Source organism: Clostridium sp. AM29-11AC (assembly GCF_003480545.1).
In the GTDB taxonomy this organism is placed as follows: domain Bacteria; phylum Bacillota; class Clostridia; order Lachnospirales; family Lachnospiraceae; genus Otoolea; species Otoolea saccharolyticum_A.
The window spans coordinates 1-115,343 of sequence record NZ_QUJI01000008.1 but is presented as its reverse complement, the minus strand read 5'-3'; the positions used below and the strand labels follow the sequence as shown (position 1 = coordinate 115,343).

Annotated in this window: 99 protein-coding genes (1 of these 99 running past the window's edge); 25 read left to right on the top strand and 74 right to left on the bottom strand. The window is 49.8% G+C overall.

The window, feature by feature from the left end:
* From DW757_RS08215 to DW757_RS08190, 6 genes are all read right to left on the bottom strand, one after another.
* Positions 1-1,243: the 5' portion of an ArgE/DapE family deacylase gene (locus tag DW757_RS08215; RefSeq protein ID WP_087383379.1), read on the bottom strand. 50 nt of this gene lie to the left of the window's left edge; only the first 1,243 of its 1,293 coding nucleotides appear in the window; the start codon lies at positions 1,241-1,243; its stop codon lies beyond the left edge, outside the window.
* 11 nt (positions 1,244-1,254) lie between these two features.
* Positions 1,255-2,193 carry a nucleoside hydrolase gene (locus DW757_RS08210; RefSeq protein ID WP_087383381.1) on the bottom strand — a complete coding sequence of 313 codons (939 nt, stop codon included), beginning with the start codon at positions 2,191-2,193 and terminating at the stop codon, positions 1,255-1,257.
* 58 nt (positions 2,194-2,251) lie between these two features.
* Positions 2,252-3,196, bottom strand: coding sequence for an ABC transporter permease (locus tag DW757_RS08205; protein ID WP_118751466.1), 945 nt, complete (start codon positions 3,194-3,196; stop codon positions 2,252-2,254).
* Positions 3,196-4,302: an ABC transporter permease gene (locus DW757_RS08200; protein ID WP_087383387.1), complete on the bottom strand. Its 1,107-nt coding sequence runs from the start codon at positions 4,300-4,302 to the stop codon at positions 3,196-3,198. The genes DW757_RS08205 and DW757_RS08200 overlap by 1 nt, the downstream gene beginning before the upstream one ends.
* Complete coding sequence (locus DW757_RS08195) at positions 4,299-5,831, bottom strand: ABC transporter ATP-binding protein (RefSeq protein ID WP_087383389.1); 1,533 nt, start codon at positions 5,829-5,831, stop codon at positions 4,299-4,301. The genes DW757_RS08200 and DW757_RS08195 overlap by 4 nt, the downstream gene beginning before the upstream one ends.
* Positions 5,832-6,035: 204 nt before the next feature.
* Positions 6,036-7,148: a BMP family ABC transporter substrate-binding protein gene (locus tag DW757_RS08190; protein ID WP_087383392.1), complete on the bottom strand. Its 1,113-nt coding sequence runs from the start codon at positions 7,146-7,148 to the stop codon at positions 6,036-6,038.
* A gap of 326 nt (positions 7,149-7,474) precedes the next feature.
* Here DW757_RS08190 and DW757_RS08185 point away from each other — a divergent pair, with 326 nt between their 5' ends.
* A complete protein-coding gene (locus DW757_RS08185; RefSeq protein ID WP_118751465.1) occupies positions 7,475-9,409 on the top strand; it encodes a PfkB family carbohydrate kinase in 1,935 nt (644 codons plus the stop codon).
* Positions 9,410-9,600: 191 nt separating this feature from the next.
* Here the strand turns inward: DW757_RS08185 and DW757_RS08180 are convergent, their stop codons facing one another.
* The 4 genes from DW757_RS08180 to DW757_RS08165 all read right to left on the bottom strand — a co-directional run bounded on the left by DW757_RS08180 (position 9,601) and on the right by DW757_RS08165 (position 13,903).
* Complete coding sequence (locus DW757_RS08180; protein WP_087383397.1) at positions 9,601-10,980, bottom strand: MATE family efflux transporter; 1,380 nt, start codon at positions 10,978-10,980, stop codon at positions 9,601-9,603.
* 128 nt (positions 10,981-11,108) lie between these two features.
* Positions 11,109-11,756: a cytidylate kinase-like family protein gene (locus tag DW757_RS08175; RefSeq protein WP_008395468.1), complete on the bottom strand. Its 648-nt coding sequence runs from the start codon at positions 11,754-11,756 to the stop codon at positions 11,109-11,111.
* 69 nt (positions 11,757-11,825) lie between these two features.
* The gene (locus DW757_RS08170) at positions 11,826-12,530 is read right to left on the bottom strand and encodes a DNA alkylation repair protein (protein WP_008395469.1); all 705 of its coding nucleotides are present in this window, start codon (positions 12,528-12,530) and stop codon (positions 11,826-11,828) included.
* An 80-nt stretch (positions 12,531-12,610) separates the two neighbouring features.
* Complete coding sequence (locus tag DW757_RS08165; protein ID WP_118751476.1) at positions 12,611-13,903, bottom strand: galactokinase family protein; 1,293 nt, start codon at positions 13,901-13,903, stop codon at positions 12,611-12,613.
* 276 nt (positions 13,904-14,179) lie between these two features.
* Between DW757_RS08165 and DW757_RS08160 the strand changes: the two genes are divergently transcribed.
* Entirely contained in the window at positions 14,180-15,217 is a 1,038-nt protein-coding gene (locus tag DW757_RS08160) for a TIGR01212 family radical SAM protein (protein ID WP_118751464.1), read from the top strand.
* On the opposite strand, the gene DW757_RS08155 is transcribed toward DW757_RS08160, so the two are convergent.
* The 4 genes from DW757_RS08155 to DW757_RS08140 form a co-directional block, all read right to left on the bottom strand.
* Complete coding sequence (locus DW757_RS08155; RefSeq protein WP_243033526.1) at positions 15,199-16,428, bottom strand: CapA family protein; 1,230 nt, start codon at positions 16,426-16,428, stop codon at positions 15,199-15,201. The two genes, DW757_RS08160 and DW757_RS08155, sit on opposite strands and share 19 nt — an antisense overlap.
* Positions 16,429-16,449: 21 nt before the next feature.
* Positions 16,450-17,304, bottom strand: a complete 855-nt coding sequence (locus tag DW757_RS08150) for a DegV family protein (RefSeq protein ID WP_118751462.1) — start codon at positions 17,302-17,304, stop codon at positions 16,450-16,452.
* Positions 17,305-17,445: 141 nt separating this feature from the next.
* The gene (locus DW757_RS08145) at positions 17,446-18,498 is read right to left on the bottom strand and encodes a CPBP family intramembrane glutamic endopeptidase (RefSeq protein ID WP_243033524.1); all 1,053 of its coding nucleotides are present in this window, start codon (positions 18,496-18,498) and stop codon (positions 17,446-17,448) included.
* Positions 18,499-18,853: 355 nt separating this feature from the next.
* The gene (locus tag DW757_RS08140; RefSeq protein WP_008395478.1) at positions 18,854-19,276 is read right to left on the bottom strand and encodes a hypothetical protein; all 423 of its coding nucleotides are present in this window, start codon (positions 19,274-19,276) and stop codon (positions 18,854-18,856) included.
* A 112-nt stretch (positions 19,277-19,388) separates the two neighbouring features.
* Here DW757_RS08140 and DW757_RS08135 point away from each other — a divergent pair, with 112 nt between their 5' ends.
* On the top strand, positions 19,389-19,661 hold the full coding sequence (locus tag DW757_RS08135) for a helix-turn-helix transcriptional regulator (protein ID WP_015573574.1): 273 nt from the start codon (positions 19,389-19,391) through the stop codon (positions 19,659-19,661).
* Positions 19,662-19,724: 63 nt separating this feature from the next.
* Here the strand turns inward: DW757_RS08135 and DW757_RS08130 are convergent, their stop codons facing one another.
* The 6 genes from DW757_RS08130 to htpG all read right to left on the bottom strand — a co-directional run bounded on the left by DW757_RS08130 (position 19,725) and on the right by htpG (position 27,773).
* Positions 19,725-20,720 (bottom strand): oligopeptide/dipeptide ABC transporter ATP-binding protein, encoded by a 996-nt coding sequence (locus tag DW757_RS08130; RefSeq protein ID WP_015573573.1) that lies wholly within the window; start codon positions 20,718-20,720, stop codon positions 19,725-19,727.
* Positions 20,721-20,758: 38 nt separating this feature from the next.
* Positions 20,759-21,751 (bottom strand): ABC transporter ATP-binding protein, encoded by a 993-nt coding sequence (locus DW757_RS08125; protein WP_118751460.1) that lies wholly within the window; start codon positions 21,749-21,751, stop codon positions 20,759-20,761.
* A gap of 11 nt (positions 21,752-21,762) precedes the next feature.
* Positions 21,763-22,698: an ABC transporter permease gene (locus DW757_RS08120; protein WP_118751459.1), complete on the bottom strand. Its 936-nt coding sequence runs from the start codon at positions 22,696-22,698 to the stop codon at positions 21,763-21,765.
* 5 nt (positions 22,699-22,703) lie between these two features.
* Positions 22,704-23,672, bottom strand: coding sequence for an ABC transporter permease (locus DW757_RS08115; RefSeq protein ID WP_118751458.1), 969 nt, complete (start codon positions 23,670-23,672; stop codon positions 22,704-22,706).
* 177 nt (positions 23,673-23,849) lie between these two features.
* Entirely contained in the window at positions 23,850-25,475 is a 1,626-nt protein-coding gene (locus DW757_RS08110) for an ABC transporter substrate-binding protein (RefSeq protein ID WP_118751457.1), read from the bottom strand.
* A 297-nt stretch (positions 25,476-25,772) separates the two neighbouring features.
* Positions 25,773-27,773: a molecular chaperone HtpG gene (gene htpG, locus DW757_RS08105; protein WP_118751456.1), complete on the bottom strand. Its 2,001-nt coding sequence runs from the start codon at positions 27,771-27,773 to the stop codon at positions 25,773-25,775.
* A gap of 337 nt (positions 27,774-28,110) precedes the next feature.
* Between htpG and DW757_RS08100 the strand changes: the two genes are divergently transcribed.
* Positions 28,111-29,298, top strand: a complete 1,188-nt coding sequence (locus DW757_RS08100) for a M14 family zinc carboxypeptidase (RefSeq protein ID WP_015545025.1) — start codon at positions 28,111-28,113, stop codon at positions 29,296-29,298.
* Between the two features lie 140 nt (positions 29,299-29,438).
* Here the strand turns inward: DW757_RS08100 and DW757_RS08095 are convergent, their stop codons facing one another.
* Positions 29,439-29,936: a DUF5721 family protein gene (locus DW757_RS08095; RefSeq protein WP_021965914.1), complete on the bottom strand. Its 498-nt coding sequence runs from the start codon at positions 29,934-29,936 to the stop codon at positions 29,439-29,441.
* A gap of 334 nt (positions 29,937-30,270) precedes the next feature.
* Between DW757_RS08095 and DW757_RS08090 the strand changes: the two genes are divergently transcribed.
* Positions 30,271-31,566 (top strand): M18 family aminopeptidase, encoded by a 1,296-nt coding sequence (locus DW757_RS08090; RefSeq protein WP_118751455.1) that lies wholly within the window; start codon positions 30,271-30,273, stop codon positions 31,564-31,566.
* Positions 31,567-31,841: 275 nt separating this feature from the next.
* Here the strand turns inward: DW757_RS08090 and DW757_RS08085 are convergent, their stop codons facing one another.
* The 6 genes from DW757_RS08085 to hcp form a co-directional block, all read right to left on the bottom strand.
* Positions 31,842-33,359, bottom strand: a complete 1,518-nt coding sequence (locus DW757_RS08085) for a glycoside hydrolase family 3 N-terminal domain-containing protein (RefSeq protein ID WP_118751454.1) — start codon at positions 33,357-33,359, stop codon at positions 31,842-31,844.
* Positions 33,359-34,357, bottom strand: coding sequence for a peptidylprolyl isomerase (locus DW757_RS08080; protein ID WP_087383423.1), 999 nt, complete (start codon positions 34,355-34,357; stop codon positions 33,359-33,361). Before DW757_RS08080 ends, DW757_RS08085 begins: the two co-directional genes overlap by 1 nt.
* A gap of 45 nt (positions 34,358-34,402) precedes the next feature.
* A complete protein-coding gene (locus DW757_RS08075) occupies positions 34,403-35,191 on the bottom strand; it encodes a Cof-type HAD-IIB family hydrolase (RefSeq protein WP_008395500.1) in 789 nt (262 codons plus the stop codon).
* Entirely contained in the window at positions 35,188-35,892 is a 705-nt protein-coding gene (locus tag DW757_RS08070) for a Maf family protein (protein WP_243033521.1), read from the bottom strand. Before DW757_RS08070 ends, DW757_RS08075 begins: the two co-directional genes overlap by 4 nt.
* A 169-nt stretch (positions 35,893-36,061) precedes the next feature.
* On the bottom strand, positions 36,062-39,463 hold the full coding sequence (locus DW757_RS08065; RefSeq protein ID WP_118751453.1) for a UvrD-helicase domain-containing protein: 3,402 nt from the start codon (positions 39,461-39,463) through the stop codon (positions 36,062-36,064).
* A gap of 197 nt (positions 39,464-39,660) precedes the next feature.
* A complete protein-coding gene (gene hcp / locus DW757_RS08060; RefSeq protein ID WP_118751474.1) occupies positions 39,661-41,370 on the bottom strand; it encodes a hydroxylamine reductase in 1,710 nt (569 codons plus the stop codon).
* Positions 41,371-41,693: 323 nt separating this feature from the next.
* Here hcp and DW757_RS08050 point away from each other — a divergent pair, with 323 nt between their 5' ends.
* Positions 41,694-42,434, top strand: a complete 741-nt coding sequence (locus DW757_RS08050; protein WP_118751473.1) for a Crp/Fnr family transcriptional regulator — start codon at positions 41,694-41,696, stop codon at positions 42,432-42,434.
* A gap of 8 nt (positions 42,435-42,442) precedes the next feature.
* On the opposite strand, the gene DW757_RS08045 is transcribed toward DW757_RS08050, so the two are convergent.
* Positions 42,443-42,880 carry a cytidine deaminase gene (locus DW757_RS08045; RefSeq protein WP_118751452.1) on the bottom strand — a complete coding sequence of 146 codons (438 nt, stop codon included), beginning with the start codon at positions 42,878-42,880 and terminating at the stop codon, positions 42,443-42,445.
* A gap of 571 nt (positions 42,881-43,451) precedes the next feature.
* On the opposite strand from DW757_RS08045, the gene rlmD reads away from it, so the two are divergent.
* Together rlmD and DW757_RS08035 are read left to right on the top strand one after the other, a co-directional pair.
* Positions 43,452-44,834: a 23S rRNA (uracil(1939)-C(5))-methyltransferase RlmD gene (gene rlmD / locus DW757_RS08040; protein ID WP_118751451.1), complete on the top strand. Its 1,383-nt coding sequence runs from the start codon at positions 43,452-43,454 to the stop codon at positions 44,832-44,834.
* A gap of 455 nt (positions 44,835-45,289) precedes the next feature.
* On the top strand, positions 45,290-45,856 hold the full coding sequence (locus tag DW757_RS08035) for a prolyl-tRNA synthetase associated domain-containing protein (protein ID WP_015573549.1): 567 nt from the start codon (positions 45,290-45,292) through the stop codon (positions 45,854-45,856).
* Between the two features lie 21 nt (positions 45,857-45,877).
* Here DW757_RS08035 and DW757_RS08030 read toward each other — a convergent pair whose 3' ends face one another.
* The 5 genes from DW757_RS08030 to DW757_RS08010 form a co-directional block, all read right to left on the bottom strand.
* The gene (locus DW757_RS08030) at positions 45,878-47,518 is read right to left on the bottom strand and encodes a PTS system mannose/fructose/sorbose family transporter subunit IID (protein ID WP_118751450.1); all 1,641 of its coding nucleotides are present in this window, start codon (positions 47,516-47,518) and stop codon (positions 45,878-45,880) included.
* Between the two features lie 42 nt (positions 47,519-47,560).
* Positions 47,561-48,793, bottom strand: coding sequence for a Xaa-Pro peptidase family protein (locus tag DW757_RS08025; protein WP_118751449.1), 1,233 nt, complete (start codon positions 48,791-48,793; stop codon positions 47,561-47,563).
* A gap of 11 nt (positions 48,794-48,804) precedes the next feature.
* The gene (locus tag DW757_RS08020; protein ID WP_021965902.1) at positions 48,805-49,281 is read right to left on the bottom strand and encodes a PTS sugar transporter subunit IIB; all 477 of its coding nucleotides are present in this window, start codon (positions 49,279-49,281) and stop codon (positions 48,805-48,807) included.
* Between the two features lie 152 nt (positions 49,282-49,433).
* On the bottom strand, positions 49,434-49,838 hold the full coding sequence (locus DW757_RS08015) for a PTS mannose transporter subunit IIAB (protein WP_087383510.1): 405 nt from the start codon (positions 49,836-49,838) through the stop codon (positions 49,434-49,436).
* 20 nt (positions 49,839-49,858) lie between these two features.
* Entirely contained in the window at positions 49,859-51,733 is a 1,875-nt protein-coding gene (locus tag DW757_RS08010; RefSeq protein WP_118751448.1) for a PRD domain-containing protein, read from the bottom strand.
* Between the two features lie 348 nt (positions 51,734-52,081).
* Here DW757_RS08010 and DW757_RS08005 point away from each other — a divergent pair, with 348 nt between their 5' ends.
* Positions 52,082-52,648 carry a nitroreductase family protein gene (locus DW757_RS08005; protein WP_118751447.1) on the top strand — a complete coding sequence of 189 codons (567 nt, stop codon included), beginning with the start codon at positions 52,082-52,084 and terminating at the stop codon, positions 52,646-52,648.
* A gap of 191 nt (positions 52,649-52,839) precedes the next feature.
* Here DW757_RS08005 and DW757_RS07995 read toward each other — a convergent pair whose 3' ends face one another.
* The 3 genes from DW757_RS07995 to pth form a co-directional block, all read right to left on the bottom strand.
* The gene (locus DW757_RS07995; protein WP_021965901.1) at positions 52,840-53,640 is read right to left on the bottom strand and encodes a pseudouridine synthase; all 801 of its coding nucleotides are present in this window, start codon (positions 53,638-53,640) and stop codon (positions 52,840-52,842) included.
* Positions 53,641-53,724: 84 nt separating this feature from the next.
* Positions 53,725-57,282 carry a transcription-repair coupling factor gene (gene mfd, locus DW757_RS07990; protein WP_118751445.1) on the bottom strand — a complete coding sequence of 1,186 codons (3,558 nt, stop codon included), beginning with the start codon at positions 57,280-57,282 and terminating at the stop codon, positions 53,725-53,727.
* A 118-nt stretch (positions 57,283-57,400) separates the two neighbouring features.
* Entirely contained in the window at positions 57,401-58,000 is a 600-nt protein-coding gene (pth, locus tag DW757_RS07985; RefSeq protein WP_015545098.1) for an aminoacyl-tRNA hydrolase, read from the bottom strand.
* A 497-nt stretch (positions 58,001-58,497) separates the two neighbouring features.
* On the opposite strand from pth, the gene DW757_RS07980 reads away from it, so the two are divergent.
* Positions 58,498-58,950, top strand: coding sequence for a GNAT family N-acetyltransferase (locus tag DW757_RS07980; RefSeq protein ID WP_021965899.1), 453 nt, complete (start codon positions 58,498-58,500; stop codon positions 58,948-58,950).
* A gap of 295 nt (positions 58,951-59,245) precedes the next feature.
* On the opposite strand, the gene DW757_RS07975 is transcribed toward DW757_RS07980, so the two are convergent.
* From DW757_RS07975 to DW757_RS07965, 3 genes are all read right to left on the bottom strand, one after another.
* Positions 59,246-59,752, bottom strand: coding sequence for a peptide ABC transporter substrate-binding protein (locus DW757_RS07975; protein ID WP_118751444.1), 507 nt, complete (start codon positions 59,750-59,752; stop codon positions 59,246-59,248).
* A 208-nt stretch (positions 59,753-59,960) separates the two neighbouring features.
* Positions 59,961-60,947: a DMT family transporter gene (locus DW757_RS07970; protein WP_008395542.1), complete on the bottom strand. Its 987-nt coding sequence runs from the start codon at positions 60,945-60,947 to the stop codon at positions 59,961-59,963.
* A gap of 156 nt (positions 60,948-61,103) precedes the next feature.
* Entirely contained in the window at positions 61,104-61,589 is a 486-nt protein-coding gene (locus DW757_RS07965) for a DUF1700 domain-containing protein (protein ID WP_008395543.1), read from the bottom strand.
* 241 nt (positions 61,590-61,830) lie between these two features.
* On the opposite strand from DW757_RS07965, the gene DW757_RS07960 reads away from it, so the two are divergent.
* On the top strand, positions 61,831-62,685 hold the full coding sequence (locus DW757_RS07960) for an MBL fold metallo-hydrolase (RefSeq protein ID WP_118751443.1): 855 nt from the start codon (positions 61,831-61,833) through the stop codon (positions 62,683-62,685).
* Between the two features lie 62 nt (positions 62,686-62,747).
* Here the strand turns inward: DW757_RS07960 and DW757_RS07955 are convergent, their stop codons facing one another.
* Positions 62,748-63,254, bottom strand: coding sequence for a PaaI family thioesterase (locus DW757_RS07955; protein ID WP_118751442.1), 507 nt, complete (start codon positions 63,252-63,254; stop codon positions 62,748-62,750).
* A gap of 246 nt (positions 63,255-63,500) precedes the next feature.
* Here DW757_RS07955 and DW757_RS07945 point away from each other — a divergent pair, with 246 nt between their 5' ends.
* Positions 63,501-64,748, top strand: coding sequence for a M23 family metallopeptidase (locus DW757_RS07945; RefSeq protein ID WP_118751440.1), 1,248 nt, complete (start codon positions 63,501-63,503; stop codon positions 64,746-64,748).
* 131 nt (positions 64,749-64,879) lie between these two features.
* Here DW757_RS07945 and DW757_RS07940 read toward each other — a convergent pair whose 3' ends face one another.
* From DW757_RS07940 to scfA, 11 genes are all read right to left on the bottom strand, one after another.
* On the bottom strand, positions 64,880-66,199 hold the full coding sequence (locus DW757_RS07940; protein ID WP_118751439.1) for a nucleobase:cation symporter-2 family protein: 1,320 nt from the start codon (positions 66,197-66,199) through the stop codon (positions 64,880-64,882).
* A 136-nt stretch (positions 66,200-66,335) separates the two neighbouring features.
* A complete protein-coding gene (locus DW757_RS07935) occupies positions 66,336-67,499 on the bottom strand; it encodes a phosphoglycerate dehydrogenase (protein ID WP_008395548.1) in 1,164 nt (387 codons plus the stop codon).
* A gap of 35 nt (positions 67,500-67,534) precedes the next feature.
* Complete coding sequence (gene serC, locus DW757_RS07930; protein ID WP_021966128.1) at positions 67,535-68,623, bottom strand: 3-phosphoserine/phosphohydroxythreonine transaminase; 1,089 nt, start codon at positions 68,621-68,623, stop codon at positions 67,535-67,537.
* Between the two features lie 113 nt (positions 68,624-68,736).
* Positions 68,737-70,425 carry a biosynthetic-type acetolactate synthase large subunit gene (gene ilvB, locus DW757_RS07925; protein WP_015573539.1) on the bottom strand — a complete coding sequence of 563 codons (1,689 nt, stop codon included), beginning with the start codon at positions 70,423-70,425 and terminating at the stop codon, positions 68,737-68,739.
* Between the two features lie 25 nt (positions 70,426-70,450).
* On the bottom strand, positions 70,451-72,124 hold the full coding sequence (ilvD, locus tag DW757_RS07920; protein WP_118751472.1) for a dihydroxy-acid dehydratase: 1,674 nt from the start codon (positions 72,122-72,124) through the stop codon (positions 70,451-70,453).
* 216 nt (positions 72,125-72,340) lie between these two features.
* The gene (gene leuB / locus DW757_RS07915; RefSeq protein WP_021966130.1) at positions 72,341-73,426 is read right to left on the bottom strand and encodes a 3-isopropylmalate dehydrogenase; all 1,086 of its coding nucleotides are present in this window, start codon (positions 73,424-73,426) and stop codon (positions 72,341-72,343) included.
* Positions 73,427-73,655: 229 nt separating this feature from the next.
* Complete coding sequence (gene yajC, locus DW757_RS07910) at positions 73,656-73,928, bottom strand: preprotein translocase subunit YajC (protein ID WP_008395554.1); 273 nt, start codon at positions 73,926-73,928, stop codon at positions 73,656-73,658.
* A 44-nt stretch (positions 73,929-73,972) separates the two neighbouring features.
* Positions 73,973-75,112 carry a tRNA guanosine(34) transglycosylase Tgt gene (gene tgt, locus DW757_RS07905; protein WP_118751438.1) on the bottom strand — a complete coding sequence of 380 codons (1,140 nt, stop codon included), beginning with the start codon at positions 75,110-75,112 and terminating at the stop codon, positions 73,973-73,975.
* Between the two features lie 168 nt (positions 75,113-75,280).
* Positions 75,281-77,473 carry a protein translocase subunit SecD gene (gene secD / locus DW757_RS07900; protein ID WP_118751437.1) on the bottom strand — a complete coding sequence of 731 codons (2,193 nt, stop codon included), beginning with the start codon at positions 77,471-77,473 and terminating at the stop codon, positions 75,281-75,283.
* Entirely contained in the window at positions 77,460-78,887 is a 1,428-nt protein-coding gene (scfB, locus tag DW757_RS07895) for a thioether cross-link-forming SCIFF peptide maturase (protein ID WP_118751436.1), read from the bottom strand. Before scfB ends, secD begins: the two co-directional genes overlap by 14 nt.
* Positions 78,888-79,035: 148 nt before the next feature.
* Positions 79,036-79,182 (bottom strand): six-cysteine ranthipeptide SCIFF, encoded by a 147-nt coding sequence (scfA, locus tag DW757_RS07890; protein WP_008395558.1) that lies wholly within the window; start codon positions 79,180-79,182, stop codon positions 79,036-79,038.
* 187 nt (positions 79,183-79,369) lie between these two features.
* Between scfA and DW757_RS07885 the strand changes: the two genes are divergently transcribed.
* On the top strand, positions 79,370-79,729 hold the full coding sequence (locus DW757_RS07885) for a TIGR04086 family membrane protein (RefSeq protein ID WP_015544033.1): 360 nt from the start codon (positions 79,370-79,372) through the stop codon (positions 79,727-79,729).
* Between the two features lie 169 nt (positions 79,730-79,898).
* Here the strand turns inward: DW757_RS07885 and DW757_RS07880 are convergent, their stop codons facing one another.
* Together DW757_RS07880 and DW757_RS07875 are read right to left on the bottom strand one after the other, a co-directional pair.
* Positions 79,899-81,233 (bottom strand): hemolysin family protein, encoded by a 1,335-nt coding sequence (locus DW757_RS07880; protein WP_044930539.1) that lies wholly within the window; start codon positions 81,231-81,233, stop codon positions 79,899-79,901.
* A 233-nt stretch (positions 81,234-81,466) separates the two neighbouring features.
* Complete coding sequence (locus tag DW757_RS07875) at positions 81,467-81,928, bottom strand: signal peptidase II (RefSeq protein WP_118751435.1); 462 nt, start codon at positions 81,926-81,928, stop codon at positions 81,467-81,469.
* A 229-nt stretch (positions 81,929-82,157) separates the two neighbouring features.
* On the opposite strand from DW757_RS07875, the gene DW757_RS07865 reads away from it, so the two are divergent.
* Positions 82,158-83,900: a S8 family peptidase gene (locus DW757_RS07865; protein WP_118751433.1), complete on the top strand. Its 1,743-nt coding sequence runs from the start codon at positions 82,158-82,160 to the stop codon at positions 83,898-83,900.
* Between the two features lie 552 nt (positions 83,901-84,452).
* Here DW757_RS07865 and clpX read toward each other — a convergent pair.
* Together clpX and DW757_RS07850 are read right to left on the bottom strand one after the other, a co-directional pair.
* The gene (clpX, locus tag DW757_RS07855) at positions 84,453-85,964 is read right to left on the bottom strand and encodes an ATP-dependent Clp protease ATP-binding subunit ClpX (RefSeq protein WP_118751471.1); all 1,512 of its coding nucleotides are present in this window, start codon (positions 85,962-85,964) and stop codon (positions 84,453-84,455) included.
* 332 nt (positions 85,965-86,296) lie between these two features.
* Entirely contained in the window at positions 86,297-87,868 is a 1,572-nt protein-coding gene (locus tag DW757_RS07850; protein ID WP_243033518.1) for a trypsin-like peptidase domain-containing protein, read from the bottom strand.
* 245 nt (positions 87,869-88,113) lie between these two features.
* On the opposite strand from DW757_RS07850, the gene DW757_RS07845 reads away from it, so the two are divergent.
* Positions 88,114-89,319 carry a class I SAM-dependent rRNA methyltransferase gene (locus tag DW757_RS07845; RefSeq protein ID WP_008395570.1) on the top strand — a complete coding sequence of 402 codons (1,206 nt, stop codon included), beginning with the start codon at positions 88,114-88,116 and terminating at the stop codon, positions 89,317-89,319.
* A 345-nt stretch (positions 89,320-89,664) separates the two neighbouring features.
* Complete coding sequence (locus DW757_RS07835; RefSeq protein WP_008395572.1) at positions 89,665-90,534, top strand: phosphoribosylaminoimidazolesuccinocarboxamide synthase; 870 nt, start codon at positions 89,665-89,667, stop codon at positions 90,532-90,534.
* A gap of 178 nt (positions 90,535-90,712) precedes the next feature.
* Here DW757_RS07835 and DW757_RS07830 read toward each other — a convergent pair whose 3' ends face one another.
* Both DW757_RS07830 and DW757_RS07825 read right to left on the bottom strand, forming a co-directional pair.
* Positions 90,713-91,336, bottom strand: a complete 624-nt coding sequence (locus DW757_RS07830; RefSeq protein WP_008395574.1) for a DUF47 family protein — start codon at positions 91,334-91,336, stop codon at positions 90,713-90,715.
* A gap of 39 nt (positions 91,337-91,375) precedes the next feature.
* Entirely contained in the window at positions 91,376-92,431 is a 1,056-nt protein-coding gene (locus tag DW757_RS07825) for an inorganic phosphate transporter (protein WP_008395575.1), read from the bottom strand.
* A 1,087-nt stretch (positions 92,432-93,518) separates the two neighbouring features.
* Between DW757_RS07825 and DW757_RS07815 the strand changes: the two genes are divergently transcribed.
* The 7 genes from DW757_RS07815 to DW757_RS07790 all read left to right on the top strand — a co-directional run bounded on the left by DW757_RS07815 (position 93,519) and on the right by DW757_RS07790 (position 99,497).
* On the top strand, positions 93,519-94,121 hold the full coding sequence (locus DW757_RS07815; RefSeq protein WP_118751429.1) for a cytidylate kinase-like family protein: 603 nt from the start codon (positions 93,519-93,521) through the stop codon (positions 94,119-94,121).
* A 33-nt stretch (positions 94,122-94,154) separates the two neighbouring features.
* Positions 94,155-94,625 (top strand): MATE family efflux transporter, encoded by a 471-nt coding sequence (locus DW757_RS17655; protein ID WP_243033516.1) that lies wholly within the window; start codon positions 94,155-94,157, stop codon positions 94,623-94,625.
* A 27-nt stretch (positions 94,626-94,652) separates the two neighbouring features.
* Positions 94,653-95,498 carry an MATE family efflux transporter gene (locus DW757_RS17650; protein ID WP_243033514.1) on the top strand — a complete coding sequence of 282 codons (846 nt, stop codon included), beginning with the start codon at positions 94,653-94,655 and terminating at the stop codon, positions 95,496-95,498.
* A gap of 376 nt (positions 95,499-95,874) precedes the next feature.
* Positions 95,875-96,426 (top strand): TetR/AcrR family transcriptional regulator, encoded by a 552-nt coding sequence (locus DW757_RS07805; RefSeq protein WP_118751470.1) that lies wholly within the window; start codon positions 95,875-95,877, stop codon positions 96,424-96,426.
* A gap of 35 nt (positions 96,427-96,461) precedes the next feature.
* Positions 96,462-97,310, top strand: a complete 849-nt coding sequence (locus tag DW757_RS07800) for a class I SAM-dependent methyltransferase (RefSeq protein WP_118751428.1) — start codon at positions 96,462-96,464, stop codon at positions 97,308-97,310.
* The gene (locus tag DW757_RS07795; RefSeq protein WP_118751427.1) at positions 97,307-98,296 is read left to right on the top strand and encodes an AraC family transcriptional regulator; all 990 of its coding nucleotides are present in this window, start codon (positions 97,307-97,309) and stop codon (positions 98,294-98,296) included. The genes DW757_RS07800 and DW757_RS07795 overlap by 4 nt, the downstream gene beginning before the upstream one ends.
* Entirely contained in the window at positions 98,289-99,497 is a 1,209-nt protein-coding gene (locus DW757_RS07790) for an MFS transporter (RefSeq protein ID WP_118751426.1), read from the top strand. Before DW757_RS07795 ends, DW757_RS07790 begins: the two co-directional genes overlap by 8 nt.
* 312 nt (positions 99,498-99,809) lie before the next feature.
* Here the strand turns inward: DW757_RS07790 and DW757_RS07785 are convergent, their stop codons facing one another.
* From DW757_RS07785 to DW757_RS07715, 15 genes are all read right to left on the bottom strand, one after another.
* Positions 99,810-101,057, bottom strand: coding sequence for a hypothetical protein (locus DW757_RS07785; protein WP_118751425.1), 1,248 nt, complete (start codon positions 101,055-101,057; stop codon positions 99,810-99,812).
* A gap of 346 nt (positions 101,058-101,403) precedes the next feature.
* Positions 101,404-102,015 carry a hypothetical protein gene (locus DW757_RS07780; protein ID WP_118751424.1) on the bottom strand — a complete coding sequence of 204 codons (612 nt, stop codon included), beginning with the start codon at positions 102,013-102,015 and terminating at the stop codon, positions 101,404-101,406.
* On the bottom strand, positions 102,012-102,839 hold the full coding sequence (locus DW757_RS07775; RefSeq protein WP_008399656.1) for a metal ABC transporter permease: 828 nt from the start codon (positions 102,837-102,839) through the stop codon (positions 102,012-102,014). The genes DW757_RS07780 and DW757_RS07775 overlap by 4 nt, the downstream gene beginning before the upstream one ends.
* Before the next feature lie 4 nt (positions 102,840-102,843).
* Positions 102,844-103,533, bottom strand: a complete 690-nt coding sequence (locus DW757_RS07770) for an ABC transporter ATP-binding protein (protein ID WP_008399655.1) — start codon at positions 103,531-103,533, stop codon at positions 102,844-102,846.
* A gap of 8 nt (positions 103,534-103,541) precedes the next feature.
* Positions 103,542-104,543: a metal ABC transporter substrate-binding protein gene (locus DW757_RS07765; protein WP_008399653.1), complete on the bottom strand. Its 1,002-nt coding sequence runs from the start codon at positions 104,541-104,543 to the stop codon at positions 103,542-103,544.
* A 103-nt stretch (positions 104,544-104,646) separates the two neighbouring features.
* Positions 104,647-104,946 carry a hypothetical protein gene (locus DW757_RS07760; protein ID WP_044931946.1) on the bottom strand — a complete coding sequence of 100 codons (300 nt, stop codon included), beginning with the start codon at positions 104,944-104,946 and terminating at the stop codon, positions 104,647-104,649.
* Between the two features lie 33 nt (positions 104,947-104,979).
* Positions 104,980-105,441: a transcriptional repressor gene (locus DW757_RS07755; RefSeq protein WP_182433274.1), complete on the bottom strand. Its 462-nt coding sequence runs from the start codon at positions 105,439-105,441 to the stop codon at positions 104,980-104,982.
* Positions 105,442-105,494: 53 nt separating this feature from the next.
* Entirely contained in the window at positions 105,495-105,872 is a 378-nt protein-coding gene (locus tag DW757_RS07750; RefSeq protein ID WP_008399648.1) for a TnpV protein, read from the bottom strand.
* A 17-nt stretch (positions 105,873-105,889) separates the two neighbouring features.
* Entirely contained in the window at positions 105,890-107,320 is a 1,431-nt protein-coding gene (locus DW757_RS07745; RefSeq protein WP_118751423.1) for a MobA/MobL family protein, read from the bottom strand.
* 269 nt (positions 107,321-107,589) lie between these two features.
* Positions 107,590-107,817, bottom strand: a complete 228-nt coding sequence (locus tag DW757_RS07740; RefSeq protein WP_044931899.1) for a DUF5348 domain-containing protein — start codon at positions 107,815-107,817, stop codon at positions 107,590-107,592.
* An 83-nt stretch (positions 107,818-107,900) separates the two neighbouring features.
* Positions 107,901-108,134: a complexin-2 gene (locus DW757_RS07735; RefSeq protein WP_083794792.1), complete on the bottom strand. Its 234-nt coding sequence runs from the start codon at positions 108,132-108,134 to the stop codon at positions 107,901-107,903.
* 96 nt (positions 108,135-108,230) lie between these two features.
* Positions 108,231-109,373, bottom strand: coding sequence for a helicase RepA family protein (locus DW757_RS07730; RefSeq protein ID WP_008399479.1), 1,143 nt, complete (start codon positions 109,371-109,373; stop codon positions 108,231-108,233).
* The gene (locus DW757_RS07725) at positions 109,363-109,698 is read right to left on the bottom strand and encodes a hypothetical protein (protein WP_008399480.1); all 336 of its coding nucleotides are present in this window, start codon (positions 109,696-109,698) and stop codon (positions 109,363-109,365) included. Before DW757_RS07725 ends, DW757_RS07730 begins: the two co-directional genes overlap by 11 nt.
* Entirely contained in the window at positions 109,688-110,779 is a 1,092-nt protein-coding gene (locus DW757_RS07720; RefSeq protein ID WP_118751422.1) for a site-specific integrase, read from the bottom strand. Before DW757_RS07720 ends, DW757_RS07725 begins: the two co-directional genes overlap by 11 nt.
* Positions 110,779-110,967 carry a transcriptional regulator gene (locus DW757_RS07715; protein ID WP_008399482.1) on the bottom strand — a complete coding sequence of 63 codons (189 nt, stop codon included), beginning with the start codon at positions 110,965-110,967 and terminating at the stop codon, positions 110,779-110,781. Before DW757_RS07715 ends, DW757_RS07720 begins: the two co-directional genes overlap by 1 nt.
* A 335-nt stretch (positions 110,968-111,302) precedes the next feature.
* Here DW757_RS07715 and DW757_RS07710 point away from each other — a divergent pair, with 335 nt between their 5' ends.
* Together DW757_RS07710 and DW757_RS07705 are read left to right on the top strand one after the other, a co-directional pair.
* Positions 111,303-111,833, top strand: a complete 531-nt coding sequence (locus DW757_RS07710; RefSeq protein WP_008399483.1) for a helix-turn-helix transcriptional regulator — start codon at positions 111,303-111,305, stop codon at positions 111,831-111,833.
* A 15-nt stretch (positions 111,834-111,848) separates the two neighbouring features.
* Positions 111,849-112,454: a hypothetical protein gene (locus tag DW757_RS07705; RefSeq protein ID WP_118751421.1), complete on the top strand. Its 606-nt coding sequence runs from the start codon at positions 111,849-111,851 to the stop codon at positions 112,452-112,454.
* A 442-nt stretch (positions 112,455-112,896) separates the two neighbouring features.
* On the opposite strand, the gene DW757_RS07700 is transcribed toward DW757_RS07705, so the two are convergent.
* The gene (locus tag DW757_RS07700; protein ID WP_118751420.1) at positions 112,897-114,087 is read right to left on the bottom strand and encodes a hypothetical protein; all 1,191 of its coding nucleotides are present in this window, start codon (positions 114,085-114,087) and stop codon (positions 112,897-112,899) included.
* Between the two features lie 591 nt (positions 114,088-114,678).
* A partial coding sequence (locus tag DW757_RS07695) for a TIR domain-containing protein (RefSeq protein WP_347559974.1) occupies positions 114,679-115,343 on the bottom strand: 665 nt, incomplete at its 5' end.

Below are 115,343 nucleotides of genomic sequence, written 5' to 3'. Positions count from 1 at the left end.
CTGCATAGATAAGAATTGCTTCCAGGTAGGCGTCAATACTCACCCACTCATCGATTCCGTGGCACTGGGCCAGGTTTCCCGGTCCAAACTGTACCGTCGGACAGTCGGCAATGTTTCTCCACAGTCTGGAGTCGCAGCCGGCCGGCGAGCCGACTACTCTCACTTCTTTTCCTCTGGCTTTTCTGTAGGCCTCCTTAAAGCTGTCCACAAAAGGATGAGCCTCCTCCATCTCAAAGCCTCCTCCCGCCTGGTAGATAGACACCTCCGGGGGATGCTCCTCCATCCAGGGGTCTGCCAGAGCCGTCCGTCTCACCGTATCTGTGAACTCCTCTACCACCTGGTTATAGCTCATCTGTCCGGGAAGATAGTGGACGCAGACGGAAATTTCGCAATCACCAGCCACTGTGGAGCCGGCGCTTCCTCCTTTTATCACTCCCACATTCAGATTCGGAGCGGGGAGAAGGGGGTGTTTGTAGGACAGCAGCCACTCATGCTCCTTATCATTCAGGGCATTCATCACCCTGACAGCCTTCTCGATGGCGCTGACTCCATTTTTCTTTCCGCCGGAATGACAGGCCTTTCCCTCAAACTCCACCTTAAAGAACACAAATCCCATATGTGCCAGAATCAGCTCATCGCTGGTGCCCTCGCACACTACTACTCCGTCGGCCCTCTGGCCGCTCATAATAGCCTGCATGGAACCGTTTCCTCCGCCCTCCTCGTCGCAGACAGAGGTGATTACCACATCGCCAGGCAGCTCTGAAAGCCCTGCATCCCTCAAAAGCTGCACCGCCATGACAGAGGCTGCAAGGCCTGCCTTCATATCCGCTGTTCCGCGCCCATACATTTTTCCATCCCGTATCTCAGGCTGAAAAGGAGGACTCGTCCATTCATCAGCTTCATCTGCCGGCATCACATCAATATGGCTGTTGAACATCAGGCTCCTTCCGCCTTCCCTGCCCTTAAATCTGCCATAGACATTGTACCTGTCTTTCTGATTATGCCCCAGATTTCCCTCCTGGTACAGTTCACTGCAGCGCACAATATCCTCTTCCTTCATGGGATCCACGGCAGTTTCGGCGCCCATGGCGTCAAACAGGCGGATCATATAATCCTGCCCCTCCTTCTCAAGCCCTCCGTCAATCCCGTGTCCCAGGTCATGAGTATCGATGGCCACCAGCTCTTTAAGTACTTCTATATACTTGTCTCTGTTCTCGAGAAGAACCTCTTTCAAATCCCTCATGCCCAAGCCTCCTAATTATACATCCGGATCAGTTTTTCCACCAGATCCCAGAACCGCTCCGCATCGATATCAATGCCCACATCCGCGTTGGGCTCCATCTTCTGATAGCCGAAGAAATCGCAGTTGGTCCTTCCGTAAGACTGAACGCTTCTGATGTCAATCTCTGCATGCATGGGCTTCGTCTTTACGATGCTGCTGTCAATAAGCCAGGCGATCGTCAGCGGATCGTGGAGAGGTCCTCCCTCCCATCCGAATACCTCCTTCTGAGTCCTGCAGAAATGCCCCATCAGATCCACAAAGAGCTTCGATGCTCTGTTTCCGATTTTCCCCATACGTTCCACCACTGACGGATAGCACAGGGCCTTTCTCGTCACGTCAAGCCCCATCATCGTAATCGGGCGTCCTGCCGTAAAGCACACGTAGGCTGCATCTGCATCTGCGATGATATTAAACTCTGCAGCGGGAGTCACATTTCCGTTTGTGTAGGCTCCACCCATCAGGACAATCCTCTTAATCTTCGGTACAATCCGTGGCTCCATCCGGATTGCCATGCCCAGGTTCGTCATCGGCCCCGTGGTCACCATGGTAATATCCCCGTCTGACTCCATCAGCGTCCTTATGATAAAGGAGACTGCATGCTCCTTTTCCACGCTCCTTGTAAGCGGCGCAAATACCGGACCGTCAAGTCCTGTTTCTCCGTGAATGTCTCCGGCTGTCATCTTCTCCCGGATCATGGGCTGACCGCATCCTGCATACACAGGTACGTCAAGTCCCAGACACTGAACCACATTCAGCGCATTGATCTGGGTCTTTTCCAGAGTCTGATTTCCCGCTACCACCGTAATTCCGAGAAGGTCAATCGCAGGGCTCTTGCCCGCCATCAGAATTGCCACTGCATCATCGTGCCCCGGATCACAGTCCAGAATAATTTTTGTCTTCTCCCTCTCCATCTCTTCTCCTCCATCATTTCTCTCTGTATTCCGCTTTTATGTAGCCTGTCCCGGCTGCCTATCTTGTGAGCAGCGCCGACTCTCTCTTTCTGGCCGCCTTCATCTTCAGCGCCATGGACACTGCCAGCACCAGCACAGTCACCAGATACGGCATCATCAGCACAAACTGGGCCGGAAAGCCATAAGCCTGAAGTCTGGCCCCGATAGAATCGGAAAAGCCGAAAAGCAGACAGCCGATGGCTGTAAACACCGGGTTCGCTCCGCCGAAGTACATGGCGGCTACACCCATAAAACCGCGGTTATTAGTCATATTCTCTACAAACTGTGTGCTGTACCCCAAAGAGAGGTGTGCGCCTGCCAGACCTCCGATGAGACCCGAAATCAGCATGGCCTGATATTTCACCGCATTGACGCGGATTCCGGCCGTCTGGGCTGCCATGGGGAACTGCCCCACCGCTCTCAGCCTCAGTCCCCAAACTGTCTTGTAAAACAGAAACTGCAGAATAATAATGAACAAAATCACAAACCACTCTGTAAAGCACCAGTCATTTAAGAGCTCGCCGAGTACCGGCACGTCCTCCAGAAAGGCAAAGTGAACTCTCGGAATCGGGACAATATCCGGGTTTGAGAAAGTTCCGTTTGTCTTAAACAGCACCTGCATCAGAAACTTTGTCATGGCGATAGCCAGAAGGTTAATGCCCATGCCGATAGCGCAGATTTCTGAATTATACTTAATGTGGCCTACAGCCATGATCATGGCGATGACAGCACCTCCGGCCATCGCTGCCAGGACGCCTGCGATCCAGCTTCCTGTAAAGAAGCTGACTGCCACAGCTGTGAAGGCTCCCACCAGCATGATTCCTTCTGTTCCGATATTTAGAATATTCGCCTGCTGGGTGATCGCCGCGCAGAGAGCTGCGTAAATAATCGGCGTGGACGCCCGGAATGTAGCATATATAAGGGACACATTAAAGATCTTTCCAAGATTTTCAAAAAGCTCCATTATTTCCTTCCCCCTTCCTTCTCTGCGCCGCCTGCGGACTGTGTTCCGTCTAAGCCTTCCCCGCTCTGTGCCTGCGCTTTCTGAACTGCCCTCAGCTTTCTCCTTCCGTTAAACTGGAACAATAGCTCCATAGTTGCCACGATAATAAAAATGGCTGAGATGGTGTCTACAATGGACTTGGGAACTCCCGTAGACTGCTGCATCGCCATGGCTCCTGCCTTCAGCGCAGCTAAGAAGAAGGCCAGAAACGGGGTAAAGATCATGTTGGATTTGACAATCAGGGCAGCCAGCATTCCGTTGGTTCCCAGATCCTTTGCAAAGTTGTCCAGATAGTAGCCGTGAACGCCTAAAACTTCGATACATCCGGCAATTCCGCCCAGCATTCCAGACAGAAGCATCGCATTAATAAATACCTTCTTGGAGTCAATTCCCACATAATCCGCATGGTATGGATTCGTGCCGACTGTACGGATTTTATATCCCCACTTTGTCTTGTAAAGCATCAGGATGACAAGCACCACCACGCCGGCTGCGATGAACACACCTGCATTGGCGGAAGAGGGTTTTATGATCCTCGGCAGAGTCACAAGCACAGGCTCTGACTGAGGATTGGCAGTCCCCGCGCTCATGGGGCCGCTAACCAGGTAGGAGCCGATATAGAGAGCCACCGTGTTCATTAGAATCGTCACGCACACTTCGGACACGTTGTAGTAAGCCTTAAGAACCGCCGGAATGAAAGCCCAGGCCGCAGCCACAGCCATAGCTCCCAGAAAGCAGGCCAGAAGCAGAAGGGGCTTTGGCAGAAAACCGCAGTTGACTCCAATCCAGGCAGCCGCGATTCCTCCCAGACACACTTCCCCCTCCACTCCTACGTTAAATGCTCCCGCTTTGGCCGCTACTGCAAAAGCGATGGAGGTCAGAAGAAGAGGTGTAAAGCCTGCAATCGTCGTTCCGAATCCCAGCTTTGTGCCGAATGCTCCCTTAAAGACAGCCCCGTAAGCCGAGAGCGGATTCTCGCCGATGGCAAGGATAAACACTGCTCCTATGGCCAGCGCCAGCAGAAGCGTCAGTAAAATTTTTCTTAAACCCTTTAGATACTGGCTCATTCCTCATCGCCCCCCTCTCTCTTTTCTCCGCCCATCATCAGAAGACCCAGATTATTTTCATTGGCCTCTCCGGCCTCCAGCTCACCTGTTATTTTTCCTTCATGAATAACAATGATCCTGTCTGACAGAGAGATAATCTCCTCCAGCTCTGCAGATATCAGTAGAACTCCGGCTCCCTGTTTTTTCGCCTGCTCCAGCGTATTTCTGATAGACTCAATGGCTCCGATATCCACGCCTCTCGTTGGCTGGGAGGCTACCAGAAGCGTTTTGTGCATGGAAACCTCTCTGGCCACCACAACCTTCTGGGCATTTCCTCCGGATAGGGAGGATGTGGGCAGCTTATAATCAGCAGGGCGGATATCAAACTGCTCTGTCATCTCCCCGGCATATTTTTCCTGGGCTGCCCGGTTCATGAGGATTCCCTTTGTAAACGGCGGCCGGTCAATTTCCACGGCAATCAGATTGTTTTCAATGCTCATCTCCCGGTTCAGGCCTCTCTTATTCCGATCCTCCGGGATATGTGCCAGCCCTGCCTCCCTGACCTTCCTGGGAGAGCGGTTTGTAATGTTCACGCCGTTCAATATGACGCTTCCCTTTTCCACCCGCCTGAGTCCTGTGATGGCTTCAATCAGCTCAGACTGGCCGTTTCCGTCGATTCCTGCAATTCCCACGATCTCCCCTTCATTGACATGAAGGGACATTCCACGGATCTTGGAGGACTCCTTCTGGCTGGGAATCCAAACATCCTTCACATCGAGGATTCTGTTTCCCGCTTTTCCATAGCTCTTGTCGATATTTAAGAATACCTCTCTTCCGATCATGCTCTTCGTCAGGGACAGAGGCGTAGTTTCCTCCTTGTAGACAGTCCCCATGTAGGTTCCCTGTCTCATCACGGAAATGCGGTCCGAGATCTCCATTACCTCATTAAGCTTATGAGAAATAAATACCAGGGACTTGCCCTCTTTTTTCAGATTAAAAAGAATCTCAAACAGCTTCTTTGTCTCCTGAGGTGTCAGAACGGCCGTGGGCTCATCCAGGATTATAATATCAGCCCCCCGCATCAGTGTCTTGATAATCTCTACTCTCTGGGCCTCTCCCACAGAAATCTGGCTTACTTTCTTGTCCAGCTGAATCTCCATGTTGTACTGGTCAATATAATGCCGGATCTCCTTCCTGGCCCTGTCAAAATCAATAGTGATCCCTTTTTTCGGCTCAAAGCCCAGAATCACGTTTTCAAGCACTGTCAGGTCATTGACCAGCATAAATTCCTGGTGAACCATTCCCACGCCTCTGGCGATAGCCATGCTGGGAGTCAGTTTTGAGATCCGTTCTCCCTTTATGATAAATTCGCCGCTGTCGATGGGGTACATTCCATAGAGCAGCTTCATCATTGTCGATTTTCCGGCTCCGTTTTCCCCGATCAGCGAGTGGATCTCTCCTTTTTCCAGGGTGAATTCTCCCTGCCTTACCGCACGCACCTCGCCGAATGACTTCGAGATGCCCCTCATCTCTACTACATACTCGCTCATTGTTTCCTCCGTCTCTTCTCCCACAAGACAGAAGGAGCGCCGCCTGTGACGCGAAGCCTGCGGCTCCCAATCAAATCCTGCGGCACTCCTTCCCTAAACGCCTCTGACAGCGCCCTGTGCTGTACGTCTCATCCCGCTTCGTCCCGGAGACCGGCCCGGCGTTTCATGCCGGAGCCGGATTCTCCTGCAATCAGTGTCCGTACCTTACTGCTGCGGACCAAAGCCTTCGTAGTTTTCAACAACGATTTCGCCGGAAATGATCTGCTCCTCCAGCTCCTCGCACTTATCCACAATATCCTGTGGGAACTGATCTCCCAGAGCTTCCTTCATGACGGAAAAATCGGTCAGGCTGACTCCGCCCTCACTCAGGCTTAAATACTGGGTCGTTCCGCCCTCAAAGGTTCCCTCCACAACAGACTGGATTACCAGGTAGCATGCGTTGTCAACTCTCTTAACCATAGAAGTGAGGATATGTCCCGGCTGATCGGCATCCTGGTTTAAGTCAACGCCGATAGCATATTTTCCTGCTTCCTTCGCCGCCTCAAGGACACCTGGGCCTGTACCGGAAGCCACGTTCATGACAATGTCTGCACCCTGCTCATACTGCGCAAGCGTAAGCTCCTTTCCCTTTAATGGGTCCGTCCAGGTTCCCGCAAAGGCCTGAAGAATCGTAATATCCGGATCGATATATTTGGCTCCCTGTTCGTAGCCTGTATAGAAGTCATGGAGAACCGGAATGTCCATTCCTCCTACCCATCCGATAATATGCTCCTCATTGACACCTTCAATGTCGGTCTTCTGAGTAAACATGGCAGCCGCTGCTCCCGCCAGGAAAGAGCCCTGGTTCTGCGCAAAGCTGATGGACTCCACATTCGGCAGATCCACTGTGGTGTCAATAACTGCAAACTTCGTATCCGGGTAGTCCGGCGCATGCTTTGTCACATAATCTGCAATATTGGAGGAGGCTCCGATAATCAGATCATAGCCCTCCTCACAGGCTGCCACCAGGTTGGCCTCCCACTCCTGAGCGGTAGTTCCTTCCAGAGATTTAAGCTCAATGCCGAAATCCTCCACTGCCCTCTGAGCACCCATATTGCAGGAATCATTGTAGGATTTATCACCAAGATTTCCTGTATACACAATGCAGACGCGGACAGCGTCCTCCCCTGAAGCCTCCTTCTCCCCCTGTGCTCCGGCGGCCTCGCTCTGAGCCTCACCTGCGTTTTCCGTTTCCCCACCATTTCCCGATGAACCACAGCCTGCAAGGCTTACACACATAAGCCCGGCCATCAGCATACACAACGCTCTCTTCTTCATTTGTTCTCCTCCTCCGTTAAAAATACAGTCTGTTTACTGAAACACCTTTCCCCTTTGGTGGGAAAGCCGACGCGGAAAATTAAGAAACTATTTTCCTATATTATTTTCCTGTTGGTCAAATCATACATCAAAAAATTACTGTTGTCAACTTTTTTTATAAATTTTATACATATTTTTATTTGCTACCCCCGCCCCCTATATTATATGATTTGCACAATATTCTCAAATCCGCACTCCCTCTTGTATTTCTTTTCGGCAAAAGGTATAATTTTCCTGTATCTCCCCGCTCCTCTTCCATTTCAGCACAGATAAAGGAGAACTCACATATGAATATCAAAGATATTGCCCGTCTGTCCGGCGTTTCTGTTTCTACCGTGTCCAAGGTCATGAACCGCAAGGATGCCAGCATCAGCCAGGAAACCAGGGAGAAGGTCTTAAGAACAGCCAGAGAATATAATTACACTCCCTACGCATCAGTTATCTCCCCGGCCGGAAAAACCTTTCTCATCGGAGTTCTATTCCGCTCCTCTTCCACAGTCCGCACTACCTTAAACGGGATTCTGGAACAGGCCAGAGAGCTGGGCTACGGAATTCTGATCGCAGATTCCGGCTCCAATCCGGAAGGTGAACTGAAGGCTCTGGCATCCTTCTGCAAGAACCGGGTGGACGGCGTTTTATGGGAAGCAGCCGGTGAAGAAAGCCAAAAAAATACTGGTGAACTTGAGAAGGCCGGCATTCCCTACCTGTTTTTCAACAGCTCGTTTCCAGGCTCTGCCAATCTCGACTACTGCGGCCTGGGCTGGGCTGCAGCCCGCCTTCTCATTGAGCATCAGCACAGGGACATCGCCTGTCTTCTCTCTCCGGGGAACCGCACGGAAGCGTTTTTTGAGGGCTACAAAAAATGCCTGTTTGACCATCAGCTTCCCTTCCGGGAGGAGCTGATCTTTGACAGCATTACCCCCTCTCTTCTTCACAGGTTGGCAGGGCATGGAGCGACGGCCATTCTCTGTTCCCACTATGCCTCTGCCATGGAGCTGTATGAGAGAAGTTTGATTCTGCACTGCAGGACGCCGGAGTATTTTTCCCTCCTGTCTCTGCGGGACGACGCAAGGCCGGAAACGCCGTTTCCTGACATTTCCGCCTTTATCATTCCCCACCTTCAGTTCGGACGCTACCTTTGCCGGCAGATTGTGGATATGACTGAGGGAAAAACTCAGCACGGACAGGAGGCTTCCGGACAGAGTCAGGCGGCCTCCTCCCCATTTTCCTGGACACCTGAGCCTGACAGTCTGGCAACGATGGGTCTGCCCTTCACCATGCGCGCCAAAAAGCTGGCCGTGGTTGGAAGCAGCAACGTGGACATCTATCTGAAAGTCCCCCAGCTGCCCTCCTCCGGCCGGGCAGTGCGCACCTCCCTCACGTCCCAGTATCCAGGAGGCAAGGGGACGAACGAGGCCATCGGAGCAGCAAAGCTGGGCTGCCGTGTGTCTCTAATCACTGCAGTCGGAAATGATCCGGAGGCGGATCTCGTCTGCGAGGCCCTTCACGAATATGCCATCGATGCCAGCGCAGTCCACCGGAGCAGCTCCCTTCCAACCGGGCGGGCCTACATCTTTGTGGAGCCGGGCGGCGATTCCACGATCACGATCCTGTCCGGCGCCAACGATTTTTTAAGTCCGGAGGATCTGCAAAACAGCAGCTTCCTGTTTCAGGATGCCGCCTACACTCTGATCAATACAGAGATCCCCATGGAAACCGTGGCTGAGGCCTGCCGCCTTACAAAGGCCTGCGGCGGAAAGACAATCTTAAAGCCTGCGGCCTGCGGTGCTCTGGCACCGGAGCTTTTGAAGGACATTGACATTCTGATCCCAAACCGCGGGGAGCTTTGGGAAATCTGCCCTGAGGGCAGTACTCTGGAGGACAAAGCAAGACTCCTTCTCTCATCCGGAGTGGGCACGGTCATCGTCACCCTAGGCGCAAAAGGCTGCCTGTTATGTACTCCCGACGGCATCGAGTCCTTCCCGGCAGCCGACTTTCCGGCCATCGACAATACAGGCGCCGGAGATGCCTTCATCAGTGCCCTGGCCTCCTATCTTCTCTATGGCTGTGATCTGAGAAGTGCGATCCGCATCGCCGGCTACGCTGCCGGTTTCTCCATCACCCGGGAGGGCGTGGTGCCGGCCCTGATCGACAAAAACACTCTGGAAGCCTACCTGCAGCAGAGGGAACCGGGGCTGCTGGGCATCGGAAATGAGGAGTGACCATCTTCTCACCGGCAGACAGGGGCTTTTGTCTTGCGGGAAATCCGGCTGACTTCCTGTAAGACAAAAAGGATGTATGTTCCGACCCGATCCGTCCGGAACATACATCCTTTGTTGTTTGATACTATTTCTTTTTTCACCGCCTTATACCTCTCTGATTCTCAGGCACATCTTCAGAGACCCAGATCTGTTCAGCGCCGTTCTTCCTTTTCCAGAGAGCCTAAAAGCTCCAGCTTCACCTTCCTCATCTGTCCTCTGTACAGCACAAGCCCAAGCAGGGCAGCTAAAATCTCAGCTGCCGGGAAAGCGATCCACACGCCAGTCACGCCCATGGTTTCGGCAAGGAGAAAGGCGAGAGGCGGGATCACAACCAGCTGTCTGACCAGGGACACTGCCAGAGAGTGAAGACCTCTCCCAATCGCCTCAAAGCATCCTGAAAACACGGTGCCTGCCGCCGAGAATATAAAGCCAAGGCTGATGATTCTCAGACAGGACATTCCCATCTCCATCATCTCCCCTTCAGCTCCAAACATCATCATGATGTAGTCCGGCACTGCCAGAAAGAGCAGAGTTCCAGCTGCCAGAATCGCTCCGCAGGAGATCATGCTGCACCTGACGGTCTCCCGCATCCGGTCCAGATGCCCCGCCCCGTAATTGTAGCTGATAATAGGGCGCATTCCCTGGATAATTCCGTTTTCCGGCATATAGACAAAGCTCTGAAGCTTAAAGTAAAGGCCGAACACTGCCACAGCCACAGAAGAAAGCCCTACCAGAAGGGAATTCAGAATGCCTACCAGCAGGGACGGCAGCGAGAGCATGATGCAGGAAGGAATCCCGATGGAGTAGATCCGAAAGAATATCCTTCTGTCAAAATGAAAGGCCCGAAAGCTCACTCTGATGTTTTTTTCCTTCAGGTTAAACAGAGTCACCGCCAGAATACAGGCCAGTATCTGGCCTGCCACGGTGGCTGCTGCCGCTCCGGTCACCCCCATGGCGGGAAATCCGAACAGCCCGAAAATCATAATCGGGTCCAGAATGATATTAATCAGCGCGCCCACTCCCTGCAGGATCATAGGCATTACCATGTTTCCGGTGGCCTGGAACATTTTCTCAATGTAGATATGGAAAAGGCTTCCAAAGGAAAAGCATACCACAATATAGGTGTAGCTGCAGCCCATGGAGAAAATTTCCGGATCATCTGTAAATAGCCTAAGGAAGGGCTCCGTCAGAAATACTCCAACAAGGATGAAAAGAATGCAGTGGAGGGCCGTCCCGAGGGCTCCGTGGGCCGCCGTCTGGTTGGTCTCCTCCTGCCTCTTGGCCCCCAGGCTCCTGGCGATGCAGGCATTGATCCCCACACCGTATCCCACCGCCACGGCTATGATCAGGTTCTGAAGGGGATAGGCCAGGGACACCGCCGTCAGGGCCTTGTCACTGATTCTCGCCACAAAAATGCTGTCCACAATATTGTAGAGGGACTGGATCAGCATGGAAATCATAGGCGGGACAGACATGGACATTAAAAGCGGGAACACCGGCCGGCTGCCCATGGTATTTTCTCTTTCTTCCATTAATCAGTCAGCTCCTTTCTGTCAAAAAAAGAGGCTATGACTCCCTGTTTAAAAATCAGAAACAGGAAAATCTATAGCCTCCGGCAGTCATATTCTTTTAAAAGTTAATCCAGCAGATTTTACCAGATTTATGCCTCTTTGTCAAATCCTTTCAGGCGAATATAAGTCTTCACCAGCTCTGCGGTCTGGTCCAGATCAAAATTTGTGGTGTTGATCGTAAGATCATAGTTTTTCATATTATGCCAGTCACTTCCTGTAAAATACCTGTAGTATTCCCTCCTGGACTTCTCAATCTTCTTAATGCGGCGTTTTGCCCGATCCTCGTCAATGGCATCTACCTCCATGACCCTCTGCACTCTTCTCACCTTGTCAGCGCAGACAAAGATCCGGATCAGCCGCTCCAGATCCTCCTCCTGGTCCAGCACATACCCGGCAGCCCGGCCCACTATGATGCAGGATTCTTCCCTGGCCAGCTCCCTTATCACAGAGGACTGAAACCGAAACAGATTTTCAGGCGCGGTCACATTTCCGCTCAGCACCGGATCCTCCGTAAAGTCAAGCTTTCTCCCCACAATTCTGTGAAGCAGGTTGTTTCCCGCCTTCTCGTCCGCCAGGCGGAAGTACTCCTCACCGATGGCACTCTTTTCAGAGGTGAGCTTTAAAATTTCATCATCATAGAAATGGATTCCCAGCTCCTCTGCCAGTCTGCGGCCTACAATACGGCCTCCGCTTCCATACTCCCGCTCAATCGTAATTACAAGATTTTTATTTCCCATAATAAGCCTCCCTTCCTCTCTCGCCCTTCTCAAGAGGCGTCTTTCAAATCTTTTATTTCCAGTCAGAAATCACGAAACCGTTTCCCCCAAAGCAGGCCTGCGCTTCCAGGACCTCAGGCGGCGCTTTTCCTCTGCTCCTACGCGGTTAGATTCCAGAATTTTCTGTATTGCCTTATTGTAGGTATCGTCCTCCAGGGTATTTCCCTCTTTCAGATACTGCTCTGTCAGAGCAGGAAATTTCACATAGCAGACGGAAACTGCCCAGGCTACAGCCATTCTGGCATAGTAGCCTGGCTGCTTCACCTGATCGAGAAGCCTGAGCGTCTCCCCGATATACCTGTCGTCCACGAAATAGCTCAGAAGCATCACCGCGCCGAAACGCGCCTCGAATTCTCTCTCTGAGGTAAGATAGGGCCGGAGGAAGTTCAAAACCTCCTCCCTGTGCTTTTGGGTAAATTTCAACGCTCCGCAGAATACATCGCAGACTGCCCAGTTGTCGATTTTCCTAACGAAACTGCCGATCCTGGAAAGCTTTGTCTCCAGATCCTCCCTGAGGCCTCCGATCACAAGCCCCTGAAGCTGAAGCTCCTCGTAGGTATCGTCTGTCAGGCGTTCCAGGCAGGACAGTCCCTCCTCCCTGACAAGGCGCTTTGCAAGCTTTCTCAGCTCCGGCACTCTGACGCCCAGGATATGCTCCGTCCCGGGCAGGAGCCGGCTGTGAAATTTTCTGTATTCCTCATCGGAGAGGGCCGAAAGCTCTGCTTTTATATCCATTGTCCTGCCTCCATCCTTTCAGCGCCCGTTCTCCCCTGTGTCCGGATTTGAGTTCAGCGCTTTCTTTCACTTATCTCACTCTATTTCATCAGCTCATTGACACACACGGCCCCGTATGGGCGGATGCTCATGCGGTAGGCATTTCCCTTTCCGAGAGCTGCCTCGATATATACCACATACTCGTCCACCAGGTCATTGGGCAGCATAGCCATAATAACGCCCGCGAAGCCGCCTCCGTGAACACGGCAGGCGCCGCGCTTTTTCTCAGCGATAAACATCTCTGTGAGAGCCAGGGCAATACAGATTCCCTGCTCCTGCAGGTCTGCAGTCGTGTAGCAGTTCTGCAGCCACTTCCAGGAGGAATTGCCGGACTCTGTGATCTTTGTCAGGAAGGTGGCAAAATCACCGTTTCTCAGAGCCTCTACCTGCGCCTCCACTCTCTTGTTTTCCTCGAAGAAGTGGAAGGCTCTCATCACGGAGCGATCCCCTGCAAACTCCCTGACCTTCGCCAGGTTTTCAATCACATCCTTCTCCTCAATGTCGGCGCAGACTTCCTTTCCAAAGAATTCCGCCACCTTCTTCATCTCGTTGGGCACGGAGGAATAGTCGGCGCTCAGATCTGCATGTCCCTTTCCTGTATTTACAATAATCAGGCTGTGATCCTGGGCACCGAAATCGAAATCGATCTTCTCAACGACCGGAGCTTCCGGGTTCTTAAAATCAATCGTGATCAGGCCGCCTACCGCGCAGGCCATCTGGTCCAGAAGGCCGGATGCCTTGTTCCAGAACTTGTTCTCGGAGTATTTTCCAATGTGCGCATAGTCCACCACATTCATTTTTCCATCGTTGAAAAATGTATTGATCATGGCGCAGATTAACATTTCATAGGAGGCGGAAGAGCTGACGCCGGCTGAGCTGATAACATTGCTGGTGATAAACGCGTCAAAGCCGCCGATCTCAAACCCTCTCTCCTTAAAGCCCTGGAGAATTCCCTTTGTCAGATCAATCGTCCCGGCCATGTCCTTGCTGGGCTTTAAATCCTTTAAATTAATAATGAACTTCTGGTGGAAGGTTTCACTTAAAATCCTTACCGTGTCAGTGCCGTTCTTCGCAGCCGCTCCCACGCAGTCCAGGTTGATGCTTCCTGCCAGAACCTTTCCGTGGTTGTGATCTGTGTGGTTTCCGCTGATCTCTGTGCGTCCCGGTGAGCTGAATAAGAGAATGTCCTTATCTCCGTACTCTCTTAAAAAGCCCTCTGTCACATGGCGGTAGCGCTCTGTATTCTCGGAAGCCTGGGCCGCGCCGTAAAGCGTTTCCATCAGTTTGCCAGCTTCTGCTGTATCAAGTTTCTGCAGTGTCTCATTCACAGTCATAACTATCTCCTCCGCCTGGATGTAATCGTTTTTCTCTGAATACATCGCAAATTTTTTGTTTGTTTTTTTGCTTTCAGTATACCATTTTAGACGCTGAACCTCAATACGATATCTTCCAAAAATACGTGCAAAAATCAATACTGCAAAGTCGCCCGAAGCCCCCGGCAAGGCTGCAGCCGCCACGAATTTTTGAAGCACAGCCGCCTGCTCTGCCGTGACAGGCAGGCGGTTTGATGATATACTACTGGAATATGAAACCGGAAAGGACGTCGCAGCATGAACGAAAAAAGACGCAGATGGGGAGAAAAGCCCTACTATTCTCTTGATTTTTACCTAAAGGAAACCTTTGGACACAAGGTCTACAAGCTGGCCCTGGACGGAGGAATGACCTGTCCTAACCGGGACGGAACCCTCGGAACGGGAGGCTGCATTTTCTGCAGCGAGGGCGGTTCGGGAGATTTTGCGCAGAAGGTCGGCCCGGGTCTCAGGCAGGACGGCCCGGAGCTGACGCAGGCCGTCTTCTCACAGATCGAGCAGGCAAAGGAGCGGGTTTCGGCAAAAATAAAGGACGGGAAATATATCGCCTATTTCCAGTCCTATACAAATACCTATGCTCCCGTCTCCTATCTGGAGCGGCTGTTCTCTGCCGCCCTGTCCCATCCGGATGTGGAGGCCCTCTCCATAGGGACACGGCCGGATTGTCTCTCCGGGGAGACAGTCGCCCTTCTCTCACGGCTGAATCAAATCAAGCCGGTGTGGGTGGAGCTGGGGCTGCAGACCATCCACGAAAAAACTGCCCGCCTCATCCGCCGGGGCTATGAGCTTCCCTGTTTTTTGGACGCCTTTGAGAGGCTCAAGACAGCCGGGCTCTCCGTCATCGTCCATGTGATACTGGGACTTCCCGGAGAGAGCCGAAGCGATATGCTGGAAACAGTCCGCTTTCTCGGAAGCCTCCGCGCCGGAGGGCTGCAGACTCCGTCGCTTCCTGCAGGCTCTGCCCTGAGCGCTGAAGCGCCGGGAACCGATCACATCGACGGCATCAAGCTGCAGCTCCTCCACATACTGAAGGGCACGGAGCTGGCCCGTCTCTATGAGAGAGAGCCCTTTCCTGTCATGGAGCCGGAGGAATACGTTTCCCTGATCGCAGACTGCATCCGTCTTCTGCCCCAGGATATCGTCATTCACCGGATCAGCGGCGACGGGCCCAAACGCCTCCTCATTGCCCCTGAGTGGAGCGCAAACAAGCGTTTTGTCTTAAACTCCATCGCCAGGGCTCTGCGGGAGACCGGCGCCTATCAGGGCGAGTGGGTCTGAATGACCGTGCCGTCTTTGTCCACAGCTATATCAAAGGAAATCTCTTCCATATATTGATAAAAGGCCTGCCTCTCCCCCTCATCTGTCAGAGTTCTCGTATACCCGGCAGAGGAGGTTCCCGGAAGCATGGACAGGGACGGTTCTCCCTCCGGAGGCACTGTGACGGAAAGCAGCATGGTCTTTGGAATACTGCTTCCAAATATAAAATTTCCCAGGCTGTATACAATGGGTTTTCCCTTATAGTATTCAATTCCCTGCAGCACATGGGGATGGCTTCCAATTACCAGATCCGCTCCCGCATCAATATACTGCTGCCCCAGCGTTCTCTGATAGCTCTCCGGCTTTGTACTTTTCTCAATTCCCCAGTGTACATATACGGTCAGAAAATCGCAGATCTCCTTCGCCTTTTTTATCTCCTCCAGCAGCACGGTGGAGTCATAGGCCGTCAGCATGCCTGCATGTTCCTCCCCTGCCGCCCAATATCCTTTGGGAAATACGCGGGAGGCTGCCAGAAAGCCGAATTTCTTTCCTCCCGCCTCAATCACCTCCAGCTTTTTCGCCGCATCCAGGTCCTCTCCCGCACCTACGTGAAAGATTCCGGCGCTGTCCAGCACGCGGCAGGTATCGAGAAGCGCCTCCTCCCCGTAATCCAGAGCATGGTTGTTGGCCAGCGCCACAATATCAGGGCCTATGGCCTGCAGGACAGATACCTTATCCTCCGGAAGCCGGAAGGTAAACTGCTTGTCCGTCTCGGGAGTGCCCCTGTTGCTGAAGGGAAACTCCTGATTGGCCATAAAAATATCGGCCTGCCCAATTTCCTGCCTGAAGCCGTCATCCAGGATCCCTTCGAGTCCGCCTCCTCTCTGCCAGGCGTTCAGCACGTGATCTGACAGATAAATATCTCCGCCGAAGAGGAGCTTCACCGAACGGCTGCCTGATGCCTCACCGTCCATGGCCTGCTCCTCCGGATTCCGGCCTCCCGGACCGGCCGTATCCGCTCCTTCCTCTGTATTAATCTGCAGGATTGGACGGGATATGTCCTCCTTCTCTGCCTCCAGTTCTTCCTCCGCTTCTGTCCCTGCCGCATGTTCCCGGTATACAGGGTTTCCCGTTCTTTCCTTTAAAATCTGCTTGACTCCAAGCAGCAGCAAAAGCGCTGTCAGGAACAAGCCTGCCAAAATCAGGAGCCAGGCATGTGATCGTCTCCTCATCTTTGTCTGTTTCCTTTCCATTTACAATGTCAGGACGATGCCTCCGTCCCCTGCATAGACAGTAGAAACTCCGGCCGTGTCCGTGATGACTACTTCTTTAAACTGTGCCCTGCCGCAGAGAAGGTCTCTCACATACTCTGCCCTCTCCCTGTTGTTGCAGTGGGCGATCACCAGACGCCTGTCCTCTGTCCTGCCTGCCTGCTTCAGAGCCAGATCCGCCATGCGGCCCAGAGCGCGGTTTATCCCCCTCGCCTGTTCCAGCTTGACGATCACTCCTCTGTCGCCGGCCATGATGGGCTTTATGTTCAGAGCGGTGGCAAAAAAGGCCTGAAGCCCTGAAAGTCTGCCGTTTTTTCTCAAAATGTCGAGGGATTCCAGGACAAAGTAAGTTCCCATCCGATCCCTGTACCCGACTGTCTGTTCCACCACAGAGTCAAAATCCAGTCCCGACTCACACAGTTTTCGTATCTGCAGGGCTATGCTAAGCTCTCCGGCGGAGGCAGACAGGGAATCAATCACGGCAATCCGTTTTCCCCCACTCTCTCCATCTGCCCCATGCTCCTCCTCATAAAGCTGTTTTGCCAGACAGGCGGAATTATAACTGCCGCTCAGATGGTGGGAGAGAGTGACTACAAAAATCCATTCCGCCTCCCCCTCAAACTGCTCCCTGAAATCCTCCGGAGACGGGCAGGCAGTCTTCGGGCACTCCTTTGCCTGCCTTACCAGCTCCAGAAAGTTTTTCTGGTCAAAGGTTTCATCATCGCGAATCTGACGGCTGTCTACCTGCAGTGTAAGGGGAACCGTGTGAAAATGCGGATCTCTCTTAAGCTCTTCCGTCAGGTCCATGCAGCTGTCCCCAATAATTTTGTATGTCATAGGCTTCCTCCTGAAACTGTATTCTCTATATAATGTGGTATTTATTACTATTTATTATAGTAATCACATTACATAAAGTCAAGAATGGACGGTGCAGAAAACAGTTCCGTCTGCCCGGGCTTCTGCGGCACTGGCTGCCCGTTACAGAATGTACTGAAGCGTTTCCCATATGCAGTACAGATACATGAGGATCATTCCGGGATTCAGGTAAACTGCCCGATAAAGGGCGCCTCCCCCAATCCCGTCCGGAACACTCCCCTTCCTGTATACTGCCTTATTCCATTTCAGGATCAAAATAACCACAGCCGCAATCATAAATACGAAGACGGAAAGACCAAACAGCGTCAGTAGGCCGTATCCTGCGTACACGGAAAGGGAGCTTCCTTCTCCTGTCCATTTCGTGAGCAGAGAGGCCAGAACTGAATAACTGTTCACAATCATATGAATCAGAATGCAGTGCACAATTCTTCCTGTCTTTACAGCTGCATACCCCAGAACCAGTCCGATTATGGTGGCGAAGATCGTCTGACTTATATTTCCATGCATCAGGCCAAACAGCAGCGCAGTGAACACGATGGCTCTCTGCTCTCCCAGAAAGCGGACCCTGTTTAAAAGCATCTTCCTGAAAATCCATTCTTCAACGAGGGGCGCCATTACCGTAATCATGAGAATATTGGGCCAGCTCAGCATATTCAACATCTGGTTCACCGGGTTCATTTCAAATAGCGACTTTCCTGTAGCGGCAGAAATCAGCATATTAATCAGATTTCCCGCAAAGCTCCCGATATAGCCAAGTCCCATGGCAAGCACCAGAAGCATCAGAAATTTCCCGGCTCTCATTTTCATTTTCAGAGACTTTTCTTCTGGAAAAGGCTTCAGAAACCGTGCTGCCAGCGGAAGGGATACCAGATACCCGCAGAGGGACGATAACGCAATGGCCGCCCCTCGGTCAATCAGAAAATGTACCGCCTCCTGTCCTGCACTGCTTCCGGAAGCGGCCATCAAGGCCACAAGCTGCTTCCAGGCAAAAGAGGATATGTAGGAGAAAGCTATGATTATAATGAGGGCGAAGCCAAGACGTGAGCACTGCTTTCTCACAGAGCCAAGATATCTGCCCGGTGTGCCCATCCCGCCGTTCTCCCGGCTTTCCCTCTGTACTCTCTCCTGCTCCTCGTTCATTCCTGTGTATTCCATAAGCATGATTTCCTTTCTTCGGTATATCCATTTCAGAGACTGACAAAATGGTTTCCAATATTTTACCATAAAATCTGCTTTCTGTGTGGCGGTTTAAGGGTTTTTAATATTTTGTAATATATCTGCCGGACAGTATTCCTCCACCTTCTATAAGCGTACCTTCTGTTTTCGCGGCAGTTTTTATAAAGTTCAGCAGGCAGGAGCCTTTAGGCGGCCTTCATAAATCTGTAAGAAGCCATCCTCAGCCGCAGCCCCCTTTTCTGCAGGCGGCCGCAGTGTTCTTTTTCCGTGATTCCGGAGATTCCGGAAATAAAGACAGAGGCTGCAGCCTGTATGGAGCCCAGGAAAATGTCCGTTACCGTATCCGCGCCCTCAGCCCGTCTATTTTCACTCCTCTGTCAATTCCTATCAGCTTCTGATTTTTCCCTGCACTCACCTTGACCCTTGTCCAGATCATTTTCTGAAGAAGCGGTTCATAGACGTAAACCTCTACCTCCTGGCCCGGCTTCAGCCCGGCATCATTCAGGCTGATAGAACCATCTGCCTCTGTTTTCAGGCTGCCCTCCTCTGACACCTCTCTGTCCAGGTAGCCGATCAGCTCACTGACCCGCGTGATTTTGTCAAAGAGCTCCCAGACTACCTCGGAGCGCAGATAGCTGTCTGCATCCTGCTCCCCATTCAGGATAATCTGCCATCCTGCTGTGCCATACTGCTCCATAAAACATTTTATTTCTCTCTGTACCGGCTCAAGCGCCCCCAGAAGTTTCCTTTCCTTCATTCCCCGTTCCCCTTTCCCAGCAGTTTCCGAACTCGGAAACTTATTTATTTTCTATCTTAATGAGATAATACAATTATTGCAAGCTACAGATGAGTTTTGTGAGGACATTTTTATGATTGTCTATGATAAATTGTGGATTGCCCTCAAGGACAAGGGTATATCTCAGAACCGGCTATATAAATATTATAATATCAGCAGAGCTCAGATATACCGATTAAAACATAATCAGGTCGTATATACCAGTACGCTGGATATGCTGTGCAATATCCTTCAGTGCTCTGACATCTCAGATATTGCCACATTTATCCCTGATCGTCCTGGTGAGCCGGAAAATGAGTTTTCTCCGGCTGAGCCCCACACAGAATCGGAAGGTACAGAAAAATAAAACCGCCTTTGGTTTCGCACCAAAGACGGTTTTATTTTTCTGTACTCTCATCTGCCTCTGCTCTTACTGTCCGCTCTTTTTTCCGCTTTTTTCATAGAGATGACACGCTACCAAATGGCCTTCCTCCACCTCAAGAAGCTCTGGCCGTTCCCTTCTGCACCTGTCTGCTGCAAAACGGCATCGGCCTGCAAAGCGGCAGCCGGGAGGAGGGTCAATGGGACTTGGTATCTCTCCTGTCAAACGGATTCTCTCCTTCTCCTCCTCCACCTTCGGATCCGGAATGGGGATCGCGGACAGCAGCGCCTTCGTGTACGGGTGCAGCGGATTTTTGTAAAGAGACTCAGAGCTGGTGAGCTCTGCCACCGTTCCCAGGTACATGACTGCCACCCGGTCGGAAATGTGGCGCACCATAGCCAGATCATGGGCGATAAACAGGTAGGTAAGGCCCTTCTCTCTCTGAAGCCGCATAAGCAGGTTTACAATCTGTGCCTGGATGGATACGTCCAGAGCGGAGATCGGTTCATCGCAGACGATAAGCTCCGGATCCACGGCGAGAGCTCTGGCAATCCCGATCCTCTGCCTCTGTCCTCCCGAAAATTCGTGGACAAAGCGGGCGGCGTGTTCCACATTCAGCCCCACAGTGAGGAGAAGCTCCTTTACTCTCTGCCTCTCCTCCTCCCTGCTTCTGCACAGCTTATGGGCTCTCAAGCCCTCAGCAATAATGTCATGTACCTTCATCTTCGGATCCAGAGAGGAGTAGGGATCCTGGAAAATAATCTGTACCTCCTTCGTAAATGCCTTCTTTGCGGCCCCTCTTAGCTCATGGACATTCTTTCCCCGGTAGAGAACCTGGCCCTCCGTCCTGTCATAGATGCCGATGCAGGTTCTGGCGCAGGTAGTCTTGCCGCAGCCGGACTCACCTACAATTCCGAGAGTCTCGCCCCGGTTCAATGAAAATGTCACGTCGTCCACAGCTTTTAAGGTTTTCTTTCCTGACTGGAAGTATTTTTTCAGATGGCTGACCTCCAGTATTTTCTCTGCGTGTTCCTTCTGTTCCATGCTTTCACCTTTCTTAATCTAACCCTTCCCCTGTAATTTCATTTTGCAGCCCCTGCCATGGGGTGATAAAGCCAGCACCTGGCCGTATGGCCTGGCTCAAACTCATAGAGAGGAGGCTCCTGCTCTGTACAGATTTTCATACAGTTCTGGCAGCGGGTGCCAAAGGCACAGCCTGGCGGCGGGCAGAGCATACTGGGCGGAGCACCTTCAATAGACTCTAATTCCTGCCCGTTCTCCAGATCAAGCCTCGGAACCGCCCGTAGAAGTGCCCTGGTATAGGGATGTCTGGCGCTGTAGAAAATATCTGCGCTGCTGCCGGTCTCTACCACCTTTCCCGCATACATGACAACGATCTTTTTTGCAATATTTGCCACAATTCCCAGATCGTGGGTGATCATAATGACCGCCATCCCCGTCTCTTTCTGGATCTGTTTGAGGAGTTCTATAATTTCTGCCTGAATCGTCACGTCCAGAGCCGTGGTGGGCTCGTCGGCGATGAGAAGCCTCGGCTGACAGGCCAGAGCGATGGCTATCATCGCCCTCTGCCTCATTCCTCCGGAAAATTCGTGAGGATACTGCCTTACCCTCCTTCCCGCCTCCGGGATTCCCACCTGCTCCAGGAGCCGCACTGCCTCGCGCCGCGCCTCCTCCCTGGTCATATCTGTGTGAACCAGCAGCTTCTCCACAATCTGGCGCCCTACGGTGAGGGTGGGGTTTAAGGCCGCCAGTGCATCCTGAAAGACGATGGCGCAGTCCTTCCCCCGGTACTCCCTCCACTGCTTTGCCGTCTGCTCCAGTATATTTTTTCCATCAAAAATGATCTCGCTTCCCGCCTTGATCTCTCCCTGAGGCGGCCGGATCAGCCCCATAACTGCCTTTGCCGCCACGGACTTTCCGCAGCCGGATTCGCCTACAATGGCCACCGGTTCGCCCTCCTCCACGGAAAACGACACTCCCCGCACAGCCTGCACCTCCCCGGCGTAGCTGCAAAAGGAAATTCTCAGATCCTTTACCTCCAGAAGTTTTCCCATAAAGCCACCTCCTATTTATGCAGACGCGGATCCAGGGCATACTGAAGCGCGTCTCCCAGAATATTCAGACAAAGAACTGTCAGAAGAATAAACAGTCCCGGAACCAGTGCCAGCAGCGGATCATACAGAATATACTGCTGTGCGTTCTGGAGCATGCTGCCCCAGGAGGACATGGGGAGAGCCACGCCGTATCCAAGAAAGCTTAAAGCCGACTCGTCCAGGATCGCCCCCGCAATGCTCAAAGAGGCAGCCACAATAATCTGGGCTGACATATTCGGGATAATGTGTCTCATGATGATGGCGGTATGGCCCACCCCCAGAGTTCTGGCAGCTGCCACAAAATCCCTCTCCTTCAGGGTCAGCGTCTGGGCCCTGACAATCCTCGCAACTCCGGTCCAGGAAAACAGGGCCAGCATAAACACCAGCGTCACCATATTGTTGGGGATAAAGGAAAAGATGACAATGATCATCAGAAGGCTCGGCACGGACTGAAACATATCCACAATCCGCATTAAAACCGCGTCTGTTTTCCCCCCTGCGTAGCCGCTTATGGTTCCCACCAGAGTTCCCGCCACCACTGACACAATCATGGTGGCAATACCGACTAACAGGGAAATTCTGCTGCCGTAGAGGACTCTCGTGAAGGTATCGCGCCCCAGCTCATCCGTTCCCAGCCAGTGCTTCCCGCTGGGAGGAGCCATCTTATTAAGCACATCCATGTAATCCGGATCCTGGGGCAGAAACGGGGCCGCAAGTGCTCCCGCAGCGATCAGGATAAGAATCGCCAGGCTGACAGCTGCCATCTTATTTTCCCAGAAGGCTTTTTTCAGCTGATGTCCCAGTCCTCTGCCGCAGTCCGGCGCCTTTTCCTCTCCCCCGAGCTCTGCCCGGGCAAAATCCTCCGCCCGGAGAGCTGCCTGGTTTAAGGGTGATATTAACTTCGCCATACCTTTTACCCCCTTCCCTGCTTAATTCTCGGATCTGCAAAGCCATAGAGGAGATCTGCCAGGAAGTTCCCCAAAAGCAGAATGGTGCAGGAGAACATGGTGATGCCCATAATCATCGGATAGTCCCGGTTGTTGATGGCAGACATTCCCAGGGTTCCCAGCCCCGGCCATGCGAAAACGGACTCTATGATAAAGGAACCTGTCACCAGGGTTCCCAGCCGGGAGCCGACGGTGGTGATCACCGGGAGCATACAGTTTTTAAGCACCTGGCCGTACAGAATTCCGCGTTTTGAAAGTCCCTTGGATATAGCTGTCTGTACATACTCCTCCTCCAGCTGTACAATGGTGTTGGCACGAATATAGCGGACAAAGACAGCCATGTTATTAAGGCCCAGGACAATAGCCGGCATAATCCCATGCCTGATCAGATCCCAGGCGCTGTCCACTCCGATGGTGCGCATACCGGAACTGGGAAGTATTTTGAGCTTCATGGAGAAAATAATAATCAGCATAATACCCAGCCAGAAGGCAGGCACAGAGATGCCCAGGTAGGTAAAACCGCTGATGATATGATCGGGCAGTCTGTTCTTATAGACCCCCGCCAAAAGCCCCAGAGGAATTGAAATCGCCAGTGACAGCAGAAGGGACGCTCCCATCAGCCCGGCTGTGCAGGGCAGCTTTTCCAGTATCTGGTCTAACACCGGCTGTCGGTTGCTGATGGAGATTCCCAGGTTTCCGCGGGCCGTCTTTTTTGCCCAGCTCACATACTGCTCCACCACGTTTCCGTTTAAGCCCAGGGACTCTCTCATCCGGTACATTTCCTCATCCGTCATCTTGTGTCCCGTAGCTCCCGGCGTCATGTAGATGTAGAGGGGATCTCCCGGTGCAAAGTAGATGATGGAAAAGGAAAACATGGAGACCAGAATCCATACAAAGAGCATCTGGGCCAGACGCTTTACTATAAATTGCTTCAAGGCTGTCTCTCCTTTCCTTCAGGGCCCTTATCCTATCAGGCCGTTGTTTTTATAAGCACAAAGGGCCGCCGCAAAACGGTACTCTCATACAGTCCTTTAAGGACATTCTCATATGAGCTGTTTCATTTTGCGGCAGCCCTGCAGAAAGCCCTGTTTCAGGGCCGGCTGAACCTGCATTTATTCAATAGTCAGCTTTGTGTAATCCTCAAAGATCGGAGTGCGCTTGATCGTATCCGTTCCCTTTACATTGCCTGTTGTGACAAATACATAGTTCGGATATGCTATCGGATAGCAGCTCATCTCCTCTTTTGTCTTCTCCTGAATCTCCTTGTAGATTGCGGCTCTCTCGTCCTCAGTGAACACGGAGCGGGCCTCCTGCCAGAGTCCTAAGAGCTCGTCGCTGACAGCCAGATTTACTCCCCAGGTTCCGTCATACATTCCCGCAACCACAGTATCCGGATCTCCAACTGCAGCGTAGCCGTTCAGGTAGAACTCATAATCTCCGTCTGTTCCGAACACCTTCTCAAAGAAGCCGGTGGACTCAAGAGGAATTACTTCCAGATTTATGCCCACGTTCTTGAGCTGCTGCTGGATCACCTGGGCAGATTCCTTCATATAGGCGCGCTCTGAGTTGAAATAGAGCGTCATGGTTGACCCCTCGATGCCTGTCTCGGCTACCAGCTGCTTTGCCTTCTCAATATCCTGGCTGTAGCCCTCCACGGATTCGTCATAGAAGGTTGTCATATTGCTGAGAACCGTGTTGGCCGGAACTGCCATTCCCTCGCCGTAAGCGCCGTCGATAATCTCCTGGGCGTCTAAGGCTGCGAACACTGCCTCCACTACCTTCGGATCCTGAACGGTCTCACAGAACTTATTGACTGCCAGGTAGTTGACACGTCCCTCCGGATACATAACCACCGTGTAGTTCGGATCCTCAGAATATTTTGCAACTGCCGGGGCGCTGGAAAGCTCCATCAGGTTGATCTCCCCATTCATCAGAGCAACCTCCTGGGCAGAGATATCAGATATAATCCGGAAGGTTACTGTGTCGATATCCGGCGCACCCATGTAGTAATCCTCATTCTTCTCAAGAATCAGGTACTGATCCTGCTTAAACTCTCTTAATTTATAAGGGCCGGAGCCAATGCCTGACATATTTGCCTCCGCTCCCACGATGCTCGTATTGCCTCCATACACGTGTTCCGGAATCAGAGTCAGCTCTCCGAGAAGGGCCGGGTAGGATGCGGACGCCATGGGAAGGGTAATCTTTACCGTCAGGTCATCCACCTTCTCATATTTCACTGGCTGGTCATTTAAAATTACCACGTTCGTGTTTCCTGCTCCGTTGTTTGTGTCAGCATTGACATCCATGGTAAAAATTACATCGTCTGCCGTAATCGGCTCCCCGTCATGCCACTTCAGCCCATCCTTCAGCTTCAGGGTAACGGAAGTTCCGTCCTCGGAAACCTCATAGGATTCAGCCAGGTAATACCTTGTCTCATTTACATCAATCACATAGAGCGGATCGTAGAGGGGATTTAACATAATCACGCCCTCCTTGTAGCTCTCAAGCAGCGGGTTTAAGTTGGCCACACAGCTGGCGCTGGGAATCACAAGTCCCTTCTCCTCTCCGTCAGCCTCCCTGGCGGCTTCTGTCTCTTCCTCTTCTGCTTTGGCAGCCTCAGAGCCTGTCTCCGCACCTTTTGACGAAGCTGCCGTGTCCTCTGTTTTTGCCCCGCATCCAGTCATGGCCGTCAGCGCCATAGCTGCGCACAGGGCAAAGCTCAGCAGTCTCTTTCTCATGTCGTTCCTCCATCTTTTTTCATTTTCTCTGTTCTGTCTTTTAACAGTCTATGGTGCATTATATAACCCGTCCCCCTGTGAGACAAATTCAAAAATCCCATACAGACCCGTCTTTATCGAAATATGCAATAACGCAACATAATGCGGCAGACCGGAAAAGAGGTCTGGCCAGACACGCTCCCGGCCGGCAGAAAATCCGCCTCTCACAGAAAGCGGAGTCTCCCGCGAACAAAAAGAGCAGAAGAAATCTCCTTCGGATCTCTTCTGCTCCTGTCTGCCCTGTATTTCGTTTATTTTCTATTTTGCGAGCTTTGCCATAATCTCATTGCTTCTTGCAATAAACTTTGTCATCCTCTCCGGGCTTAAGCTGCCGTGGCTTAAGAGGGCCAGGTCATAGAGCTGCTCACAGATTACCGGCGTTTCCTCTCCCTCTCCGTGCTCTAACACGTACTTAACAAGGCTGTTGTTGGCATTTAACACCAGAACCTCACCTGTGCCGCCGAACATGGACGGATCTATGCCGTACATATTGTACATCTTCATCATTTCCTGCATACGGCGGGTCTCCTCAGCCACAGTGATCATGGAGGAAACGGACTCGTTTTTCAGCTTCTCCACCTTCACCTCCAGCTTATCGTTTCCGAGGGCCCTGCGGAAGATTTCGGTCAGAGTCTTGGCCTCCTGCTCCAGAGTCTCCTTGTCCTCCTCCTTCACTTCTTCCTTGAACATCTCATTGACATCGGCGTCAATCCTCAGGAACTTCACTCCCTCGTGCTTCTGCTCCTCATGGGTGATAAACGGATTGTCGATATTGTGTGTCAGGATGACAGCGTCCAGCTTCTCCTCGCGGAACATGTTGATGTACTGGCTCTGCTCCTTCTCATCTGTCACATAGAATATCTTATTTTCATGCTTTTCCTTTGCTGCCTCCAGGTAATCCTTGAGAGTCACATACTTTCCGTCCAGGTTCTTGAAGATAATAAAGTCCTCCATCTTCTCGGCGAACTTCTCGTCTCTCAGGCAGCCATACTTGATAAACGGGCTGATGTCATCCCAGTATTTCTCATAGTTTTCTCTGTCTGTCTTGCACATGCCGGACAGCTTGTCTGCCACCTTCTTTGTGATGTAATCGGAAATCTTCTTCACAAAGCCGTCGTTCTGCAGGGCGCTTCTGGATACGTTTAACGGCAGATCCGGACAGTCGATAACGCCCTTTAAGAGCATCAGGAATTCCGGAATTACTTCCTTGATGTTGTCGGCGATAAATACCTGATTATTGTAGAGCTTGATGGTTCCCTCAATGCTCTCATACTCCATGTTGATCTTCGGGAAGTAGAGGATTCCCTTTAAGTTGAAGGGGTAGTCCATATTCAGGTGAATCCAGAACAGGGGCTCCTTAAAGTCCATAAATACTTTGCGGTAGAAGGACTTGTACTCCTCCTCTGTGCACTCATTGGGGTGCTTGTTCCAGAGCGGGTTTACATCGCTTAAGGATACCGGCCTCTTTAAAATCTTGTATTTCTCTCTGGCAGGAGAAACCTCCACAACCTCCTTGGTGCCGTCCTCTTTTTCCTTCTCCTCTGTCTTGGCCTCCTCCACGATCGTCTCTACAATCGTGTCCTTTTCATTTAACTCATCCTTCTCGATTGTCTCGTATTCCGGCTCAGCCTTCGCATTGGTCAGATAGATCGGAACCGGCATGAAGGAGCAGTATTTCTCAATGACCTCTCTGGCCCGGTATTCATTGGCAAATTCTGTGCTGTCCTCGTTTAAATAGAGGGTAATCCTTGTACCGATGCCCTCCTTGTCGCCGTCCTTCATGTCAAATTCCGTACCGCCCTCTGACTCCCAGTGAACCGGTTTTGCGTCCTTTCTGTAGGAGAGGGAATCGATAGTCACCTTGTCGGCCACCATGAAGGCAGAGTAAAAGCCAAGGCCGAAATGACCGATGATCTGATCCTCGTTTGCCTTGTCCTTATATTTGTTGAGGAAATCCTGGGCTCCGGAGAAGGCGATCTGGTTGATGTACTCGTCTACCTCATCCTCCGTCATACCCATACCGTTGTCTTCCACAACGATGGTCTTTTCCTCCGGGTTTACTGTCACCTGGATTTTAAACTCCATATCCTCCGGCTTTTCCCACTCGCCCATCATCTCCAGCTTCTTCAGCTTCGTGATAGCATCACAGCCGTTGGAGATCAGCTCTCTGTAGAAAATGTCGTGGTCGGAATAGAGCCACTTTTTAATAATCGGGAAAATATTTTCGCTGTTAATGGATAAACTGCCTGACTTTGCCATAGATAACACTCCTTTTTTCTGATTCTGTATAGTTCTGAACAGACATTCCTCTGCCTGTCTCTTCTCTCAAATTCCTTCTATATTTTAGTATTCCTTTTAGCAGATGTCAATAGAAAATCAGCACTCATTTTGATTGAGTGCTAATAATCCATATATCCCGGGTCCATTTCTTACAATTTTTTTGCCTGTCCTTCTCTTCATTGACTTTTGCCTGCGGGCTTCCTATAATGGATTTCATACGGCGTCTGGGACAGCCCTGTCTGTATCTGTTCCGCCGTTTTGTTCTTTATAACGATACTGAAAAGCGATACTGACACGCCATTTTGGAGGATCTCACATGAAATACACACCGCATTTACGGAACACAGCAAAATCCGGCGGCTCTCGCCGCCGTTCCCGCCTCTCTCTCTGCGCCGGCGTCCTGGCCCTGGCCCTGTCTGTCTCACAGACCCTGGCCTTTCCGGCTTTCGCAGGGCCGGCAGAGGAAGCCACTGTTTCTTCTGACGAGCCGTCTGTACCGGCAGCACTTGGACCGGCAGCCGATTTAAGCGCGTCCAACTATTACAACGGCCGCCTCTCTGATCCCATAGTAAAGCCTGTGGATAAATACAGCTACGAGCAGATGGAGCAGGATATAAACGCCCTGAAAAACCGCTATCCAAACCAGATGAATGTCAATGTTATGGGGCAGTCGGCAGACGGACGAAACCTGTACCACATCATCATCGGCAATCCATCCGCCTCCAAGCACATCTTATTCCAGGGAACCATACATGGGAGGGAATATATCAACGTGCCTTTGATGATGCAGCAGCTTGAATACCTTCTCGCCTACCAGAATACAGGAACCTTCCAGGGCAGAAACCTGTCCGATATGCTTGGCCAGGTAGCTGTACACTTTGTCCCCCTAGCAAACCCTGACGGCGCCTCTATCAGCCAGAACGGGGAGGGCGGCATCCGCTCCGAAGAGCTCAGGGCACAGATACAGAAAGCCTACGAGGCTGACAAGGCCGACGGCCGCACCACAGCTGACTATGATTCCTACTTAAGGCGCTGGAAGAGCAACGGCCGCGGCGTTGACTTAAACCACAACTTTGACGCAGGCTGGGATGGCCTGAACACAGTGGCTCATCCGTCCTCCACCGACTATAAGGGCGAAAGTCCCCTCTCCGAGCCTGAGTCCAGGGCATTAGCATCCCTCACGGATCAGTATCCCTTTGCCGCCTGCATCAGCTATCACGCCATGGGCCAGGTAATCTACTGGGATACGGAGAATAACCGGAAAGAGACGGCCTCCAGGGAGCTGGCAGAGCTGGTTTCTAAAAATAACGGCTACCAGATTCTAGGAAGCAAGGGCGTCGGCGGCTATAAAGACTGGATCCAGAAGAGAGAGAACGCAATCCCAGGCATTACCATTGAAGTGGGAAAATCCACCTGCCCTGTAAATTTCTCTGAGTACGAAACACTCTGGAAACAGAACCGGGCCGTTCCAGGCATTGTCATCGAGTATGTTCTCACCCATTAAAGGGTCATGGAACTCCCGGAGCAGACGCTGCCGTACTGGCACCGGCTGCTGCCTCGAAATCACATGCTGAAAAAATAAAGAAAAAACCGGACGGACCTTCCTGCAGAAGAGTCCGTCCGATTTCATTTTTGTGTCCGGGCCTAGACCTCAAAAAAGGCCAGCCCTTTCTTTTTCAGAAATTCCTTTACTGCCCCGTCCCACTCCTGTTCCAGCGAGCGGTCCAGGGTGAAGCGGCTCACAGAGGTTCCTGTGATGCAGGTGAGGGCTCTGTCCTCATAACGGATGTTCAGATAGAGCCCATTTACCTCAGAGGGGGCAAAGCCGGAGGCTCTCCCGCTCACAAACGCCTCCTTCTCACTGTCCGACAGCTGCAGCACAATGTGAAAGCTCTCCGGCAGATGCCTGCCCTTAATCAGTGAGAAGCAGAACGGGCGAAGGGCGCTCCACGCAGAAAAGTCCTCCAGCCGGCGAACCTGTGCCTCATCGCTGGAATAATAGCCGGGGCGGATTCGCCCGTCTATCTGAAAGCTGTTGAAGGTCACGATTTTTACCTCCCTGACCAGGAAATGGTCAAATGTATCTCCAATAAAAAGCTGTCTTGTAAATTCCTTTAACTCGTCTGTCTGCAGCGCTACCATTTTCATTCCTCCAAATATTTCCCCTCTGTTCATGCCAGGCTTGCTGTCAGCTTCCGGCTTACCGGCTGCTTTCGGTTTTCTGCCAGTTTCCGTTTCACGCCAGCTTTGGTCTCCCGGCTGCAAAGAGATAACACAAGTATACTATGAACAGCCCGGTCATTACAAGATGAAACCGCAGCCTGCCTGCGCCTTTCTTCTTTTCTCATTTCTTTCCGTTGCAAAAAACATCACTTTTATTTATACTCTTATGTGTGCTTTTGTCCGCTCAGAGCAGGCCCCGGCCGGGAACTGTTTCTAAGCTGCAGGGCACGACTGCAAAATAGGAGGAACTGTAATGGAACAGTATACAAATGATTTAAACGAGCTGATGGAGCTCCTGCGTGCAGGAGTCTCCCCGCTTCATACGATCCGCTACTCCATGGAGCTTCTTGAGAGCCGCGGATTTACAGAACTTAAGCTGGACGAGCCGTGGTCCATCGAGGCCGGAAAGGGCTATTTCGTCAACGCCTTTGACACAACCCTTGTAGGCTTTACTGTGGGAGAGGATGCAGAAAACCACCCGAAATTCCGCATCGCCTCTTCCCACACGGACTGGCCCTGTCTGATGGTCAAGCCGTCTCCCGAGATCGCTTCTGAGGGCTACGCAAAGCTCAATGTAGCCGTATACGGAGGCCCTATTTTAAGTACATGGATGGATCGCCCCCTCTCCATGGCCGGAAAGGTCTGCACTGTGTCCGACGATCCGTTCAGCCCCAACGTACATCTCGTAGATTTTAAGCGCCCCCTTTTAACGGTTCCAAACCTGGCTATTCATTTTAACCGGGAGGTGAACAGCGGCGTTGCCTTAAATCCGCAGATCGACATGCAGCCGATTATCGCCATGCTGGATGAAAGCCTGAACAGGGACGACTTCTTCCTGGAGCTGGTAGCCGGAGAATTAAAGGTGAAGAAGGAGGATATCTTAGACTACGAATTCTACATTTACAACTGCGACGAGCCTCAGGTTCTCGGCATAAACAATGAATTTTTATCCTCCCCGCGCCTGGACAACCTGACAAGTGTTCACGCCTGCCTGAGCGGCCTTATAAACAGCAGCAGAAAGAGCGGAATCAGCGTTGCAGCTCTCTATGACAATGAGGAGATCGGAAGCAGCACGAAGCAGGGCGCTGCCTCTCCTCTGACAGACAGGATTCTGGAAAAAATTTACTTAAGCCTTGGCTACAGCAGAAGTGAATTTTTAGACTCCCTGTTCGGAGGCTTCCTCCTCTCCCTGGATGTGGCTCACGCTTACCACCCCAACAAGGGGGAGAAATACGATCCTAAGGATCGGGTTCCTTTAAACGGCGGCGTGGGGCTGAAGCTGGCAGTCAGCCAGGCTTACGCCACCGACGCCTCCCACGTCAGCGTCATCGAGGGAATCTGCCTCAGGAACCACATTCCTTACCGCAAGTTCTCCAACCGGTCTGACATCAAGGGCGGCTCCACCCTCGGAAGCATCTCCTCCTGCCTGCTCACCATGCCGGCAGTGGACGCAGGTGTGGCAATCCTTGCCATGCACTCTGCCCGCGAGATGATGGGGGTAAAGGATCAGTGGGCTCTGGCTGAGCTGGCCCGCTGCCTGTTGGCTTAATCCGGACATCCTGCCGGAAAAACGGCAGTTAAAGAGCAGGTCACAGGGAATACACCTGGAAAACATCTTAATTCAGAGCGAAAAAGGAGGCAGGGCTGCCTGGGCTGCTCTGTCTCCTTTTTCGCTCATTGTCAGTATTTTCTCTTCTGTGTTCTCTTCTTTTATTTCCTCTTCTTTTATTTATTTCCTCTTTTTTTATTTACTTCCCCTTCTTTTATTTTTCCTTCTGTATCTTTTTTCTGACCTGAAGCCGCAAGACGCCTTTCTGTGCTGTCTCACTCCTGGTTTTCTGACGAGCCAAGCTGCTTTTCTGCCTTCAGAGTGAGGATCCTTAAAACCGACTCCTCGATCCGATCCTCGCCAATGGTTCCCGCCTCCACAGCTTCCTCCACTCCCTGACAGGCAGCTTTGAAATCCTCCGGCATAAGGATCATATCCACTCCTGCCTCCAGCGCCTTTACTGCCGCATCGCCGCTGGTGCAGGACTCAGTAATGGCTCCCATATTCATTGCATCCGTGATAATGATCCCGTCAAATTTCAGGGTATCTCTCAGCACCTCTGTCACAAGAGTTTTGGAAAACACGGCCGGGCGGTCATCCCCCACGGCTTCCGGATCACTGATATGCCCCACCATGACGAAGTCAGCGCCTGCCTCAATCCCTGTGTAAAATGGGATCAGCTCATTTTCCAAAAGCTCATCCACTGTCCTGTGGATCACTGCTGCTCCCTCATGGCTGTCCTCTGCCGTGCCGCCATGACCCGGAAAATGCTTGAGAACCGGGCTGATTCCATGTTTTTTCAGACCCTCCGTCTCCCGCACCACCATATTGGCCACGGTCTTTGCGTCACTTCCGAAAGAACGCCTTTTTACCACCGTATTGTCGGGGTTTGTCAGCACATCGGCCACCGGGGCAAAATCCATGTTAAATCCAAGCTCTGCCAGGTAAGCGCCTATGGCGTCCCCCACCTCGTAGGCCTTCTCCGAATCACCCTGAGCTCCAATATCGCTCATATCCGGAAAAGCGTCAAGGGCAAAGCCCTCCCTGCCGCTGATGCGGGCGACCTGTCCTCCCTCCTCATCAACAGCCAGCAGCATGGGAAGCCCTGTCCGCTCTTTCGCGTACTGGTTCGTGCGTGTCAGCATGTCCTTTGTCTGTGCTTCATCCCGGAGGTTCTGGCTGAAATAGACAATGCCGCCTACCGGATACTGTTCAATGGCAGCCTTCGTGGCCTCTCCGGCAGCATACACCTCGTCATATCCGGTGAGAGCCTCAGGAGTTACCATAAAAAGCTGCAGTATTTTTTCCTCCAGGGTCATAGAATCCAAAATCTCTTCTGCCTTCTTTTCCGCCTCAGAGCGGCCCTCCGCCTGTGCGCCTTCTCCTGACTGCCCAGTCTCCTCTCCCGGGGCCTTTTCACCGGACTCTGCCGCCGTATGAGCTTCTGAAGCCTTTCCGCCAAGCCCCGTCCCTGTGTCATCCCCCGGAATCCGTTCCGGACGGATCGCTCCGGCTTCCTCTCTGCCAGCCTCAGCTCTTCGTTTTCCTGCAAAGCAGAATACTCCGGCCAATGCCGCAGCACAGAGGAGAGCAATAAGAATAACCGCAGCTATCCTGCCCTTGTTTCTCCCTCTCCTGCGGCGCCTCCGGCTTCTCCTGTCTCTGGAGCGGGGCTTCTCTTCCCTTTCCCTCTGTCCTGTCCTATCCTGCGCAGCGGGGATTTCCCTCTTTGCGTCCCCTCGTCTCCTTATGATCTCCAGTCCCTCTGTTCTGTCCAAACTGTCCTTGTCCATTATCTGTCTCCCGGCGTTTCAAAAGCGCCTGCATGCTTTTTGTATATCTCAAAAAAGTCAGCGCTGACAGCGTGAGGCTCTCCGCTGAGACTTACGCCTTCCCAGATCTTCTCCGAATCCTTCAGGGCAATGCCCTCCTTGAAGCTGCCGTAGATGTCCTGGAAGGCCTTTTCCCGTCTGGCCTCATAGATCTGTTCCTTTCTCTCAGCCGTGGCTTCCTCATCATAGTCATTGTCACAGCGGATGACGCAGTACTGTCCGTTATCCTCCACTACCTCACTCACCTGTCCCGTTTCCAGACCAAAGGCAGCGTACTCAAAATCCTCACTCTCCTCGGCTCTTCCCAGCTTTCTCTCAGAGACTGTAAGTCCCTCGGCAGAGGCGGCCTTTTCAAGAGAAGAGCCCTCTGAAATGCCGGCCAGAATCCGCTCAGCGGTCTCCTGATCCTCAGCCCTTACCTCAGTAATGTCGATCACCTTCGCCTCACTGTCACTGACTTCCATATCCATTCCTTCTGTCAGCTCGCCCACCAGTTTATTGGCCAGACAGTAATCGTGGAACACGGTCCCGGCGGTCTCCTCATCCACTCCCATATAGGCGATATCCTCCGGTGTCAGCGCAGCCACATACTCGGCCGCAGCCGCGTCCATGGCTGCGCTCTCCTCACTGGTCAGCTCCACTCCCCTCTCCTCTGCGAGCAGGGTCATGGTTTTCATCTCGTCCATGAAGCTCTTTATCTGATCCTTTGTATACTGCTCAAAGGTCTGACCAGAATCATCCACCTGCACGCTCCAGATCTGATCCGTGCAGATTTCCTCGTACGTATTTTTCTGGGACATTGCCACGATCATGATCTCCGGAAGGTCATACCCCTGCTCGCTGGTGATCCCGGCCAGCATGGATTCTGCCTTCTGACAGCCGGTCAGAAGCACAGCGCCCAAAAGCGCAGCTGCCGTCAGTCTGGCCCCACAGGCCCTCCTTCTGTTTTTACTCTCCATTCCATCTCTCCTTCTGTTCTTCTCCCTACGGCGGGACTGCCCCTGTTAAAGGAGGCGTTTTAAAATTTTCAGAACACCGTCGTTCACATTGGTATCTGCCTGAAATCTGGCAGCCTCCTTGACCTCTTTTCTGGCGTTGCCCACGGCAAAGCTGTAGTAGGCCCGGTTCAGCATCTCAATATCGTTCAGCTGATCTCCAAATACCATGGTCTCCTCCGGCAGAATGCCCAGGCTCTCCTGAAGTGTTTTCACTGCCTCCCCCTTGTTGACGCCCGTGTGCATGCAGTCCATCCACATGTCTCCGGAGATAGTGATTTTCATTCTGCTGCCGTATTTATCAAAGAAAAATCCCGCTTCTTTCTGAATATCGGACTTTTTATAAGCAGCTACCTTGATGATAACATCGTCCACCTTTGTCACATCGTCTACCGGAACCACATCGAAGTGGTAGCCGTTTTTCACCCAGTCCGTAAACGCCTGATCCTTCGTTTCCATGTATGCGTGCTTTGCACCGCTCACCACCATGTCCATCACAGGGTTCTTTCTTATATCCTCAATCAGCTCTGCCGCTGCAGCCTGATCCATAGGGTAGAGAAACAGGTTTCTGCCCAGGCATCCCAGATAGGCCCCGTTCTCCGCCACATAGAAAATCTCCTTCCCTATAGGCGCAAAAGTATACTCGATGCTGGCCACCTGCCTGCCGCTGGCAGCCGCAAAGTGGATTTTCTTCTCCTTTTTCAGCCTCATAATCACATCAAACAGCTCTGTGTTTAACTGGTTTTCCCCATCACGCACCAGAGTTCCGTCAATGTCTGACACAATCAGTTTAATCATAGCCTCTCCTCCGAAATCCTTTTAAGTTCCTGATACGTCCTGCTGGCCGGAAGGCCCATCACATTATAATAATCTCCGTGAATCTCCCTGATAAATTTTGCAAAACTGCCCTGTATTCCATATCCGCCGGCCTTGTCTTCCCACTCATGCCGCGGCTTTCCGGGATTCTCTTCGGACTCGCCATCGTCCTCTGAACCATGAAAGGCGATATAGTCCTCTATCTCCTCCTCTGTCATGGGCCAGACTGAAACCTCCGTCTTTTCCGCAAAGGTGATTTTCCTATCCCCCCGGATCAGGGTGACGCCTGTATAGACCTGGTGGACGTTTCCGGACAGGAGGCGAATCATCTCCCTCGCTTCCTCCTCATTCCCGGGCTTTCCCAGGATCTTTCCTCCGGCAGCCACGACCGTATCTGAGCCAATGACAATGAAACTGCCGTTTTCCCTGTCTTTTCTGCACATGTTATAGACATGCTCTGCCTTCTGGGCTGACAGCTCCATCACCACCTCATCAGGTCTTTCCGATGTCACCTGTTCTTCAAGATTTCCCGGCATCACAGTGGGCTCTATCCCGATCTGATCTAAAATCTCCCTTCGCCTGGGCGAGGCGGAGGCCAGGATCACCGGATACGGCAGTTTTTTTCCCTGTCTGCTTTCTGTACTTTCCGCATATTCTGTATGCTTTATTCCTGTATGCTTCATCTTCGTATGCTTCTCTTTCCTCAGGTGCTTCACACTCCCGGTCCGCTGCTGCTCACAGGGAGTATACTTATATAATAGTATCCCCTCTTTTATACCACAAAAACGGAGGTCTGGCAAACCTCCGTTTAAACGGCGTGCTCCCAAGGCCCGCCTTTTCTCTCTTCTTCTGTTACTTCATAAAATCAAACAGGCTGAGCTGCCTCGGTGCAAAGGTCTTTTTTCCGCCTGTCTCTTCCCTCACAGCCAGGCGCTCCGGAATTTCATCGAGAAATTCCGACTCTGTCCCGGAAGTTACCAGAATCAGCTCCTCTTTTGCCCGGGTCATGCCCACATAAAACAGACGCCTCTCCTCCTCCTTCTTTAACCGGTCTTCCTCAGACTCAGCCGTTATCTTGCCCGGTTCCTCTCTTTTTTTCTGCTCCGGCTCCATGGGAATGGAGTATTTTCTCACCCCCGCTATGATAACCGCAGGAAATTCCAGGCCCTTGGCGGCGTGGAGCGTCATCAGGGAAACAGCATCTGCTGTATAGCGCTTTTCCCCGCATCTTCTCAGATCTCCGTCTGCCCCGAAGGCCAGGTTGTCCAGAAACTCCCTCATCGTCCTGTGAAACAGAGCCATCCCTGTGAGCTTTTCAAGAGGCTCATCCTCCAAAAGCCCTCTGTCCTCTCTGTAGCTTCTGATAAGCTCTGCCGGTTTCTTCTTCATCATTGGCTCATATTTCTCCCTGAGACCGCCGTAGGCACTCTCTCCCAGACGCTTTTTCATAAACGGAATCTCTCTGCTCTGCTGCTGGGCTTTTTCCGTATCTGAGCTGTCATGCAAAAGACTTCTGAAAAAGCCTGTAGCCTCCCGCACGGTCTCCGCTTCCAGAAATTCCCCTCTTCCCGTTACAATACAGGGGAGCCCCTCTTTTCTCAGGCACTCTTCTATCTCCTCTGCCTGTCTGTGGGTTCTGCACAGCACGGCAATATCGGAAAAGCTCCTGACTTTTTTCTCCTGAACCATCTCTCTCTCCTGAGCGTCCAGCATATCGATTCCGCCGATCATCCGGTTGATCTCTCTGGCGGTAAAGATCCCCTCTGAGAGCCTTCCCGCCGCCTTTGCAATCCGAATCGGGAGCCCCTCACCGGCTGCGGAGATGAGTCTTCTCTCTCCCCCCGGATTATTGGAAATCATGGCGCAGGCACCCTCTGTGATCTGTAAGGTGGAGCGGTAGTTCTGTTCCAGGCGGACCGTACATGTCTCAGGAAACTCCGTTAAAAGTCTGCGAAAGCACTCTGGATCGGAGCCCCTGAACCCATAGATGGACTGATCCGGATCTCCTATCACAAACAGCTCCCTTCCCTCCTGGTTCCAGTTTCTTATGAGGCGGTACTGGATGGGACTTATATCCTGAAACTCATCCACCAGCAGATACCGGAAACGGGAGCAGAGGCCCGCCGCTGCTTCCCTGTCCTCTTCCAGAAGGCGCAGCGCCTCTATCTGCAGATCGTCAAAATCGTAAAGTCCCGCTTCTCTGAGGCGTCTCTGATACAGCTCAAAGGCTTCCTCCTGCTTTTCAGATAAAAGGTTCTTTTCCTCTTTGCAGGCTTCCTTCCCGCAGGCTGCATCTCCTGTCTCCCACTTTCTGCATTTTTCTGCAGACACTCTCCTCAGAAATTCTGCCGGACGGATTTTCAGTTTTTTCTCCTTCAGCACATCCGAGGCCAGTTCCGTCAGCTCCAGGCTGTCCGCCAGTTCAAACTCCGCTCCGGCCTGGCGCAGCATGGAATAACAGAGAGAGTGGAAGGTTCCCGTCTGTATCCGGGAAATCGTCCGGTGGCGGGGCATCTCCCGTTTAAGCCTTTCCCGAAGCTCCTCTGCTGCCCGTTTTGTAAAGGTCACTGCCGTGATCTCCGAAGGGCTGACCCGCCTTACCTCCAGAAGGCAGCGGATTCTGGCTGTCAGAGTCCCGGTCTTTCCTGTTCCAGGCCCTGCTATGACGGCCATGGAGCGGGCAGGCACCGCAGCCGCCCGCCTCTGCTCCGGGTTCAGACGCTCTAAAAACTTCTCCGGCTTGGAAAGATCCGTTCCGCTTCCGTTTTCTGCCCTGTCACCTCCGAATTTCTCTCCTCCGTTCTCTATTTCTCCGTTCTTTTTTTCTCCATTCTCCTCTTTTCCGTTCTTTTCTTCTCTGTCCCCTGCCTTTATGCCCCTTTCCTCTCCGGCTTCTGCATCCCTTTCTCTCTGGGGCTCCTGTTTCAGGTCTTTTGTTTTTTCCGGCCCGGCGGCAGACTCCGTGAAATCACCTGGTCCCATCATGTCAAACATGCTCATCTGTCCGTCCGTGTTCTCTATCTCGTCCGGCTCAAACAGGCGTATGGTTCCATACTCCCCGTCAAAGCCCGGAAGCCGTGTAACTCTGCCCTCCCTGAGCCGCCTGATTCCCTCTGCGATCAGGCGGCCGGAATGTTTCTGAATATCCTCTGTGGGGATTTCCCTGAGAATAGCAAATTCCGTGCCCAGCTCTCGCACCATTTTCCCGTACTCTTCCTGCACCTTCTTTCCCGCCGCCGACCGCCCTGTGGACGCGGCAATCACCTCCGGCAGGGGAACCAGACTTTCAAAGGGTTTGACCTTCTCTGGAAGAAAGCCCTCCGGCCGGTCTGCAAGCTGCTCTACCCGGTGGGAAACGCCTGTGGTCATCCTCTTTCCGCAGACCGGGCATATCCCCTCACACTGCTCTGCCTCGGCAGGGCTTAAGCAGATATGGCATTTTCTGTGCCCGTCAAAATGGTATTTTCCCTCCTCCGGGAAAAACTCGATGGTGCGGCAAAGTCCCTCTCCTGTCTCAATGGCCCGTTTCAGCCCCTCATAGGACAGCTCGCAGGACAGCACATTTGCCTCCCGCCCCAGCTTAGACGGAGAGTGGGCATCCGAGTTTGAGATGAGCTGGAACCGGTCCAGGGCGGAGACCCGCCAGTTCATGGGAGGATCGGAGGAGAGTCCTGTCTCCACCGCATGGATATAGGGTGTCAGCTCCCCGAAGCAGTCCTCCACCCGGTCAAAGCCGGAAAAGGCCCCGAACATGGAAAAATGGGGCGTCCAGATATGGGCCGGTATGAACATCCCTTCCGGGCAGATTTCCAGCATGATTTCCAGGAGATCATGGCAGGAAAGCCCCAGAATCGGCCGGCCGTCTGAGTGGATGTTTCCAATGGTTTCCAGCTTGGCCGAGAGCTTCCAGGCCTCCTCCAGTCCCGGAAGCAGGATGAGGCTGTGAACCTTCCGGACCTTTCCGTCCTGCTTGTAGATGGAGCTGATCTCTCCGGATATCACAAAACGTGTTTCCTCCTCTCCGGACGCCAGCTCCTCCTCCCTCCTGTACGCTCTTTTCAGGCGGTAGAGTCCATCCTCAGCAGGCTCCAGCTTTTCTTTAAGCTCCTCCCTCCACGCCGGATGGGTAAAATCTCCCGTCCCCAGCAGCCTGATTCCTTTCTGCCTTGCAGAATAGTCAAGCTGTTCCGGCGTCAGATCACGGCTCGTTGCCCTTGAATACCTGGAATGGATGTGCAGATCGGCAATATACATATGGGTTCTCCTTTGCATCTTTTGTCTGTTATCAGTCGTTCCTTTGCCCGCCCTGCTCCCTTATTTATCCCGGGAGCAGGTTTTCGCTCTGCTTCCATTATAATCCAGAAAGGGAAAATAGCAACCTGCCGCATGGCTTTTCCTTTTCTTCGGCTTTTCTGCCTTCTCTTATAAGCCTTTAAGCTCCACGATTTTCTTTACAAAATCTCCATTCTCTCCATATCCTTCTGCGGCTCTGTGATTCCCTGAATTCCAAACTTCTCTGTCAGAATCCGGGCTACTCCCGGGGAGAGGAAGGCCGGAAGGGTGGGCCCCAGGTGAATATTTTTAATTCCCAGATGCAGAAGGGCCAGCAGCACAATCACGGCTTTCTGCTCATACCAGGCAATATTGTAGACAATCGGAAGGTCATTGATGTCCTCCATACCGAAGACCTCCTTCAGCTTCATGGCTATGACAGCCAGAGAGTAGGAGTCATTGCACTGTCCTGCGTCAAGCACTCTGGGGATTCCCTCGATGGTTCCCAGATTTAATTTATTGTACCTGTATTTTGCACAGCCGGCAGTGAGGATCACCGTATCCTTTGGAAGAGCTTCTGCAAATTCCGTATAATAGCTCCTTCCCTGCTGTCTGCCGTCACATCCTGCCATCACCACAAATTTGCGGACAGCTCCCTTTTTCACTGCCTCCACAATCTTATCGGCCAGCGCAAGCACCTGGCTGTGGGCAAAACCTCCTGTGATTGTCCCTCTCTCCAGCTCCCTCGGCGGCTCACAGTGTCTGGCCTGCTCGATCACTGCGCTGAAATCCTTTTTCTCTCCGGGACCTCCCTCAATATGACGGCAGCCCGGAAAGCCCACGGCCCCTGTTGTGTAAACGCGATCCCGGTAGGAAGCTCTCGGCGGAACCAGACAGTTTGTGGTAAGGATCACCGGGCCGTTGAAGGCCTCGAACTCCTCCGTCTGCTTCCACCAGGCATTGCCATAATTTCCCGCAAAGTGGCTGTACTTCTTAAATGCGGGATAATAGTGGGCGGGGAGCATTTCCGAATGGGTGTACACATCCACTCCCGTCCCCTCCGTCTGCTCAAGAAGCATTTCCAGATCCCTCAGATCATGTCCGGAGATCAGAATTCCCGGATTCTTTCTGACTCCCAGCTCCACCTCTGTGATCTCCGGTGAGCCGTACCGCTCCGTATTGGCCCTGTCTAAAAGTGCCATGGCAGAAACGCCAAATTTCCCTGTCTCCATGGCTAAGGAGAGCAGCTCCTCCGCCGACAGTCTGTCATCAGCCAGGGCGGAGAGGGCGCGGATCATAAAGTTCTCCGTTTCCTCATCCCTCTTTCCGAGAACGTCCGCATGCTTCAGGTAAGCGGCCATTCCCTTCAGTCCATAGGTGATCAGCTCTCTCAGGCTTCTTATATCCTCATTTCCTGCAGACAGGATTCCGAATATCTCTGAAACAGAACTCTCTTTCTCTCCTCTGTCCCCGGCCAGATCCAGGATTTCCTCCTTCGTCCCAGGCATCCAGAGAACGGCATCTTTCAGGCTCTCGCAGGCTCCCGCCAGGATGGCGTCAGGATTGTTCAGTTCCCTCAGAGCTTCCTCCTTTCTCTTCTGTGTCGCAAAGATACGGCAGACGAGCTTCTCATCGTCAAAGTTCGCATTGGTGATGGTGGCAAACAGGTTGTCGCGAAGCAGCCTGCTGTCCTCCTTAATAGGCAGCCTTCCCGCGCCCTCCCCATTCTCACCGGACAGGTACAGGACGGCGGCAAGCCCCTTTGACGCATAGACAAGCAGATCCTGGAGATTTGCTGTCCTGGCCGTCTTTCCGCAGACCCCTCCCTGAGTGCATCCGCTGCACCCTGACGTTTCCTGACACTGATAACAAAACATTTTGTAAGCCATTGTATCCTCCTTTTCTGGCGCTTTTCTCTCTGTTTCCATGAATTTGGAGACCATTTTCTGTCTTTTTCAGCAAGATGTGATCTCCATTTTTTTAAGGCAGCACAGCCACACCGGCGGGCGCCATTGACTGTCTGGGGATACTATACTATAATGAGGAATAAAGTTCTGTTGTATTTACAACGAAAACAGCAGTTATTTCCGCCATAAACCGGCTCAGGGGAAGCTTCAGCCTGCTCAGGACGTTTGAGGCAGAACCGTTTGGGGTAAAACTGATTGAATAAAACCGCTTGAATAAAATCAAAATGACAGGAGAAAACATGGACATGAACAGAATATCAGGAGAAACTAATCATGTATCTGAGAATTCAGCAAAGGGGTATTCCGGCCTGGAGCTGAAGGCTCTGCTTGGCTGTACCCTGTTTTCAGGGATTGACGCCGGGGAGCTTACCGGGCTTTTAGGCTGTCTGGATGCGAGAAAAAGAACCTTTCTGAAAAATGAATTTATTTATCACAGCGGGGAACCTGTTTCTTCCATGGGAATCGTGCTGTCCGGATCTGTACACATTGTAAAAGAAGATTTCTGGGGCAGGAGGCATCTGCTGTCGGAGGCCGGAGAAGGGAACTTTTTCGCCGAGGCTTACGCCAGCCTTCCGGGAACTCCCCTCTCAGTCAGCGTCCTGGCAGCTGAGGACTCCTCCCTGCTGTTTGTCAATGTCAGCCGGCTTCTTGACGTCTGCCCCTCTTCCTGCCCCTTCCACCAGACGCTGATCCGGAATGTGCTCTCCGCTCTTGCCGGGAAAAATCTGATGCTCACGAAAAAGATGGAGCAGCTGTCCCGCCGCTCCATCCGCGAAAAGCTCCTGGCCTACCTGTCGGATGTTTCCGCCCAGGCAGGCTCCAGCTCCTTTTCCATCCCATTCAACAGGCAGCAGCTTGCCGATTACCTCTGCACAGACCGGAGCGCGCTCTCTTCGGAGCTTGGCCGGCTGAAGCGGGAAGGCGTGCTTGATTTCAAACGAAATGTATTCCAGCTGAATGAAACGGAGCAGAAAGAATCTGACTGAGCGTAGGCTTACTGGTTCCCTTCACTGTTCTTGTACCGGTCCCATCCCCACCAGTTGGGCAGCAATTCTTTCAGCCGGACTGTCTTTCTCCTGTCATAGTCAACCATGATTTCCATCTCTTCATTCTTACTGTTTAGCTGCATAAAAAACTCTCTGCAGGCGCCGCAGGGCATTCCGCTTCCCTCACCAAAGGGCGCTTTGTCTCTGAATGCAATCAGCCGTTTCACAACCGTCTGACCGCTGTTCATATACATATTCAGCGCCGCAGTTCTCTCTGCACACAGATCGAGAACGCCGCAGCAGCTTTCAATGCAGAATCCCGTGTAGATTTCCCCGTTCTCACTTTCTAAGGCACAGACCACATGATGTGCATAGATAAAAGGTGACACGTCCTCTGGATGGTACTGTTCTTTTGCTCTGATATATAACTTTTCCCATATATCCATCACATATTTCCCCCTTCAAATGGAATTGATCCTTTATTGCAGCTCATTATTATCATATCCTTCGGATATGTATCTCTCCGAGGGATGCGCACTCGCCGCAGGAGTATTCAGGCTCCCTTCGGGAGCCAGCGGCTCGGCACAGATATAATGTCCGCCCTGCGGTCATTATATCACAGGCACAGCCTGTGATCGTCATTCGCCGCTCGTCTCGTGCGAGCAAGCTCCCACAGGCTCGCTTGCGCTCATTATATCATGAAATAGTTTTATGGTTCCACAGGAAACGCCTAAAAAAACGCCCCTTTATCCGACAGAAGAACTATCCGGTTCCTCTTGGGGACACAGTTATTTTATGGGGATTGATCGTGGTCAGGAGATCTTTTATAATTACCATACAGCTAAAACCGGCTGATAAAGCCCGGAACAGAAACCCACGCGCAGAGTAAAGAAAACCGTGCAGAAAAAAACGCCGGTTCCCCAGGCAGAACCGAGGCGGGCTGATACAGTTCTTCTGAATCTGCCGAACCGAATCAGACAGGGAAATGAATGAAAGAACATAGAAGGAGAACGAAATATGAAACCTACACATAGACAAAACCGCAGAACCGAGACAGCAGGACCAAAAAATGGAGAGCGCCCTGGAAAGTCCGGTGAAAGGAGGTCCGCTCCCTCTCAGAAAAGCAGGAAAAACGGCGGCATGGGCTTGTCTTCTGACAGATTTTCAGACAGAAAACGCCCGGACAGGCAGATTCCAGACGGAAAGTCCTCCCGTGTCCCGTCTGAGACTGTGGAAAAATCCTCCGGCAAAAACCGAAGCGCCTGTCCCGTGTACAAAAAATGCGGCGCCTGCCAGTATCTTCACCTCTCCTACGAAAAACAGCTTGCAGTCAAACAGGAGATGATAAACGGGCTCCTGAAGGGACTGTGCCCTGTAAAACCGATTATCGGAATGGAAAATCCGTACCACTACAGAAACAAGGTGCACGCTGTTTTCGGCCATGACAGAAGGGGCAATGCGGTTTCCGGCGTCTATAAAGAGGGCACCCATGAGCTGGTTCCTGTGGAGACCTGCCTCATTGAGGATGAAAAGGCGGATGAGATCATCGGCACCATCCGCGGAATGCTGCGCTCCTTTAAGATCCGCACCTTTGACGAGGATACAGGCTACGGACTACTTCGCCACGTTCTCGTCAAGCGGGGCTTTGCAACAGGGGAAATCATGGTGGTTCTCGTAACCGCTTCCCCCGTTTTTCCATCCAAAAATCACTTTGTCAAAGCTCTCAGGGAGAAGCATCCGGAGATTACCACCATTATCCAGAATGTAAATGGCCGAAGCACCAGCATGGTTCTCGGTGAGAAGGAGCATGTCCTCTGGGGAAAGGGCTATATTGAGGATATTCTCTGCGGTCACAGATTCAGAATCTCTTCCCGCTCTTTCTACCAGGTAAATCCGGTTCAGACAGAAAAGCTCTACAATAAAGCCATGGAACTGGCCGGCCTGACAGGACGGGAAACCGTGCTGGATGCCTACTGCGGAATCGGTACCATCGGGATCACTGCCAGCAGCAGAGCCGGCCGGGTAATCGGTGTGGAATTAAACCGTGACGCTGTCAGGGACGCTGTGCAGAATGCAAAGAGAAATGAAATCAAAAATATCGAATTCTACTGCAATGATGCAGGGCGGTTTATGAGCCGGATGGCGGCAGACGGCGAGCGGCTGGATGTGGTATTTATGGATCCTCCCAGAGGCGGAAGCACAGAGGAGTTCATCCAGGCTGCAGCACAGGCAGGTCCCAGAACCGTGGTCTACATCTCCTGCGGGCCGGAGACCCTGGCCAGAGATCTGAGGGTATTTGAGAAAAAGGGGTATAAGGCCAGGGAGGCATGGCCGGTGGATTTGTTTCCGTGGACGGGACACTGCGAGTGTGTGGTGAAACTGGAGAAAATAAGAAAATAGAAAAATTTGAAAACAGGTGCGAATACCAGGCACATATGGCTTTCCTGGAAGATTCGCACCTGAATCATGGCACCTTTTTTTTGTATTGCACTGGCAAAAGAAAATGTAATCTTGCACTGACAAAATCCATCAAGTATAATTGCATAATAGCTCTAAAAGAGCGGCGAAATTATTTATGAAAAATTGCTGTCGCTCCCTGCGCGGGGGCGTGGATTGAAATACCTCCCACGTCTGCTTGAATTTATCAAATGTCCCGTCGCTCCCTGCGCGGGGGTGTGGATTGAAATGTATCCGACTGCAATATACGGCGCCTCATCACCTGTCGCTCCCTGCCCGGGAGCGCGGATTGAAATTAATATTGCTTCGCTGGCCTTTGCCTGCATATTCGAGCCGCCGTTCCCCCTCTGTATCCCAAAGTCCAATTACCAACTATACTGACAAAGGAGCTCTAACTAATGACCAACCTTTTCATCGATAAAACCATATACACCGGCCGGCCCTCCTTTGAGGAGGGCCGCCTTCCCAAAGAACTTCGCGCCTATGACTTCTTAGACAGCCTCGGCGTTTCCTACCAGAGGATGGATCACGATCCCACAGATACCATCGAGGTCTGCCATGAAGTCGAGGCTCTGCTGCAGATCCGTATCTGTAAAAACCTGTTCCTGTGCAATGCCCAGAAGACAAACTTTTACCTTCTGCTGACGCCCGGTGAAAAAAAGTTCAAAACAGCCATTTTCTCCAAACAGATGGGCTGCTCCAGACTGTCCTTTGCATCTGCTGAATTTATGGAACAGTTTCTCGACATCACCCCCGGTTCCGTCAGTGTTCTGGGGCTGATGAACGATACAGAAAACCGTGTCAGGCTGGCGATTGACAGAGATGTGCTGAAGGATGAATACTTCGGCTGTCACCCCTGTATCAACACTTCCAGCCTGAAAATCAGAACCTGTGATCTGCTGGATAAAATCCTTCCCGCTCTGGGGCACGAGTATACGCTTGTAGATCTCCCCTGGCTGGAATAGCAAAGCTGCCCTCTGTGCTTTCTACACGGCCAGTCCCAGGATTCCCAGATAATAGCCCACAATCCCCACTGCCATCAAAAGCAGAACCACAAGGATCGGGGATACCTTCCTTCTCAGAAGCATCCAGGCTCCGATGATAATTCCAAAGGGAAGAATATTCATGACTACCCCGTTCAGCACATCCTGGATGACAACGGAGGTCTGTCCCACAGAAAATACAGCCGGCACATACACCAGAACCTTCTGTGCTCCCATGGCTCCTATTACCATAAGTCCCAAAATACCGAAGGCGTCTGTCAGCCTTGTGATGGAATTTCCTCCTTCTCCCAGAAGAGCCATCACGGCCTGACTTCCCTTCCTGTATCCCATAAAATACAGATTATAACCCACCACAAGCATAATCCCTGTAAAAATTACGAAAAACAGCACCGGGCCGGCAAAGTTTCCGTTTAAAGCCATGGAACAGCCCATGGACACTGCAATGGGGTAAATCACGCCGCCTGCCAGACTGTCTCCGACGCCTGCCAGAGGTCCCATCAGTCCTGTCCTCAGCCCATTGATCATCTCATCTGAAATTTCAGCTCCGTTCGCCCTTTCCTCCTCCAGAGAAGCGCAGATGCCGGGAATCACGTTGCCGATGAAAGACGGCTCTGTATTGAAAAATACGAGGTAACGCTTCAGGGCATCGCTGATATCCTTGGGATCTTTATACAGCATCCTGATAATGGGAACCATGGCCAGAACGTTTCCCGACGCCTGCATCCTCTCATAGTTATATCCTACCTCAGCTCCCAGTCCGATAAGCCAGTGCTTGATGAGATCCGAACGCCTGAGGCGTACCGACAGTCCCTCTTTTCCTGATTTTTCTTTGCTGTCTCCCTCCGCATCTGTCTCTTCCGCCGCCCAGCTCGTCTCTGTTCCAAAATTCTCATTTCCCTGGCCTCCATAGTAGCTTAAGAGTGCCAGGCAGGCTCCGAAAATAGCGATCGGCATAATCTGCAGATTCAGATAGGTTGCAAGGAAAAAGCCGATGACAAAAAACGGAAACACTTTTTTCTTTCCCAGATAGTTAAGCAGCATGGCCACTCCCACCGCCGGGAGAATATTTCCCGTCACACTGAGGGCATTGACAAAGGACTCCGGAATCCTTCCCAGAAGCTCTGTAAAAAAGTCTCCGCCTAAGAACATCAGGATAAAGGCTGGAAATCCGTTGATTGCCAGACAGGTAAGCTGCGGAAACAGCCAGGCGTTAAAGAAAATCTTGTTTATCTCTCCCTTTTCTGCATTGCTGTCAAGTCTGTGCACCCAGAACACGTTGAGCGTCATCTGGAGATTCCACAGAAGGACTCCCAGAAGGCCGATGGGGATGGCCAGTGTGATGCCCAGCTCCGGCGACGCCTTGGCAAGCACCGTGATAGCTGTCCCGTACACGCCTGCGATTCCGATGTTGGACGGCATCGTTCCCCCTGCAGAGATCCAGCCGATATAGGCCAGGTTGATGGTGGCTCCGGCCATAAGTCCCAAGAGCGGATCGCCCAAAATAAATCCCACTACAGTTCCATTAATTAACGGGTAACAAAACGGCCATGTAATCGGGCTCCAAACCCTTCCGCTGGCCAGATTGGCCGTGACAGCCAGCAGCAGCGCCTTAATAATAATCATCCAGTAACCCTCCCTCTCTTTGTTTTTCCGCGGCTTTTCTTGCTACACAAAGTCCTCATATGTATACAGGGCATGCCCGGGGCCGGAGAGCCATTTCGCCTCCCCCTCTGTGGCCAGGGCCTCGTCCTCCATCCGGAATGAGATCCAGATCGAGGAGGCTCCCTGCTCCCTGTCATAGGGGTACACACCGTTTTCGATGGCAAATACCATTCCCGGCTGTACAGTCTCCTCCTCAGAGCCTGTAATATTGGGATATTCTGTCACATTCAGCCCAATGGCATGGCCGCTTGTGTGCAGCACTTCTCTTCCATACCTGGCATTTCTCAGATACTCCTCCACCGCATCACTGACCTCCCTCACCGGCCTTCCCGGCCTCAGAGCACGGAATCCCTCATGGACACACTCTCTGGCAATTTCTGCCATCTCCCGGTAGACTTCAGGAGGCCGTTTTCCCAAAAACATGGTTCTCGTCAGATCCGAGGCATAGCCGTCGATGTGCCCGCTGATATCCACAAGCACAATCTCCCCCTCTCTCACCACCCGGTCTGTGGCGTAGCTGTTAAAGGTACTGTACTTGTCTGTTCCTGAATTGACCGTCAGATAGGAAATCCGGTCAACTCCCCCAGCAGCCATTTTCGATGCAATGCTCCTGGCAATCTCCTTCTCCGTTGTAATGCCTGCCCTTATCTCCCGGAACGCATCCACTATAGCCCGCTCTGTCACATAGCCCGCTGTCCGGATCCGCTCTGTCTCCCAGTCTGTCTTGATCATCCTCGCCCTCTGAATTGCCCTGGTTCCGTCACAGAATTCAAGCTGTCCTCGAAATTCCTCTGATAACTCCTTCAGAAGGTTCAAAGACCAGAAGTAGTGGAGGCCGTCCCCGGCTTCCAGGCCCACACGCTTTACCGTGCAGTCAAGGGAGCAGATAAACTGTCTCAGGGCATCCTTCGGATCTGCGGCATTTAGTTTTCCCAGCCTCCTCTCCGGGGAGCCGGAGCAGTAAATGTTCGGACACCAGCTTGTATTCTCCACCGTGGTTTTCTCAAGAATCCTCAGATAGATCCCAGGCTCCCCCTTCACCGGCACAAAGACAAATACCGGCCGGAACAGGCTTGAGGTGTACCAGGAGCGGTATCCTGTGGCATAATAGATGTTTTCCGGCGATGACAGTAAAAGCAGGTCAAGTCCCTCCTCCTCCATGCGCCTCTGCAGCTTTCCCACATGGGTCAGATATTCCTCTCTGGAAAATGATTTTAAATAACTTTTATCCCCCATCTCTTCCTCCTCTACAGCAGTTTTTTCAGATCCGTCTCCTTCTCATCCGGCACAAGCTGATAGCTCAGCTCGATTCCTCTCTCTGAAATGCGCCTCATACACTCTATCTCCTCCCTGCTGGCTGACACATTTCTGATAAAGGTTTTCCGTCCTTTTCCTGCTGCCATTCCTCCCAGTATCACCTTTTTTATTTCCACCTCCCCTTCCAGAAGTGCTTCTATCACCTGAGGAACCTTCACCAGAATCAGAATGTTTTCTCCTCTCTCCCCGTCCTCCCGAAGAAAGGCTGCCGCCTCCTGCACAGGCTTTATCAGCACCTCCGTCCCGACCGGGGCCGCCGCCCTGTAAATTCGCTCCATCAGCCTGTTTTTTGACAGTTCGTCATCTACAATCAAAATTCTGTTGATCGGATACCTTCTGATCCAGGCGGTCACAACCTGACCGTGGATCAGACGATCGTCAATCCTTGTAAGCACAATATTTCTCATTCTTCCCTCCGCCTTTCTTTTCTTCCTTTTACTCCTGTTATCTGTTTTTCTCCTGCTCTTCCTTTTCCCTGCTCTTCCTCTTCCCTGCCTTCCTTCTCCCTTCTCATTCTTCTGCCCTGCAGTATTCACCCTTCCTCCGCTCTGCCGCGGATTCAAATTGCGCCTAAGAACTTTCGGCAGTCAAAAATGCTGTTTTTAGCTGCCTTCACTAGCTCTCCGTTGGTGCTCTCAGACAGGGGCTCCTGCCGCCTGTTGATGGCTTCCAGAAGCATGGGCAGATTGACCCCTGTAATATGTGAAAAGCAGTGGGTTTCCTGAAGCTCTGCCATCATATTGAACGGTGTGCCGTACATGAGATCCGTAAGAACAAGCACCTCCTGCCCCTCCCTCTCAGAATGTTCAATCGAGTTTTTCACACACGCTCTCAGCTCCTCCAGATCACAGCCAAGGGTCACCGAATACGTCTCGATGTCCGGCTGTTCCCCCATAACAATGCGGGACGTCTCAAGAAGTCCCCTCGACAGCACATCATGGGTAAAAATAATAATTTTATACATCCTTCTCCTCCCCTCTGTGGTCACAGGGATTCCTCCCCCGAGCCATGCAGCAGATAGTTATAAAATTCGTCTAGAATATCATCCCTGCAGCTTCCCAGCAGGTAAATCAGTTTTGAGGCAAACAGCATAAAATCCCAGTTATCCATCTCAAATTCCACAGCTCTGATTTTCCCGGACGGGCAGTCTGCCACGAAACGGCATCTGTTTCCTCCTCCAGGCCGGAACAGATAGTGATAGCGTATCTTCTTCTGCCCTTCAATGCAGACTGACTGAAGATCCGGCAAAAATGTTTTTTCTCTGCTCACGGTTCTTACTTCACAGCCAATGTCTCTCAGATCATTCACCGTCCCTGCCAGCTTCTGCAGATACCTCTGAGGAAATTCTTTTGCATAGCGTGATATTGCTTCTATATGCTTCCAGTCCTCTGCACTCAGCATAGGAGACACGAACGCATAGGGAATCCTGCACTCCTTCGGATCCAGAAAGAGCGTGGACAGGACAAAGTCATAGGTCTCCTGCTCTCTCTCAAAAAAGCCATAATAGCTGCATTCTGTAATCTCCCACTTGGAATGGCGGGTCAGCAGCTTATGCCGCATCAGGTTGACAATGCCCTTTTGCTGGTTCGACACCAGAAGCACCTTCGCCTTCTCCTCCTTCTCCAGGATCTCTCCCTGTATATAGAGAGTCAGATAACAGATCTCATCCATGCTGATATCCGGGAGCCTGAATTTTCTGGAAAGAATCCAGCAGATAACCTGGCATACATTGATCGTTCCCATATACTCTTCCATAATCTGTGCAGTCAGGGGATTTCTGGCCGTTGTATTCGCCTTCACACGCCTCAGCATCAGGGCAATGTGAGCCATAATATTCTGGTAAAGCCCCGACTCCTCCCGCAGATTTACCTCCATGATGACAGAAAAGGCGTCGATAAAGTCACTCCCAAAGGCGTCGAACAGCTCTGTATCTGCCTCCTGGCCAGAATCTGCAAGAGAGTCCGACAGGTGGGTGGTTTCCAGGAGAGCTGCCATGGCAGCCTGTTCTGTGGCAGAAATCTCCATACCATAGTCCTCTGTGAGCCCATCGGCAATCTCCCCTGCAAGATCCCTGTAGATTCCTCTGTGCTTCCCATCCTCTCCCGTCTCTTTTGGCGGAATAGAAAATCCCTCCCTGATACGGTATATCGTGACCAGCAGCCCCACTGATACGCGGCCATACTCCAGCTCATCAAAATAGTAGTTCTGCCTCTCCTCTATCCTTCTCAGAATTTTCTCCACACAGCTCAGATCATCTTCCGAAAAACAGTCCAGAATTGTCATCATCATGTCTGACTCCGCCGCAGGTTCCTCTGCTTCCTTCCCGGATGCGTCCAGAAGCATGACAATCAGCTCTGTCAGAGCCTTCCGGATGTTCTGCTCCGGTCCATCTGCCCTCGTCCCCTTCTTCGCCTTAACAAGCAGAAGGCCATGACGGCTGAAAAACTCTTCCACTGCCTTTAAATCCTTGGTAATGCTGCTCCTGCTCACATAATATTTGTAGGCCAGATCGGAAAGCGAGGCAGGCTCATCTGTATACAAAAGCAGATTCAAAGCCAGATCCATTCTTCTGGAATTTCGATCCCAGACAATCCCCTGGCGTTCTGCCTTCCCTGCCTCCCAGAGAGCCATATTATTAAAAAATGCAGCCCTGTCAGCCCCATCCAGGTTCAGACGGATGCCGACTCCTGCTCTCCTCTCAATAAATGCTCCATCTCTCTCCAGTTCCCGGTTCAGGCTCTCCATATCGCGCCTTAAGGTTTTCTCCGATACTCCCAGCTCTCCGGCGCAGATGTGAAGGGGAATAAATTGTTCTTTTTCTATCAGTAGTTTTATAAATTTTTCGTGTCTTTCTCTCATTTCTCCCTTTCTATCTATTATTTTCTTTATTGTAACAACTTTGTTTGTAAATAGAAACAGATGGCCATTCCATGTTTTGTCCATATTAATGTGGACTCAGGTAAACAGCATTATCCCGACAGAGATGTTTTATTTTACCATTGATTCCGGAGCCTATAAGCCATCAAAACAGCCGAACAGCAGTTCATCCTCCTCCCCGCACGTCCGTCGGGGCTGCCTTGAAAAAATCCTATGGCAAATCTCCCGCGCCGGGAGTACAATAAAAGTAATCCATCCTGTTTTCCCGGCGGCGCCCTGTCCGTCTTCGGAACTTGCCGCTATTCTATTTTAAAAAAAGGAGAATTTCGTATGAACTTTCACACATTTGAAGAACTTCAGAACACCCGCGAAAGCTGCCGCGTATACAGCGACGCTCCTGTTTCCAGGGAGCTTCTCACCCACCTGGCAGATGTGGCCCGTTTAAGCCCCAGCGCCTGCAACTCCCAGCCCTGGCATTTTCTCATCGTTGACGAGCCGGAGGCAAAAAAACGGCTGACGGAATGTCTGGAGGACGGGGGATTAAACGGCTGTCCGTGGGGAAACAGGGTTCCCGCTTTCTTTATCATCTGCGAGGAGGAGGCAAAGCTTCAGCCTGGCGTTGCCGAGCATTACGGTTCCCAGCATTTCGCCCAGATGGATATAGGGATGGCCGCCATGTCCCTCTGCTGCGAGGCTGCCTCCCTGGGACTCGGAACCTGTATGATCGGCACCATGAACCAGGAACGGCTGCACAGTGCCTTTCATATTCCTTCTGACACCACTGCCCGCCTGATCATCACCGTGGGCTATCCGGCCAACCCGGGCGCTCCCCGCAGAAAGCAGAGAAAAGAACTCTCTTCCATTGTCAGCTACAACAGCTGGGACTCTGACCGGTAAACAGCCCGTCTTTCCTGGGGCGGATGCAGACGCTGCTGAATCCGGAGCCGTTTCTCAGAAGCGGGAACTGCTGAAAAAAGATACCGGCAAAACAGGAAAAGCCGCAGGCGCATGGCTCAGCTCCTTTCGTCCACGCGTCTGCGGCTTTATTCTTATTTACTCATTCAATGCCCCGGGCCGGCCCTGACAGCCTATCTCCCGCCTTTTTCCGGCTCTCTCTGTCCCAATTCACTGTGTTTCTCTGCATTTTTCTGGTCCGCTTTTCTCCGCTCTCCTTTTCCTTCCAGAAGCTCTGTCAGCTCCTTCCACTCTCCCCTGGTAATCTCCCTGTACTCTCCTGTCTTCAGGCCGTCCAGACGAAGGTTCATAATCCTCACTCTTTTCAGAGTTCTCACCCGGTATCCTAAAGCCTCACACATCCTCCTGATCTGCCGGTTCAGCCCCTGAGTCAGTATAATGCGGAAGGATTTTTCTCCTGTTTTTTCCACGGTGCAGGGCCTTGTCACCGTGTCGAGAATCTTTACTCCCTTCCTCATCCGGTTCAGAAACTGCTCTGTGATCTCCCGGTCCACGCTCACCAGATACTCCTTCTCGTGTCCGTATCTTCCCTTCAGAATCCGGTTCACCAGCTCCCCCTGGTTGGTCATCAGGATCAGTCCCTCTGAATCCTTGTCGAGCCTTCCCACCGGGTACACCCGCAGGGGATAGCCGATAAAATCCACAATATTCTCTGCCCTGTCCCGGTCAGAGGTGGTGCAGACAATCCCCCTGGGCTTATTGACCAGCAGCACTACAGGCCTGTCTTTTCCTGAAATCAGAGTCCCGTCCGCCTCTATCTGCTGCCCTTCCCTGATCTTCATCCCCATAGATGCCACAGCTCCGTCCACCAGGACCTTTCCCGCCTCAATCAGGCGATCCGCCTCCCGGCGGGAGCAGAATCCTGACTCACTGAGAAATTTGTTCAGCCGGATCTCCTGCCTTTCCTTTTCCATTCCGTATCCTCCCATTCGTGCCTCTTGTCTCTCCTGACGCCTTTTCTCCATCTCCCGGCGCTTCTCTCTGTTTCTTCGCACGCTCTATCTCTTCACGCCTTCCCTGGCCCTCTCGCACAGGCTGAAGAGCTCTGTCAGAAGCTCCTTTGCCTTCTCTGTCATTTTCATGCAGTCCTTATTCCTGCTCCTCTGATCCTGGTAGAGAAACTCCGGAGCATCGCCGGGGCGCAGCTTCAGATCGCCCCTGTATTTTCCTATGAGCTCGGGAATTCCTGTCACATCGATCTCTGCCTTTTTAAACATCACAAGCCTTACCTCCTGCCGGTTGATGAACACATCCGTCACCCCTGCCCTGTGGGCCAGAGCTTTCAGGGCAGCCACCCGCAGCAGGTTTTCCACCGGCCCCGGTATCTCTCCGAAGCGGTCGATCAGCTCATCCTGCATATCCATGTATTCTTCCTCAGACTCAATGCCTGAGATCCGCTTGTAAATATCTAACTTCTGATACTCATTTTTAATATAGGAGGCAGGAATGTAGGCGTCAATATCGCAGTCCACTGTGGTTTCAAACTCTGCCCCCTCCTCTGTCTCTCCCTTTAACGCCAGAACGGCCTCGTTTAACAGTTTGCAGTAAAGGTCATATCCCACGGCCTCCATATGACCATGCTGCTCTGCCCCCAGGATGTTTCCGGCTCCCCGGATCTCCAGATCCCGCATGGCAATCTTGATTCCGCTGCCCAGCTCTGTAAACTCCCGGATAGCCTGAAGCCTTTTTTCCGCCTCCTCCCGGAGGAGCTTATCCCTTCTGTACATGAGAAAGGCATAGGAGGTACGGCTGGAACGTCCCACGCGCCCTCTGATCTGATAGAGCTGTGAAAGCCCCAGGCGGTCTGCATCGTGAATGATAATCGTGTTGGCATTGGGGATATTCAGCCCCGTTTCAATAATCGTGGTGGAAACGAGCACGTCAATGTCGCCATTGACAAAGTCGAGCATAATCCGCTCCAGCTCGTGCTCCCTCATCTGCCCGTGAGCAAAGGTCACCTGGGCGTCAGGCACCAGGGAGGCCACATGGTTTGCTATCTCCTCAATGTTGTTGACCCGGTTGTATACATAGTACACCTGCCCGCCTCTGGCCACCTCCCTGTTGATAGCCTCCCGCACCATCTCGTCGTTGTACTCCATCACATAAGTCTGGATCGGCAGACGGTCCACCGGCGGTTCCTCCAGAACACTCATATCGCGGATTCCGATAAGGCTCATGTGGAGTGTCCTGGGGATCGGCGTCGCCGTCAGGGTGATGACATCCACGTTTTCCTTCAGCTTTTTAATCTTCTCCTTGTGGGCCACCCCGAACCGCTGCTCCTCGTCGATAATGAGGAGTCCCAGACTCTTGAACTCCACGTCCTTTGACAGCACCCGGTGGGTTCCGATGAGCACGTCCACAAAGCCCTTTTTCAGATCCTCCAGGGTCCGTTTCTGCTCTGCCGGCGTGCGAAACCGCGACAGCATATCCACCCGGACCGGAAAATCCTTCATTCTCTGGACAAAGGTATTGTAATGCTGCTGGGCCAGGATCGTGGTGGGAACCAGATAAACCACCTGCTTTCCCTCCTGGATGGCCTTGAAGGCTGCCCTCAGGGCAATCTCCGTCTTTCCGTAGCCCACATCCCCGCAGATCAGCCGATCCATGATCTTCCTGCTCTCCATGTCTCTCTTGACTGCGTCAATGGCCTCCAGCTGATCCTCTGTCTCCTCGTAGGGGAACATCTCCTCAAATTCTCTCTGCCATACTGTGTCAGGGCCGTACTGGAAGCCCTCCTGCTCCTGCCTTGCGGCATAGAGCTTTACCAGATCCTTGGCAATCTCCTTTACCGCTCCCCGCACCCGGGTCTTCGTCTTATTCCACTCGCTTCCTCCAAGACGGTTCAGCTTCGGCCGCTTGGCGTCCGCTCCTGCATACTTCTGGATTCCCTCCAGCTTTGTGGCCGGAAGGTAGAGGTTTCCGCCGTCTGCGTACTCGATTTTAATATAGTCCTTTACCACCTTGTCCTGTTCGATCTTCTCGATTCCCCGGTAGATTCCAAGGCCATGGTTTTCATGTACCACATAGTCTCCCACGGAGAGCTCGGAAAAGCTCTGGATTTTCCTTCCCTCGTAGGCCGTCTTTTTCTTCTTTCTCTTTTTTCCCTGACCGCTTCCGAACATGTCGCCCTCTGTGATGACAGCAAATTTCAGAAGCGGGTACTCAAAGCCTCGGTGGAGGTTTCCGTAGGTGACCATAATCTCCCCGGCCTTCACCTGTCCGCCGTCCTCATCCGGCAGATAGGCCTTCAGCCCGTACTCTCTCAGGTCGCCGGCCAGACGGCTGGCCCTTGTCCTGGAGCCAGTCAGAAGGACTGTTCTGTATTTCTCCTTCTGCCACCTGGTCAGATCCTTGATCAGCATCTCAAAACCGTTCTGATAGGAGCCCATGCTCTTAGCCTCAATGCTGTACTTTTTTTTCACAGAAAAGCCTGTCATCCTCTGATCAAGCCCTGACACCAGAAGCGTATGGCTCCCTGACATCATAGCGGCTGTGGCCTTTGCCGAATAGAGGAAGTCTGTCTGCCCGGGAAGCAGGTATCCTCCCTCCAGACGGTGGGCCATACTCTCCCGAAATTCCAGTTCCACCGCTTCAGCCTTCTCCTTGATTCTCAGAGGCTCATCGAGAAATACGGCCAGCTCCTCCTTTGGGAAATACTCCAGGAAGGAAACGGTTTTTTCGGCAAAATACTGGATGAAGCCGCCCAGACCGTGTACCTTGAAGCCCTCTCTGATCTCCTCGGACAGCTCCCTCACCAGCCCCTCAATCCGGTGGGCCTCCTCATTTTTCATCTGATCTCTCAGGGCTTTCCCATACTTTTTCATTTCCTTCTCGATCTTTGAAAGCCCCTTCTCCACGCGGGATTTTTCAAGCAGCAGCTCCGTTGCAGGGCAGATCTCCACCCGCTCCAGCTCCTCCACTGAACGCTGGCTTTCCGGATCAAAGCTGCGGATGGAATCTACCTCATCCCCCCACAGCTCGATTCGCACGGGAAGCTCCTCGGTCAGCGGGAAAATGTCGATGATTCCGCCCCGCACGGAAAACTGTCCCATTCCGTCCACCTGTCCGACTCTCTCGTAGCCCAGCCCTGCCAGCGCTTCCTTCATCTCCTCCGTTTTCAGGCTCTCCCCGGAAACAACGGCAATCCGGCTGTTTCTGATCTCCGAAAGCGGCAGAAGGCGATCCATCAGCCCGTCCACCGTTGTCACGATCGTTCCCGCCTCGTCCTCCATCAGATGCTTGAATACCTGCATCCTCTGGCGTGTCAGCAGATTTCCATGGATATCGGAGCTGTAAAACAGCAGATCCTTGGCCGGATAGAGGAACACCGCCGGATCAAAGGTCCTGTAGTCCTCATAGATCTCCCTGGCCCTGGAATCGTCATAGGTCACAATCAGCTTCCACCTGAGGCTTCCCGCCGTCTCGCTGATCAGGTGAACCTTCTGGGAATCCACGCACCCGCTGACCTGAAGAGGCCCCTTTCCCTGTTCCAGATCCCGGTTCATCTCCTGAAACTCCACCAGCTCTTCCAGCGGATTTGCAAATATCACTCCCATTTTCATCCCTCCTGACTCTCTGCCTGATACGCCGTGTTTCCATGGCCCGCTTTTTGCGCGCCTTCACAGCCCCTGCCCGTTTGGGCAGCCTGTTCCCCCGCCGCGGCGGCCCTGCGGCTTATTCTTCCTTTGCCTCTGCCTTTTCTTTCTTCTTTTTAGAGCCATTATACTGGTTCATAGCCGCGTCCGCCCCCTCTGTCATAATGGCGACGGCCGCCTTGGCGGCAGTCTCGAAGGCCTCCTTCATGGTGTCCTGCTCTTCCTTTGCAAAGCGGCCCAGCACATAGTCTGCCAGATCCATCCTCGGCGGCTTCTCCCCTACTCCCACCTTGATCCTTGTAAATTCCTGGGTTCCCAGATGGGCGATAATGCTCTTGATTCCATTGTGGCCTCCCGCGCTTCCCTTCTTGCGGATGCGCAGCTGTCCCGGCTCTAAGCTGATATCATCGAAAATAATCACCAGCTCCTCCTGTGTTACCTTGTAGTAATCCACCAGAGCCCGGATGCTCTCACCGCTTAAATTCATGTAGGTCTGGGGCTTGGCAAGAATTACCTTCTGCCCCTCAATCACTCCCTTGCCAATCAGCGCTTTGTGCGCCTTCTCCCTCACGTCAATTCCGTAGCGATCCGCCAGGGCATCAATCGTCAGAAAGCCTGCGTTGTGGCGGGTATTGTCATACTTTTCCCCGGGGTTTCCCAGTCCAGCTATAATATACATACTTTTCATTCTCCTTGTCCCATGACGGTTTCTGTCTGACTCTTCCTTTCCTCAGACACCGCCGTCCTGCTTCTTTATCTGCTGTCCGTTTTCCTGCCATCAGACAGGAGGAGCGGATATCCTGTTTTCTGATTTTTTCGTTTCCTCACGGAGCACACGCCTTTAAGCGCCAGATTTCCCTTCCCGGAGCTATCTGACGCTCATACCGCTTCATTCTAACAGCTATTTTCTCCTCTGTAAAGGAAAACATTCCCCTGTCCTGCTCCCCTTTTTGTGTATTGAGAGACAGTTCTCCAGAACACAGATGTTTCTTTCAGCCTTCGCCTGGATACCCTGTTACAATTCTGTAAAGCCGTCAGATTTCGGTTGCAATATTCTAAATTGTCTTGTATATTGATAGTTGCTGTCGGATGATTCCAGAAGGCAGAGGCTCCCGCTTCTGCTGCCGGAAATCCGCATACAGAATTTTTCCGCAAAATGATTGTACAGGAGGAATTATGGAACTACAGTTTAAACCGGTCACTGAGAAAAACCGGAAGGAAATCCTGAGCCTTGAGCTCAGGGAAGACCAGAAGAAATTTATCGAATCGATAGAGAACTGTCTGTCTGAGGCAGATTCCCACTCCTGCTGGCATGCGGTGGGCATCTATGACGGAAATGTCCTTATTGGCTTTGCCATGTACGGCCTGTTCTGGGAATATCTTCCATTCGGACGTCTGTGGCTTAACCGCTTTCTCATTGACCGCCGTTATCAGAGTATGGGATACGGAAAAGCAGCCCTTATGGATCTTCTGAAAAGGTTGTGGAAAAAATACCACCGCAAACATATTTATCTGAGCGTCACAGATGATAATCAGACCGCTTCAGCCCTCTACCATCACTTTGGCTTTGCCTACACCGGGGAGAGGGATATGCGCAACGAGCGGGTTATGGTACTTAAAATCGCATAGCAGCCGCCTCCGCAGCTGAATATGACTTTTGCAATATACAGGAGTCGTGGTTCTTTTCTCTGAGTTTTCAGAGCAGGATAAAAAAAGGTACTGAAACTGCGGCAAACCGGAGAAGAAAATCAAAAGAGGGCATCCCACAGAGTCTGACACTGTGGAACTCCCTCTCCTTTGATTTTCAGAACTTTAAAAAAATATACGGCAGGCGCATTTTTCCGTAACACTGCCCTAATAGATCCCGCAGCAGCAGAAAGACAAACGTTTGAAGGGCCGCAGCAGAATCCCTGCAATATGCCTGTTAAAGTCCGTAATTGAATTCACAGATTCCTATATTTCCGTTTTCATCCTCAGACAGAACCACATTCGCACCGTCTGGATCTCCAACCGTCATCTTCCCGTCTTCAATTGCAATGGAGTCCACATCACAGGAACCCACCGCCTCCAGCAGCTCATCTGTGTACAGCTTATCCAGTCCAAGCGCGTCCAGGTCCTTTAGCCCCTTAAGTTCCACCGGTTCCTCAAAATTCACACGCACCGGATAGTTCAAAAGCCCATCCAGATATTCTGTGGTGAGTCCTGTGGTTATCTCCATCTGAACCACAGAGGCTGAGGAGCGGAACAGCGCTTCTGTCATGTCTTCTTCCTCATCCCCCTGTGTCTCTGTATCTGTCTCTTCACCTGCATCAGTACTAATCTCTATCTCTTCGGAAGGCTCCGGCCCCTGTACCTGGCTGCTCTTTCCAGAGCAGGCAGCCAGGCTCAGGGAAATAGCAGCGGCTCCTGTCAGTAAAAGTAATTTTCTCATCGTTTTCCTCTTTTCTCTGTCACGGATATCCAGTTTGACAAATATTTTCTGATTAATTCAGATATTTTCAGTTTTTGTTACCGGTAATGACACTATACACAATTCTTATCCCGGTGTCAATGAAATCAGCTCCGTTTAAAAAAACCGTAAGAACTCTTAAGAGCATGATTTGAATGGAAATACACGGCTCTCCAGACAGACCGATGCCTTATGCCTCCTCCTTTTTTCCGTTGACAATCACTACCCCGGCACATACCAGAATAAGAGCAGCCAGGTTTTTCAGACTGAACGCCTGCCCTCCCTCATGGAGGAAAACAGCTGACAGAAGAACGCCTATGACCGGATTCATGAAGCCGTAAATTGCCACTCTTGAGGCAGGATTATACTTGAGGAGAATGCCCCAGACAGAATAAGCCGCAGCCGACACAAACGCAAGATAAATGAGAATTCCCGCAGATGCAGCGTGAAAGTTCCCCGGTCTTCCCCCGAGCAGAAAACCAAATGCTGTGAGGATCAGACCTCCAAGCAGGAACTGCCATCCGCTGAGCATAACCGGATCCTCTTCTTTCGAATACCGCTTCATAAAAACTGTTGAGAACGCATATGACAGAGAAGAACAGAGCACAAAACCCTCCCCCGAGAGCCGGAAGGAAAACTCCATTCCCCCCTGTCCCAGATTTGCGGCTACTACGCCTGCCAGGCCTGCAGCGCAGCCCAGAATCTTATTTCCCGTCAGCTTCTCCTGCCTGAATAAAAGTCCCGCAATCAATATGACAAACAGGCTGTTGGCTCCCACAATGATCGAGCCCTTAACGCCGCTGGTATTTGCCACGCCCAGATAAAAAAACGTATACTGAAGCACTGTCTGAAGCATGGACAGCTTCACGATCTTTGGCACAGCTTTCGAGGAGGGGACAAGAAGTCTTCTCTCAGCAAGGCTTCCGAATATCAGAACCAGAAGTCCTGCCAGAAAAAAACGATATCCCGCAAACACAATCTGGCTGCCCTGTGCGTCGGAAGGGATCTCCAGCAGCTGGTATCCTATTTTGATTCCCGGAAACGCGCTCCCCCAGAGTGCACAGCAAAAGACTGCCAAGACGCCTAAAATCACCGGTCTTTGAAAGGCAGACCCCTGTCTTTGTGCCGTCCTTTCTCTCTCCCTCTCTGTCTCTTTTGTTAATTGCAACTGAGCCATACTCTCCGTTATCTCCTCTCTGAAAAAATGGCCGGCTTTCTTCGCCGGCCAGTCTTTCTCTATTTTATTTGTCTGTTTAAACTCCCTGCCGCAAAAGGTTTCCTCTTCCAGATGGGAAAAAAACTTTCCGCCGGCTCCTTTCTCTGAAGGCCTGTGTCACCTTCTCGAATTTCGAAACAGTGACCAGATTAGTAAGATAATCAGAATCGGAGTGGCATAGCGGAACAGAAGGGCAAAAATACCTCCGATAATAGACAGGACAGAGATCATCACCAGTATCACAACTGCAAAAATCAGGAATTTCCAGTACCACTTGTTCAAGTTAAAATAGTGGAAGCCTGTGCGCTGTTTTTCCTGTCTGTCATAGCCTGTATCATACTCCCGGCCAAATCCCTGGGAGCCGTATCCGGAATAGGAACTTTCCTGGCTCTCATACTCACCGGCTCCGCTGGTATCGATAATCGTCTTTGCAATAAGACGGGGACTCCCTATCTCTTCAATCACCTCAGACTCTGAGCGCCCCTTCGCCACCTCCTGGGAAATATAGTTATCATAGTAGCGGAGGTTATCGGAAACTGCCCCTGCCGGAATTTCCCCCTTCAGTGACGCCTCCAGCTCCTTTAAAAATTCTGCTTTTCTCATGTATATGCTTCTCCTAATATTTTGCCGTTACACTGCTTTTCTGACAGAATAATAGTATCACAAATCAGTTTTTTTAGCCAGCCCTGAAAATGCTGTAAACCGTATCTTCCCTCTCCCCTGCTGTCCTGCTATAATAGAGGGCATAAACCCCTATGAAGGGCAGGGCCGGACAGCCGGCAGAAACGAAGGCAGAGAGTTTCTGAAACTGCCGCTTCTAAATTACAACCAAGGAGGAAACCATATGATTACTGAAGCCATCTCTCCCTCTGAGGAGCTGTACGTCTTCGGCACAGGAAATGCCGCAGTCACCCATTGCTACAATACCTGTTTTGCGATCCGGACTGAGACTTATGTGCCTGACAGCGGCTCCCGGGAAGAATTTTTCATGGTGGACACAGGCGGCGGAAACGGGATTCTCGGGATTCTGGAGCGCATGAATGTATCTCTTTTTCACATCCATCATATTTTTATCACCCACGAACACATCGATCATCTGTTAGGCATTGTCTGGATGGTGCGCATGATCGGCACGCAGATGAAAAAGGGAAGTTATGAGGGAACGCTGTCCATCTACTGCCATGACGGCCTTGTGGAAACCATAAAGACCATCTGCCGCCTGACCCTGCAGAAAAAGTTCTATGATTTAATAGGCGACAGAATCCTTCTGATTCCAGTGAGTGACGGGGAAACACGGGAAATTCTCGGCTATCCGGTCACTTTTTTTGACATCCACTCTACGAAAGCCAGGCAGTTTGGCTTTACTTTCGTGCTTAAAAGCGGAAAAAAGCTCACCTGCACCGGAGATGAACCCTTAAGCGAGCTGTGCGAGCCTTATGTCAGAGACAGCTTCTGGCTCCTCCACGAGGCCTTCTGCCTCTACAGTGAGAGAGAGCAGTTTTCTCCTTACGAAAAACATCACAGCACAGTCAGAGAAGCCTGCCAGCTGGCTGAACGGCTGCATATCCCAAATCTTGTGCTCTGGCACACCGAGGAGAAGAACCTCAGCCGCCGCAAAATTCTCTACACAGCGGAGGGAAGAAACTACTACAGCGGAAACCTGTTTGTGCCTGATGACGGGGAGATTCTGAAGCTTTAGGGCTCCTTCACCGGTTTCATCCCGTCAGGACCTGCCCCAGCATATGACGCAGGCACCCACCCTTACTTGTCTCTGCTCTCCTTCTGCTGTTCCCCCTGATCGATCTTTCGATCCACAAGATGATAGAAGGTCATGGTGGTTGTGGCTACCAGCTTTTCCCTGTCGTCAAAAATCTGGCAGTCACAGACGGAAAAGGTCCTCCCATATTTCACCTCTCTGGCTTCTGCTGTCATCTTTCCATCGGGCTTTCCCGGGCGCAGAAAATTAATGGAGCCATTTACTGTAGTCACTCTGTGCCCATGGCCCATGATGGCAGCCCCTGACACTGTGTCTGCCAGGGAAAACAGACAGCCGCCATGAATGATTCCAAGGGGATTCAGATGCCATTCCTTTACCTCCATCTCTCCCCTGGCGAACCCCTCGCCCCTCTCGACAATCCGAATTCCAAGAGCATCTCTAAAACCTGCAGAGTCTGTCTTCTGCTCTGCACCGCTGTTTTCTTTCCCCTGTCCTTCTGTGTTTTTTTCCTTTTCTGTGCAATCGTTGTAATGATCTCTGATCAGTTCCATTTCTTTTATCTCCTTTATCTGTCCTCGCAGCCTCCGGCAGAGGCTGCGCCCGGATTTCAGCAGCAAAGGCTGAAACCGGTATGCGCAGGTATAATGACCGCTTTGCAGTCATTATACCACATCCTTCATCCTTCAGAAAAACGAATGTCACGTTTTGTCATAAGCGAAGCCATGTCCTCATATGATTATAATAAGCATTTTCGGCCGGACGAAGCGTTTTCCGGCTCTTTTATTGGAGGGATGTCCTTGCACAGAGCATGGAAACGAATTTCTGATACTTATGAACGGATTCTGCTTTTCTTTTACCGCAGACGCACCGGGCTTCTCATAGCAGCCGAGATTCTGGCCTTCTGCATCCTGATGGGAGGCTGGTACCTCAAATCAAATCCCGCTTCCCCTGCCCTCTCCAGTCTCCTCTCCCTGCTCCCCGGCACGGAGGGCTCAGAGGAGGGCAAGGAGAAGGATTTCATCAAATGGGTAGATTTTGACGTGCCGGAAGCGGCGCTGACTAAGGCCTTCCGCTATGATGTAGACACCTGCCAGCAGCAGATCCATCTGAACTGGATTGAGCTTCTGGCCTATCTCGGGGCAAAATACGGAGGCAATTTTTCCAATTACAGGGAGGCCGATATGGATACGGTGGCATCAAGTCTTCAAAGCGGAGCTTCCATGGAACAGCTCACCGCCTCCATGAAATACTACCCTTATTACCTGGAAGCCTACACGGCAGTCCTCGGCGGAATGGTTGGTTATTACGAAATCGAAATACCGGCCTCCGAGGCTCCTCCCTTTGCCCTGGCAGACGCTCAGATCTATGAATCGAATCCGGCAGCCGGGCAGACACAGTCAGGCGGTGAAAGCGCCCAGAGCCCAGCGCCCGAAAAGGTGTGGGTGACAAAATACGGCCTGAAAGCCTTCCTTCCCATTGCCAAAAATTTCCCCTACTCCGACTACAATGACTTTGGCGTTTCCCGCTCCTACGGCTACAGCCGGAAGCATCTGGGCCACGATATGATGGGGCAGACGGGAACTCCCATTATTGCGGTGGAATCCGGCTATGTGGAATCCCTGGGCTGGAACCAGTACGGAGGCTGGCGAATCGGAATCCGCAGCTTCGACAAGAAGCGGTACTACTATTACGCCCATCTGCGCAAGGATTACCCCTACCAGAGCACACTGAGCGAGGGAAGCATTGTGACCGCCGGAGACGTGATCGGGTATATGGGGCGCACCGGCTACAGCGCTTCGGAAAATACCAACAATATTGACAAGACGCATCTCCACTTTGGCCTTCAGCTTATTTTTGACGAATCTCAGAAAGAAGGGAACAATGAAATCTGGGTGGACTGCTATGAACTGATGAAATTCCTGTCCATCAACCGCTCTGAGGCTGCAAAAGTAGAGGGCACGAAGGAGTGGTCCCGGGTCTACGATATGAAGGACCCTTCAGTCACTGCCATCCAGTCCGGAGTGGAAAACGGGCCGTCAGACTGAAAAGAACCGGCGCATGGATGATCTCACAATCACCATGCGCCGGCTCATACCCAGAAGCCTAATCATGAAGCTGTATCTCGGTCCCCTGACCCCTGTTCCTGACAGGCTCTGTACGTTTTTCACGAAGCTGCCTACTCGGCGCTGTTATCCTCCGGGACAATCAGATTCAGGAAGAATACAATCAGGAAGGATACCATCAGGGAACTTCCGAAAATGTTTTTAATCAGCTGCGGACAGAACTGAAGGATGGAAGGCACGCTGTCAATTCCGATGCCGATGGCCAGGGCAATCCCCACAATCATCTTGTTCCTGTAATTTAAAGGCTGTTCTCCCAAAAGCTGAATTCCTGACATGGTAATGGCCGCAAATACGGTCACCGTAGCTCCGCCTAACACCGGCTGCGGAATTGTCGCCATCAGCGCGCTGAACTTGGGGCATAAACCGGCTGCCAGCATAATCACGCCCACAATCAGGAACACCTTTTTTGCCACTACCCTGGTGGTACAGATAAGTCCCACGTTCTGGCTGTACGGATCTGTAGGCAGACCGCCGATGCAGGCTCCAATCATACCACAGATGCTCTGTCCCTTAATCGCGCCGCCCAGCTCCCGATCCGTGGCCTCTCTTCCAAAGCCGCCCATAGCGGTGGAGGACACATCGCCGATCGTCTGTACGGCCTGAACCACATACATCAGAACCATCATAATAATGGCATCCGGCGGGAACTCAAGCCCAAAGTAAAACGGCCTCGGCAGAGCAAAGAAGCCCGCCTGTCCCACCTGGTTGAAGCTGACCATATCTCCCATCGCCAGGGCAATCACATAGCCCACGGCAATTCCTATCAGCATTCCCGATACCTTAACGTAGCCCTTTCCAAGAAGGCTGCATGCAAGAGTGACCGCCAGTGTCACTATCGCCAGAATCCAGAACTGGCCGGAGCCGAAGGTTCCGTCTGCCTGCGCTCCGGAACCGCCGCCCATGTAGGTGATGGCTGTCTTATAGAGAGACAGACCAATACTTAAAACAACGGTTCCGCTGACAATGGGAGGGAAAAATTTCCGCAGTTTTCCCATAAACATGCCGATAAAAATTGACAGAAACCCGGCCACAAGCTGTGAGCCGAAGATAGCGGCAATTCCGTGCTGAGTTCCTATCATCGTCAGGATCGGCATATAGGCAAAGGCAACTCCCATTACACTTGGAAGTCCCATTCCAAATCCCCAGACAGGGTAGAGCTGAAGCAGGGTGGTGATGCCGCCGATAATCATGGCAGCCTGCGTCAGCATAATCTCTTCCTCTGGCGGAAGGCCCAGGGTCCCCGCAATCAGCATAGGGGGAGTAATGTTTCCCACAAGCATGGCAAGGACATGCTGCATGGCCTGGGGAAACGCAAGTCCGAAGGACGGCTTTCCGTCGAGTCTGAAAAGCTCTGCATTTTTCTTCTGTTCCATCGTGTTTTACCTATCCACTTTCCTCAAATTTCCACAGTGGACAATATCACACGCAAATTGCTCTGTCAACAGACCTGTCCATGGATTTAACAGTATCTTAACACCCCTCTGAGCTTCCCTCTCCTGACTGAAAATCCTACCGGATCACCCGGACACGCTTCATTCCGCTGATCTTTTTCAGCTTTTCGATGGTTTCGCTGTCTGCCTCTGTCTCCAGATCGATCAGCGTATAGGCATATTTGTCGCGGCTCTTGTTGACCATGTTGGCAATATTCATATCCGTTGCGGCCAGGATAGCTGAAATCTGGCCAATCATGTTCGGAATATTCCTGTGGAGGAGAGCCACCCGGCTCACGGAAGCGCACACGCCCATATCGCAGTCGGGATAGTTAACGGAATGATGGATATTTCCATTTTCCAGATAGTCCATCAGCTCCTTTACAGCCATCACTGCGCAGTTGTCCTCCGACTCCTCCGTGGATGCGCCCAGATGGGGAGTCGCAATCACATGCTCCATCTCCATAACAGCGGGATTTGGGAAATCCGTCACGTAGCGCTTTACCTTTCCGGAGGCCAGCGCCTCCTTCATATCAGCGTCATTTACCAGCAGATCCCTGGCAAAATTCAGGATCACCACACCGTCCTTCATCTTTCCGATGCTCTCTTTTCCAATCATCCCTCTGGTGGAATCAAGGAGCGGCACATGGACGGTAATATAGTCGCACTCACTGTAGATGGCGTCAATATCTGTGATATGGCGCACATCCCTGGAAAGCATCCAGGCTGCGCTGACAGAGATAAACGGATCATAGCCGAGCACCTCCATTCCGAGGGATGCCGCCGCATTGGCCACCTCCGCTCCGATGGCTCCCAGGCCGATCACACCCAGCTTCTTTCCCCGGATCTCTGTCCCCGCAAACGCTTTTTTGGCTTTTTCCATATCTTTTGCGATATTTTCATTGCCGGCATTCTCGCGGCACCAGCCAATGCCTCCTGTCACGTCCCTGGCAGCCAGAAGCATCCCGGCAATCACCAGCTCCTTGACACCGTTGGCGTTGGCTCCCGGGGTGTTAAACACCACAATCCCCCGGGCTGCACACTCGTCTAATGGAATATTGTTGACCCCGGCTCCGGCTCTTGCCACTGCTCTGAGACTTTCGGGGAACTCCATCCCGTGCATGGAAGCGCTTCTGACCAGAATGCCGTCTGCCTCCTCCATCCGATCCGTCATCTCATATCCATCTGTAAAAAGCTCTGTCCCGTATCTGGAAATCGGGTTCAGGCAATGAATCTTTCTCATGTTTCGTCCTCCCTGCGCCTTTTCTTCTGTCTGCTCTACAGATTCTGATTCCGGGCCTCAAAATCCCTCATAAATTCCACCAGCTTTGCCACTCCCTCCTCAGGCATGGCATTGTAAATACTTGCCCTCATTCCTCCGACCGTTCTGTGTCCCTTCAGATTGACAAATCCGGCTTCCTTTGCTTCCTTGATGAATTTCGCATCCAGCTCCTCAGAGTCTGTCACAAACGGCACATTCATCAGAGAGCGATCCTTCTTCTCCACGGTTCCGCGAAACAGTCTGCTCTCATCCAGGAAATCATAGAGAATCTTTGCCTTTCTCTCATTTATCTCCTTCATAGCCTCAAGACCGCCCTGCTTTTTCAGCCACTTGAAAACTTTTCCGCACATATAGATGCAGTAGGTAGGCGGGGTATTATAGAGAGAGTCATTGTCCGCGTACGTCTTATAGCGCAGCATGGTAGGTGTCCCCGGCAGAACGTCCTCGGTAATCAGATCCTCCCTGACTATGGCAATGGCCATACCGGCGGGCCCTACGTTCTTCTGAACGCCTCCCCAGATGATCCCGAACTTTGAAACGTCCAGGGGCTCAGAGAGAAAGCAGGACGAAACGTCTGCCACCAGAGGCTTTCCCTTGGTGTCGGGAAGCTCGTGAAACTTGGTTCCGTAGATGGTATTGTTCAGGCAGATATACACATAGTCTGCCTTGTCATCCACCGGAAGATCCGAGCAGTCGGGAATGTAGCTGAAGGTTTTGTCCTCGCTGGACGCAATGGCATTGGCCGTCCCGTAGAGCTTCGCCTCCTGCCATGCCTTCTTAGCCCACTGGCCTGTTATAATGTAGTCTCCCACTCTGTTTTTCATCAGGTTCATGGGAACCATGGCAAACTGCACATGGCCGCCGCCCTGGATAAACAGCACCTTGTAGTTGTCGGGAATATTCATAAGTTCTCTCAGATCCTTCTCTGCCTCGTCGAGAATATCCTGAAAATCCCTGGAGCGGTGGCTCATCTCCATCACTGACATCCCGCAGCCCCTGTAATCCATCATCTCTGCTGCCGCTTCTCTCAACACTTCCTCAGGCATAACTGCCGGCCCTGCCGAAAAATTGTAGACTCTGCTCATATTCGCTCCTCCTCTTATCCTTTTTCATACTCATTTGGGGAATTTCCCTGGCATTTCAGACGGCTCTCCCTTTTTCTGCCGTTTCCTTCCTCTGCCTTATTTTTCCCGGCCCCTTATCTTGCCTCGATTCTCAGATCGATCTCGTCAAAGGCGTCCTCATTGGGCTTGCCTGCCGGAACCATGGGGAATACCTTGTCGTCGCTTCCGATCTGGCAGTCGATGACCACCGGTATGTTCAGCTTCAGAGCCTCCCGAAATGCCGGTTCAAATTCTTCCTTCTTCGTCACCCGGAAGGCCCTTGCGCCGAGCCCCTCCGCAACCTTCACAAAATCCACCTGATCGTCCAGAACCGTCTGGGAATAGCGCTTGCCGTAGAACAGTGTCTGCCACTGGCGCACCATTCCGAGAACATGGTTGTTCAGCACAATCTGGATAATCGGAATATTGTAGCGGGTTGCCGTTGCCACCTCGTTCATGTTCATCCGGAAGCAGCCGTCACCTGCAATATTGATAACCGTCTTATCCCTGCAGCCCATCTTTGCGCCGATGCAGGCGCCCAGGCCGTATCCCATGGTCCCCAGGCCGCCGGAAGAGAGGAAGGTTCTGGGCTTTTTGAATTTATAGTACTGTGCAGCCCACATCTGGTGCTGGCCCACATCTGTGGTGATAATGGCGTCTCCCTCCGTAATCTCATAAATTTTCTCGATGACATACGGGCCTGTCAGAATTTCCTTATTATAGCGCAGAGGATACATGTCCTTCATGCGCTCTATGTGGGCGATCCATTCATCATGGTTCATGGGATCAAGCCTTGCATTCAGCCGCCTTAAGATCACCTTCACATCTCCGATCACGCTGGCGTTGGTCCTGATGTTCTTGTTGATCTCAGCGGGATCCACATCGAGCTGAAGGATCTTTGCCTTCCTTGCAAAGCGGGAGGAATCTCCCACCACACGGTCGCTGAACCTGGCTCCCACGACAATTAACAGGTCGCACTCTGCCACGCCGAAATTGGAGGTCTTTGTCCCGTGCATTCCGATCATGCCGGTGTAGAGCTCATCTGTTCCGTCAAAAGCTCCCTTTCCCATAAGGCTGTCTGTCACCGGCGCCTGAATCTTGTGGGCAAAGGCTCTCAGCTCCTCGGAGGCATTGGCTAAGACGGCTCCTCCACCGACGAAGATAAAGGGCTTTCTGGACTCCCGTATCATGGTAAGTGCCGCTTCCAGATCCTCCTCTGTGATCGTATCAGACTGAGGCTTTACCTCCTCCGGCTCCTGCCTCTCATACTCACACTCTGCGGAGGTTACGTCCTTAGTGATATCCACCAGAACCGGGCCCGGCCTGCCGCTCCTTGCGATCCGGAAGGCTCTCCGGATCACATCGGCCAGCTTTGTCACATCCTTTACAATAAAATTGTATTTCGTGATAGGCATTGTTACGCCTAAAATATCGATTTCCTGGAAACTGTCCTTGCCCAGCAGATTCACCCCTACATTGCAGGTGATGGCTACAATGGGGATGGAGTCCATATAGGCGGTGGCGATTCCCGTCACCAGATTCGTAGCCCCCGGGCCTGAGGTGGCCAGGCAGACGCCCACCCGGCCTGTTGCCCTGGCATAGCCGTCAGCCGCATGGGCCGCCCCCTGTTCGTGTGATGTCAGTATATGCGTAATTTCATCCTGATGCTTGTAGAGCGCGTCGTAGATATTCAGGATAGAGCCGCCCGGATACCCGAAAACTGTATCCACTCCCTGCTCCTTCAGGCATTCGATGACAATTTCTGATCCATTTAACTTTTTCATCTGCCTCTCCTTTTTGTTCCCTGTCTTATTTGCTTTTTGGAATCTCCAGCACAGCCCCCCTGTTCCCGCTTGTCACCATGGACGCATAGCGGGCCAGATAGCCGGTGGTCACCTTCGGCTCCCTTGGCTGCCATTTTTCCCTTCTTCTTTCCAGCTCCTCATCGGATACAAGCACATTCAGGGAGTGATTGTCAATGTCGATGGAGATCCGGTCTTCCTCTTCTACCAGGGCAATGGGGCCTCCCACAGCCGCCTCAGGCGAAACGTGCCCGATAGACGCTCCTCTGGAGGCGCCTGAAAATCTTCCGTCTGTGATGAGAGCGACGCTCTCTCCCAGACCCATCCCCGCGATGGCGGAGGTAGGGTTTAACATCTCTCTCATGCCGGGTCCTCCCTTTGGACCCTCATAGCGGATAATCACCACATCGCCTGCCACAATCTTTCCTCCCTTGATAGCGGCAATGGCATCCTCCTCGCAGTCAAACACCCTTGCAGGGCCTTCGTGCCTGAGCATCTCCGGGGCCACCGCAGACCGCTTTACAACGGCTGTATCAGGGGCCAGGTTTCCTCTCAGAACTGCAATTCCCCCTGTCTTGCTGTAGGGGTTGTCAACAGGCCTGATTACCTCCGGATCTCTGTTTGCGCAGCCCTCGATATTTTCTCCCACCGTCTTTCCTGTCACAGTCATGCAGTCCAGATTCAGCAGGCCTTTTTTAGACAGCTCATTCATGACCGCATAGACGCCGCCGGCCTCGTTTAACTCTTCGATATAGGTGGGGCCAGCCGGAGCCAGGTGACACAGGTTCGGAGTCCTTGCACTGATCTCATTGATCAGATCCATATTCAGATCAATGCCTGCCTCGTGGGCAATGGCCGGAAGATGAAGCATACTGTTTGTGGAACATCCCAGGGCCATATCCACAGTCAGGGCATTTAAGAAGGCCTTCTCCGTCATAATATCCCTTGGCCGGATGTTTTTCTCATACATCTCCATGACCTTCATGCCGGCGTGCTTGGCCAGCTTGATTCTCTCAGAATAGACAGCCGGGATCGTTCCGTTTCCGCGAAGTCCCATTCCGAGAGCCTCTGTCAGACAGTTCATGCTGTTGGCCGTATACATGCCGGAGCAGGAGCCGCAGGTAGGGCAGACCTTATTCTCGTACTCGGTCAGCTCCTCCTCTGTGATTTTTCCGGCTGCATAGGCTCCCACTGCCTCAAACATGCTGGAAAGGCTTCTCTTCTTCCCGTTTACATGGCCTGCCAGCATAGGACCGCCGCTGACAAACACAGTGGGCACATTAACCCTGGCGGCGGCCATCAGAAGGCCAGGCACATTTTTGTCACAGTTGGGAACCATCACAAGAGCGTCAAACTGGTGGGCAAGAGCCATACACTCCGTAGAATCGGCAATCAGATCTCTGGTCACCAGGGAATACTTCATGCCCACATGCCCCATGGCAATGCCGTCACATACCGCAATCGCGGGAAATACCACGGGAGTTCCCCCTGCCATGGCCACACCCAGCTTCACTGCCTCCACAATCTTGTCAAGGTTCATATGTCCCGGCACAATTTCATTGTAGGAGCTGACAATTCCCACCATGGGCTTTTTCATTTCCTCCGGTGTCATGCCGAGAGCATTTAAAAGGGATCTGTGGGGAGCTGCCTGGGATCCCTTTTTCACTGCGTCACTCTTCATATCTGTTGTCTCCTTTTCTCTCATATTTTCAATTACTGGAATGATACTGGAAGCGCTGTTCAACCGTCTCTGCCTCTCTGTGCAGCACTCTGGCTGTCCGCGGCTCCCTCCCGATTTATGGAAAATGCTGCCAAGGGGCTCTCAGGTCCCCTGGCAGCGTGCTGTTTCAGTGTAAAACGTCTCTCCATGCTGTCGCTGCAAGCAGCTTACAGCCGTCTACCGAATCCGCTGGCAGATCAACTCTCCCATCTGTCCGGTTCCCACCTGGACACAGCCTTCTGACATAATGTCGGCTGTCCTGTATCCCTCTTTCAGCACCTGCTTTACGGCTTTTTCCACAGCCTCTGCCTCCTTATCCAGGTCAAAGGAGTAGCGCAGCATCATGGCCGCTGAGAGAATGGTTGCGATGGGGTTTGCAATATCCTTTCCCGCAATGTCCGGCGCTGAACCATGGCTGGGCTCGTAGAGTCCGAACTTTCCCTCATTCATGCTGGCAGAGGACAGCATCCCGATGGAGCCTGTGATCATGCTGGCCTCATCAGACAGAATATCGCCGAACATGTTCTCAGTGAGGATCACGTCAAACTGGCCCGGGTTCATCACCAGCTGCATGGCACAGTTGTCAACCAGCATGTGTGTCAGGGTCACCTCCGGATAATCCCCGGCCACCTCCTCCACTACCTTTCTCCAGAGCCTGGAAGAGTCCAGCACATTGGCCTTATCTACGCTGGTCACATGCTTCTTCCTCTTCATGGCAATATCGAATGCCTTTACTGCTATTCTGCGGATCTCATTTTCATTATAAACCAGGGTGTCAACAGCTGTGGTGACTCCGTCGACCTCTTTCGTGTAGCGCTCGCCAAAGTAGAGTCCTCCTGTAAGCTCCCGCATAATCACCATGTCGAAGCCGTCACCGATGATCTCGGATTTCAGCGGACAGGCTCCTGCAAGCTCCCCGTAAAGGCAGGCCGGCCGGATATTGGCAAACAGGCCCAGGCCCTTTCTGATGGCCAGGAGTCCCGCCTCCGGGCGCAGGTTCGGTGCCGCATCATACCATCTGGAATTGCCCACATTTCCTCCCACTGCTCCTAACAGGACGGAATCACTCTTCCTTGCCGTTTCAAGGGCTTCATCCGTCAGCGGCACTCCGTGCGCGTCGATGGAAACGCCTCCCATCAGAACCTCTGTGTAGTCAAAACTGTGCCCATAGACCTCTCCAATCCTGTCCAGTACACGGCACGCCTCCCTGACAATCTCCGGTCCGATCCCGTCACCCGGAATCACTGCAATGTTGTAATTCATCCTGCCTCTCTCCTTTACTACCTGGTTTTTCGAGCGATATTTTTCGTGCTTCTTTCCATAATATCTTATTTATCCGCATTTTTCAACTGTATGACAGCTATTTGCAGAGAAATAACTATAAGAATTTGGAATTTATCGTATAACCTGGAGTTATTTCTGATCACAAAAGGAGCCAGTCCCGGGCATGCACCTGGGAACGGCTCCTCTTCGTGACTGCATCTGTTTAAAATTACAGCTCCGGCTTCTCAACCTGAACAATCGCATCCTTGCGCATGGGAATACGGCAGTTCTTGTTGCTGCCAAATTCCACGATTACAGTGTCATCTGTCATGTCGATGATCACACCGTACATTCCGCTGGATGTTAAAACGCTGTCGCCGACTGCCACACTGGCCAGAAGCTCCTGCATTTTTTTCTTCTCTTTTTTCTGAGGTCTGATAGCGATAAAGTACATAAGTCCAATAAGAAAGACAAAATACACTATCCATCCTGCTGTGCCCATGTTTTTTCCTCCTTAATCCAGATCCGCCGCCTCGCTGCGAAATCTTAATTTTTCTCTCCCGCTGCCATGCCGGAGAGCTTTCTCTCCTTGTACTCTGCATAGCAGTGATTGTCGATTGCGTCGCGAATCTCCTCCATCATTTTATTATAAAAATATAAATTATGCAAGACACATAATCGCATACCGAGCATTTCTTTTGCCTTCATCAGATGGCGGATATATGCCCGGCTGTAGGAACGGCAGGCCGGACACTGGCAGCCCTCCTCGATCGGCCTCGGATCCAGCTCGTATTTGGCATTGAACATGTTGAGCTTTCCGTGGTTGGTATACACATGGCCGTGGCGGCCGTTTCTGGACGGATAAACGCAGTCAAAAAAGTCTACGCCTCTGTCCACTGCCTCCAGAATATTGGCAGGGGTTCCCACTCCCATCAGATAGGTTGGCTTGTTTTCCGGCAGGTGGGGAACGACGGCATCCAGAATCCGGTACATTTCCTCATGGCTCTCTCCCACTGCCAGTCCTCCCACTGCGTACCCGTCTAAATCAAGAGCTCCTATTTCCTCCGCATGGGAAATCCGGATGTCCTCATAGACCGCTCCCTGGTTGATTCCAAAGAGAAGCTGCTCTCTGTTCACTGTATCGAGAAGGCTGTTTAACCGCTCCATCTCAGCTTTGCACCGCTTAAGCCACCTGGTGGTGCGTTCTACGGAATTCTGTACATACTCGCGGCTGGCCTTGCTGGGCGGGCACTCGTCGAAAGCCATGGCGATAGTAGAGCCCAGGTTCGACTGGATCTGCATGCTCTCCTCCGGTCCCATGAAGATCTTCCTGCCGTCAATGTGGGAGTTAAAATACACTCCCTCCTCCTTGATTTTTCGCAGCCCTGCCAGGGAGAAAACCTGAAATCCGCCGGAATCGGTGAGGATCGGGCGATCCCAGTGCATAAATTTGTGAAGGCCGCCGAACTCCCTGATCAGCTTGTCCCCCGTTCTCACATGCAGGTGATACGTATTTGAAAGCTCCACCTGGGTTCCGATTGTCTTTAAATCGTCTGTGGAGACGGCTCCCTTGATCGCCGCCACAGTCCCCACATTCATGAACACAGGCGTCTGTATTGTTCCGTGGACGGTTTTCATCTGCGCTCTCTTTGCGCGCCCGTCCTTTGCCAGAATCTTGTATTCCATCTTCTTTCTCCTGACTTTTTGCTTCAGTTGACAGTTTCTCAAACATCAAAGTGAATTATGTCATCTCAGCCAAAAAGAGAAGCAGGGAAGCGCTGCTTTCGCCCGGCAGGCTGATCTGCGCTCCCCTTCGCTGCTTCTCTTTTTGTTTTCTTTTTTTATCTCTTTTATTTACTGTTTCTTTTTATTTTTCTTTTTTTCCTTGGCTTCCTTCTCTCTGGCCCTTGCCTCCTCCTTAGCGGCTGCAAGTGCTTTTTCCCTTCTGCGGTTCATCTCAAACCACAGGGAGCCTGCCAGGCAGACTGAGGAGTAGGTTCCGCAGACAATGCCGACCATCAGCGGAAGGGCAAACTCACGGATAGAGGAAACGCCCATGATATAGAGTATCAGAACCATCACAAAGGTTGTCAGAGACGTATTGACACTTCGCGTAAAGGTCTGAGTAATGCTCTGATTCAGGATCTCCTCCATGCTCTGATCGTGTTTCCTCTCCTTCAGATTTTCTCTGACACGGTCGAAGATAACGATTGTCGCATTGATGGAATATCCCACAATGGTGAGGATGCAGGCGATAAAGGTGGATCCTACAGGCCATTTGAACGCCGCATAGCAGGCAATCACAACCAGCACGTCATGCACCAGAGCCAGAACGGAGCTGGCAGCAAAACGGATGTTCTTGAACCGGAACCAGATGTAGATTAACATGCAGACTGTTGCAATGACAACTGCCACGATGGCATCCTGCTTCATCTCCTGGCTCACAGCGCCTGAAATACTTTCAGCAGTGATCTTTCCTTCCTCCACACCGAAGTTATCCTGCATAACCTTCTCAAACTCCTCGCGCTCTTCCATGTTCAGAGTTCTCGTCTTAATGATCACCTCGTTCGTTCCGGTCACCTTCTGCGTCTGCACATCGGCATCACCGGTGATGTCCTCCACCAGCGGCACAACCTCAGACTCAATGCGTTCCTGGGACAGATTCTCGTTAAAGGTGACGTTTGTGGAGGTTCCTCCCTGAAACTCCATGCTGTAGTTGAATAAATCTCCTGTGGCAGATTTATTGAGCCCCATAAACACAAAACCGGCCACAATAACTGCTGATGACAGGGCGAAGCAGAGCTTCCTGTATTTGAGGAAGGGTTTTGCCGGCTTCTCCCTTTTGATTCCATAGAATTTCGGATTCTGAATTCCCATTTCAAACAGGGCATTCAGGGCAAATCTTGTCACAAACAGGGCTGTAAACATGGACAGGATTATACCGATGGCCAGCGTGGACGCAAACCCCTTTACTGTGCCTGAGCCTCTCCAGAACAGGACAGCAGCCGCGATCAGCGTTGTCACGTTTCCGTCCACGATGGCGGAGAGAGCTTTCTGGAAACCGTTCTGAATCGCTGTCTTAACCGCTTTTCCTGCTCCGATCTCCTCCTTGATTCGCGTAAAGATGATAACATTGGCATCCACAGCCATACCGATAGAGAGAATAATTCCCGCTACACCCGGCAGGGTCAGAGTTACATTGAAGGACACCAGGAGAATGAGAATCAGCCCCACATAGAGGCAGAGGGCAATCACAGATGCAAGTCCCGGAATCAGATAGACCGCAATCATAAACACAGCCACAATGGCAAAGCCCACCACTCCTGCCTTCAGGCTTGTGGTGATGGCCTGCTGTCCCAGCTTCGCGCCGACTACATTGGAGCGGAGCTCTTCAAGCTCCAGGGACAGAGAACCGATACGGATAGTAGACGCCAGGTTCTCCGCCTCCTCAAAGCTTCCGATTCCGTCGATCGTGCACTGGCCTCCTGTGATGGCCTCCTGCACAATCGGAGCGGAAACTACTTCATTGTCGTAGATAATGTAGATTGGCTGTCCCACATTGTTGGTTGTGGCATCGGCAAAGGCCTTTGTTCCCTCCTCTGTGAAGGTAAGTGATACCACATACTCCTTTCCTGTGGTGCCGTCTATCATGCCGGCCTGGGCAGCCGACACCTGATCTCCGGTGAGGATAGTCGTTCCCTCAGAATCCATAAATACCAGGGATCCCGGCTTTCCAAGCTCCGCCAGGATTGCATTCGCATCGGAAACGCCTGGAATGTCGATGTTAATGCGGTCGTTTCCCTCCTGGTAAACCTCCGCCTCTGTGCTGTAATTCTGCACCCTCTGCTGGAGTTTGTAGATCGTATCTTTCATATCCTCCGCAGAAGGATTCTCGTCTTTTGCCTGGTAGGTAATGCTCACGCCTCCCGCCAGGTCAAGGCCCAGCTTGATGTCATCCATATAGCCGTAGCCGAAAAATCCGGCCAGAGCCACAAGGACCAGGAGGAGTGCCAGCCTCAAAAGACCTCTTCCTTTACTGTTCTTCATTGCAATTCTCCTTTACTTCATTTTCATCGGCCAGCGCCGCTTTTATCATGATAGAACACTCAATACGCTTCTTCTGCATCTCGCATCCGATATCATAAGCGTCTGTGATAGAGCCGTGGAAGTTGTAGGAGTTGGCTGCGCAGCCGCCGCTGCAGTAGAATCTGGCAAAGCAGTCCCTGCACTTGTCCTTGGCATAGACATTGCAGAGCTTGAACTCATTGCAGATTTCCGGGTGTGTGATGCCCTCGTCTACATTTCCCAGAAGGAACTTGTCAATTCCCACGAACTGGTGGCACGGATAGAGATCGCCCCATGGGGTGACAGCCAGGTATTCAGTTCCTGAACCGCAGCCGGACAGGCGTTTCGCCACGCACGGTCCCTGGTTTAAATCCAGCATAAAGTGGAAGAAGGTAAAACCCCTTCCCTCCTTATGGCGCTTTACATATTCCTTAGCCAGCTTGTCGTACTCCTCCATGATCTTTGGGAGATCCTCCTCGTGGATGGAGTAGGGCTCCTCAGGGGCAGCCACAACCGGCTCAATGGACATTTTCTCAAAGCCCAGATCGGCAAAGTGCAGCACATCGTCTGCAAAATCCAGATTGTTTCTCGTGAAGGTTCCGCGCACAAAGTAATCCCTGTCTACGCGCAGCTTCGCAAATTTCTGGAATTTCGGGACGATCAGATCATAGCTTCCCTTTCCGTTTCGGAAGGGGCGCATTCTGTCATTGACTTCCTTGCGGCCGTCGAGGCTTAAAACCACGTTGCTCATTTCCTTATTGCAGAACTCCATGATCTCGTCGTTTAACAGAACTCCGTTGGTGGTGAGAGTGAAACGGAATTTCTTGTTGTGGGGTTTCTCCAGGGAACGGCCGTAGGCCACCAGCTGCTTTACCACGTCCCAGTTCATCAGCGGCTCTCCGCCGAAGAAATCTACCTCCAGGTTAATCCGGTTGCCGGAGTTTGCCACCAGGAAGTCTAAGGCTTTCTTTCCCACCTCGTAGGTCATAAGGGCTCTTCTGCCGTGGTACTCTCCCTCCTCGGCAAAGCAGTACCGGCAGGCCAGATTGCAGTCATGGGCAATATGCAGGCACAGGGCCTTTACCACGGTCTTTCTCTTTTTGAAATCAATTACATAGTCCTTATAGATGTCGGCAGTGAAGAGCTGCTCCTGGTCGATCAGCTCCTGAATGTCGGAAAATGCCTCCTCCATCTCCTCCTGCCGGTATTTTCCCTCTAATTTTCTGCAGATCTCCTGCTTTGCCTCCTCCGGGATTTTCTGAGGCTCGGTCAGGTTATCGATCGTTTCAGAAAGAAGTGCGATCATATCATAGAGCAGCGGATCGACCACATGGACAGAGCCGCTGTTCACATCCATTACGATATAGTAACCGTTATTAATATACTGATGAATCACAGATTTTCTCCTTGTCTAATCGTTTAACATTTCTGTCCCCCGGGGCACACCCCCGTGCGGACAAACTAGAGCCCCTGCAACCGGTGAAAATTGCAGGGGCATCAAGCTGCCTTATGACTGCCTGACATTCAGGCACTGTTTCCTTAAACTAGCGATCCTTGTTCTCGCAGCTCTGGTTTCCTACTGTACAGGAAGTCTTGCATGCGGACTGGCAGGATGTCTGACATTCGCCGCAGCCGCCCTTTTTCATTGTATTCTTTAATGTGTTTGTGCTTAAAGTCTTAACGTGCTTCATGCTGTATGCCCTCCTATCATGGATTTCCATATAATTTCGTAGAGATTATATCACATGTTTTCCCTCAGCGCAAGCACAAGCGCAGATGCAGCGGCACCGGAAAAAGCCGGCAGATGCTACCTGTCCGCATACTTTTCGCGAAGCCGGAATATACATGAAACAGATCAAATCAAAATGAGGGGTTTTTATGGGAAAATCAAAACTGCAGGCCATGCTCCGATCGCTTCTGGCTTCCTACCTGCTTACTGCCATATTTCTGGCTGTTCTGGCTTTTCTGCTCTACCGGTTCCGCCTTCAGGAGGCTCAGATCAGCCTGGGCATCAATGTGATTTACATTATCGCCTGCCTGATCGGCGGCATTCTGGCCGGAAAGGCCATCCGCCAGAGGCGCTTTGTCTGGGGACTTCTCTCCGGGGCCCTCTACTTTCTGATCCTTCTGGCCGTTTCCTTTGCCATGAACCGTACTCTGGGCTCTGACACAAAGGAGCTTATGACGGTGTTTCTCATGTGCGCAGGCAGCGGAACTCTGGGAGGGATGCTCAGCTGATTCTCTCTCCCGGCCATTTTCTGCTTTCTCCAGGACATCTGTATCTGTATCAGCTGCATCACGAAGAGAAGGGGAAACGCCCGCACTCCGGCAGGCGTCTCCCCTTCTCCGATCGTCTTTTTTATTCCGGCTTCCAGCTCTGCCTTTTGGCTGTCTGGATTCCGGATTTTTATGAGCGTTCTTTTTTCTCTTCTTTTTTCTTATCTTCCCGCTTTTCCTCCTCTTCCTTGAGGCGGGCAGATACAGCCTGAACCGGGTTCAGAATGTACATATGGATTCGGTCAATCCGGTTTTTTTCCACCCGGTCTACCACCAGACGGACATTGTCAAAAACCACATCCTCCCCCTCCTCGGGAAGGTGGTCGAGAAGGCCGATGACAAGGCCCCCCAGGGAGTCATAGTCCTCTGATTCCAGCTTAAGCTCCAGCCGATCATTCAGGTCGTCGAGCTTCATGGAACCCTCCACCACGTACTCGTTCGGTGCAACCTCCACCAGCTCGTTTTCCTCGTCTTCATCGTACTCGTCGCGGATTTCTCCCACGATCTCCTCCAGCATGTCCTCCAGCGTGATAAGTCCTGCTGTCGCCCCATACTCGTCGAGAACAATGATGATATTGACATTCGCCTTCTTCATCTCCACCATGAGCTCGGAAACCTTCTTGAACTCATAGGTGTAGTACGGCGCTCTCAGGTAATCGCGGACGGAAAATCCCTCCTTCTCCCCTGCCAGCAGAATGTCCTTGATATTTAAAATGCCAATGACATTGTCCGTCGTGTCCTCATAGACCGGGAACCTGGTGTACTTCTCCTCCCGGAATATCTCAATCAGCTCACTGTAGGTTGCATTTACGTCCACAAAGGCCATGTCGATGCGGGGAACCATAACATCCTTTGCCACGGAATCGCCGAAGTCAAACACATTGTTGATCATCTTTTTCTCTTCCGTTTTAATAACTCCCTCCTCATGGCTCACTTCCACGATGGTGCGCAGCTCATCCTCTGTGATGGACTCTGACTTCTTGTTCGGATCCACCCCGAGCAGCTGCAGTACCAGCATGGATACCTTATTGATCACGAAAATCACAGGAGTCAGAACAGTCATCAGAACAAAAATCACCCCCGCGCATCGCAGCGACATTCGCTCGGAGGAAATCGTCGCTGACGTCTTAGGGGTAATCTCGCCGAAAATAAGAATCAGGAACGTGATCACACCTGTGGCAGCACCGACCGCCTCATTGCCGAACAGCTTGGAGGACAAAAGGGTTGTAAGGGAAGAAGCATACATGTTTACGATATTGTTTCCAATCAGAATCGCACTCAGCATCTTACCAGGATTTCCCGTAACCTTGAGAACCATGGCGGCCCGCGTATCTCCGGCATCCGCAAGCGTCCTCATCCGGATTTTGTTTACAGTGGTAAGAGCCGTTTCTGACGATGAGAAAAATGCAGAGAGGGCAACTAAAATAAGAATTACCAATAATTGTATGGCGTCACTCGACTCCAAAAAAATCAACCTCTACTTTCTTTTTGCTGCCTGGGGCGTATCCCCGGGCCAGACTGTTTTTACTGGTAATTTTACACGAATCCCCTTTTTCTGTCAATCCTTGTTTTGTGGGGAGGTTCGCCTTCTGCGGCAGGTTTTCCATTCTCTCCAGGATCCCCCCCCCCCCCCCCCCCGGAACCTGCTGCCCATCTGAGCGAAACCCGGAGACGGAAGACAAAAACTCTGAGGCAGTTCTAGTCTTCTTTTCCCAGCAGGCTTCTGGCTGCCAGGATCACTGCCCCTGCCGCGATGCACAGATCACCGATATTGAACACTATCTTCTTCAGAAATCCCGGCTGAAAGCTGAAGTAATCCACCACATATCCTCTCTTAAGCCTGTCGCAGAGATTGCTGAGCGCGCCCGAGACAATCAGAGCATAGCCCGCTTTTTCTGCCCTGTGTCCCTTCTTTGTCATGAGAAAGCAGAGAACCCCGGCCGCCGCGCTGGTAAAGCAGACGGGAAGCATGCGCACCAGCTCCGGCTTCTGCCTGAGAAACTCAAAACAGAACCCGCTGTTGTGGTTTCTGTAAAGCCTAATCATCCCTCCCGTGCCCTCCATCATCCTCGGAAAGCTGTCCGGGCTCTGGTTTTCTATCTTCTGCTTCAGATACTGGTCAAGCCCAAACAGAGCTGCCGCAAGTCCTAAAATCCCCATACAATTCCTCTCTTTCCCTCTCCCGAAATTTTCCAGTTTCAGCTATGTCAGAGGACTGTGAACCCTCCGGCTGGCTTTTCTGGCTCCATTCTTTCTGTCTCCATCCTACCATGTTTTTGCTGGCCGGTAAAGCTCCGCCGGCCATTTTCTGCTCTCTTTCCGGAACTTCTCCTATTAATATTCCCATCTTTTCCTGCATATATTAAAGCAAAAACTGCCGGAGTCCTCCATGCCCTGCATTCAGCCAGATCTCTCACAGGATTACTCTGATTTTATTATACGCTATTTTTCCTTTTCTCAGACTGCACTGACCTTCAATTCGTCTGCCCCCGGATTTTCTCAGGGACAGACAGCGGAGAGCTGTTTTTCTGTTATCAGCAGTCAGTATGCCGTCTACCATATGCCTCTTGCGGAAACTCTGCCGCTGACGCTGAACCGTTTTTCCTATCCATCCATTCCCAAACTCTACACGCTTCTTGACACGTCCAGCATGGAAAGCTCCGGCATCCTGACAGCTTTTGCCCAGCCCTCCCTGGCCCTTCGGGGACGCGGGACGCTCATCGGTATTGTGGACACCGGAATTGATTACAAAAATCCTATCTTCCTCGGCTCTGACCGCTCCACAAGAATCCTGGGGCTCTGGGATCAGACGGAGGAGGGACCTGGAATTATGATGGGAAATATTCTCGAGGATATTCCCTACGGCAGGGAATATACCCGGGAGGAGATCAATCGGGCTCTGGAAGCAGAAGATCCCTTTTCCGTCGTCCCCTCCCGGGATGAAAGCGGGCACGGAACCCTGCTGGCGGGAATTGCAGCAGGAAACGAGACCGACTCTGCTTCCTTCACCGGAGCTGCTCCTGAGGCCTTTCTTGCCGTTGTGAAGCTGAAGCAGGCCAAACAGTATCTCAGGGATTATTACCTCATCCCCTCCTCCTCTGAAGCCTATCAGGAAAATGACATTATGATGGGCATAAAATACCTTCTTCTGGTGGCCAGACGGCACCGGCTGCCCCTGACCATTCTCATAAGTCTTGGAACAAACATGGGAAGCCATGAGGGGACCTCGCCTCTTGCCAGATATCTTGACACCGTCAGCGCCTTTCCCGGCGTCGTCACCGTCATCGCCGCCGGAAATGAGACCGGCTACAGCCACCACTACTTCGGGACAGTGGAGGCAGATGAAGAATTTGAAGATGTGGAGCTGCGGATAGCCTCCGGCGAGGAGGGCTTTACCATGGAAATGTGGACCCAGGAGCCGGAACTCTTCTCCGTCGGGTTCCTCTCCCCCACCGGAGAGCTCATCGGACGGATTCCAAACAACTCTCCCATGGAGCAGAGGATCACCTTTCTCCTGGAGGACACGGTTATCTATCTGAATTACCAGGTGGCGGAATTTGAGACAGGAAGCCAGCTCATTGTCATGCGCTTCGTCCGCCCCACTCCGGGGATCTGGAGACTGCGGGTCTATAATTCCCTGTACCTGAAGGGAGCCTACCATCTCTGGCTTCCCGCCCACGGCTTTCTGTCAGAGGACACCTTCTTTCTGCGCCCTCACCCGGACACAGTCATCACCGAGCCGGGCAACGCCTCCCTTCCCATCACCGTAGGCGCTTACAACCACCGCAGCGGCGGAATCTACATTCACTCCAGCCGCGGCTATACCAGGCTTGGGAGAGTCAAACCGGATCTGGCAGCCCCCGGTGTGGACGTGGAGATTCCTTCCAGCTCCGGGCTTTCCCCTATCCGCATAACCGGCACCTCTGCGGCGGCCGCCCATGCAGCCGGAGCAGCCGCAAACCTTCTGTCCTGGGCTTTCCGAAACGGCTCTTTTTCCTATATGAATACCTCCATCGCCAAGACCTTCCTGATCCGCGGCGCAGAAAGAAATCCTGTATTCACCTATCCCAACAGGGAGTGGGGATATGGGACGCTGAATCTCTATAATGCTTTTCTGCGGATGAGGGAGTAGAGTCTTTGGCCGTCCGGGAAAAATCCGTTTGTAATTTGGAAACGGCAATGATATAGTAACTATAATTTCATACAGTCTTAAAAAACTTACTTTTTCCGGAGGTGGCATCCATGACAAAAATCAGAAAAAATATCCTGCCAGCAATGATACTGCTGTTTCAGCTCTTCTTTCTATATGAGCTTATATGCAATTATAATGTTTATGTCCTCGATCCGTCCTTCCGCTCGTTTTCCGAAGATTACTGGGCGGATTTTTCTGCTGACGGAGCGGTGAAGCTTGCCGCCGCTGTGGAGTTGTTTTTTAAATGTATTTTTATTTTATCCTTCTTGTACCTTATTATGAGGAATCCCAACGCTTCCTGGAAAAGGATTGTCCTCGCCGTTTTGGCCGGCTGCGTCTTATATGGGATTCTTATGCTGCTTTTCCGTTACTTCTCTTATCACTGCCGGCTCTATATGACGCTGACGGATACGGAAATCCTTTCCATCCTCCTTCTTTTTCAGACGGCACAGCCCGGGCTGTTTCAAAAAAGGCTCCCGTAGTCCCGTCCTCTTACCCTCTCATCTCAATCATCGGCCCGCCGTTCTTCTCCAGATAAGCCCGGGTGATCACCACGGAGCCGATATTGGGATCTTTGGGTATCTCGTACATAATGTCCTGCATGAACTCCTCAATAATGGCCCGAAGAGCCCTCGCCCCCGTCTCCTTCCTGATGGCCTCCTCGGCAATCCAGGAGAGGGCGTCCTCCTCAAACACAAGCCTTACCTCATCCATGGCCAGGAGCTTTTCATACTGCTTTAAGATGGCATTCTTCGGCTCTGTGAGAATGCGCACCATCAGGTCCTTTGTGAGGGCCTGAAGGGTCACGGTGATGGGAAGCCTTCCGAGAAACTCCGGGATCATTCCGAATTTTCTCAGATCCTCCGTGGTGGCATGGCCAAGCAGATTCGGGTCGTCGTCATATTTGCCCTTGAGCTGGGCGCCAAAGCCCATGGTGCTGGACTTATTTAGCCTTTCCTTCACAATATTCTCTAAATCCGGGAAGGCTCCGCCGCAGATAAAAAGAATATTGTTGGTGTCCACAGTTGTCATGGGGGTCAGGGCATTCTTCTGGTTGGAGCCCACCGGAACCTCCACCTGGCTGCCCTCCAGAAGCTTTAAGAGCTCCTGCTGCACGGATTCACCGCTGACATCGCGGCTTGTGGTATTTTTCTTCTTGGCAATCTTGTCGATCTCATCGATAAAGATAATCCCTTTTTCCGCTCTCTCCACATCATTGTCAGCCGCTGCCAGAAGCTTGGAAATCACACTCTCTATGTCATCTCCGATGTAGCCGGCCTCTGTCAGAGTCGTGGCGTCGGCTATGGCTAAGGGCACGTCGAGAAGCTTTGCCAGGGTTTTGACCAGATAGGTCTTTCCGCTTCCCGTCGGACCGATCATCAGGATATTGGATTTCTCAATCTGAACCTCATCCTGCACACCGTCCTCCCCCTCTGCTGTCTGGCAGAAGGCTCTCTTGTAATGATTGTAAACAGCCACTGCGATCACCTTTTTGGCCTGCTCCTGGCCGACCACATACTGGTCAAGCTTTGACTTGATGATATGGGGCGCCGGAATATCCCTGATGGAAAATTCCTTCTTCCCTCCTTTTTTGTCCTGACTCTTTTTCTTCACCTTGTTCTTTTTCGGAATCTCTGTATTCAGATTCTGCAGGTTTGAAAAATCGCTCAGATTCAGATTCATGTAGGGCATATTCTGCAGCTTGCTCAGGTCCAGGCCGCTGTTTGTCACTGTGTCGAAGGCCTTCTGCATACAGTCATGGCAGAAATTCATTCCCCCAGGCATGGTGATCATAGGGCCGGCCTTGCTCTCCGGCCTGCGGCACACATAGCAGATCTTCTCATACTCATCATCAGAGCTGTCCTTCCTGTCCGGCTTCGCAGGAGCTGCCGTCTGGCTGTCCTCTGCCCTCTCATTTTCTTCTATTGAATCTTCTATTGAATCTTCTATTAAATCTTCTATTGAAACATTTTCTGTTTTATCTTTTTCTCTGTCGTCCAACATATTCTCCTCTTCTCTGGCTGGTTTTCTGCAACGCGCTGTCCTGCCCCCTCTCCGGCCGCCGTGAGGCCTGAAATCCTGCAGAGCACCCTCCGGACTGCGCAAAACCATCATACTATATTTTAACAGGGTAATCAATAATAAAGAATCCTGCGAAGCAGGGTTCTCCGCCTGCGGCGGGCCGCAGAAGCGGCATTTTCTTTTCCAACCCAGTGCGATCCCCGCTGAGCGTTTCTTATTCAACAGGAAATGAAATTTCCTATTGAATAAGAAAGCAGGAGCCCTCTTTCAAAGGCTCCTGTTTTCCTTCTGCTCCTGTTCATCTTCTCGCTCTGTCAGTTCCCCTGGCCCTGATCCTGCGCGCTGTCAGCCATGTCCTTTCTGTAGCCTAATGTCACCTGAACCTGTCTCTCCACATAGGAGCCATTGTCCAGAGACTGTACAGTCAGGGTCACGGTCTCTCCTCCTTTATAATAGGTGAGCATCTTCTGCAGATCCTCTGCCGTCTTCACGGTCTCGCCGTTGACTGCCGTGATAATGTCGCGCTCTCTCAGGTCGGAGTTGTCGGCTGCCTGGCCTTCCACAATCTTGTAGACGTAGATTCCCTCGGGCATTCCGTAGGCCTCGGCCATCTGGCTGTTGATATTCTGAATCTGAACGCCCAGATAACCCTGCTCATCTTCGTCCACAGCCACCTTCGTTGTCTTGGTCATCAGATCATCGATAATATCCTTTGCGTAGGAGATCGGGATTGCATAGCCTACGCCCTCAATCTCTGTGCTGGCTAATTTGGCCTCGTTGATTCCGATGACATTTCCATTCATATCGAGAAGGGCTCCGCCGCTGTTTCCCGGGTTAATTGCCGCATCTACCTGAATCAGGTTCTTCGTCACGCCCTCAATATCCACTTCCTTGTTAAGCGCACTGATATATCCGACCGTAACAGACTGTCCCTCGCCCAGAGCATTTCCTATGGCAATGACTCCATTTCCCAGCTTCAGACTGTCCGAATCCCCCAGAGTTGCCACCTTAATCTGTGAGAGGGAGGATTCAGGGATATCCTTGAGCTGAACGGCGATTACAGCCAGATCCGCCTCAGTGTCAGTTCCCTTGAGCGCCGCCGGCGCAGAGCTGCCGTCGATAAATACCACATTCATCTCCTCTGCATTTTCAATCACGTGGCTGTTGGTGGCGATGAGAAGCTCTGTGTCGCTCTGTCCCACGATAATTCCGGAACCTGCGCTTGGAACCTCATACTGCTGCGTTCCGAAGAACCAGTCCTGGGTGGTGTAGAGGGTCTTATTATTAATGGCCACAACGGACGGCATAGCCTTCTCCACAATGGCAGACACATCATTTCCCGTGCTGGCCTGCACCACTGTACCTGATGTCTCGGCTGCCTGGGTCTGGATCTCTGTGCTTTCCTGTGTTCCCGCCTCTGCCGAAAGCTCCGGCTGTCCTCCAAGCTTTACGGCCAGATAATTGATTCCGGCCATGGTGCCTCCTGCCACACAGCCGAACAGGATTCCTGCCGCAGCCACCCCGGCCGCTGTTTTGGCTAATTTCCCTTTCTTTCTTCTGCGCCTCTCCGGTTCATTCCCCCGGCTGTCCATATGGGCGGTATTTTCCGTGTTTCTCTGGTTCTCCTGACTTGCGTACTCATAGGAGCCGTAGCTCTGACGGCCGCTGTCCTGGCTGCTGATCCTTCCGTACATCTGCCTTGTCCCTGACTGGCTTCGGCTGCCGGCCTGACTTTCTCTCTCCTGTCCTGCCTCTCTGTTTCTGTCCGCCTGCCGGTTCTCCTGGGTTCTCTCATAATGGGTGCTGTCTACATAGGACCCCTCTATCATGTCCACATCATTTTCTGAATTTATATTTTTCTGGTTTTTTTCCCATTCATTATACATAAAAAAACACTCCTCTCTGGATTCTGTTTTCTTCTTTTTTATCTTACAGCGATAGTTTAACAGGGATTTGTGATAGAACTGTGAAAAAATTATAGAGAAATTGTGTTTTCTGCTGCCGCTGAATCTGATATACTTGTTCTGAACGGAAACTGCCGCTCTGTGACCGGGCAGTTGGGAAATATTATTCTGATGCTGCAAAACGGAGCTTCCGGTAAAATGGACAGGCAGAAGAAAAGGAGAAAATCATGAACACAAACGCAGTTGTACATATTAAAAAGGGAGAGGCCCGCGCCCTGAAGGCGGGCGGAGCCTGGATCTACGACAATGAGATTGACCGGATCGAGGGTGAGTTTGAAAACGGGGATATTGTCACTGTGCTGGATTTTGACGGCTACTGCCTGGGATACGGCTTTATCAACACGCGCTCGAAAATTACGGTGAGAATGCTGTCCCGCAGAAAGGATGCCGTCATCGATGAGGCGTTTCTTGAGATGCGCGTGAGAAATGCCTGGGAGTACAGGAAGGCCACCGTTGACACCTCCAGCTGCCGCATTATCTTTGGAGAGGCGGACTTCCTGCCGGGTATTGTCATCGACAAATTTTCAGATGTGCTGGTGGTAGAGTCCCTGGCCCTTGGAATTGACCGGCTGAAGCCCCTGATCGTGGAAATTCTGAAACGTATCCTGGCAGAGGATGGAATCCGTATCCGCGGCGTCTACGAGAGAAGCGACGCCAAGGTGCGCCTCCAGGAGGGAATGGAGCGCACAAAGGGCTTCATCGGAGAGGAGTTTGACACCAAGGTGGAGATCGTGGAAAACGGCGTCCGCTATCTGGTGGATGTAAAGGACGGACAGAAAACAGGGTTCTTCCTGGATCAGAAATATAACCGCCTGGCCATTCAGAAGCTGTGCAGAGGAAAGCGCGTGCTGGACTGCTTCACCCACACCGGCTCCTTTGCCCTCAACGCCGCCGTTTCCGGGGCCTCAGAGGTATTGGGCGTGGATGCCTCGGAGCTTGGCGTCAGTCAGGCCCGGGAGAATGCCAGACTGAACCAGGTCTCTGACCGTGTTTCCTTTGTCTGCGCCGACGTATTTGAACTGCTTCCGGAGCTTGAGAAAAAGGGTGAGAAGTTCGATGTAGTCATCCTGGATCCTCCGGCCTTCACCAAATCCAGAAGCTCTGTGAAAAATGCAGTCAAGGGCTACCGTGAAATTAATCTGCGGGGCATGAAGCTCGTAAAAGACGGCGGCTATCTGGCTACCTGCTCCTGCTCCCACTTTATGACTCCGGAGCTGTTCACCAAAACCATCCGCGAGGCCGCAGGAAATGTCCACAAACGGCTCAGACAGGTGGAGTACCGGACGCAGGCTGCCGATCATCCCATTCTCTGGGCGGCAGACGAGTCCTATTATCTGAAATTTTATATTTTCCAGGTGTGCGAAGAGAAATAGCACAGCGGAAGGTGCAGCAGAAAAAGAGAAGGCGTCTCAGCGGCTTTGCCGAAAGGGAGAGACCTTCTCTTTTGACTGGTTTTGGCTGGGAAGGCCGGGGAATCAAAACGAAAGAGCCCTCCGGCAGGCAGGAGGAAGAAAGATTCTGGAATATTCCAGCCAGTCTCAATTTATAAGTATAAATTATATAAGTATATTAGATTTCTTCCCTTTTCCTCCATTTTTCCCCTGTTTTTCCCTGTGTTTCAAAAAAATATCCAGAAAATCGCAAAAAGGTATTGCTTTTTCTCCGAAAGTCTGCTTATCTATTATATATAATACTTATTAAATAAAAGATAGTGAGGTATGGAAATGAAACCGATCAAAGAGGGAAAAGTCCGCGAGATTTATGACAACGGCGACAGCTTAATTATGGTTGCCACTGACCGAATCAGCTGTTTCGATGTAATTCTGAATAATGTTGTGACAAAAAAAGGAACTGTACTGACTCAGATGTCCAAGTTCTGGTTTGATATGACAAAGGACATCCTTCCAAACCACATGATCTCCGCTGATGTGAAGGACATGCCGGAATTTTTCCAGCAGCCCCAGTTTGACGGAAACAGCATGATGTGCAGAAAGCTCAACATGCTCCCCATCGAGTGCATTGTCCGCGGATATATTACCGGAAGCGGCTGGGCCAGCTATCAGAAGGACGGCACCGTATGCGGAATCCGCCTGCCGGAGGGCTTAAAGGAGTCTGACAAGCTGCCGGAGCCGATTTACACCCCTTCCACCAAGGCTGAGATCGGAGATCACGATGAGAACATCTCCTATGAGCAGAGTATTGCCCATCTGGAGAAGTACTTCCCGGGAAAGGGTGAGGAGTACGCCGCCAAGCTGCGCGATTACACCATTGCCCTCTATAAGAAATGTGCTGACTATGCGTTAAGCCGCGGAATCATTATCGCTGATACCAAGTTTGAATTCGGTCTCGACGAGAACGGAACCATCGTTCTGGGCGACGAGATGCTCACACCGGACAGCTCCCGCTTCTGGCCTGCTGACGGATATGAGCCGGGACATGGACAGCCTTCCTTTGATAAACAGTTCGCCCGCGACTGGCTCAAGGCGAATCCCGGAAATAACTGGACTCTTCCCGAGGATGTAGTTCAGAAAACCATTGACAAATACCTCCAGAGCTATGAGATGCTGACCGGAGAGAAGCTGGCATAAAAGAAGACTTGCAGAAGTTCCGCCTGTTTTGTTCCACCGCTGTCTGCGGAACAAAAACGGCGGAACTTTTTTCAGTTTCCTGTTATATAAACAAAAAGGACTGGCCCGGCGGCCAGTCCAAAATAGCTTTACAAAAATCACTGCATTCTTCGCACGTCTCTCTGCCTTCTGCGCTCTTCTATGAATTCTTCATAACCACGCTGCCCACTGTGTCAGCCACATGCTCACAGGTATCGGCGCATTTTTCCAGATAATCGTATATTTCTCTCCAGGCAATAATCTGGCGCACATCCGTTTCCTCTGTGTGGAGCTTTCTCATGCTGGAAATATAGAGGGAATCGGCCTCCTCCTCCAGAGAGTTGATATTTATAATCTCCTGCTTCAGCTTCGATGAATGCTTGAAGTCGGCGAATTCCTTCAGAAGATTGTAGACTCCTTCACAGCAGCGGCTCATCACATCCACCAGAGGCAGGGCCTCGGGACGGATTGTCTGCACATTATTGATATAAATGCGGATTAAAACCTCTTCTACCTTGTCTGTAACCTCGTCGATCAACTGGCTCAATGCGGCAATATCCTCTCTCTCAATGGGGGTTATAAAAGCCTTAGCCAGCTTATCAGTTATTTTGTGCCTCTGACCGTCAGCCTGGTGTTCCAGCTCATGCATCTCATCCAGACGCCCGGAAATCTCATCCGGCCTGTAATCGGAAAGAATCTCCTTCAGAAGACGTGCCGCCTTGACAGAATAATCCGCACATGCAACAAAATTATCAAAATAAAAAGCATCCTGTTTCTTTGACATCCTGGTACCTCCCTGTTATCTAACCTTCACTTCCTCACTCTATCCAAACACGTACATAAAAATCTTAGCCATCACAAAGCTGATCAGGCCGCAGCCCGGAAACGTAAAAATCCATGTCAGCATCATGTCCTTTACGATTCCAAAGTTGATGGCTGAAATCCTCTTCACAGCTCCTACACCCATAATCGCACTGGTCTTTGTATGGGTTGTGGACACGGGAATACCGAACAGGCTGGAAAAGAGAAGGCACATAGCTCCGGCCAGATCTGCCGAGAAGCCCTGATACCGTTCCAGTTTAACCATATCCATTCCCACTGACTTGATAATCTTCTCTCCTCCCACGCTGGTTCCAAGTCCCATGACAATGCTGCACAGAAGCATGAGCCAGACGGGAATTTCCATGCCGCTCACAGAGCTCTGTCCATTTGAAAAGGCAATTCCCAGAAACAAAACGCCGATAAATTTCTGTCCGTCCTGAGCGCCGTGCATAAAACTCATAGCTGCGGCTCCGATAATCTGGGCCACACGGAAAAAGCGGTTAGCCTTTCTCCTGTCAAGCTCCCGGCAGAGAATCGTAATTATTTTACAGATCAGCCATCCGGTAAAAAAGCCAAGGGCCAGGCTGAGAACCAGTCCATAGATAACCTTAATCCACTCGGATCCGTTAATTCCGGCAGTTCCATGCTGCAGCGCAATAGCCGCACCGGAAAGTCCTGCAATCAGGCTGTGGCTCTCACTGGTGGGGATTCCAAAGAAGGATGCCGTCACGCTGTAAACTACAATCGACAGCAGCGCAGCGCACAGGGCAATCATCGCATAATGTGTATTATTTCCGAAGTCCACCATATTGCTGATGGTCGACGCAACAGCGCTGTTCAGCTGCGTCATGATAAAAACTCCTAAAAAGTTAAACGCAGCGCTCATCAAAATAGCTCCCCGCACGCTGAGGCAGCGAGTTGTCACGCAGGTGGCAATCGCATTCGGCGCATCTGTCCAGCCGTTTACAAAAATAACCCCCAGCGTGAAGAGAACCATAATGCAGAGAATGGGATTTCCTGCCATATCCTGCCAGAAGTATGAAAATGATACCTCCATAAAAGCTCCTTTCTGAAATGTACAGTATTTATTTGGTACATTTTTTGTCTGTGACTGCTCTTATTTTTATAGAATGCCGGCATGCAGCCTATAAAACAAAAGCGGCCGGCGCGTATCTTGTCATTTCTTTCCGTCAGCTTCAAGCAAAACCGAAAGCTCACACAAAAAACGCTTTCTGCGGGGCAGTGCAGGCGGAAGACACGGGGCGGTCCATCCTGTCCCATACGCTGCCAGTGCAAATGCTGCGGCAATCCCTATCAGAATACTAAGACACGGCGGCATTCTCACAGCTGAAAGTCCGCTATGATATACAGCCGGCCGGCTTTTCCAAGCTCCTTCAGCATCCCCTGCGCTTTCATTATCACTCATATCTCCACGCACCCAGCCCGGTTCCATCTGGCCTGCGCCTTCCTTCTGATTCCAGAGGACGGTCTGATTCCAGAGCCCTGGCTGGCCGCATAGCCAAATATTCTGTTCCAGCTGCTCTGCGTGCAGACAAATAGGGAGAAAAATAAGCACCAGAACAATAAAAAAAGCCGCGGCAGCAGCCCTTCCTTTCCGTTCCATCATTTTCCTCCCTTCTTTTCGACAAATAAAACATATCATCAAAAATACGAGCTGTCAATATAACTTTTGAAGAGCTTTTCTATTTTTTACCTCTGCGATTTTGTTTCTCCCATTGCACCGGAGGCGGTCCCACAGCACAGCGGAGCCTGCTGACCCTTCTGCATCTTGGAAGCCTTATCTGCCAGGATAATCTTCTTCCTCTCATTCCCGGCAGAAAACTTCATAGTCAGATACCCTTTTCTCCTCAGGCTTTTCAGGAGGGAAGAGATGGGATGGCAGATTCGGATAGTCCGGCCTTTCCGCCGGCTCTGCCCTTACTGCTTCCGCTCCTATTGCCGCCGCAAATTTTAACTGAAAATTTCTTGACAAATCAGATGTATCCTATATAATAAAAGGGCTTGCGCGGAGGGTCTATCATTCGTCAGAAATGATAAGCTGGATAAGGCACGGACTGAAATGTCTGTTCTTATCCAGCTTTTTTTGATTTATCGGCTTAAACCAGCCAGAAAGGAGATTTTCAATGAACAGAATTATTACCATCGGACGGGAATTTGGAAGCGGCGGACGGGAACTGGGTCTTAGGCTGTCTCAAAAACTTGGCATCGCCTATTATGACCAGGAAATCATTACAGAAATTTCCAAACGAACAGAGCTTTCAGAACAGTATATACGGAAAATGTCCGAGAAAAAACCTGTGTTTTCCTTCCCGTTCCATATCGGAAGGAGCTTTCACTATATGCAGAACTCCCCATGGGATTTAAACCTTTCCATCTTCCGGGAACAGTCCTCCATTATCCGGGAAATGGCTCAGAAATCTGACTGTGTGATCGTAGGGCGCTGTGCAGACGACATCCTTCAGGAAATGAATCCTCTCCGTGTCTTCGTCTACGCAGATATGGAGGCAAAGCTCACGCGCTGCCGCCAGAGGTCAGCCTCTGACGAACAGATGACGGACCGTGAAATACTTTCCAATATCCGAAGGATCGATAAAAGCCGTTCTGAATATTACGGTCTCTACACAGGAAAGGTCTGGGGAGACAAGCGGTCTTATGATCTCTGCATCAATACTGCCCAAATATCCATGGAGCGTGCCTGCGCTCTTTTGGCTGAATTTTTCCGGTAAGCGCCGGTTTATGAATTTGGAGGTTATCATTTTATGAATTATAAGGAGCTGTTCTCAAAAACGCCGCCCACAAAGCTGTTTTTTACGGCGGCTATTCCCGGTTCCATCGGCATGCTGGCTTCGGCCCTCTATCAGACCATCGACGGCGTGCTGGTGGGACGGATTCTGTCGGGGAATGCGTTTGCTGCCCTGAACCTGGCCATGCCTTTAGTCATTATCAACTTTTCCCTGGCTGACCTGATCGGCGTGGGATCCGCCGTTCCCATTTCCGTCCGCCTCGGTGAAAAGAAGGAAGCGGAGGCCAACAATATTTTTACCAGCGCCTGCCTGATGATTGTCATTACCGGTCTGATTCTGGGACTGGCCATCTTCCTGGCCGCTCCCGCGTTAATCGGCCTCATGGGCGCTGAGGGAGAGCTGGCCAGGCTGGCCGTTCAGTATCTTCGTGTATACTGCCTGTGCTCCCCCGTTACCACCATCGTCTTTGCCATGGATAACTACTAAAAAATCTGCGGCAGGGTCCGCAGCAGCATGGCCCTGAATATTGTCATGTCCGTTCTGAGCGCCGTGCTGGAATTTATTTTCCTGTTTGTGTTCCGCTTCGGAATCTGGGCTGCAGCTCTGGCCACCTGTACCAGTATGTTCCTGTGCGCTTTGGCTGCGCTGTACCCGTTTTTTGGCAGAAAAATGCAGCTGAGATTTGTCCGCCCCAGACTGAACCGAACTATGATAAAAACCATCGTCACCTGCGGCAGCCCCAACTTTTTAAATAACGTGGCAGGAAGAATCACTTCCATCATTATGAATATGATTCTTCTGCGTGTGGGCGGCGCGACGGCGGTTTCCGTCTACGGTATCCTCATGTTTGCCGACGGCTTCGTGCAGCCTCTCCTTTACGGTATGTGCGATTCCCTGCAGCCTGCTGTGGGATATAACTGGGGAGCCGGAGCTCTCAAGCGGGTAAAAGATATTGAGAAGCGCTGTTTTACGGCCGGAGCCATCCTTTCCATCGCTTCCGCCGTGGTCATCTTCTGCTTCCCGCTTCCCATTGCCAGCCTGTTTACCCAGAACGCCGACCAGGCGCTGCTCGACATGGCGGTTCCCGCGCTGAAGCTTTTCAGTTCAGCCTATTTAATCCGCTGGTTTTCCTTTGCCACCCAGAGTTATATGTCCGCAGTGGAAAAGCCTGTTCCCGCTATGATCATCTCCGTCTGCACGGCAGTGGTCTTCCCTCTGCTGATTATCGCAGTACTTTGGCCTATGGGCCTGAACGGACTGTGGCTCAATGTCCCGGCAACTTCTCTGCTGGCAGCGATTCTGGCATTCTTCATCCTGAACCGGTTTGAGCAAAAGGAAATGAGAGAAGCGGCCCGGTAAAACACTAACCTATAGCCGATGACTTGTGAGTAATCTGACAGGCTCCTCCTTACAGCGACAGTTTTATCAGATTTATCAGTTTTATGGTTAAATCTGTCTGCTGCGGGAGGAGCCTGTCCGTCTCACGGCTCATGGGCTTTTTATTTTTTCGGCAGCCGTCCACAGCTTTTCACAATATAAAAAACTCCGGTATCTACAGATTTGTGCTTGACTTCCTTCATATATTATATTACATTTGTTGTATTGTATCAGTTATGTTACATATGTTATGTTACATTCGTTGTATTAATTTTATCACTTTTGTCGTATTACATCAGTTGCATAAAAAGACTGGAGGAACTGTGTTTTGCCGCCGAAGCCAAAAATTACAAGAGAAATGATTTTGAAAGCTGTTTTAAACATTACACGCAGGACGGGTTTTGAAGCAGTAAATGCCAGAAGTATCGCCCATGAACTGCAGTGCTCAACACGCCCTATTTTTACCTGCTATGAAAATATGGAAGAACTGAAAAAAGAATTTTTAGATTATGCTTTTGACTTTTACAGTCGGTATGCAGAACATTACAGCCAGACTGCCGATGGAAATCCCTGCTTATCTCTCCCGCTTTCTTATATTGCATTTGCCAGTGAAGAAACCTTTCTGTTCAAGCTCCTGTTTGTGACAGATATAGACTTAGATATGAGGGATGCAAATGATTTCTATACAGAGATTGGCAATGAACAGAAGGCTGAGACCTTCTCCGAAATGATTGGAGTGGATTTAGAAACGGCTAAAAGAATTTTCCTGGACCTGTTTCTTTACAGCCACGGCATCGCTGTCCTGACTGCATCCGGAAAGCTGGCTCTCCAACGAGATAAAATCGAAGATATGGTGCAGCGTTTCTTATCCGCATTAATCAATCAGGAACATGCAGAGAAAGTCTGCTGACAGCTGCTGTTTTTCAGTTCAAACGGAGGTGTCTTATGAAAGCAGCCAAAACAGCTGAGTATTTAACAGATTTTTATAGCCGCTATGATGAGGAACGCCGGCTTTTGCTCAGACACGGCACGGTTGAATTCCTCACGACGATGCGCTATATCGAAAAGTACATCAAACCCGGTGACCGTATTCTTGAAATCGGTGCAGGAACAGGACGGTATTCCCATGCGCTGGCACACCGGGGATACCGGGTTGATGCGGTGGAATTAGTCGACCATAATATAAAAATATTCCGCAGCCATATAACGCCTGATGAGAACGTATCCATTACCCAGGGCAATGCCTTGGATTTATCAATGTTCCCTGACGGCCAATATGATATCACCCTGTTATTGGGCCCTCTTTACCATCTGTACAGCATAGAGGACAAGCGGCAGGCTGTGAGGGAGGCACTTCGCGTCACAAAAACAGGCGGCATCATTTTTGCCGCATATGTGATTTCTGACGGGTGCCTGCTGGACGAGGGATTTCACCGTCAGAACATCCATGTGGCGGAGTATGTAAAAAACGGACTGCTGGATCCGGAAACCTTTGCAGCCAAGTCAGAGCCAAAGGATATATTTGAGCTTGTCCGGAAAGAGGATATCGATGATCTGATGTCCGTATTCCCTGTAACCAGGCTTCACTATGTGGCATCAGACGGCTGTGCTCTGTTCATGCGGGAGGCCATTGACAGGATGGACGAGGAGATGTTTCAGTTATTCTTAAGCTATCACTTTGCCACCTGCGAGCGTGAAGACTTGTCCGGTGTCACAAGCCATGCCCTGGACATTTTTCAAAAGGAGTCAGGGAATTTCTTCCCGGAGTATCTGCAGAAAAGACAGCAAGAATGATGAAAACATCCCCCTCTCTCTGTGTTATAATTCCTCTCTGGCATCTGGCAGCGGGATGGAACATCCCTTACCGGCTGTCAGGAAGAACAGCCATCAATGGATTGCAGCAGAAAGGAGGAAGCGAAATGCACAGACAGACAGTACCCATTGTCTCTGAGGCACTCTTCTATATTGAAGAAAATCTGGACAGCCGGCTGGATCTTCAGACAGTTGCGTCAGCCCTGCACTGCTCCAAATACCATCTTCACCGGAGCTTTGCGAAGACAGCCGGACTGACTATCCATGATTACGTCCGGAGACGGCAGCTGACAGAGGCGGCAAGGCTTCTGGCGTTTTCCAAAAAACCGGTGATTGAGATCGCCCTTATGAGCGGATACGAAAGCCAGCAGGCATTTGCAGGCAGCTTTAAGTCCATGTATAAGATGACGCCCGGCGAATACAGAGCAGCCGGAGCATTTTACCCACTGCAGCTGGAACTTCGTTTGACTGGAGGGCCAATCAAGACGGACTTTTCAAAAGACGATATACGGTTTGCCGCATCAGCGGATATAGACAGCTGGATGGAGCTGGTCCGCCTTTCCGTTGACGGATACCCCTGCCTGAGGGAAGGGGAATATCTTAACAACCTGTACCGCCATATTTCCGAGAGGCAGGCGTTTATCCTGGAACGTGCAGATATGGCGGCCGGCATCATGGCATTTTCGGCTGACACCGGAAGGATTGAGTTTTGGGCCATTCATCCCCAGTACCGCGGTCTGGGCATGGAACAGATTTTTCTTCGCAGGCTTTCCGAGGAGCTGCCTCAGGGACAGGAAATCAGCCTGACCACATACCGGGAGGGCGATAAGGCAGATACAGGATACCGGAAGGAGTATCTGCGTCTCGGCTTTTCGGAAAAAGAACTGCTGACAGAGTACGGTTATCCGACCCAGCGCCTGGTACTTTTGCAAAACTATAAGGATCAGGAGGAAACAGCCAATGCCTGAAGCTCAGAATAACTGGAGAAGGAAGACCATCCTTTTCCTTGTCAGTCAGAGTGTCACTCTGCTTGGCTCGCAGATTGTCCAGATGGCAGTCGTCTGGTATGTAACGCTCCACACAGCAAGCGGAGTCTGGGTGGCAGCTTTTTCGGTATGCTCCTATCTGCCCCAGTTTTTCATCTCCTTCTGGGGAGGTGTCTGGGCAGACCGGTACAGCCGAAAAAGGCTCATTATCTGCGCAGACGGGGGAACAGCAGCTGTCACCCTGGGAATGTTCATCCTCCTTCCTCATATTTCTCAGAGCGGCATGCTGCTTCACCTGCTGCTGGTACTGTCCGTTCTCCGCTCAATCGGGGCAGGCATCCAATCCCCTGCTGTAAATGCAGTCATCCCCCAGCTTGTCCCAAAAGAGCATCTCATGCGGTACAACGGCATCAATGCCTCCATGCAGTCTGCCGTGCAGTTTTCCGCTCCTGCTGCGGCAGGCGCAGTGCTTGTCATGGGATCCCTGCGTTCCATACTGCTGATTGATATTTTTACGGCAGGCATCGGCATCGGGCTGTTTGCCTGTGTGGGGCTGCCGGGGCAGGAGAAAAAAGTGATACCTGCTTCCGCATTCTCTGATATCCAGGCCGGCATCCAGTATGCCCTCTCACAGAAAATCATCGGCGGATTCCTTATGATATATGGGCTCTTTACCTTCTTATGCGTCCCGGCAGGCTATCTCTCAGGACTGCTCGTAAGCAGAGTCTACGGCGATACCTACTGGTATCTGACGGCCACTGAGTTATGCGGCTTCGGCGGGATGATGGCAGGCGGACTTTTGATGAGCGCCCGGGGCAGCTCTCAAAAGCGCAGAAAAACCCTGGCTGTCTCCATGGCAATATTCGGCGCAATGTCAGTGGGCATGGCCGCCGCAAAAGATTTCGCACTGTACCTTGTCTTAATGGCTGTCTACGGAGTGGCGCTGACGGCTGTGCAGACAACCATCACCACTTCTCTTCAGGAACATACAGAAAGCTCCATGCAGGGGCGGGTATTCGGCTTTATGGGCGCAATGTATGCCGTGTGCTATCCTGCAGGCATGGCGATTTTCGGCCTGATGGCAGACTGGATACCACTGCAGTGGAGTATGGCCGGGGCCGGAGTGGTTTTGATTTTAATGGGAGGGGGAATCGCGGCGGGGGAGATGGTGGAGGAAGGGTAGAGTCCACTTTTCCGTCCCATTATGCTCCATCACCTCTTTTGCTGCCATTAAGCCATGGGAATAGAGTATTCGGGGATTTTGTCAACAGGTCCAAAACTTGACACTATCACATAGAGACACATAAATCAACCCCGGAAATGCCCATTTTATCAGCATTTCCAGGGTTCTGTCCGCTACTCGAACTCGGCGTGTTCCTTGCCAATCTTAACTATATTTGTTTAGTTTTTATGCAAATACACACCATTTTTTACTTCAATTACATCAATTATTCTGGCTTGCTGATTTTCCGTTGCCAAAATGTTGCCATATTATTTATTCTGAGCACCATCTTAAATAAAAAGCAAAGAATGGATCTGTTATGGTTAACATAGCTTCATCTTTATCCCAATCAATTACCGGCGTAGACGCACCTGCATCATATGATATTTCCGCAATCTTTTCTAAAACTCTAGAAATCTCATGCAACTGAGGGACATCATCTATTATTTCTTTTAAACAACTTCTAAATTCTTCATAACTTATAGAAACGACCCCTGGTTTCATACTTTTTAATCCCTCCATAACTACACCATATATATCTGTCTTTTTTCCGCTTTTCAGCTGTCTATGTATCCTATCTGAACGTTGACGAGGTCCTCTAGCTAATTTTTCAAAAAGTTCTCTTCCACTGATTTTGGCAATTTCTTTAAATATTGTACTTAATGCAATATCATCTCCCAATTTGATTCTTTGTAACGATTTCTTTTCTATTTTATATTCTTCACAAATCTTTTTACAAAACTCTTGCATTAAATGTGGACTCCCCATAGCCTCTTTTGCCATTTTCATTATTACCGAAAAAGGCACCTCAACATGTAACTCTTTAAAACCCTTATTAGCTATTTCCATCAATTCTTCATCTGACCATGCAGGAATTTCAAACATTTCTATCCGTCCGGTCATTTCTCGCTCAACCTTCAATACATCAAATTTTCTACTTGGAATTGCAATGAAAATTACAGGTAATCCATGCATTATTGGAGATTTTAATGCTCTAACGAGTTGAGTCTGTATATCTCTTTTTCTATAATGAAAGTCATCGACAATTAAAGGTATATTATTATCCGTAAGATATTTAATGCTCGCCATTTTATTACTCATTTTACTTGTAGATACTACACCTTTTAGTCTACCATGTTCAATTTTTACACTACCTTGGGGCCTCGCCTCTGAAAAACAAAATTTCAATTGCCCTTCCGCTCCTGCTTCAACAGCAAAATTTACACCAGACGTATTTTGATCTTCATACTGTGTAGGCAATTCTAATTGTGAAACAATGTTATCCCAAAATGATTCTTCATCAGATATTTCTCCACCATCAACCCATATACTATCATTTCCACGATTATATACTTTTTCGGCTAAAACAGTTTTTCCCATTTTAGTCTGTCCTGTAACAATCATCAATTTACAAAGGTTCCTTTTTGCTCGCATTCTTTTCACTTCTAAATTATAACTGTCTCTCGGATTATACGTATACGTTGGCACTCCGCCTGGCGTAAAAACCTCATAAAAATTCATTACTCTACCCTCTTTTTAATACTGCTTGACAACAATCCAAAAGTTTAAAGTTAATATATTGAAAATATGACAGGTAATCCTATGGAATACCTGTCATATAAAATAACCCGTGTAAAATATTCAATTATTCAAACTCGACAACTACTAATCAATTTTGTTTAGGGATTATTTGCTATCATAGTTGTCTTTCTTTTGATTATTTGACCTATCCATATTATCCTGCCTGTATAAGGTAATGTTATCATTTTGTTATCGCTGTTGATAACACAACTCAAGCAACTGTGGATAATAGCAATATGTTCCGATACAAATTATAAGCAACTTTGCTTAGAAAATCAACATATTTTTAATTTTCGTTCTGTAATGTTGCATCAGATAATCTGCAATACAGATTGTCCTCTCCTTCTTCCCTATATGTTTCAAAGATTCCTTCAACTACAATCTCTGCATTATCTTCCGGATACTCCTCTGGATAAATATGTGTACCATCTCCCCATACAAATTCCATTCCCTGAGCACAACAGGCAGTTGCATCCTGAATAATGCAATAAAAGTAATATTTTTTTGTAGCCTCGTAATATGTAGCATAGAAATTTCCATCGATTCGGAACGTTTTTCCTTCATATTCTTCAGGTGTAACCATCATCTGGTATACTGTTGCATATACCAGATCACTACTCATTTGCGTAAGGTCGTAATCAACAGTTCCCTTCGTTTTTTGCGTACCTTCTGTATCTTTTATAGCATTTTCCGTTCCCTTACTTGAATCGTTACTGGACAAAAGATTCTTATTGTCCGTTGTTTTGTCTTTATTTTCATTATTTATCTGCTCGTTTATTATCTTATCAACAGAATTTGCCGTAGTGATATTTTTCCCACCAACACTCTTTTTATTACTACATCCAGTCATCAGTAAAATACACAAGAACAGCATCATATATTTAATCAACTTTTTCATGAGCGTCCTCCTATTTTTCCAATAGCACAACTAACCATAAATGCTACAATATCGATTGCCACTATCGTTGATCCTACCGGAGTTCCTGCCAGAATAGACAGTAAAATCCCAATCACTGCACAGATTACCGATAATATAACAGAGCATATCGTAACGTTAAAAAATGTCTTGTATACTCGCATTGCAGACAATGCCGGGAATATCACCAGTGCAGAAATCAGCAACGAACCGACTAAATTCATTGCAAGAACAATAATCACTGCTGTAATAACAGCAATTAGCAGATTGTAAAAATCGGTTTTCATTCCCGTAGCTTTTGCAAATGTTTCATCAAATGTAACACAGAAAATTTTATTGTAAAATATAACAAAAACAGCCACTACAATAACTGACAAGACGCTACATAATAACACCTGTTCTTTTGTCAATGTCAATATGGACGTTGAGCCAAACAATGTACTACACACATCTCCTGAAAGATTTGGCCCTGTAGCGAACAGATTCATCAGCAGATAACCGATTGCCAACGCTCCTACCGAAATCATAGCAATCACTGCATCTCCTTTTATCTTTGTGTTCTGTCCTGTCCGCAATAACAAAACCGCACAAATAACCGTTACAGGCAAAATAAATATCATATTATTTGTAAAATTCAAAACGGATGCTACTGCCATAGCTCCAAATGCCACATGAGATAAACCATCTCCTATGAAAGAAAAACGCTTCAATACCAAAGTAACACCAAGCAAAGAAGAACAGAGTGCAATCAACACACCAACAATCAAAGCATACCTCACAAATGGGTACTGAAAATAAAAAATCATTTTATCAATCAAACAGTACACCTTCTCTCATTCTCTCATATTCCTGCTTCGTTCCATAAAATACTTTTTCTCCAATGTGTAAAATATGGCTGGCATATTTCATGGCTGCTTTTATATCGTGAGAAATCATAATAATCGTAATCTTATCTTCCCTGTTTATTTTTTCAACAATACGATACATCTCATCCGTTACTTTCGGATCAAGACCAGATACCGGTTCATCTAATAATAATATTTTTCTGGTTGCACATAATGCCCTTGCAAGCAAAACCCTCTGTTGCTGTCCTCCTGATAATTCCCGATAGCATCGGCTTTTAAGATTTGTAATCTGCAACTTTTCCATCATTTCACTTGCACGTTTTTTCTCTGACTTATTATAAAATGGTCGCATGCCCACACGATTTTGGCATCCGGAGAGAATAATCTCTCTCACGGATGCTGGAAAATCTCTTTGTATTATCGTCTGCTGTGGTAAATATCCGATTTCATCGCTCTTTACTCCAAATTCAAACGTGATCTTTCCATGAATGGGCTGTTGCAAGTTTAGCAATGTTCTCATCAAGGTTGATTTACCAGAGCCATTTTCTCCGATTATGCAAAGATAATCTCCATCTTTCACAGAAAAGTTGATATCTTGCAGCAGCACTCTGCCATCATATCCAATCGCCAGATTTTGACAGATAATCTGTTCCATAGCTCCTCCTACTGCAATGCCTCCTGCAAAACATTTAAGTTATTTTCCATAATTGAAAAATAAGTCGCTCCTTTTTTCACATCATCAGATGTCGTTGACTGCATAGAATCTAATGTTAAAATACCCTGATTTTTTTCTTTGGTATTCTCAATAATTGTTTTCGCAATTTTCTGGTCAGACTTTTCGATTGTCATAATATTTTTCAATCCAAGTTCATCTGTCTTTCCTGCTAAAAATGTAATTGTTTCAAAGCTGGCTTCTGTCTCCGCTGAGCATCCAACAAAAGCTGCATAATAATTTAATCCATAATCATCTACCATATATCGGAACGGAAATCTGTCCCCAAATAACAGTGTTTTCTGTGAAGCTGAATCTACTGTTTCCTGATACTTCTTATCCAGTTCATCCAGTTTATCTGTATAAGCCTTTTCATTTTTCTGATAAGTATCCGCATTTTCAGTATCTATTTCAGCAAGATCATCAGCGATTGCCTTGCAAAGAACTTTTGCATTTCTTAAAGAAAGCCATACATGCTCGTCGTATTCTGGTTCTTCCTCGGCTCCATCTTTCTCCTCTTCTTCCTCTGCTTCCATGCCTTCAACAACCTCTTCTTCTTTTACACTGCTTCCAAGCACATCTAATAAATTTATGACTTTCATGTCTTTATTAACAGCTTCCTTTAATGCATCTTCTACCCATGCATCTGACTCCCCGCCAACATAAATAAAAAGGTCACAATCAGAAATTTTCATAATATCATCCGCAGTAGGCTGATAACTATGCAAATCTACTCCATTGTCAAGAAGCATCGTAAGATCCATGTTAGATACTTCATCTCCTGCAATCTCTTTCACCCAGTCATATTCTGGAAATATGGTTGTAACAACTTTAACCTGCTTATCATTATTATCTTTTGCCTGTGTATTGGTATTGGAATTATTTTGACCGCAAGCAGAAAGACAGCACACTGCCATAACTGCCGCTAAAAGAATAGAAATATATTTTTTCATTGAATAAAACCTCCGTTTTTATCTTAACTTTTCTAAAAAAGGGTACAAAAACAGAAAGGTACACCCTTAGGACTACCCTTTCCGCCTTATAAAAAAGTTTTATTCAATTGTTTAGTCTTACCTTTTGACTTACAAGAGATGTATCAGAAACAAGTAAAAACTGACCTACTATCAATAATGCAAACAATATACACACAGGATTTACGGTCACAATCGTAATTGCACCGTTCCCTATGTTTTTTAATGTCTGCTCTGCCTGATGAATATTGGCACAAATCGGACAGTCTTCGCCTGTACAGTGATGATTTTCTTCTTTTACAATATAGAAAAGAGAAGCAAATGTAACAAATAAGAATAAAATGCATACTGCCATTGAAAATACTCTTTTTTTCTTCGTATTCATTTGTTTCTCCTTTCCCACAATCACACTGTGTTTTTAATTTTGTGTTTTCTTGCATTCACTGCATATTCCATAAAATACGGTACGCAGAGAATCCATCTCAAAACCATGATGTTCCATCATATGTTGTTTCAGACTTTCCACTTCATTACACTGCAAGTGAATTAGCTTTCCACATTTTTCACATTTACAATGATAGCATATCATCTGATTTTCTTTTTCATGGCTGCCTATATATTCAAAACAGGCACTACTGGTTCCGTCTACAACATATTTAGCAACCAGACCTTCTCCGACCATTTTTTCCAGATGGCGATAAACAGTTGTGGTTCCAATGGATATCCCCTTTGTCTGAAAATATTCACAAATGTCATTTACGGTAACATGGCTGCCTTGAACTGATTTCAAAAAGGTAAGTAATTCGGTCATTTGCTTTGTCTTATAGGGTGCTTTCGCCAAATCCATCACCTCACCTTTCAATTTGAAAACCTTTTTCATTTTATCATATTATTTCCTTTTGTCAATATAATTTGGAAATCATTTTCATTTTATTATTGATAAATAAGTTCTCTATCCACAATCTCCCTCGCACACGCCTGTATGTTATTCATTCTACCTACCCATTCCCAGGCATTTTCTGCTTTCATCTGCTCTGTGATTCCCTGTGCCTGCTTCATCTGCTCTATGATCCCTTCAAATCGCTCTTGTGCCTGTTCCTCTATATCTGCCAGATAGCTGTTCAGTCTGCCACTCATGAGCAAATCAAGATATACATTCCTACGGTATTCCTTCAAATACTTCAAATGTCTTTGTCCCCATACACCAACAAATCTCTGTTCTTCCTCCTTCGGCAAGGTAAGGCAGGGGATAAAATAATCCCCATATCTGATATAAGTGCCGCCCATTTCTTCAAAAATTGTTTTCTTCATAATCTGTTCCACCTTTCTTATCGCTCCATATCCTTGAACTTCTTCTTTGTTGACCGCTTCGGCTGCTGTCTGCCTTCCTGCTGATAGCTGTGCATTTTTTTCAACACACTTGCCTTTGTCGGCGGTTCTGATGTCTGTTCTTTTTTCTGTGCTGTCTGATTTTTCCACTCCCGCAGCTCCTTGTTATATTCCCTGACCAGCTCCTCTGATTTGTGATACGCCTTTGTAAAGGACTGAACATCTGGATAACCTGCCTGTTTTACGTTCTGCTCCATATCCGTGTGTATCCGCATCTCCTGCTTCTCTGCCTGTTCAATTTTACTTTCTAAAGACTTCCGTTCTTTTCCTTTGAAAAATCCCTTTGTTTCGGAAAGCTGTTTCTTCAGAGAAGAAATCTCCTGCTGTGTGTGTTTCATTTCCTGTGACTGCTTCTGGATCGTCTCCATCAATATCCACATATCATTCCATTCCTGCAAATCAATCTTCGGTACTGGCTTCGGCGGCAGCTTAAATTTGAAAATCATCTCCTGCAAAATGTCTTTCGCCCCACGGATAATCTGTCGGAGCCTATCTGGCAGCCAGCCGTGTGTCCTTATAGATTGTACCGTTTTGGCTGTGATTTCTTCCTGCTTTACTTTCAGAATATCTTCTTCCGGGACACCTTCCACCAATGCTACATCCACTGTCCGGTTCCATTCCTGCCTTGCTGCATTGTCGGCTCGTATCTCAGCTTCCTTCGGGTTGTTCTTCCCGATTTTCTTCGTTGCCAGATACACACCGCCCTGCTGAAAAACAGACAGCTTTTCTGATTCTTCTTTCACATGACAGTTGATGATCTCCGTGAACATTTCTTTGACTTCTCTTGTAAATGCTTTGCTCTTAAACCACTCCTCTTTCTTCGTGAAGATATGGCTTTCGTAGACTTCTCCTTTTGGGATAATGCTGCACCCTGTCCGGATGTTTCCCTGCTCATCTAAAATTTCTTTTTTCGTCCGTCTATGCTTGCCCTGTTCATCATAAAACATATTTCTGGTAGCAATTTTCACTTCGGGATGCTCCAGGATTTTCCGCTCACTGAATACCAGATGAATGTGATAATTGGTCATTTTCTTATTGTGATGAAGTGCTGCACTGCATTCCACATCATATCTTTTATGAAAGCTGTCTGTAAAAAGTCTGACCACATCATCAGGCTCGTACTCTACAAAACGCTCTGGAAGTGCAATGATAAATTCACGCCCTTCAATACATGTTCCGGTTGTTCCGCTTGCCTTAAAATCCAACTGATTCTCTCTGGCAAGATTCTTCCAGAACTCCTGTGTTACTCCATCCGTCTGGTAGGTCGCATATAAATGCTCCTGTCGTTTCGGATTGGAAATATAATCTATTCTCCCTGCCACATCGGACAGCTTGCTTTGTCTGATAAATGAATGTCTGCCTATAAGCATTCTCCTTTCCGGTTCTCGCCTGCTTTGCTGTGAGTAGGTGCATAGGCACCTGTTTACGAACTTATCCGCCTATCGGCGGCACAGCTCCCGGCAGGGCGAAATACGCTGAGCATAAATCGTCAGATTTGTGCGATGGGTGTATTTCGCTCTCAAACGCCGAGGGCTTTTGTAAGTGCTTTGGTCAGCCGTAGCTGCCTGGCTTATGCTTTTCATCTTGGGCGTATCCACCCATTTTATATGCCCGTATCCGGGCTGTTTTTCTTTTTAGATCACTCCGGTATTCTTGCCCGGACGTACTCCAGATCGCCGCAATACGGTGTTCCCACCAGATACCATTCCATTGCTGGATTCATCTCCATTCTGGTCTTTACCCACTTATCATCCACCAGCACTTCCATGCACTCTCCGCAGTGAAAGCCTGTATCTACCCATAAGTCCATGGACAGCAATCCATATCTGCCATTTTCACAGTTGTAACCTAATCTTCCTTCTCTCATTACACGGTTCTCCTTTCCAAATTTTCTCTTGTCTGCTATATACAGGGGCGTGCCACGCTCCTGTCCTTATCATCAAGGAAAAATTACCATCGAAAACTCTCCGGCACTCCACGCCTGTCCAGATATTCTTTTCTCGCCTGCTCCCGTTCTTCCTCTGTCGGAGCAGTTTTGAACTTTCCATACAGGTCACGCATTACCATCTTGTCCAGTTTTTTCTCTAATTCCTGTTTGATTTCGTTCTCGCAATCTACATCCTCCATTAAATGAAACCGAAGTAACTGCATGAATAATTCCTGTGATATTTGCACATTTTTCATTCCATCCATCCTTTCCGTGACGGTATGTGACAGCAGTGACGGTTATTTTGATACCGGCTCCGCTGTCAAAAATACCGTCACAACCGTCACGAACTGTCACGCTTTGTCTGTAACGTCTTTCCAGAACCTCAGTTTTCGTCCCTCATGGGTACGCTCGCTTCTAAAATAAATCCCATGCTCTGCATACAATCTTCCTGCAAGAACATTCAATTTTCTTGTAATCACATGAGGCTGAACTTCAACCTTGACCAACGATGCCAGCTCTGTTGCAGAACCTTCCCAATAAGAATTTTCTTTCAGAATCAGTTCCGCTATCTCATCCAACAAAGGCTCCGGCGGTTCTTTCCACAATTCCGTTTCTGCCCTCTGTAAATCCCACAACAGGGTTTCTGTATTGCGAACCAGATATAACTTCTGGTCTTGCTGATCTCTGCCGGATACCTCCATCGTTGCTGCATTGCCCGTCCGCTTTTCTTTCTGAAGGAGAAAGGCTCCGTCTGCCGCTCCCAGTAGTCCACTTGTTCCGGAAATCATGTCAAACTTATCATCCGCATTCTGCTTTCGTGTGTGGTGTACGAGCAGCATACAAAGGCAGTGAGCATCCGCAAAACTTTTGAGTCTCGCCATAATCTGATAATCATTGGCATAACTGTAATTATCTCCTCCAACCTCACGCACTTTCTGAAGCGTATCAATGATAATCAGCTTCGTGTCCGTATGCTCTGCCACAAATCTTGTAAGCTGTTCATCCAGTCCTTTTCCAAGCTGTTTGGCAGAAACAGAGAAGTAAAGATTATCCGTACTCTCTGTTCCAAACATCCGGTACAAACGCTCCTGCAAACGGCGGTAATCATCCTCCAGAGCAAGGTACAGCACCGTTCCTTTCCGGGTTGTATAATTCCAGAGCGGTGTTCCTGTGCTGACATGATAGGCAAGCTGTGCCATCAGAAAGCTCTTTCCCAGTTTTGGCGAACCTGCAAAGATATAAGTTCCGGGATAAAGCAGACCGTCAATCAACGGCTGCTTGCTCCCATACTGCGTATCAAACAGCTCGTTCATGGAAACAGTTTTGAGATAGGATGGGTCTAAGCTCAACTGCATTTCTCGCTGCATTTCCTCAAAACTCTTGATATTTCCCTCATACTCGGATATACTACTGGTAGTGTTTTTGAAAAGTGGCTGCTCCGTATCTGCGCCAACAGATACATCCGGGGCAGTCTTTTCTTTTTTATTTTCCATTCTCATCCTCTCCTTTCAGACCGCCAAGAATAATGGCAATCAACTCAATCACATTCAGCAGCTCCTCATCCACGCTGTTTCCGGCTTCAATCCGCTTTAATTCTGTAAGAACTTCTGCAAGCTCCGTTCTGAGTGCCTTATACACTCTCGGGTTGCCCTGTACCACAATCTCCTGATTCAGGCAGCGGCGGTAGCAGTATTCCTGCTTTGGCAGTCCTGATAAAGCAACTGCCTTATTGATGAGTTCATTTTCTTCGGGTGATACCCGGAATCCCACCGTGATGTTTCTCCAACGGTTTTTGTTATCTCTGTTTTTAGCTGACATTTTCAAACTCTCCTTTCCCTACGTCATCTAATCTATCTGCCATTTCCGTCTGCTTGGACGGGAACAGATGAGCATACTGATAAGTGATGTCAATGCTTTCGTGTCCTACACGATCTGCAATCGCCACTGCCGAAAATCCCATATCAATCAGCAGACTGATGTGGCTGTGTCTTAAATCATGGATACGGATACGTTTTACCCCTGCGGCTTTCGCCCCTCTGTCCATCTCGTGATGAAGATAGCTTTTTGTGATGGTAAAAATGCGGTCTTTCTTCTTCAATCCATAGAGCATCTGCAAATATTCCTGCATTTCTTCACAGAGGAACTTCGGCATCTTAATGGTACGATTACTTTTCTTTGTTTTCGGTGTGGTAATCACATCTTCTCCGTGTAACCGCTGATAAGATTTATTGATTCTGACGGTTTCTTTTTCAAAATCAAAATCAGCTGCGGTCAGTGCCAGCAATTCTCCTTCCCGGATGCCGCACCAGTAAAGCATTTCAAACGCATAAAAGGAAATTGGCTTGTCCATTATCTCGAAGGAGAACTTCTTGTATTCCTCTCTCGTCCAGAACAGCATTTCCTTATGTTCCTCACTCCCCATGTTTCCTGCTTTAGCAGCTGGATTGGAACGCAGCTCGTAATAACGCACAGCATGATTGAAGATAGCTGACAACTGATTATGCAGCGTTTTCAAGTAGGTCTGGGAATACGGTTTTCTCTTATCGTCCCGATAAGCAAGCATTTCATTCTGCCATGCGATAACCTCTTTTGTGGAAATCTCGCTGATTTTCAGCTTTCCGAAATATGGCAAAATCTTTGTGCGGATGATATGCTCCTTGGTCATCCATGTGTTTTCTTTCAGTCGGCTTTTCATGTCCCGGATATACAGTTCCGTAAATGCTTCAAAGCTCATGTCCATGTCTGACGAGTTCTGCAACTGAAACATTCGCTCCCATTCCTGTGCTTCCCTCTTGGTAGCAAATCCACGCTTGCATTTTTGCTTACGCTCGCCTTTCCAGTTGACATATCTGGACATCACATACCATGTTCCATTGCTTTCGTTCTTAAATACCGGCATCACTGCTCCCCCTTTCCCATTCCGTAGAGTCTTTCGTTGAAATACTGGCGGTTCACTCGTCCGGAAATCGTAATAAATCCTTTTTCTTTCAGCTCATCGTTGAGCCGTTTAATCAGCTTATAGGCATACGGCTTTGATACGCTCAGTTCCTGTGCCACTTCTTCGGCACAAATAAATTTGTTGTTCATCTTATCATCCCTTTCCTTGATTTTTTATTGCCGTTCTATCCGAAGGAAGTTCCAGCAGGCATCCCCTGTTCGGTGCTGTGCTGTCCCAATCTGCCGCAGCAGATCAGGTGCTCGCTTGCTTTCTGGCAAGGTCTTGGCGGTTTGTGCTGTTCGGACGGTCATTCAGTTTTATTAAACTTATTTGTTTAATTTTAATCTCATTATACTAAGCATATTTGTTTGTGTCAAGTGGCTTTCCGGAAAATATTAAACTTTTTTGTTTTATATTATATTGACTTTCATTAAACATATCTGCTATACTCCATGTATATCATGTGTAAGGAGTGAATACTGTTATGGCGATTGGAGAGAGAATCCATTTTTTCCGCCTTTTGCGTGGAATGACACAAAAATATCTGGGTACGATTGTCGGCTTTCCGGAGCGAAGTGCCGATGTACGCTTAGCACAATATGAAACCGGAACACGGAAACCCAAAGCAGAACTTACCGCAGCATTGGCACAGGCATTGGATGTTTCCCCTCATGCCCTCGATGTGCCTGACATTGACAGCTATGTCGGTCTGATGCACACTTTATTTACCCTGGAAGATGTGTACGGTCTGACTGTCAGCGAAGCAGATGAGGAAATCTGTCTGAAAGTCGATACCTCCAAAGGAAAAGAAGCTCACGAACTGCTGAAAATGCTGTATACATGGAAAGAACAGGCTGACAAGCTGTCTTCCGGTGAAATCAGCAAAGACGAATATGATAGCTGGCGTTATCACTATCCGGAGTTCGATACCACACAGATCTGGGCAAAAGTTCCGTCCCAGGAACTCAGCGACGCTCTGGTCAAAATGCTCAATGAGCAAGATTCCAACAAATAAGGGAGTTAATATAAAATGCCTATTGTTCCTATTTATCTCAATATAGACGATAAAACATATGAAGGTGTCAAATCAGGTGCCTTAGAGCTATACGGTTTAGCCAAAAACGTTGACAATAAAAGAATAGCTAAACATATTCCTACCATAACTGATGCTGCCAAAGAAGGTGCATCCAAAGCTATTGACTTTGTTCGATTACACCAAAAGGAAACCTTTATAATAAGCGGTGTCCTTGTCGTAGGCGGTATAGTTGCTGGTACTGTTGGTTACATCGCACATCGTAAGCAAAGAAAACTTGACATGCAATTTGGATTAGCTTTACAGGAGTACGTAGATTCTGCCCGTAACGGAGCTTTAAATATTGACATTTTGGATAATCTTATTAACTCCATCGAAGCAATCGAAAAAAATAATCCAAAGAAGTCTATTAACCTCAATATTTCTGCCGCTCAATTCAGTGACTTAATAAATTGCATATTTGATTTCACCAGACGTTTGGCAGAAGCTAACAATATTAGTACACGCTCCATAAACCGACCAAAATATTTTCATAAAAAAACCTCTGCTGATTTAAAATACTATTTGAATATGCAAAAACAAATTTTTGAACAGGCTGCATAAAGACGACAAAAAGCCCTTAGCTATGAGCTACTACCCACAGCTAAGGGCTTTCTGAATATGGATTATTCGTTGCACAGCCACCATTCTATCATTCTCCAACTCCAAAACCACTGGATTACAAGAATAATGGCTTTCATGCAACTGTTATCAAATTGTTATCAAAAGACTTTTTGAAATGCCGGAAACCCGCATAAACGCTGGATTTCCTAAACATTTTTGTTTATTCAAACTCCACTTTTATATTTGTACGGATATAAATAACATGTATTATGAATTCGCATTTCGGCCGTTTTATGTTATTTTATATGCATGATTCGTTTCGTTCATAATATTTTTGTAGCCAAAATGTAGCCACTCCGTTTATTCACCTCAAACTATATCAATACACTGATGTTGTGTTGGATTTTTCATATAACAAATGAATCAGGTTATATATTTTTTATTATGATATTTTTTTACTAGCTTTATAGTAATAATACATAACATTCCTTAGCATTTCAGATTTTTTCTCTTTCACTTCTTTATATGCCTGATTAACCAAATCTGCTGTTTTTAAAAACGCTGTAACTCCCGCTGCAGTTAATCCAACTTTTGCACCCGTTCTTATCAAATTTTCCAATACTCCTAACGCCTGCACAATATTAGCATCTGTTGTAATCGTTGTTATTAATCCTGCTCCTACATAACCAAGTCTTCTTCTTTCTTCTTCATCAGCTAATACACGGTTTCCAAAATTTTTTAAAACACTTGTGTTACTTGATAGTTCATTCAGTTCATTTACTTTAGGAATAACCTCTGTATCGTACAATTTAATACATTCGTACTGAAAATCATCATCCCAGGGCATTGATGTAATTCTTTCTGAAAAATTATATATTGCTGTCCTAAAATTCTCCAATGGAATCTTCATTTCTTTTTTAAAATCTAAAATCTCATCCACTGTTGCTTTTTCTAAAGTTGGCAAAGTTGACAATATATTGTTTGCAATGCCCGCATGTCTTATAATTTCTTTATCAGTTTTACTAAAATCAATAATTTTACTATTGATTACAGTGCCCACAATTTCAGAACTTATATTATCAAACAATGGATATGATTTACCGTGTTTGATTGTCCCTAACAGGTTTCCAAAATATCCCCCTGTTAATTCATCCACACTAAAGCCTGTATAAGAATAATCATATACTGTAATTATTTTCCTATCAATTAAATTTTGTATCTGTCTTGCTCCCGTTTGATTAAGCAAATTATTAAACTCTGTTTCCAAACTAGCTTTACATATTTTTTCAACTTGATGCATTTTAATCTGAGCAAAAATTTCCTGTTTATTTCTTTTATGTTTTTTTCTTAAATAAGGCATATATGGATCAATTTGTTGTGTCAAAGAATTTAATTGTTGAACTATTTCCTTAGCGTTTTCATTATCAAATGCATTTAAGAAAGGAATAAAACATGTAAGAATCTTTTCTATATCATTTGCATTAGAAAAACATTTTGGCAAATAATTGTAAATAGCATATTCTGCCATCCCGATTAATTCTATTTCATCAGCATAAAGCAATGCGCTTTTTATAAGTTTATAATCTTCTTCAAATTCCATATTACTTGAAGCAGTTCCTATTGTAAATTTCATAAATTTATATTTTCCTTTATATTAAATCCGGTACTTTATCGTATAGAATCGTGATAATATTTTTCTTTTTTGGGAATTATTATGAATACTTAAAAAGATCCAATTTATAAACATTTCGTTAAGCTTCTAATCATCAATATTGTTATTACGAAGACCTGAATCTTTATCTTGTTTAATATAATATTTCATTTGAATATTCCGGGCGATTCTGAACCGCCATTCTGGAAGCACAGTACCGCAATTCCGTTTTTATGATTCATTGTGAGTTCTATCGGTGTCTTACAAGTTCTCTTTCGGATACTCAGATAACATTCACATAACTGCAAAACCTTATAAATCAAATGACTGATTAACACCTTATTACAAACGCATCACAAAACTATTACATCTCATCACTATCGGTTACTCCTCATTCGAATTTGACTCTGCACATCCAAAATTTAAAGAAAAAAATTAAATTTTTATTTGCAATATGTCTTTTTTATCTCTATTACAGAATTTCCATTGACTTACAATGAACTGTTGCTACGAAGTTATTATAGCAAAAATCAACAAAGTTAAGAGGCTTATTTCTCTCAAACATCATTATTTTTATCTAGTCTTGGTCAAGTCGTAACCCGATGCATTATTTTCACTCTTATCATAAGCATTATTGATATATTTGAACGGGTTTGCTAAAAAAGTTTCCTCATCAACATATGCAATATAAGATCCTGTTAATGAATTTACTGTTTTACATACATCACAACTATATTTTTTTGGATTTTGATTAAAACGATTGTTATTTATGATATCATATACTTTCGATTCCTCATATGTAGTCGATGAACAACCATCTGCATTCCTATGTGTCGTTTTAAACCAATCATATCCTCCATTGTATTTCATAATAACTCCCACAACACCATTATTATGAGATGTTCTTCCTTTTCTGGTTTCATCTTTTAAACAATACTCTATTTCCCAATCTATCCATTTACTTTCTTTCATGTGTGGGGAAATAATAACAATTGTAACAGATGTATCATACATCATATCTCTCAAATTTTTCTTAATATTATCCGTTGTTGTATCAGTCAAATCAGGCGAATCACTTGTTTCTCCTTTATAATAAGATGCATCCTCCCCAAGTGCGTCAATAATATCATCTCTAAGCTGCTGAGCTTCGCTCCATTTGTATGAAATAAAAGTTTTATGGTAAGCGCCAAATATTCCTGCGGATTTCCTGATCCTCAAGTTTTGCCTATAATTGTAGA

Bases quoted from the DNA above. Each gene is read 5' to 3' on its own strand.
- DW757_RS08210 (WP_087383381.1), bottom strand. From the start codon at position 2,193: ATGGAGAGGGAGAAGACAAAAATTATTCTGGACTGTGATCCGGGGCAC.
- DW757_RS08205 (WP_118751466.1), bottom strand. From the start codon at position 3,196: ATGGAGCTTTTTGAAAATCTTGGAAAGATCTTTAATGTGTCCCTTATA.
- DW757_RS08200 (WP_087383387.1), bottom strand. From the start codon at position 4,302: ATGAGCCAGTATCTAAAGGGTTTAAGAAAAATTTTACTGACGCTTCTG.
- DW757_RS08195 (WP_087383389.1), bottom strand. From the start codon at position 5,831: ATGAGCGAGTATGTAGTAGAGATGAGGGGCATCTCGAAGTCATTCGGC.
- DW757_RS08190 (WP_087383392.1), bottom strand. From the start codon at position 7,148: ATGAAGAAGAGAGCGTTGTGTATGCTGATGGCCGGGCTTATGTGTGTA.
- DW757_RS08185 (WP_118751465.1), top strand. From the start codon at position 7,475: ATGAATATCAAAGATATTGCCCGTCTGTCCGGCGTTTCTGTTTCTACC.
- DW757_RS08180 (WP_087383397.1), bottom strand. From the start codon at position 10,980: ATGGAAGAAAGAGAAAATACCATGGGCAGCCGGCCGGTGTTCCCGCTT.
- DW757_RS08175 (WP_008395468.1), bottom strand. From the start codon at position 11,756: ATGGGAAATAAAAATCTTGTAATTACGATTGAGCGGGAGTATGGAAGC.
- DW757_RS08170 (WP_008395469.1), bottom strand. From the start codon at position 12,530: ATGGATATAAAAGCAGAGCTTTCGGCCCTCTCCGATGAGGAATACAGA.
- DW757_RS08165 (WP_118751476.1), bottom strand. From the start codon at position 13,903: ATGACTGTGAATGAGACACTGCAGAAACTTGATACAGCAGAAGCTGGC.
- DW757_RS08160 (WP_118751464.1), top strand. From the start codon at position 14,180: ATGAACGAAAAAAGACGCAGATGGGGAGAAAAGCCCTACTATTCTCTT.
- DW757_RS08155 (WP_243033526.1), bottom strand. From the start codon at position 16,428: ATGAGGAGACGATCACATGCCTGGCTCCTGATTTTGGCAGGCTTGTTC.
- DW757_RS08150 (WP_118751462.1), bottom strand. From the start codon at position 17,304: ATGACATACAAAATTATTGGGGACAGCTGCATGGACCTGACGGAAGAG.
- DW757_RS08145 (WP_243033524.1), bottom strand. From the start codon at position 18,498: ATGGAATACACAGGAATGAACGAGGAGCAGGAGAGAGTACAGAGGGAA.
- DW757_RS08140 (WP_008395478.1), bottom strand. From the start codon at position 19,276: ATGAAGGAAAGGAAACTTCTGGGGGCGCTTGAGCCGGTACAGAGAGAA.
- DW757_RS08135 (WP_015573574.1), top strand. From the start codon at position 19,389: ATGATTGTCTATGATAAATTGTGGATTGCCCTCAAGGACAAGGGTATA.
- DW757_RS08130 (WP_015573573.1), bottom strand. From the start codon at position 20,720: ATGGAACAGAAGGAACACGCAGAGAAAATACTGGAGGTCAGCCATCTG.
- DW757_RS08125 (WP_118751460.1), bottom strand. From the start codon at position 21,751: ATGGGAAAACTTCTGGAGGTAAAGGATCTGAGAATTTCCTTTTGCAGC.
- DW757_RS08120 (WP_118751459.1), bottom strand. From the start codon at position 22,698: ATGGCGAAGTTAATATCACCCTTAAACCAGGCAGCTCTCCGGGCGGAG.
- DW757_RS08110 (WP_118751457.1), bottom strand. From the start codon at position 25,475: ATGAGAAAGAGACTGCTGAGCTTTGCCCTGTGCGCAGCTATGGCGCTG.
- htpG (WP_118751456.1), bottom strand. From the start codon at position 27,773: ATGGCAAAGTCAGGCAGTTTATCCATTAACAGCGAAAATATTTTCCCG.
- DW757_RS08100 (WP_015545025.1), top strand. From the start codon at position 28,111: ATGAAATACACACCGCATTTACGGAACACAGCAAAATCCGGCGGCTCT.
- DW757_RS08095 (WP_021965914.1), bottom strand. From the start codon at position 29,936: ATGGTAGCGCTGCAGACAGACGAGTTAAAGGAATTTACAAGACAGCTT.
- DW757_RS08090 (WP_118751455.1), top strand. From the start codon at position 30,271: ATGGAACAGTATACAAATGATTTAAACGAGCTGATGGAGCTCCTGCGT.
- DW757_RS08085 (WP_118751454.1), bottom strand. From the start codon at position 33,359: ATGGACAAGGACAGTTTGGACAGAACAGAGGGACTGGAGATCATAAGG.
- DW757_RS08080 (WP_087383423.1), bottom strand. From the start codon at position 34,357: ATGGAGAGTAAAAACAGAAGGAGGGCCTGTGGGGCCAGACTGACGGCA.
- DW757_RS08075 (WP_008395500.1), bottom strand. From the start codon at position 35,191: ATGATTAAACTGATTGTGTCAGACATTGACGGAACTCTGGTGCGTGAT.
- DW757_RS08070 (WP_243033521.1), bottom strand. From the start codon at position 35,892: ATGAAGCATACAGGAATAAAGCATACAGAATATGCGGAAAGTACAGAA.
- DW757_RS08065 (WP_118751453.1), bottom strand. From the start codon at position 39,463: ATGTATATTGCCGATCTGCACATCCATTCCAGGTATTCAAGGGCAACG.
- hcp (WP_118751474.1), bottom strand. From the start codon at position 41,370: ATGGCTTACAAAATGTTTTGTTATCAGTGTCAGGAAACGTCAGGGTGC.
- DW757_RS08050 (WP_118751473.1), top strand. From the start codon at position 41,694: ATGAACAGAATATCAGGAGAAACTAATCATGTATCTGAGAATTCAGCA.
- DW757_RS08045 (WP_118751452.1), bottom strand. From the start codon at position 42,880: ATGGATATATGGGAAAAGTTATATATCAGAGCAAAAGAACAGTACCAT.
- rlmD (WP_118751451.1), top strand. From the start codon at position 43,452: ATGAAACCTACACATAGACAAAACCGCAGAACCGAGACAGCAGGACCA.
- DW757_RS08035 (WP_015573549.1), top strand. From the start codon at position 45,290: ATGACCAACCTTTTCATCGATAAAACCATATACACCGGCCGGCCCTCC.
- DW757_RS08030 (WP_118751450.1), bottom strand. From the start codon at position 47,518: ATGATTATTATTAAGGCGCTGCTGCTGGCTGTCACGGCCAATCTGGCC.
- DW757_RS08025 (WP_118751449.1), bottom strand. From the start codon at position 48,793: ATGGGGGATAAAAGTTATTTAAAATCATTTTCCAGAGAGGAATATCTG.
- DW757_RS08020 (WP_021965902.1), bottom strand. From the start codon at position 49,281: ATGAGAAATATTGTGCTTACAAGGATTGACGATCGTCTGATCCACGGT.
- DW757_RS08015 (WP_087383510.1), bottom strand. From the start codon at position 49,838: ATGTATAAAATTATTATTTTTACCCATGATGTGCTGTCGAGGGGACTT.
- DW757_RS08010 (WP_118751448.1), bottom strand. From the start codon at position 51,733: ATGAGAGAAAGACACGAAAAATTTATAAAACTACTGATAGAAAAAGAA.
- DW757_RS08005 (WP_118751447.1), top strand. From the start codon at position 52,082: ATGAACTTTCACACATTTGAAGAACTTCAGAACACCCGCGAAAGCTGC.
- DW757_RS07995 (WP_021965901.1), bottom strand. From the start codon at position 53,640: ATGGAAAAGGAAAGGCAGGAGATCCGGCTGAACAAATTTCTCAGTGAG.
- mfd (WP_118751445.1), bottom strand. From the start codon at position 57,282: ATGGGAGTGATATTTGCAAATCCGCTGGAAGAGCTGGTGGAGTTTCAG.
- pth (WP_015545098.1), bottom strand. From the start codon at position 58,000: ATGTATATTATAGCTGGACTGGGAAACCCCGGGGAAAAGTATGACAAT.
- DW757_RS07980 (WP_021965899.1), top strand. From the start codon at position 58,498: ATGGAACTACAGTTTAAACCGGTCACTGAGAAAAACCGGAAGGAAATC.
- DW757_RS07975 (WP_118751444.1), bottom strand. From the start codon at position 59,752: ATGAGAAAATTACTTTTACTGACAGGAGCCGCTGCTATTTCCCTGAGC.
- DW757_RS07970 (WP_008395542.1), bottom strand. From the start codon at position 60,947: ATGGCTCAGTTGCAATTAACAAAAGAGACAGAGAGGGAGAGAGAAAGG.
- DW757_RS07965 (WP_008395543.1), bottom strand. From the start codon at position 61,589: ATGAGAAAAGCAGAATTTTTAAAGGAGCTGGAGGCGTCACTGAAGGGG.
- DW757_RS07960 (WP_118751443.1), top strand. From the start codon at position 61,831: ATGATTACTGAAGCCATCTCTCCCTCTGAGGAGCTGTACGTCTTCGGC.
- DW757_RS07955 (WP_118751442.1), bottom strand. From the start codon at position 63,254: ATGGAACTGATCAGAGATCATTACAACGATTGCACAGAAAAGGAAAAA.
- DW757_RS07940 (WP_118751439.1), bottom strand. From the start codon at position 66,199: ATGGAACAGAAGAAAAATGCAGAGCTTTTCAGACTCGACGGAAAGCCG.
- DW757_RS07935 (WP_008395548.1), bottom strand. From the start codon at position 67,499: ATGAGAAAGATTCATTGCCTGAACCCGATTTCCAGATACGGGACAGAG.
- serC (WP_021966128.1), bottom strand. From the start codon at position 68,623: ATGAGCAGAGTCTACAATTTTTCGGCAGGGCCGGCAGTTATGCCTGAG.
- ilvB (WP_015573539.1), bottom strand. From the start codon at position 70,425: ATGAAAAAGTTAAATGGATCAGAAATTGTCATCGAATGCCTGAAGGAG.
- ilvD (WP_118751472.1), bottom strand. From the start codon at position 72,124: ATGAAGAGTGACGCAGTGAAAAAGGGATCCCAGGCAGCTCCCCACAGA.
- leuB (WP_021966130.1), bottom strand. From the start codon at position 73,426: ATGAATTACAACATTGCAGTGATTCCGGGTGACGGGATCGGACCGGAG.
- yajC (WP_008395554.1), bottom strand. From the start codon at position 73,928: ATGGGCACAGCAGGATGGATAGTGTATTTTGTCTTTCTTATTGGACTT.
- tgt (WP_118751438.1), bottom strand. From the start codon at position 75,112: ATGGAATACAAGATTCTGGCAAAGGACGGGCGCGCAAAGAGAGCGCAG.
- secD (WP_118751437.1), bottom strand. From the start codon at position 77,473: ATGAAGAACAGTAAAGGAAGAGGTCTTTTGAGGCTGGCACTCCTCCTG.
- scfA (WP_008395558.1), bottom strand. From the start codon at position 79,182: ATGAAGCACGTTAAGACTTTAAGCACAAACACATTAAAGAATACAATG.
- DW757_RS07885 (WP_015544033.1), top strand. From the start codon at position 79,370: ATGGGAAAATCAAAACTGCAGGCCATGCTCCGATCGCTTCTGGCTTCC.
- DW757_RS07875 (WP_118751435.1), bottom strand. From the start codon at position 81,928: ATGGGGATTTTAGGACTTGCGGCAGCTCTGTTTGGGCTTGACCAGTAT.
- DW757_RS07865 (WP_118751433.1), top strand. From the start codon at position 82,158: ATGCCCTGCATTCAGCCAGATCTCTCACAGGATTACTCTGATTTTATT.
- clpX (WP_118751471.1), bottom strand. From the start codon at position 85,964: ATGTTGGACGACAGAGAAAAAGATAAAACAGAAAATGTTTCAATAGAA.
- DW757_RS07850 (WP_243033518.1), bottom strand. From the start codon at position 87,868: ATGTATAATGAATGGGAAAAAAACCAGAAAAATATAAATTCAGAAAAT.
- DW757_RS07845 (WP_008395570.1), top strand. From the start codon at position 88,114: ATGAACACAAACGCAGTTGTACATATTAAAAAGGGAGAGGCCCGCGCC.
- DW757_RS07835 (WP_008395572.1), top strand. From the start codon at position 89,665: ATGGAAATGAAACCGATCAAAGAGGGAAAAGTCCGCGAGATTTATGAC.
- DW757_RS07830 (WP_008395574.1), bottom strand. From the start codon at position 91,336: ATGTCAAAGAAACAGGATGCTTTTTATTTTGATAATTTTGTTGCATGT.
- DW757_RS07825 (WP_008395575.1), bottom strand. From the start codon at position 92,431: ATGGAGGTATCATTTTCATACTTCTGGCAGGATATGGCAGGAAATCCC.
- DW757_RS07815 (WP_118751429.1), top strand. From the start codon at position 93,519: ATGAACAGAATTATTACCATCGGACGGGAATTTGGAAGCGGCGGACGG.
- DW757_RS17655 (WP_243033516.1), top strand. From the start codon at position 94,155: ATGAATTATAAGGAGCTGTTCTCAAAAACGCCGCCCACAAAGCTGTTT.
- DW757_RS17650 (WP_243033514.1), top strand. From the start codon at position 94,653: ATGGCCCTGAATATTGTCATGTCCGTTCTGAGCGCCGTGCTGGAATTT.
- DW757_RS07805 (WP_118751470.1), top strand. From the start codon at position 95,875: ATGATTTTGAAAGCTGTTTTAAACATTACACGCAGGACGGGTTTTGAA.
- DW757_RS07800 (WP_118751428.1), top strand. From the start codon at position 96,462: ATGAAAGCAGCCAAAACAGCTGAGTATTTAACAGATTTTTATAGCCGC.
- DW757_RS07795 (WP_118751427.1), top strand. From the start codon at position 97,307: ATGATGAAAACATCCCCCTCTCTCTGTGTTATAATTCCTCTCTGGCAT.
- DW757_RS07790 (WP_118751426.1), top strand. From the start codon at position 98,289: ATGCCTGAAGCTCAGAATAACTGGAGAAGGAAGACCATCCTTTTCCTT.
- DW757_RS07785 (WP_118751425.1), bottom strand. From the start codon at position 101,057: ATGAATTTTTATGAGGTTTTTACGCCAGGCGGAGTGCCAACGTATACG.
- DW757_RS07780 (WP_118751424.1), bottom strand. From the start codon at position 102,015: ATGAAAAAGTTGATTAAATATATGATGCTGTTCTTGTGTATTTTACTG.
- DW757_RS07775 (WP_008399656.1), bottom strand. From the start codon at position 102,839: ATGATTTTTTATTTTCAGTACCCATTTGTGAGGTATGCTTTGATTGTT.
- DW757_RS07770 (WP_008399655.1), bottom strand. From the start codon at position 103,533: ATGGAACAGATTATCTGTCAAAATCTGGCGATTGGATATGATGGCAGA.
- DW757_RS07765 (WP_008399653.1), bottom strand. From the start codon at position 104,543: ATGAAAAAATATATTTCTATTCTTTTAGCGGCAGTTATGGCAGTGTGC.
- DW757_RS07760 (WP_044931946.1), bottom strand. From the start codon at position 104,946: ATGAATACGAAGAAAAAAAGAGTATTTTCAATGGCAGTATGCATTTTA.
- DW757_RS07755 (WP_182433274.1), bottom strand. From the start codon at position 105,441: ATGAAAAAGGTTTTCAAATTGAAAGGTGAGGTGATGGATTTGGCGAAA.
- DW757_RS07750 (WP_008399648.1), bottom strand. From the start codon at position 105,872: ATGAAGAAAACAATTTTTGAAGAAATGGGCGGCACTTATATCAGATAT.
- DW757_RS07745 (WP_118751423.1), bottom strand. From the start codon at position 107,320: ATGCTTATAGGCAGACATTCATTTATCAGACAAAGCAAGCTGTCCGAT.
- DW757_RS07740 (WP_044931899.1), bottom strand. From the start codon at position 107,817: ATGAGAGAAGGAAGATTAGGTTACAACTGTGAAAATGGCAGATATGGA.
- DW757_RS07735 (WP_083794792.1), bottom strand. From the start codon at position 108,134: ATGAAAAATGTGCAAATATCACAGGAATTATTCATGCAGTTACTTCGG.
- DW757_RS07730 (WP_008399479.1), bottom strand. From the start codon at position 109,373: ATGGAAAATAAAAAAGAAAAGACTGCCCCGGATGTATCTGTTGGCGCA.
- DW757_RS07725 (WP_008399480.1), bottom strand. From the start codon at position 109,698: ATGTCAGCTAAAAACAGAGATAACAAAAACCGTTGGAGAAACATCACG.
- DW757_RS07720 (WP_118751422.1), bottom strand. From the start codon at position 110,779: ATGCCGGTATTTAAGAACGAAAGCAATGGAACATGGTATGTGATGTCC.
- DW757_RS07715 (WP_008399482.1), bottom strand. From the start codon at position 110,967: ATGAACAACAAATTTATTTGTGCCGAAGAAGTGGCACAGGAACTGAGC.
- DW757_RS07710 (WP_008399483.1), top strand. From the start codon at position 111,303: ATGGCGATTGGAGAGAGAATCCATTTTTTCCGCCTTTTGCGTGGAATG.
- DW757_RS07705 (WP_118751421.1), top strand. From the start codon at position 111,849: ATGCCTATTGTTCCTATTTATCTCAATATAGACGATAAAACATATGAA.
- DW757_RS07700 (WP_118751420.1), bottom strand. From the start codon at position 114,087: ATGAAATTTACAATAGGAACTGCTTCAAGTAATATGGAATTTGAAGAA.